This is a genomic window from Roseateles sp. Mitsp63 (genome assembly GCF_059491535.1).
Genome location: NZ_CP168509.1, coordinates 4,007,154 through 4,120,726 on the forward strand (window position 1 = coordinate 4,007,154; position 113,573 = coordinate 4,120,726).

101 protein-coding genes (2 of these 101 cut by a window edge) are annotated in these 113,573 nt (G+C 68.4%); 36 read left to right on the top strand and 65 right to left on the bottom strand.

Features of this window, described 5'->3' with window-relative positions; genetic code table 11:
- The 10 genes from ACEN96_RS17485 to kdpF form a co-directional block, all read right to left on the bottom strand.
- A protein-coding gene (locus ACEN96_RS17485; protein WP_495584355.1) for a hypothetical protein crosses the window boundary here: on the bottom strand, window positions 1-648 show its 5' portion. 108 nt of this gene lie to the left of the window's left edge; the window shows 648 of its 756 coding nt (coding positions 1-648); it begins with the start codon at window positions 646-648; its stop codon lies beyond the left edge, outside the window.
- 240 nt (window positions 649-888) lie between these two features.
- Window positions 889-1,836 carry a hypothetical protein gene (locus ACEN96_RS17490; protein ID WP_495584356.1) on the bottom strand — a complete coding sequence of 316 codons (948 nt, stop codon included), beginning with the start codon at window positions 1,834-1,836 and terminating at the stop codon, window positions 889-891.
- A 109-nt stretch (window positions 1,837-1,945) separates the two neighbouring features.
- Window positions 1,946-2,641 (bottom strand): two-component system response regulator KdpE, encoded by a 696-nt coding sequence (gene kdpE, locus ACEN96_RS17495; protein WP_495588632.1) that lies wholly within the window; start codon window positions 2,639-2,641, stop codon window positions 1,946-1,948.
- Window positions 2,634-5,390 (bottom strand): DUF4118 domain-containing protein, encoded by a 2,757-nt coding sequence (locus ACEN96_RS17500; protein ID WP_495584357.1) that lies wholly within the window; start codon window positions 5,388-5,390, stop codon window positions 2,634-2,636. Before ACEN96_RS17500 ends, kdpE begins: the two co-directional genes overlap by 8 nt.
- Window positions 5,391-5,408: 18 nt before the next feature.
- Window positions 5,409-8,177: a hypothetical protein gene (locus ACEN96_RS17505; protein ID WP_495584358.1), complete on the bottom strand. Its 2,769-nt coding sequence runs from the start codon at window positions 8,175-8,177 to the stop codon at window positions 5,409-5,411.
- A 107-nt stretch (window positions 8,178-8,284) separates the two neighbouring features.
- Window positions 8,285-8,884 (bottom strand): TorF family putative porin, encoded by a 600-nt coding sequence (locus ACEN96_RS17510; protein ID WP_495584359.1) that lies wholly within the window; start codon window positions 8,882-8,884, stop codon window positions 8,285-8,287.
- Between the two features lie 5 nt (window positions 8,885-8,889).
- On the bottom strand, window positions 8,890-9,483 hold the full coding sequence (kdpC, locus tag ACEN96_RS17515; protein WP_495584360.1) for a potassium-transporting ATPase subunit KdpC: 594 nt from the start codon (window positions 9,481-9,483) through the stop codon (window positions 8,890-8,892).
- A 28-nt stretch (window positions 9,484-9,511) separates the two neighbouring features.
- The gene (kdpB, locus tag ACEN96_RS17520; RefSeq protein WP_495584361.1) at window positions 9,512-11,650 is read right to left on the bottom strand and encodes a potassium-transporting ATPase subunit KdpB; all 2,139 of its coding nucleotides are present in this window, start codon (window positions 11,648-11,650) and stop codon (window positions 9,512-9,514) included.
- Between the two features lie 16 nt (window positions 11,651-11,666).
- Complete coding sequence (gene kdpA / locus ACEN96_RS17525; protein ID WP_495584362.1) at window positions 11,667-13,460, bottom strand: potassium-transporting ATPase subunit KdpA; 1,794 nt, start codon at window positions 13,458-13,460, stop codon at window positions 11,667-11,669.
- A gap of 1 nt (window position 13,461) precedes the next feature.
- Complete coding sequence (gene kdpF / locus ACEN96_RS17530) at window positions 13,462-13,551, bottom strand: K(+)-transporting ATPase subunit F (RefSeq protein ID WP_495584363.1); 90 nt, start codon at window positions 13,549-13,551, stop codon at window positions 13,462-13,464.
- 339 nt (window positions 13,552-13,890) lie between these two features.
- Here kdpF and ACEN96_RS17535 point away from each other — a divergent pair, with 339 nt between their 5' ends.
- Window positions 13,891-14,166, top strand: coding sequence for a hypothetical protein (locus ACEN96_RS17535; protein ID WP_495584364.1), 276 nt, complete (start codon window positions 13,891-13,893; stop codon window positions 14,164-14,166).
- A 32-nt stretch (window positions 14,167-14,198) separates the two neighbouring features.
- Here the strand turns inward: ACEN96_RS17535 and ACEN96_RS17540 are convergent, their stop codons facing one another.
- From ACEN96_RS17540 to ACEN96_RS17550, 3 genes are all read right to left on the bottom strand, one after another.
- Window positions 14,199-15,110 (bottom strand): hypothetical protein, encoded by a 912-nt coding sequence (locus ACEN96_RS17540; RefSeq protein WP_495584365.1) that lies wholly within the window; start codon window positions 15,108-15,110, stop codon window positions 14,199-14,201.
- A 10-nt stretch (window positions 15,111-15,120) separates the two neighbouring features.
- Window positions 15,121-15,684 carry a hypothetical protein gene (locus tag ACEN96_RS17545; protein ID WP_495584366.1) on the bottom strand — a complete coding sequence of 188 codons (564 nt, stop codon included), beginning with the start codon at window positions 15,682-15,684 and terminating at the stop codon, window positions 15,121-15,123.
- Between the two features lie 82 nt (window positions 15,685-15,766).
- Complete coding sequence (locus ACEN96_RS17550; protein WP_495584367.1) at window positions 15,767-16,576, bottom strand: hypothetical protein; 810 nt, start codon at window positions 16,574-16,576, stop codon at window positions 15,767-15,769.
- Between the two features lie 440 nt (window positions 16,577-17,016).
- Between ACEN96_RS17550 and ACEN96_RS17555 the strand changes: the two genes are divergently transcribed.
- Complete coding sequence (locus ACEN96_RS17555) at window positions 17,017-18,012, top strand: alpha/beta fold hydrolase (protein WP_495584368.1); 996 nt, start codon at window positions 17,017-17,019, stop codon at window positions 18,010-18,012.
- Window positions 18,013-18,079: 67 nt separating this feature from the next.
- Here the strand turns inward: ACEN96_RS17555 and ACEN96_RS17560 are convergent, their stop codons facing one another.
- From ACEN96_RS17560 to ACEN96_RS17570, 3 genes are all read right to left on the bottom strand, one after another.
- Entirely contained in the window at window positions 18,080-20,548 is a 2,469-nt protein-coding gene (locus ACEN96_RS17560) for a glycoside hydrolase family 95 protein (RefSeq protein ID WP_495584369.1), read from the bottom strand.
- A 128-nt stretch (window positions 20,549-20,676) separates the two neighbouring features.
- Window positions 20,677-21,477: a substrate-binding domain-containing protein gene (locus ACEN96_RS17565; protein ID WP_495584370.1), complete on the bottom strand. Its 801-nt coding sequence runs from the start codon at window positions 21,475-21,477 to the stop codon at window positions 20,677-20,679.
- Between the two features lie 91 nt (window positions 21,478-21,568).
- Window positions 21,569-22,522 (bottom strand): LysR family transcriptional regulator, encoded by a 954-nt coding sequence (locus ACEN96_RS17570; RefSeq protein WP_495584371.1) that lies wholly within the window; start codon window positions 22,520-22,522, stop codon window positions 21,569-21,571.
- 182 nt (window positions 22,523-22,704) lie between these two features.
- Between ACEN96_RS17570 and ACEN96_RS17575 the strand changes: the two genes are divergently transcribed.
- Window positions 22,705-23,967: an MFS transporter gene (locus tag ACEN96_RS17575; protein WP_495588633.1), complete on the top strand. Its 1,263-nt coding sequence runs from the start codon at window positions 22,705-22,707 to the stop codon at window positions 23,965-23,967.
- Here the strand turns inward: ACEN96_RS17575 and ACEN96_RS17580 are convergent, their stop codons facing one another.
- Entirely contained in the window at window positions 23,968-25,425 is a 1,458-nt protein-coding gene (locus ACEN96_RS17580; RefSeq protein ID WP_495584372.1) for an MFS transporter, read from the bottom strand. It abuts the gene before it with no gap.
- Between the two features lie 127 nt (window positions 25,426-25,552).
- On the opposite strand from ACEN96_RS17580, the gene ACEN96_RS17585 reads away from it, so the two are divergent.
- The 5 genes from ACEN96_RS17585 (at window position 25,553) to ACEN96_RS17605 (ending at window position 30,522) form a co-directional block, all read left to right on the top strand.
- The gene (locus tag ACEN96_RS17585) at window positions 25,553-26,461 is read left to right on the top strand and encodes a LysR family transcriptional regulator (RefSeq protein ID WP_495584373.1); all 909 of its coding nucleotides are present in this window, start codon (window positions 25,553-25,555) and stop codon (window positions 26,459-26,461) included.
- A gap of 113 nt (window positions 26,462-26,574) precedes the next feature.
- Window positions 26,575-27,630: an SPFH domain-containing protein gene (locus ACEN96_RS17590; RefSeq protein ID WP_495584374.1), complete on the top strand. Its 1,056-nt coding sequence runs from the start codon at window positions 26,575-26,577 to the stop codon at window positions 27,628-27,630.
- A gap of 32 nt (window positions 27,631-27,662) precedes the next feature.
- A complete protein-coding gene (locus ACEN96_RS17595) occupies window positions 27,663-29,264 on the top strand; it encodes a DUF4178 domain-containing protein (RefSeq protein ID WP_495584375.1) in 1,602 nt (533 codons plus the stop codon).
- A 65-nt stretch (window positions 29,265-29,329) separates the two neighbouring features.
- On the top strand, window positions 29,330-29,554 hold the full coding sequence (locus ACEN96_RS17600) for a DUF350 domain-containing protein (RefSeq protein WP_343641585.1): 225 nt from the start codon (window positions 29,330-29,332) through the stop codon (window positions 29,552-29,554).
- Between the two features lie 158 nt (window positions 29,555-29,712).
- Window positions 29,713-30,522, top strand: a complete 810-nt coding sequence (locus ACEN96_RS17605; protein ID WP_495584376.1) for a hypothetical protein — start codon at window positions 29,713-29,715, stop codon at window positions 30,520-30,522.
- Between the two features lie 65 nt (window positions 30,523-30,587).
- On the opposite strand, the gene ACEN96_RS17610 is transcribed toward ACEN96_RS17605, so the two are convergent.
- Window positions 30,588-31,820: a hypothetical protein gene (locus ACEN96_RS17610; protein ID WP_495584377.1), complete on the bottom strand. Its 1,233-nt coding sequence runs from the start codon at window positions 31,818-31,820 to the stop codon at window positions 30,588-30,590.
- Window positions 31,821-32,059: 239 nt separating this feature from the next.
- Here ACEN96_RS17610 and ACEN96_RS17615 point away from each other — a divergent pair, with 239 nt between their 5' ends.
- Both ACEN96_RS17615 and ACEN96_RS17620 read left to right on the top strand, forming a co-directional pair.
- Window positions 32,060-32,485 (top strand): PA2779 family protein, encoded by a 426-nt coding sequence (locus ACEN96_RS17615; protein WP_495584378.1) that lies wholly within the window; start codon window positions 32,060-32,062, stop codon window positions 32,483-32,485.
- Between the two features lie 8 nt (window positions 32,486-32,493).
- Complete coding sequence (locus ACEN96_RS17620; protein ID WP_495584379.1) at window positions 32,494-33,489, top strand: PA2778 family cysteine peptidase; 996 nt, start codon at window positions 32,494-32,496, stop codon at window positions 33,487-33,489.
- Window positions 33,490-33,520: 31 nt separating this feature from the next.
- On the opposite strand, the gene ACEN96_RS17625 is transcribed toward ACEN96_RS17620, so the two are convergent.
- Window positions 33,521-33,775, bottom strand: a complete 255-nt coding sequence (locus ACEN96_RS17625) for a hypothetical protein (protein WP_495584380.1) — start codon at window positions 33,773-33,775, stop codon at window positions 33,521-33,523.
- Between the two features lie 388 nt (window positions 33,776-34,163).
- Between ACEN96_RS17625 and ACEN96_RS17630 the strand changes: the two genes are divergently transcribed.
- Entirely contained in the window at window positions 34,164-35,000 is an 837-nt protein-coding gene (locus tag ACEN96_RS17630; RefSeq protein WP_495584381.1) for a PEP-CTERM sorting domain-containing protein, read from the top strand.
- Window positions 35,001-35,054: 54 nt separating this feature from the next.
- Window positions 35,055-35,282 carry a hypothetical protein gene (locus ACEN96_RS17635; RefSeq protein WP_495584382.1) on the top strand — a complete coding sequence of 76 codons (228 nt, stop codon included), beginning with the start codon at window positions 35,055-35,057 and terminating at the stop codon, window positions 35,280-35,282.
- A 26-nt stretch (window positions 35,283-35,308) separates the two neighbouring features.
- Here ACEN96_RS17635 and ACEN96_RS17640 read toward each other — a convergent pair whose 3' ends face one another.
- The gene (locus ACEN96_RS17640; RefSeq protein ID WP_495584383.1) at window positions 35,309-36,001 is read right to left on the bottom strand and encodes a glutathione binding-like protein; all 693 of its coding nucleotides are present in this window, start codon (window positions 35,999-36,001) and stop codon (window positions 35,309-35,311) included.
- A 148-nt stretch (window positions 36,002-36,149) separates the two neighbouring features.
- Between ACEN96_RS17640 and ACEN96_RS17645 the strand changes: the two genes are divergently transcribed.
- Window positions 36,150-36,833 (top strand): hypothetical protein, encoded by a 684-nt coding sequence (locus tag ACEN96_RS17645; RefSeq protein WP_495584384.1) that lies wholly within the window; start codon window positions 36,150-36,152, stop codon window positions 36,831-36,833.
- A 200-nt stretch (window positions 36,834-37,033) separates the two neighbouring features.
- On the opposite strand, the gene ACEN96_RS17650 is transcribed toward ACEN96_RS17645, so the two are convergent.
- Window positions 37,034-40,441: a UvrD-helicase domain-containing protein gene (locus ACEN96_RS17650; RefSeq protein WP_495584385.1), complete on the bottom strand. Its 3,408-nt coding sequence runs from the start codon at window positions 40,439-40,441 to the stop codon at window positions 37,034-37,036.
- The gene (locus ACEN96_RS17655) at window positions 40,438-43,071 is read right to left on the bottom strand and encodes a PD-(D/E)XK nuclease family protein (RefSeq protein WP_495584386.1); all 2,634 of its coding nucleotides are present in this window, start codon (window positions 43,069-43,071) and stop codon (window positions 40,438-40,440) included. The genes ACEN96_RS17650 and ACEN96_RS17655 overlap by 4 nt, the downstream gene beginning before the upstream one ends.
- A gap of 323 nt (window positions 43,072-43,394) precedes the next feature.
- Between ACEN96_RS17655 and trxA the strand changes: the two genes are divergently transcribed.
- The 4 genes from trxA to ACEN96_RS17675 all read left to right on the top strand — a co-directional run bounded on the left by trxA (window position 43,395) and on the right by ACEN96_RS17675 (window position 47,496).
- The gene (gene trxA, locus ACEN96_RS17660; RefSeq protein WP_495584387.1) at window positions 43,395-43,724 is read left to right on the top strand and encodes a thioredoxin TrxA; all 330 of its coding nucleotides are present in this window, start codon (window positions 43,395-43,397) and stop codon (window positions 43,722-43,724) included.
- Window positions 43,725-43,959: 235 nt separating this feature from the next.
- Window positions 43,960-45,222, top strand: a complete 1,263-nt coding sequence (gene rho, locus ACEN96_RS17665; protein WP_343642377.1) for a transcription termination factor Rho — start codon at window positions 43,960-43,962, stop codon at window positions 45,220-45,222.
- Window positions 45,223-45,360: 138 nt separating this feature from the next.
- Window positions 45,361-45,624, top strand: a complete 264-nt coding sequence (locus ACEN96_RS17670) for a type B 50S ribosomal protein L31 (protein ID WP_495584388.1) — start codon at window positions 45,361-45,363, stop codon at window positions 45,622-45,624.
- A 222-nt stretch (window positions 45,625-45,846) separates the two neighbouring features.
- Window positions 45,847-47,496, top strand: a complete 1,650-nt coding sequence (locus ACEN96_RS17675) for a hypothetical protein (protein WP_495584389.1) — start codon at window positions 45,847-45,849, stop codon at window positions 47,494-47,496.
- 14 nt (window positions 47,497-47,510) lie between these two features.
- Here the strand turns inward: ACEN96_RS17675 and phoR are convergent, their stop codons facing one another.
- The 11 genes from phoR to ACEN96_RS17730 all read right to left on the bottom strand — a co-directional run bounded on the left by phoR (window position 47,511) and on the right by ACEN96_RS17730 (window position 60,072).
- Complete coding sequence (gene phoR / locus ACEN96_RS17680; protein WP_495584390.1) at window positions 47,511-48,890, bottom strand: phosphate regulon sensor histidine kinase PhoR; 1,380 nt, start codon at window positions 48,888-48,890, stop codon at window positions 47,511-47,513.
- Between the two features lie 7 nt (window positions 48,891-48,897).
- Window positions 48,898-49,599 carry a phosphate regulon transcriptional regulator PhoB gene (gene phoB, locus ACEN96_RS17685; protein WP_343642382.1) on the bottom strand — a complete coding sequence of 234 codons (702 nt, stop codon included), beginning with the start codon at window positions 49,597-49,599 and terminating at the stop codon, window positions 48,898-48,900.
- A gap of 83 nt (window positions 49,600-49,682) precedes the next feature.
- Complete coding sequence (gene phoU, locus ACEN96_RS17690) at window positions 49,683-50,390, bottom strand: phosphate signaling complex protein PhoU (RefSeq protein WP_279760059.1); 708 nt, start codon at window positions 50,388-50,390, stop codon at window positions 49,683-49,685.
- A gap of 19 nt (window positions 50,391-50,409) precedes the next feature.
- Window positions 50,410-51,195, bottom strand: coding sequence for a phosphate ABC transporter ATP-binding protein PstB (gene pstB / locus ACEN96_RS17695; protein ID WP_091733906.1), 786 nt, complete (start codon window positions 51,193-51,195; stop codon window positions 50,410-50,412).
- Window positions 51,196-51,243: 48 nt separating this feature from the next.
- Entirely contained in the window at window positions 51,244-52,104 is an 861-nt protein-coding gene (gene pstA / locus ACEN96_RS17700) for a phosphate ABC transporter permease PstA (RefSeq protein ID WP_495584391.1), read from the bottom strand.
- Window positions 52,101-53,123 carry a phosphate ABC transporter permease PstC gene (gene pstC, locus ACEN96_RS17705; RefSeq protein ID WP_495584392.1) on the bottom strand — a complete coding sequence of 341 codons (1,023 nt, stop codon included), beginning with the start codon at window positions 53,121-53,123 and terminating at the stop codon, window positions 52,101-52,103. The genes pstA and pstC overlap by 4 nt, the downstream gene beginning before the upstream one ends.
- A gap of 168 nt (window positions 53,124-53,291) precedes the next feature.
- Complete coding sequence (gene pstS / locus ACEN96_RS17710; protein ID WP_495588634.1) at window positions 53,292-54,281, bottom strand: phosphate ABC transporter substrate-binding protein PstS; 990 nt, start codon at window positions 54,279-54,281, stop codon at window positions 53,292-53,294.
- A gap of 447 nt (window positions 54,282-54,728) precedes the next feature.
- The gene (glmM, locus tag ACEN96_RS17715) at window positions 54,729-56,063 is read right to left on the bottom strand and encodes a phosphoglucosamine mutase (RefSeq protein WP_495584393.1); all 1,335 of its coding nucleotides are present in this window, start codon (window positions 56,061-56,063) and stop codon (window positions 54,729-54,731) included.
- A gap of 126 nt (window positions 56,064-56,189) precedes the next feature.
- A complete protein-coding gene (folP, locus tag ACEN96_RS17720; protein WP_495584394.1) occupies window positions 56,190-57,038 on the bottom strand; it encodes a dihydropteroate synthase in 849 nt (282 codons plus the stop codon).
- Window positions 57,039-57,249: 211 nt separating this feature from the next.
- Window positions 57,250-59,154: an ATP-dependent zinc metalloprotease FtsH gene (gene ftsH / locus ACEN96_RS17725; RefSeq protein WP_495584395.1), complete on the bottom strand. Its 1,905-nt coding sequence runs from the start codon at window positions 59,152-59,154 to the stop codon at window positions 57,250-57,252.
- A 243-nt stretch (window positions 59,155-59,397) separates the two neighbouring features.
- Complete coding sequence (locus ACEN96_RS17730; protein ID WP_495588635.1) at window positions 59,398-60,072, bottom strand: RlmE family RNA methyltransferase; 675 nt, start codon at window positions 60,070-60,072, stop codon at window positions 59,398-59,400.
- Window positions 60,073-60,090: 18 nt separating this feature from the next.
- Here ACEN96_RS17730 and yhbY point away from each other — a divergent pair, with 18 nt between their 5' ends.
- Complete coding sequence (gene yhbY, locus ACEN96_RS17735) at window positions 60,091-60,567, top strand: ribosome assembly RNA-binding protein YhbY (RefSeq protein ID WP_495584396.1); 477 nt, start codon at window positions 60,091-60,093, stop codon at window positions 60,565-60,567.
- A 91-nt stretch (window positions 60,568-60,658) separates the two neighbouring features.
- Here yhbY and ACEN96_RS17740 read toward each other — a convergent pair whose 3' ends face one another.
- The 4 genes from ACEN96_RS17740 to carA form a co-directional block, all read right to left on the bottom strand.
- Entirely contained in the window at window positions 60,659-61,096 is a 438-nt protein-coding gene (locus tag ACEN96_RS17740) for a DUF4149 domain-containing protein (protein WP_495584397.1), read from the bottom strand.
- Between the two features lie 11 nt (window positions 61,097-61,107).
- The gene (gene greA, locus ACEN96_RS17745; protein WP_343642402.1) at window positions 61,108-61,584 is read right to left on the bottom strand and encodes a transcription elongation factor GreA; all 477 of its coding nucleotides are present in this window, start codon (window positions 61,582-61,584) and stop codon (window positions 61,108-61,110) included.
- A gap of 83 nt (window positions 61,585-61,667) precedes the next feature.
- Window positions 61,668-64,934, bottom strand: a complete 3,267-nt coding sequence (gene carB, locus ACEN96_RS17750; protein WP_495584398.1) for a carbamoyl-phosphate synthase large subunit — start codon at window positions 64,932-64,934, stop codon at window positions 61,668-61,670.
- An 18-nt stretch (window positions 64,935-64,952) separates the two neighbouring features.
- Window positions 64,953-66,113: a glutamine-hydrolyzing carbamoyl-phosphate synthase small subunit gene (carA, locus tag ACEN96_RS17755; protein WP_495584399.1), complete on the bottom strand. Its 1,161-nt coding sequence runs from the start codon at window positions 66,111-66,113 to the stop codon at window positions 64,953-64,955.
- Between the two features lie 392 nt (window positions 66,114-66,505).
- Between carA and ACEN96_RS17760 the strand changes: the two genes are divergently transcribed.
- The gene (locus tag ACEN96_RS17760) at window positions 66,506-67,957 is read left to right on the top strand and encodes a cytochrome P450 family protein (RefSeq protein WP_495584400.1); all 1,452 of its coding nucleotides are present in this window, start codon (window positions 66,506-66,508) and stop codon (window positions 67,955-67,957) included.
- Here the strand turns inward: ACEN96_RS17760 and parC are convergent.
- The 4 genes from parC to parE form a co-directional block, all read right to left on the bottom strand.
- Entirely contained in the window at window positions 67,923-70,265 is a 2,343-nt protein-coding gene (gene parC / locus ACEN96_RS17765; protein ID WP_495584401.1) for a DNA topoisomerase IV subunit A, read from the bottom strand. The two genes, ACEN96_RS17760 and parC, sit on opposite strands and share 35 nt — an antisense overlap.
- A 75-nt stretch (window positions 70,266-70,340) precedes the next feature.
- Window positions 70,341-71,072, bottom strand: coding sequence for a lytic transglycosylase domain-containing protein (locus ACEN96_RS17770; RefSeq protein WP_495584402.1), 732 nt, complete (start codon window positions 71,070-71,072; stop codon window positions 70,341-70,343).
- Window positions 71,069-71,620: a GNAT family N-acetyltransferase gene (locus tag ACEN96_RS17775; RefSeq protein ID WP_495584403.1), complete on the bottom strand. Its 552-nt coding sequence runs from the start codon at window positions 71,618-71,620 to the stop codon at window positions 71,069-71,071. Before ACEN96_RS17775 ends, ACEN96_RS17770 begins: the two co-directional genes overlap by 4 nt.
- An 18-nt stretch (window positions 71,621-71,638) precedes the next feature.
- Window positions 71,639-73,627, bottom strand: a complete 1,989-nt coding sequence (gene parE / locus ACEN96_RS17780) for a DNA topoisomerase IV subunit B (protein WP_495584404.1) — start codon at window positions 73,625-73,627, stop codon at window positions 71,639-71,641.
- 257 nt (window positions 73,628-73,884) lie between these two features.
- On the opposite strand from parE, the gene ACEN96_RS17785 reads away from it, so the two are divergent.
- The 7 genes from ACEN96_RS17785 to bamC all read left to right on the top strand — a co-directional run bounded on the left by ACEN96_RS17785 (window position 73,885) and on the right by bamC (window position 80,421).
- Window positions 73,885-75,327 carry an amidohydrolase family protein gene (locus ACEN96_RS17785; protein ID WP_495584405.1) on the top strand — a complete coding sequence of 481 codons (1,443 nt, stop codon included), beginning with the start codon at window positions 73,885-73,887 and terminating at the stop codon, window positions 75,325-75,327.
- Between the two features lie 34 nt (window positions 75,328-75,361).
- On the top strand, window positions 75,362-76,582 hold the full coding sequence (locus ACEN96_RS17790) for an MFS transporter (RefSeq protein WP_495584406.1): 1,221 nt from the start codon (window positions 75,362-75,364) through the stop codon (window positions 76,580-76,582).
- 52 nt (window positions 76,583-76,634) lie between these two features.
- Complete coding sequence (locus tag ACEN96_RS17795) at window positions 76,635-76,766, top strand: hypothetical protein (RefSeq protein WP_495584407.1); 132 nt, start codon at window positions 76,635-76,637, stop codon at window positions 76,764-76,766.
- Between the two features lie 22 nt (window positions 76,767-76,788).
- Entirely contained in the window at window positions 76,789-77,592 is an 804-nt protein-coding gene (locus ACEN96_RS17800) for an SDR family oxidoreductase (RefSeq protein ID WP_495584408.1), read from the top strand.
- A gap of 8 nt (window positions 77,593-77,600) precedes the next feature.
- Window positions 77,601-78,233 carry a class I SAM-dependent methyltransferase gene (locus tag ACEN96_RS17805; protein WP_495584409.1) on the top strand — a complete coding sequence of 211 codons (633 nt, stop codon included), beginning with the start codon at window positions 77,601-77,603 and terminating at the stop codon, window positions 78,231-78,233.
- A 62-nt stretch (window positions 78,234-78,295) separates the two neighbouring features.
- Entirely contained in the window at window positions 78,296-79,177 is an 882-nt protein-coding gene (dapA, locus tag ACEN96_RS17810; RefSeq protein ID WP_495584410.1) for a 4-hydroxy-tetrahydrodipicolinate synthase, read from the top strand.
- Window positions 79,178-79,263: 86 nt separating this feature from the next.
- Window positions 79,264-80,421, top strand: coding sequence for an NlpB/DapX family lipoprotein (gene bamC / locus ACEN96_RS17815; RefSeq protein ID WP_495584411.1), 1,158 nt, complete (start codon window positions 79,264-79,266; stop codon window positions 80,419-80,421).
- Window positions 80,422-80,656: 235 nt separating this feature from the next.
- On the opposite strand, the gene ACEN96_RS17820 is transcribed toward bamC, so the two are convergent.
- The 3 genes from ACEN96_RS17820 to ACEN96_RS17830 form a co-directional block, all read right to left on the bottom strand.
- A complete protein-coding gene (locus ACEN96_RS17820; protein ID WP_091724179.1) occupies window positions 80,657-80,857 on the bottom strand; it encodes a hypothetical protein in 201 nt (66 codons plus the stop codon).
- A 157-nt stretch (window positions 80,858-81,014) separates the two neighbouring features.
- Entirely contained in the window at window positions 81,015-81,536 is a 522-nt protein-coding gene (locus ACEN96_RS17825) for a hypothetical protein (protein ID WP_495584412.1), read from the bottom strand.
- A gap of 57 nt (window positions 81,537-81,593) precedes the next feature.
- Window positions 81,594-82,721, bottom strand: coding sequence for a JmjC domain-containing protein (locus tag ACEN96_RS17830; RefSeq protein ID WP_495588636.1), 1,128 nt, complete (start codon window positions 82,719-82,721; stop codon window positions 81,594-81,596).
- 92 nt (window positions 82,722-82,813) lie between these two features.
- On the opposite strand from ACEN96_RS17830, the gene ACEN96_RS17835 reads away from it, so the two are divergent.
- Window positions 82,814-83,335: an FKBP-type peptidyl-prolyl cis-trans isomerase gene (locus ACEN96_RS17835; protein ID WP_495584413.1), complete on the top strand. Its 522-nt coding sequence runs from the start codon at window positions 82,814-82,816 to the stop codon at window positions 83,333-83,335.
- 85 nt (window positions 83,336-83,420) lie between these two features.
- Here the strand turns inward: ACEN96_RS17835 and ACEN96_RS17840 are convergent, their stop codons facing one another.
- The 16 genes from ACEN96_RS17840 to ACEN96_RS17915 all read right to left on the bottom strand — a co-directional run bounded on the left by ACEN96_RS17840 (window position 83,421) and on the right by ACEN96_RS17915 (window position 99,892).
- Entirely contained in the window at window positions 83,421-84,521 is a 1,101-nt protein-coding gene (locus tag ACEN96_RS17840) for a YuxH family protein (protein ID WP_495584414.1), read from the bottom strand.
- 77 nt (window positions 84,522-84,598) lie between these two features.
- Window positions 84,599-86,701, bottom strand: coding sequence for a sensor histidine kinase (locus ACEN96_RS17845; RefSeq protein ID WP_495584415.1), 2,103 nt, complete (start codon window positions 86,699-86,701; stop codon window positions 84,599-84,601).
- Window positions 86,694-87,362, bottom strand: coding sequence for a response regulator (locus tag ACEN96_RS17850; protein WP_495584416.1), 669 nt, complete (start codon window positions 87,360-87,362; stop codon window positions 86,694-86,696). Before ACEN96_RS17850 ends, ACEN96_RS17845 begins: the two co-directional genes overlap by 8 nt.
- A 106-nt stretch (window positions 87,363-87,468) precedes the next feature.
- The gene (locus ACEN96_RS17855; protein WP_495584417.1) at window positions 87,469-87,747 is read right to left on the bottom strand and encodes a hypothetical protein; all 279 of its coding nucleotides are present in this window, start codon (window positions 87,745-87,747) and stop codon (window positions 87,469-87,471) included.
- Window positions 87,748-88,097: 350 nt separating this feature from the next.
- The gene (locus ACEN96_RS17860) at window positions 88,098-89,243 is read right to left on the bottom strand and encodes an ABC transporter substrate-binding protein (RefSeq protein ID WP_495584418.1); all 1,146 of its coding nucleotides are present in this window, start codon (window positions 89,241-89,243) and stop codon (window positions 88,098-88,100) included.
- A 108-nt stretch (window positions 89,244-89,351) separates the two neighbouring features.
- Window positions 89,352-90,674 carry a TRZ/ATZ family hydrolase gene (locus tag ACEN96_RS17865; RefSeq protein WP_495584419.1) on the bottom strand — a complete coding sequence of 441 codons (1,323 nt, stop codon included), beginning with the start codon at window positions 90,672-90,674 and terminating at the stop codon, window positions 89,352-89,354.
- A gap of 26 nt (window positions 90,675-90,700) precedes the next feature.
- Window positions 90,701-91,681 carry a nucleoside hydrolase gene (locus tag ACEN96_RS17870; protein WP_495584420.1) on the bottom strand — a complete coding sequence of 327 codons (981 nt, stop codon included), beginning with the start codon at window positions 91,679-91,681 and terminating at the stop codon, window positions 90,701-90,703.
- 20 nt (window positions 91,682-91,701) lie between these two features.
- Window positions 91,702-92,703 carry a ribokinase gene (locus ACEN96_RS17875; protein ID WP_495584421.1) on the bottom strand — a complete coding sequence of 334 codons (1,002 nt, stop codon included), beginning with the start codon at window positions 92,701-92,703 and terminating at the stop codon, window positions 91,702-91,704.
- Complete coding sequence (locus ACEN96_RS17880) at window positions 92,700-93,716, bottom strand: LacI family DNA-binding transcriptional regulator (protein WP_495584422.1); 1,017 nt, start codon at window positions 93,714-93,716, stop codon at window positions 92,700-92,702. The genes ACEN96_RS17875 and ACEN96_RS17880 overlap by 4 nt, the downstream gene beginning before the upstream one ends.
- A gap of 211 nt (window positions 93,717-93,927) precedes the next feature.
- Window positions 93,928-95,238 (bottom strand): citrate synthase, encoded by a 1,311-nt coding sequence (gene gltA / locus ACEN96_RS17885; RefSeq protein WP_495584423.1) that lies wholly within the window; start codon window positions 95,236-95,238, stop codon window positions 93,928-93,930.
- A 31-nt stretch (window positions 95,239-95,269) separates the two neighbouring features.
- Window positions 95,270-95,551 (bottom strand): FAD assembly factor SdhE, encoded by a 282-nt coding sequence (locus ACEN96_RS17890; RefSeq protein ID WP_495584424.1) that lies wholly within the window; start codon window positions 95,549-95,551, stop codon window positions 95,270-95,272.
- Window positions 95,552-95,585: 34 nt separating this feature from the next.
- On the bottom strand, window positions 95,586-96,290 hold the full coding sequence (locus ACEN96_RS17895) for a succinate dehydrogenase iron-sulfur subunit (RefSeq protein WP_495584425.1): 705 nt from the start codon (window positions 96,288-96,290) through the stop codon (window positions 95,586-95,588).
- 19 nt (window positions 96,291-96,309) lie between these two features.
- Window positions 96,310-98,118 (bottom strand): succinate dehydrogenase flavoprotein subunit, encoded by a 1,809-nt coding sequence (gene sdhA / locus ACEN96_RS17900; protein WP_495584426.1) that lies wholly within the window; start codon window positions 98,116-98,118, stop codon window positions 96,310-96,312.
- Between the two features lie 3 nt (window positions 98,119-98,121).
- Window positions 98,122-98,484: a succinate dehydrogenase, hydrophobic membrane anchor protein gene (gene sdhD / locus ACEN96_RS17905; RefSeq protein ID WP_343642743.1), complete on the bottom strand. Its 363-nt coding sequence runs from the start codon at window positions 98,482-98,484 to the stop codon at window positions 98,122-98,124.
- Window positions 98,485-98,542: 58 nt separating this feature from the next.
- Window positions 98,543-98,983 (bottom strand): succinate dehydrogenase, cytochrome b556 subunit, encoded by a 441-nt coding sequence (gene sdhC, locus ACEN96_RS17910; RefSeq protein WP_495584427.1) that lies wholly within the window; start codon window positions 98,981-98,983, stop codon window positions 98,543-98,545.
- Between the two features lie 126 nt (window positions 98,984-99,109).
- Window positions 99,110-99,892: a GntR family transcriptional regulator gene (locus ACEN96_RS17915; protein ID WP_495584428.1), complete on the bottom strand. Its 783-nt coding sequence runs from the start codon at window positions 99,890-99,892 to the stop codon at window positions 99,110-99,112.
- 275 nt (window positions 99,893-100,167) lie between these two features.
- Here ACEN96_RS17915 and ACEN96_RS17920 point away from each other — a divergent pair, with 275 nt between their 5' ends.
- The 6 genes from ACEN96_RS17920 (at window position 100,168) to acnB (ending at window position 106,678) form a co-directional block, all read left to right on the top strand.
- Window positions 100,168-101,154, top strand: a complete 987-nt coding sequence (locus ACEN96_RS17920) for a malate dehydrogenase (RefSeq protein ID WP_495584429.1) — start codon at window positions 100,168-100,170, stop codon at window positions 101,152-101,154.
- Window positions 101,155-101,278: 124 nt separating this feature from the next.
- On the top strand, window positions 101,279-102,349 hold the full coding sequence (locus ACEN96_RS17925; RefSeq protein ID WP_495584430.1) for an HpcH/HpaI aldolase/citrate lyase family protein: 1,071 nt from the start codon (window positions 101,279-101,281) through the stop codon (window positions 102,347-102,349).
- Window positions 102,350-102,546: 197 nt separating this feature from the next.
- The gene (locus tag ACEN96_RS17930; RefSeq protein ID WP_495584431.1) at window positions 102,547-103,101 is read left to right on the top strand and encodes a hypothetical protein; all 555 of its coding nucleotides are present in this window, start codon (window positions 102,547-102,549) and stop codon (window positions 103,099-103,101) included.
- A 232-nt stretch (window positions 103,102-103,333) separates the two neighbouring features.
- Window positions 103,334-103,591 (top strand): AbrB/MazE/SpoVT family DNA-binding domain-containing protein, encoded by a 258-nt coding sequence (locus ACEN96_RS17935; protein ID WP_495584432.1) that lies wholly within the window; start codon window positions 103,334-103,336, stop codon window positions 103,589-103,591.
- Between the two features lie 4 nt (window positions 103,592-103,595).
- On the top strand, window positions 103,596-104,039 hold the full coding sequence (locus ACEN96_RS17940) for a type II toxin-antitoxin system VapC family toxin (RefSeq protein ID WP_495584433.1): 444 nt from the start codon (window positions 103,596-103,598) through the stop codon (window positions 104,037-104,039).
- A gap of 50 nt (window positions 104,040-104,089) precedes the next feature.
- The gene (gene acnB / locus ACEN96_RS17945) at window positions 104,090-106,678 is read left to right on the top strand and encodes a bifunctional aconitate hydratase 2/2-methylisocitrate dehydratase (protein ID WP_495584434.1); all 2,589 of its coding nucleotides are present in this window, start codon (window positions 104,090-104,092) and stop codon (window positions 106,676-106,678) included.
- A gap of 122 nt (window positions 106,679-106,800) precedes the next feature.
- On the opposite strand, the gene ACEN96_RS17950 is transcribed toward acnB, so the two are convergent.
- The 5 genes from ACEN96_RS17950 to ACEN96_RS17970 form a co-directional block, all read right to left on the bottom strand.
- Entirely contained in the window at window positions 106,801-107,298 is a 498-nt protein-coding gene (locus ACEN96_RS17950) for a tetratricopeptide repeat protein (RefSeq protein ID WP_495584435.1), read from the bottom strand.
- A 151-nt stretch (window positions 107,299-107,449) separates the two neighbouring features.
- Window positions 107,450-108,130, bottom strand: a complete 681-nt coding sequence (locus ACEN96_RS17955; protein WP_495584436.1) for a retron system putative HNH endonuclease — start codon at window positions 108,128-108,130, stop codon at window positions 107,450-107,452.
- Window positions 108,127-109,437 carry an AAA family ATPase gene (locus tag ACEN96_RS17960; protein ID WP_495584437.1) on the bottom strand — a complete coding sequence of 437 codons (1,311 nt, stop codon included), beginning with the start codon at window positions 109,435-109,437 and terminating at the stop codon, window positions 108,127-108,129. The genes ACEN96_RS17955 and ACEN96_RS17960 overlap by 4 nt, the downstream gene beginning before the upstream one ends.
- Window positions 109,438-109,493: 56 nt before the next feature.
- Window positions 109,494-110,366: a YbgC/FadM family acyl-CoA thioesterase gene (locus tag ACEN96_RS17965; RefSeq protein ID WP_495584438.1), complete on the bottom strand. Its 873-nt coding sequence runs from the start codon at window positions 110,364-110,366 to the stop codon at window positions 109,494-109,496.
- Window positions 110,363-111,373, bottom strand: coding sequence for an alpha/beta hydrolase (locus ACEN96_RS17970; protein WP_495588637.1), 1,011 nt, complete (start codon window positions 111,371-111,373; stop codon window positions 110,363-110,365). The genes ACEN96_RS17965 and ACEN96_RS17970 overlap by 4 nt, the downstream gene beginning before the upstream one ends.
- 97 nt (window positions 111,374-111,470) lie before the next feature.
- On the opposite strand from ACEN96_RS17970, the gene gbd reads away from it, so the two are divergent.
- The 3 genes from gbd to ACEN96_RS17985 form a co-directional block, all read left to right on the top strand.
- On the top strand, window positions 111,471-112,631 hold the full coding sequence (gene gbd, locus ACEN96_RS17975) for a 4-hydroxybutyrate dehydrogenase (RefSeq protein ID WP_495584439.1): 1,161 nt from the start codon (window positions 111,471-111,473) through the stop codon (window positions 112,629-112,631).
- A 154-nt stretch (window positions 112,632-112,785) separates the two neighbouring features.
- Window positions 112,786-113,373: a TetR/AcrR family transcriptional regulator gene (locus ACEN96_RS17980; RefSeq protein ID WP_495584440.1), complete on the top strand. Its 588-nt coding sequence runs from the start codon at window positions 112,786-112,788 to the stop codon at window positions 113,371-113,373.
- A gap of 85 nt (window positions 113,374-113,458) precedes the next feature.
- Window positions 113,459-113,573, top strand: partial view of a hypothetical protein gene (locus ACEN96_RS17985; protein ID WP_495584441.1) — the 5' end (the start) only. 410 nt of this gene lie beyond the right edge of the window; only the first 115 of its 525 coding nucleotides appear in the window; it begins with the start codon at window positions 113,459-113,461; the stop codon falls past the right edge of the window.

Here is a 113,573-nt window from a genome sequence, read left to right on the forward strand (position 1 = left end):
CTGCATCCAGCGCGGGCAGCGGCTAGGGAGGTCCCAGGTCCCCTCTTCTGCCGAGATCAGCTTCCGCCCTTCGCTCCATTTCGCCATCTTCTTCTCGAAATGCTCGGGATACTCCGGCACCGGGCAGCAGATATTCGCCCAGGGGTCGCAGACATGCAGATGCGACGGCCATTCGCGGAAGGGCTTCAGGAGCAGTTCGGGCGTCATCGTTCCAATGACGGTGAACTCGTGGTCGATGCTCAGCTCCACGATCGACGCTTGCACCGGCGGCGTCTGCTGAGCGACAACGTCCAGTGCCGCAAGGGCCAGTGCCCCGCAGTTCCGCCGGTAACCCGCCCAAGCCTCGCTCAACGCCTTCTCCAGCAACGCTTCGAGTGACATGTCCTCGATCGGTCCGAGATCCAGGCGCTTTTGAACGAGGCCGTCCTGCGGGTCCTTCCAGCCGGGCGACCACTTGTTCGCTGCCTTGTCCCCACACTCGCGGCTGTGAAGAAGCTCGCGAACCAGCTTCAATGCGCTTTGAGCCACCCGCTCGTTCAACGAGTTCTGCTTGACGTCCTCGGGGTCCGGATAGACGACCGGCGGCCCAAGCGGCTCCATCCTCATGGCCGTGACCCACCTTTGCATTGACCGGTTGAAGAATCCCATTCGCGTATCCGCCAACCATTGCGCGCGCGAGGAAAGCACTTGAGGCCTTGGGCGTGGCGAATCGCCCTGAGCCCGAGCCGGGTCTTCGACGCATGGCGCGGGATCCTTGTCGTCGCGAATGAGCAATTCGCTCTGCGGGTCTGGAGACGCCCGCCCGGGTATGCGGCAAGAGAACATGACAAACCCTCTCGGAAGTGGTTTGCACCAGTCTTCCTCGCGCTCGTTCGGGTTCGCCTCGCCTCAAGCCTTGGGCCGAGAGGACTCCTCGCCATCGCTGACGATGCATCTTTCGATCCGGTACTGGGTCGAGGTGTAGCGCTGGCAGACGTCGACCCTGCGGATGCTGTCGGGACACGTCATCCACGACCCGCCTATGGGCGATCTCCACTCCGTTCCTTCGCGAAGCAATTTGCCCTTCTGTTCCCATCTGGTCATCTTCTCCCGGAACCGTCGCGGGTAATCCGGCACGGCGCAGGCGATGTTGGCCCAAGGATCGCAAACGCTCAGATGGGCGGGCCACTCGGCCAAGGGGCGGGCAAGGAGCGCCTTGTCGATTGATCCGACGATCAGAACTTCATGATCTCCCATCAGCAAGGCTGCGCAAGCCTGAGTCGTTGGATGTCGGTCCGTGAGGACATCCTGCGCCGCCTGCGTCAGCCCGGAGCAGTTGCCATGTCCCGTGCCCTGCCAGGCCTCGAACGAAAAGGCGGCGGATTCAAAGCGGCGGCGCACCTCATCATCCCCAGGCAACCGGTCGCGAAGACGTTGGATGTTCAACTCGTCCTTGATCACCAGAATCTGGCGAGGAAGCAGCGGATCTCTCCGCCCCTTCGACCACTTGTTGGCTGGCTTGGCAGCTCCCGCTGAGCGATTGCAGAGCGTGGCACGGACCACGCCAAGCGCATGTGCCGCGGCGCTGGCGTTATGCCCGGCGAGCCGGTCGTCCGACGGCGGCGGATAGCTCAGCGCCCACCCCATTGGCCGATTGTTCGCAGCCAGAGTCATCCGCATCGCGGACATCCGCATGTAGCCATATCGGCGATTCATGGCCAGTTGCTCGGCTTCCGGATCGATCTCGGAAAAATCGAACCCGGGAATATCGGCTGGGTCCATGCTCAGGTCCGCTTCGTCGGTGACGACGGGAACCGCTGCACGAAGCGGGAAATCGCTGGGAAGAGGAAAGCTCATTCTGGACCTTGAAGAGTGGTCAGGTCAGTCCACGCGAACTGCTGCCGAGTTCTCTGCGAACGCGGCAAAGGGCGATCAAGAGCAGTCGTTCGCCGCTTTCCCGATATGTTCAAGGCATCAACCGGTATCCGACCCCCGTCTCCGTCAGCAGATGCTTCGGGCTCGCCGGCTCGGCCTCGAGCTTCTGCCGCAGGTTGCCCATGTAGACGCGCAGGTAGTGGTTCTGCTCCACGTGCGAAGGCCCCCACACCGCCTTCAGCAGTTGCCGGTGCGTCAGCACCTTGCCCGCGTTGCCGATCAGGTGGCTGAGCAGCCGGTACTCGATCGGCGTCAGATGCACGTCCTCGCCGCCGCGGCGCACGCGGCGCGCGGCCAGGTCGATCTCGACATCGCCGAAGCGGAAGGCCGGCTCCTGCTGCTCGCTCGAGCGCGCCTGGCTGCGCCGCAGCGCCACGCGCACGCGCGCCATCAGCTCGCCGACGCCGAAAGGCTTGCTCAGGTAGTCGTCGGCCCCGTGGTCGAGCGCCGCGATCTTGTCGTCTTCGGCCCCGCGCGCCGACAGCACGATCACCGGCACCGACGACCACGCCCGCAGATCCCGCAGGAAGTCCTGCCCATCGCCATCCGGCAGCCCCAGGTCCAGGATCACCAGGTCCGGCCGCCGCGTGCCCGCGTCGATCAGGCCCTGGCGCAGCGTGCCCGTCTCATGCACGGACCAGCCCTCCCCCTCCAGCGCCAGCCGCACGAAGCGGCGGATGTTGGGCTCATCCTCGACGATCAGCGCCACCGGCTGCGGCTCACTCACGGTGCTCACTCCCTGGGTCCTGTGGATCTTCCTCGAAGGCCGGCAGCGCCGGCGGCTCGCCCAGCGGCAGCGCCAGGCTGAAACGCGCCCCGCCCGCGGGCGCCACGCGCTCGGCCCAGATGCGGCCGCCATGGGCCTGCATGATGGCCCGGCAGATCGCCAGCCCCAGTCCCACGCCGGGCAGGTGCGACTCGCTGTGGCCGCGCGCGAATTTCTCGAACAGCGCCTCCTCGCGCCCCGGCGGCAGCCCCGGGCCGTTGTCCTCGACGGACAGGCGCATCTCGCCGCCCGCGGCCGCGCCCTGCGCGCGCGCGATGACGCGGATCTCGCTGCCGGGCGGCGTGTACTTCGCGGCGTTCTCCAGCAGGTTGGCCAGCACGCGCTCGATCAGCACGGCGTCCAGCTCCACCAGCGGCAGGCTCGCCGGCACGTCCAGCACGACGCGATGCCGCGCCAGCGCGGCCCCCATCAGCTGCAGGCTGCTGCCGATCACCTCGTCCACCGGCTGCCACTGCCGCTTGAGCGTCAGCGCGCCGCTCTGCAGCCGCGCCATGTCGAGCAGGTTGTGCACCATCGCGTTGATGCGCAGCGACTGCTGCTCGATCGCCTGCACGGTCTCGGCCGCGCCCGGATCGAGCGAGCGCCGCGCCAGCGTCTCGGCCAGACCCTGCAGCGCCGCCAGCGGCGTGCGCAGGTCGTGCGACAGCGCCGAGAGCAGCGAGTTGCGCAGCCGCTCGGACTCGATCTGCAGCAGCGCCTGCTGCGCGACCTCGACGTAATGCACCCGCTCCAGCGCCTGGCCGGCGATGCGCGCGGCGGTCTCGAGCTGCGCGCGGCGCTCCGGCAGCAGCAGCGTGCGCGCGTCGCCGGGCCGCAGCGCGAGCACGCCGCGCGTGCGCATCGGCGCGCGCAGCGGCAGGTAGAACCAATGGCTGCCCGGCAGCGTGTCGGTGCCCAGCCCGGCCGCCTGCTCGTGATCGAGCGCCCAGCGCGCCGTGCCGGCGTCGGGCGGATCGCCCAGGGCCAGGCCCGGCTCGGCCGGCGACGGCTGCAGCCGGTCGTCGGCATCGAGCACGTACAGCAGCGCGCGTCCGCCGAACTGCTGCGCCAGCTGCTGCTCCGCGGTCGCGACGACCTGCTCGGTCTGCAGCGCGCCGGCCAGCTCGCGGGTCAGCTCGAACAGGCCGCGCGCCCTCGCCTCGCGTTCCGACGAGACGCGCGCCTCATAGCGCAGCCCGGCCGTCAGCTGGCCGGTCACCAGGCCCACGGCCAGCATCACGGCGAAGGTGATCAGGTACTGCACGTCGCTGACCGCCAGGCTCAGCCGCGGCGCGACGAAGAAGAAGTCGAACAGCGCGACGCTGAGGAAGCTCGCCAGCACCGCCGGCCCGCGGCCCCAGCGCATCGCGACGCCGACGACGCCCAGCAGGAACAGCATCACGAGGTTGTCGGTGGCGATGCGGCCGGCCAGCGGCCAGCACAGGACCGCCACGCCCACGCAGGCCAGCGCCGCCCAGAGATAGCGGCGCGGCGCGGCGCCCAGCGCGGGCGTGGGCGCGTCGTCATGGACGCGCTGCGTCGCCGAGGCGCCGACCTGGATCAGGTCCAGTTCCGGCGCCGCGCGGCCCAGATGCGCGGCCAGATGCGCGGCCAGCTCGCGCCGGCCCCAGCGGCGCCGCGACGGCTGGCCGCGCCCCATCAGCAGCTTGGACAGGTTGTGCTCGCGCGCGTAGTCGGCCAGCGCCAGCGCCGGATCCTGCGCGGCGAGCACGGCGGTCGTCGCGCCGAGATCCTGCGCCAGCCGCACCACGCGCAGCGTGCGCTCGCGGCGCGCGTCGGGCAGCCGGTGCAGCGCCGGCGTCTCGACATGCACCGCATGCCAGCTCACCGCCAGCTGCCGCGCGAGCTGCGCGGCGCTGCGCACGATCGATTCGGCCTCGTCGCCGGGCCCGATGGCGCACAGGACCGCGGCCTCCGTCTTCCACACCGGCGCGATGCGCTCGTTGCTGCGCCAGGCCTGCACGTCGTCCTCGACGCGGTCGGCGGTGCGGCGCAGCGCCAGCTCGCGCAGCGCCATCAGGTTGCCCTTGCGGAAGAAATGCTGGCCGGCGCGCTCGGCCTGCGCGCCCTGGTAGACCTTGCCCGCCTTGAGCCGCGCGAGCAGCTCGTCGGCCGGGGTGTCGACCAGCACCACCTCGTCGGCGCGGTCGAAGAAGGTGTCGGGCAGCGTCTCCTGCACGCGCACGCCGGTGATGCCGCCGACGACGTCGTTCAGGCTCTCCAGGTGCTGCACGTTGACGGTGGTGTAGACGTCGATGCCGTTGGCGAGCAGCTCCTCGACGTCCTGCCAGCGCTTGGGATGGCGCGAGCCGGAGACATTGGAGTGGGCCAGCTCGTCCACCAGGACCAGCGCGCCGGGCTGGTCCTTGAGGCGCTCGAGCGCGCCGTCCAGGTCGAACTCCGGCAGCGCGCGGCCGCGGTACGGCACCTGGCGCATCGGCAGGCGCGGCAGGCCGTCGAGCAAGGCGGCGGTGTCGCCGCGGCCGTGGGTCTCGACGACGCCGATCAGCGGCGCGCGGCCCTGCGCGGCGAGCTGCCGGGCCGCCTGCAGCATCGCGAAGGTCTTGCCGACGCCGGCCGAGGCGCCGAAGTAGATGCGCAGGCGGCCGCGCGCCTCGGACTGCGCCTGGCGGCGCAGGTCGGCCAGCAGGGCATCGGGGTCGGGACGGTCGTCGGCGGGACTGCGCATGGGTGGGGGATTGTCGCGTCAGGACGCGGGCGGTTGAGGATCACGCGACAGGCGTGCGGCCAGGGGGAGGAACAACGCGCGGCAATAGGCCTGGAGCGCCTGCCGCAGCTGCACGGCGTCATCGGCGGCGCGGCGGGCGGCGGCATCGGTGACCGCCTGCCTTCGCGGGGCGTCCTCCGTCAGGAGCTCGGCGGCATCCATCGCGATCGCGAAGCGTGCCTGGGCCTCGCCCAGGCGCGCCGCCTCCAGCGCGGCGTAGCCGGGATCGCGCCTCAACGCCCTGACCAGGACGTCTCCCACCAGGCCGGCGGCGTCCAGGCAATCCAGCGAAACGGCGAAGCCGCTGTGGACCTCGTCCTCGATGAGGGCATCGGCGCGGCGCTCCCGCCGAGCGATCTCGTCAGCGGTGTTCCACCGCGCGCCGGCGCGCCCCAGACGAGCGTGGACCGGCGGCTCGCCGCCGGCTGGCGGCCGTCCCAGCCGCGCATGCAGGCGCTGCCTCAGGGTCTGCCGCAGCAGCATCGCGTCCTCGAGGTTTTCGGAGAAGTTGCCCTGCGACTCGATCACCGCCTGGTCGGCGCGCAGCGCGCAGGCGAAAGCGAGCGCGGCCTGGGCGACCTCGGCCCCGCCGCGCGCCTCGCTGCCGTCCATCAACACGCCCATCTGATGCAGCACGCGCACGTGCGCATCCACGCAGTGCCCGTCCTGCCCGTGGATCAGCTCCTCGCATTGCGTGATGAAGGCCTCGTCGTCCAGCGCGCGCTGGACCACCTGCGCCAGGAAGGGCGGCCAGGCGCGCCCCGCGCGCTTCGCCGTCAGCCGGTCCAGCTCGATGAGGTGGACCGCCCAGTCGGTGAAGGCGGCATGGACATGCAGGTGGAAGCGTTGTGCGCCATTCCACACCAGGGCGCCGAGCAGCCGGTTCGCCTCCTCCAAATTCCGGAGGCGTTCATGCCGCTCGGTCCGCGCCTGGGCGCCCAGGAAGGATTCGGCGTCCGGCGTCCCCTCGCCCTGGACGAACAGCCGCGTCATGGCGGGGAAGTCGGCGAGCAGCCCGGCGCCCACGCGCTCGCGCCAGAGGCTGCCGCGGCTGGCGTCTTCCGGCGTCAGCTCGATCGTCAGCCATTCCGCGAGCGACCATTGAAGGGCGGCGGGCATCCGCGCCCGCGGCGCCGCGGACCCGGCGGCCTCCTCGACCAGCCAGGCGCTGGACAGGCGGATGCCGAAGACCAGGCGCTTCGAGAGCTCGCCGTTCACCGTCACGGGCGAGGAAACCAGCTCGCCCCGGTAGTCCAGCGTCAGCCCCAGCGGCTCTCCCCGCGCGCGGGCGATGGCCGCGACCAGCTCGACCGGCGGCGCGTCGAGGTCCTTCTGGCCGGGCGCGCCGCGCAGCAGTCCGGCGGTGGTCTGGAAGGTCACCGGGCCGGCGTGCGCCTGGCCCGTCAGGTGCAGGTACCAGCGCTCGCGGCGCAGCGTCCCTTCGTCGCCCGGGCCTTCGTCGACCCAGTCCCGAAGGCGGGCCAGCGCCCGTTTCGCGCCGTCCGGCATCGGATGCAGCCCCCGGGAACCCGAGGATGCCCGCCAGAACACGCGCACTTCGAAGAGCCGGACCAGATGCAGCGCCTCGATCACCAGCTCCTCTTCCTCCCGGGAGAGGAACACCAGGCCGTCGAAGGCGGCGTCCGGGCGCAGCGCCCGCAGCGCCGCATCGCGCATCGCCCGCAGGACCGGTATCAGCGGGGCTGACGGCAAGGCCTCCAGCCGGCCGGCCATGGCGCGCGCCTCGGCGCGGTCCAGCCAGCGAGGCCGGATCGACCCGAAGGGCGGCCCGGCCGGCTCCGCGCTCCGCCGGCCGGGATCCGGGCCGCGCGAGAAGCCCAGGATCATGTCGGCCACCGCGTCGCTGCCCTGCTCGGGCAGGAAGCTCGGGGGCGCGGGCATCGGGGCCCGTTGCAGTTCGTCGGCGACCGCGCTCATGGCTGCCAGCCGCTCGGCGGCGCCCCCCTGGACTTGCGCGATGTGCGAGCAGCGCCAGGCGATCTGGTGGTCGTCGACGGCGGCGGCCACCAGCTGTCCGATGGTGTCGATCAGCGCCGGCTCGGGCGTTCCCTGTCGGCGAAGCATCGGCAGGTCCCTGGCCAGCTGCATGAACAGCCGGGGCCGGCCGTGCAGCCCGAGCACACCCGGCCGCTTCACCAGGCCGTGAAGCGATCGGCCCAGCTCGTCGCACAGCCGCTGGAACGCGCCGACGCCGTCCTCGCGCCCGGCCAGGCGCAGCACCCAGCGGCCGCGGACCTCCCGGACGGCATGCGCGCGCAGCGCGGGCATCACGGCATCGCTGTCCATCGGCAACGCGATCTCCTGGAGGTTCGGGCAGCGCTGGCGGTACGCGGGCAGCCATCGCCAGTCCTCGGCCTGCGGCAAGGCGCCGAACTCCAGACGCCGCGTCCACGCCGCCGTCTGCGGGGGCAGGCGCGCGTGCAGTTCCTCCTGCGCGGCGCGGCCCAGCCACCAGGCCTGGCCGGCCGGGGAGATCCGCTCGTTCTCCGGTCCGTTGACATCGCCGCGGCCGACCGGCCTGAAAAAGTGATCCGAGGGCGGTTCACTCGCACCGGCAGGCTGGAGCAACGCGGGCCGCTCCAGTTCGATCACGGGCGCGCGCGCTGCTGGCGCTTCGTGGCGCGCCCTTTTCGGGGCGCTCGGCCCGCCCGCGTGCGAGGACCCGCTGGCGGCGGGCTCGCCGCCCGTGGTCGGTGTCGTCGAGTCGGAACGCGAAAGGGGATGCATGCGGCCAATCCTGCTGAACGATCGAGACGATCGGGGCGGCGTCAGTGGTCCGGCGCGAGCAGCCGGATGCACGCTCACCCGCGGGCCTCAGAACGCGCGGCTCACGCTCAGCACGACGCCGGTGTCGCCCAGCCGCCGGGCGCGCTGTCCGGCAGCGCGCTGAAGTACGCGAAACCGGCGGTCTCGCCGTCCAGGCCGAAGTAGTCCGTCGCGGCGACCGACAACTTGCCGGAGAACGCGCCCGCCGTGACCGCCGCGTAGACATCGACGTTGTCGTACTTGTGCGAGGTCGGCTGACCGGGCGCGGCGTTCATGCGCGCGCCGGGATAGACGTAGGCCAGCGCGCCGAGATCCAGCGTGACGGCCTCGGAGACCGGCAGCTTCCAGCCGCCATAGAGATCCCATTCCATGCCGGCGCCGTTGTTGTAGCTGTTGCCCGAGACATTCGAGGCCCAGGCGCCCAGGTACAGGCCGCTGGCGTGGCTGTAGTCGAAGCCGCCCTGCACGGCGGGCCGCTTCCAGGTCTGGCTGATGCCGCGGAAGCGGTAGTCGCTGACGAAGGCCAGGTTGCCGGTGAAGCCGTGCTCGGGCGCGGCCATCGGCGCGGCGGGCGCCGGCGCGGCGGCGGGGGCTTCGCCTTCGGCGCGCGCGGCGGCATGCAGGAAGCAGGAGGAGATCAGGAACAGCGAGAGAAGACGGGTTTTCATGAAGATCAATGAGCGGGGAGTGGCGCCTTGTCGAGCGCGAGATTGAGCTTGAGCACGTTGACGCGCGGTTCGCCGAGCACGGCGAGGTCGCGCGCCTCGGTGTGCGCCTGGATCAGGCGCTGGACGGCCTCGAGCGTCAGGCCGCGCTCGCGCGCGACGCGGGCGGCCTGGTAGCGGGCCGCGGCCATGCTGATGTGCGGATCCAGGCCGCTGGCCGAGGCGCTGACCAGGTCGACCGGCACCGGCGCCTGGTTGCCGGGATCGGCGGCCTTGAGCGCCTCGATGCGCGCCTGCACGGCGTCGGCGAGGGCCGGGTTGGTCGGCCCCTGGTTGGAGCCGCCGGAGCCCGCCGCGTTGTTGCCCATCGGCGCGGTGGCCGACGGACGGCCCCAGAAGTAGCGCGGCGACGTGAAGGTCTGCCCGATCAGCTCGGAGCCGACGGCCTTGCCGCCTTGCACGATCAGGCTGCCCTCGGCCTGGTACGGGAACAGCGCCTGGGCGGCGCCGGTCACCAGCGCGGGATAGAGCAGCCCGGTGACGGCGCTCAGCAGCACGAAGCCGGCGAGCGCGGGGCGCAGCATCTTGAGAGTGGAGGTCATGGTGGAGTCCTTGCGCGTCATCAGACGGTCAGACGAGGTGCAGCGCGACCAGCAGCAGGTCGATCGCCTTGATGCCGATGAAGGGCACGATCAGGCCGCCCAGGCCGTAGATCCAGAGGTTGCGGCGCAGCAGCGCGGCCGCGCCGATGGGCCGGTAGGCGACGCCCTTCAGGGCCAGCGGGATCAGCGCCACGATGATCAGCGCGTTGAAGATCACGGCCGACAGGATCGCGGACGCGGGGCTGTGCAGGCCCATCACGTTGAGCGCGCCCAGCTGCGGGTACACGCCCAGGAACATCGCCGGGATGATGGCGAAGTACTTCGCCACGTCGTTCGCGATCGAGAAGGTGGTCAGCGAGCCGCGCGTCATCAAGAGCTGCTTGCCGGTCTCGACGATCTCCAGCAGCTTGGTCGGGTTGGAGTCCAGGTCGACCATGTTGCCGGCCTCCTTCGCGGCCTGCGTGCCGCTGGCCATCGCGACGGCCACGTCGGCCTGGGCCAGCGCGGGGGCGTCGTTGGTGCCGTCGCCGGTCATCGCGACCAGGCGGCCCTCGGCCTGGTAGTCGCGGATCAGCTTGAGCTTGGCCTCGGGCGTGGCCTCGGCGAGGAAGTCGTCGACGCCGGCCTCGGCCGCGATCGCGGCGGCGGTGAGGCGGTTGTCGCCGGTGATCATCACCGTGCGGATGCCCATGCGGCGCAGCTGCGCGAAGCGCTCCTTGATGCCGCCCTTGACGATGTCCTTGAGTTCGACGACGCCCAGCACGCGCGCCTGGCCGTCATTCAGGTCGGCCACGACCAGCGGCGTGCTGCCGCGGCGCGCGACCTCCTCGGCCACGGCGGTGACCTGGGCCGGCATCTGGCCGCCGTGCAGCTCGACGAAGCGCCGGATCGCGTCCACGGCGCCCTTGCGCAGCTGGCGCCTGGGGTGCTCCGGATCGCCGAAGTCGACGCCGCTCATGCGGGTCTGCGCGGTGAAGGGCACGAAGTGCGCCTGCAGCGTGGCGAGCTCGCGCTCGCGCAGGTTGAAGCGCTGCTTGGCCAGCACGACGATGCTGCGGCCCTCGGGCGTCTCGTCGGCCAGCGAGGCGAGCTGCGCGGCATCGGCCAGCAGCTGTTCCTGCAGCGTGGGCGCGGGCAGGAAGGCGCTGGCCTGGCGGTTGCCCAGCGTGATGGTGCCGGTCTTGTCCAGCATCAGCACGTCGACGTCGCCGGCGGCCTCGACGGCTCGGCCGGAGGTGGCGATCACGTTGGCCTGCATCAGGCGGCTCATGCCGGCCACGCCGATGGCGGACAGCAGGCCGCCGATGGTGGTGGGGATCAGGCAGACCAGCAGCGACACGAGCGCGGTGATGGACACGACGGTGCCGGCGCCGGCGGCCTCGACGCTGAACAGCGAGTACGGCAGCAGCGTCACGGTGACGACCAGGAAGACCAGGGTCAGCGCGACCAGCAGGATGGTGAGCGCGATCTCGTTGGGCGTCTTCTGGCGCTTGGCGCTCTCGACCATCGCGATCATGCGGTCGAGGAAGGCCTCGCCCGGGTTGACGGCGATGCGCACGACGACCCAGTCGGAGAGCACGCGGGTGCCGCCGGTGACGGCGCTGAAGTCGCCGCCGGACTCGCGGATCACGGGCGCGGATTCGCCGGTGATGGCGCTCTCGTCGACCGAGGCGACGCCCTCGATGACCTCGCCGTCCAGCGGCACGAGGTCGCCGGCCTCGACCAGCACGACGTGGCCCTTGCGCAGCTCCTCGGACGGGACGGGATGCCAGGACGAGCCGTGGCGCGGGGCCTCGAGCTTCTTGGCCCAGGTCTTGGCCTTGAGGCCGCGCAGCGAGGCGGCCTGGGCCTTGGAACGGCCCTCGGCGAGCGCCTCGGCGAAGTTGGCGAACAGCACGGTGAACCACAGCCACAGCGCGATCGCGAGCATGAAGCCGGGGCCCTCGGCGCCCGCGAGCTCGGGCTTGGAGAAGCTCGCGAGCCACAGGCCGGTGGTGAGGATGCTGCCGGCGTAGACGACGAACATCACCGGGTTGCGCAGCTGCACCTCGGGCGCGAGCTTGGCGAAGGACTGGGCGATCGCGGGCTTCACCAGCGCGGGGTCGAACAGGCCGGTGCGGGCCGCCGCGCGCGGGACGGGGGATGGGGTCTTGGGGGATTGGGTCATGTCGGGCTCCGAAGGGTCACTTCCAGAGCGTCAGGTGCTCGACGACGGGACCGAGCGCGAGCGCGGGCACGTAGTTCAGCAGGCCGACGAGCAGCACGGTGCCGATGAGCAGGACGACGAAGAGCGGGCCGTGGGTGGGCAGCGTGCCTTCGCCGGTGGGGATGCGCTTCTTGGCGGCCAGGCTGCCGGCGATGGCCAGGACGGGGACGATCACGAGGAAGCGTCCGAGCCACATCGCGATGCCCAGCAGCGTGTTGTAGAAGGGGGTGTTGGCGGACAGGCCGGCGAAGGCGCTGCCGTTGTTGTTGGCCGCGGAGGTGAAGGCGTAGAGGATCTCGGAGAAGCCGTGGGCGCCGGGGTTGGCGATGCCGGCCTTGCCGTCGGCGGCGAGCACGGCGATGGCGGTGCCGGCGAGCACGACGATGGGGGTGACGAGGATGGCGACGGCGCTCATCTTCATCTCGAAGGGCTCGATCTTCTTGCCGAGGTACTCGGGGGTGCGGCCGATCATCAGGCCGGCGATGAAGACGGCGAGGATGGCGAAGATCAGCATGCCGTAGAGGCCGGTGCCGACGCCGCCGAAGACGACCTCGCCGAGCTGCATCATCACGAGCGGCACGGCGCCGCCGATGGGGGTGAAGCTGTCGTGCATCGCGTTGACCGCGCCGCAGGAGGCGGCGGTGGTGACGACCGCGAAGAGCGAGCTGGCGCCGATGCCGAAGCGGGTTTCCTTGCCTTCCATGTTGCCGCCGGGCTGGAGCTCGGAGGCCTGGATGTCGACGCCCTTGGCGGCCACGAGCGGGTTGCCGGCCTGCTCGGCGGGCGTGGCGACGAGGACGCCGGCGATGAACAGCGTGCTCATCGCGGCGAGGATGGCGGCGCCCTGGCGGCGGTCGCCGACGAGCTGGCCGAAGTTCAGGCACAGGGCGGCGGGGATCACGAAGATCGCGACCATCTGCAGCAGGTTGGTGAGCGGGGTCGGGTTCTCGTAGGGGTGGGCGGAGTTGGCGTTGAAGAAGCCGCCGCCGTTGGTGCCCAGCATCTTGATGGCTTCCTGCGAGGCGACCGGGCCCATGGCGAGCTGCTGCTCGCGGGTGTGCTGGTTCTCCATCACGGGCTGGCCCTGGCCGTCCTTGAGCGGCTGGCCGTCGGCGCCGAGCTTGGGGGTCTGGAAGTCCTGGGCCTCGACGGTCTGGAAGGTCTTGTAGCCGTCGAAGTTCTGGATCACGCCCTGCTGGACGAAGACGAGCGCGAGCACGATGGACAGGGGCAGCAGCAGCCAGAGGGTGCAGCGGGTGATGTCGGCCCAGAAGTTGCCGACGTGGCCGGACAGGCGCGAGGCGAAGCCGCGGATCAGTGCGAACACGACGGCGATGCCGGTGGCGGCGGACAGGAAGTTCTGCACCGTCAGCGCGAGCATCTGGGTGAGGTAGCTCATCGTGGACTCGCCGCTGTAGCCCTGCCAGTTGGTGTTGGCGACGAAGCTGATGGCGGTGTTGAAGGCCGAGTCGGGGCTGACCGCGGGCATCGCCTGCGGGTTGAGCGGCAGCACGCCCTGCAGGCGCTGGAGGGCGTAGACGGCGATGACGCCGATGAAGTTGAAGACCAGCAGCGCGAGGGCGTACTGCTTCCAGCCCATGCCCTCATCGGGCTTGATGCCGCAGAGGCGGAAGAGGGGCCGCTCGATGGCGGCTAGCCACGAGGGGACGCGGCCCTGCGCGAGGGCCGTGACCCAGCGGGACAGCGGCCAGGCGAGCAGCAGCGTGACGAGGAGATAGAAGGCCAGGTTGGCCCAGGCGAGGTTCGTCATGTCAGAACTCCTCGGCGCGCCAGAGGGCGATCAGGAGGTAGACGAACAGGCCGGTGGAGACGAGGCCGGTGAGCCAGTAGAGGGCAGTCATTGCTTGACCTCCAGGCGATGGCTGGCGACGGCCAGACCTACCGCGACGAGGAACAAGACGACGCTCAGTCCGAGGAAGAGTGCATCCATTTCTTGGGGGACCCATGCACCTCGACATGAGGGCGTGATGGGATGGATGGACTCTAGGAATCAGGGCATCAAGGGGCCGTAGAAGCTCGGCGAGGGGGTATCAAGATTTCATAAAGAGGCGCCGCGAATCGCCTCGTCGGTGGGCCCATTGAGCGTGAGAAATTGGCAGCCCCTTCTTTGGTGGGATGGATGCTCGATCGACATTCCTCTCGAATCGGCCCTCAGCTTTTGATCAGTGAGCGGTATCGCAATGAAGATCGACTCCCCTTGGATTGCCCTCTTCGCCACCAGCGTCGCCGGCATCTTTTCATGCCTGTATCTGGCATTCCAATGGGGCGGCACGCCGTCGCGGATCGTCATCGGGATCGGCGTTCTGGTCACGTTCCTGGCTCACTGCCATGAGCTCAGAAAAGGCAAGACCAGAGGTGCCGGCCGCGATCCCGCGCTGCGTCGCCGGCTGCTGACTATCGAGTTGGCTTTCGGACTCATCACGGCATGGGCGCTCGTCAAGTCCTCCTTGAGCTAGCGCGGGAGATCCCGCTTCCCTGAAATCCGCGCCTAAGCGCCGACCTGTACCCCATGCTGCTTGGAAAGAATGGTCAGATAGCTCAAGGCGCTCCTTTGCGCGAAATCGGGGGCGTCATTCCCACTCAGGTTGAGCTTCTTCAAATCGTCCAGCAACGCAAAGTAGCGGGCGGTCAGAAGCTGCGGCAGATCTGTTCTGCTCAATCGGATATTGCTTAGACCGCCGTCCTCATTGACGATCTGCATGTAATAGCACTGAATCGCGCAATACACCCCCAGCGCATCACGCGCAGCCACTCGGAGCGCCAGATCCAGTTCACGTTCCACGAACTTGGCGTTGTATTTCTCGGCGATCGGATAGAGCGCCTTGATCAGTAGTTCGTTATGGTCTGTGGGGAGCAAATCCGCATTGATATTGGCTGGCGTGCGGAATACACCCGACTCGCCGCAAATCACCCTGAACAGGTTGTGCGACTTGATGTGCTGGTAGATCTCGTCGGCGGTGGGCGCTGCTCCCTGACTACCCTTCGCGCCGAATCGCTCACGCGCCAACTCGCCGATGCCCTCCGACAGAATCCGTCCGAGCGCAGCATCGTCGCCGGTCAATAGCGGCGTTTTGCCATAAAAGAAGCGGCATTTGAAGATCCCGCTCGACAAGAGCGTCAAGAGAATGCCCGTCCACTTATCACCATGCTGAGCGGCTTCGCGATACAGAGTCTGGACCAAGTCGAACATCCGCGTCGTGTTGCCAACGTGGTAGCTCTCCAAGCGGATCTCGAAGCCCTCCCCGCCCAAAGCTCTTCCGGTGAACTTGTTTCTCAGACCAATCTGCTCGTCCTCAAGGAACTCGAGATAGAAGACGAGCATCGTCCAGTTCGGGGGTCCGCTGTTGGAGAGCTCCACAACGGTTTGATTCAGCAGTTCAACGTTCGCTTGAAATGCCACGGTTAATCCCTTACTTCATCGCAAACACAATACGCTGCCATTCGGCGAGCAAGATCCTCAGAGGCTCAGCGCACTCCGGACCCAAGCGGCACCTCACCAGCACCTCATCCTTGTTGCTGACGTCTTCGTTGACCTCGAAGATCAGATGCCGCGGATCCCGTGAAACGCGTTCGATCGGGTCCTCATTGTCAGCAAAACTCTCCGATGACATGAGACCGGAAGTCGTAGCTTCGCTCGCAACCAGCACGGCAGCATGCGCCTGTGCCGAGATCTCCTGAAATATCGATTCCGCCAATTCAGGACGGTCGATTTTCACGAGCGCCGGCCGGCCGAAGAGCGCAACAAATCCCAACTGGAGTAATCGGTGCGGATCACGCGGAATGAAGCTACGCACTACTGCGCCGACCCGCTTCTCGATGTCGCGATAGAAATTCCTGTGATGCAAGTCGGCGCACAGCAGGAGATAGGCGTCCGGTGCAGGCAGATCAACGACGACATCGATCACAGCCAAAGTAAGCTGCCGCGCCCGGTCGGATGAAATGATCGCTTCGAACGCGATGGAATGTCTTTGCACTGATCCGTTCATCGCCGCGCGCTAAAAATGGGATCGCCCTCAGCATCGAAAACCGACACGGCCTCACGACATGGGCAAGAGTTCAGGCACCGAGTTGCGAAAGCACGTGCCTCAGCTCGAACTGATTGGAGCCGGGCGCCTCGATCGAACCGTCTCGTGCAAGGCTTGAAAACTCGAAGCCGTCTTCAACATCCTCGTAGTAGATGACCCCAGCGGGCAGTTGAGCGACGACGAAGACCTTCTCGACTTCTCCCGAGCGGTGTATCGGCGCCTCAAAGAACGGCACTCGGTATCGCGCGAAGAACTGCGACTGCCCCGGCGAACAGCGCGTGAGCTCATCCTCGACAAGGGTTTCGAGTTCCAAGCGCGTGATTGGACGCCACGATCCCTCACGCGCTGCCATTGCGAGGCCGTGATCGCTGCCGTTCTGAGCCACAGCTGTAGCCAGCGACGTCAGATATCTCGTCCCGACCTCGATCTTGGAGATCTGATCGAACCGTATCGTCTGCAGCTCGGGCACCCATTGAGCACGCGTCGACAGATTCCTGAACGACAGGCGATCCTCAATCACGCGAACGACCGACCCGATATAGGCGACGTCAGGGTCATCGATCTCCAAGTGAATGGCACAGAGCCTCGAACGCTCGCCAAGAGACCGAAGGACATGGGCGAACCCATCACTCATCTCGAGTTCAGATCCCTTCAGGCTCACAGGCTTCCAAGCCTCCAAGGCCGCGCGATAAAACGCTAGGTCGTCGAAATCGCGATCGATCGCCAGGATGTCAGACCTTGGCAACAAGCAGTAGCCATCCGGGTCCAGCGACGCTGAAACCTTGGACAACACGAGGCAGTCGCCACCTTCGAAGAGCAGAACGCCGACAAGCGGCTCCAAGGGCGCTCGCCGCGTCAAACGAACGACCGGCTGCCTTGGCACGAAACCCGATTCGCGACGACGCGTGCCCATCCCTTGGCCACTCCCTATTCTTGAGCGGCCGACTATAGGAAAAGAGTGGCTCGTCCGAATCCGGGGAAAGTCCCCGGGAGGCTGACACGCGTGCTCCCTTAGCGACTTTCCTTGACGCTCGCCACTGTAGGAGTTTTCAAGTGTCGGGACATGCTCGTCGAGATTTTCACAAGCATCCTCACCAAGCCCTGCGCAGGTGTTGAGCTTCCCGAATCCATGGGACACAAAAATCTCATGAGCTGTCGCACCGGAACCACTGCGCTCCGGTCGGGGAACCAGTATCGATTCGAGGGGCTTGAACTGAATCCGATCACCGCCGCTAGCCTTTCGTGAGAGCAACCCACGCGATGCCTCAGCGGAACACCCACATGAAGCAACCCTTGAGAAACAGAAACGCGGTTCGTCCCCATGGACTGACTCGGCGCACCGCCTTGGCCGCGCCGCTGCTTGGCGCCAGCCTTTTCGCGGAAAACGTCCGTGCGCAGGCGGACCGCGCTAATGACTTCCCGGTGGCGGCCGCGCGTCGGCCCTCCTGCGTCGAAATCGACGGTCAGCCGGTGCACTACCTGGACTGCGGCAAGGGATTCCCGATCCTGCTGGGTCACAGTTATCTGTGGGATTCCCAGATGTGGGCACCGCAGATCCGGGCGCTCTCGCGCCGATATCGGGTGATCGTGCCCGACCTCTGGGGACATGGCAGATCCGGCGACATGCCGGCCACCACTCAATCGCTCGGCGATCTCGCGATCCAGACGGGCCAGTTGCTGGACGCGCTCCATATTCGAGAGTGCGCCGTGGTCGGCCTGTCGGTGGGCGGCATGTGGGGAGCCGAACTCGCGCTGCGCGAGCCCTCGCGCGTCCGCGCCCTGGTGATGATGGATACCTACCTCGGCGCGGAGCCGTCCGCCTCGCAGGCGCGGTATTTCCAGATCCTGGACACGGTCGAGTCGCTTGGCTATTTCCCGCCGGCCATCCTCGATGCCGTCGTCCCGCTGTTTTTCCGAAAAGGCGCCGATATGAGCGCCCCCTTGCCGACCGCCTTCCGGCGCTCACTCGAGGGCATTTCTTCGCGCACGCTGCGGAAATCGGTGGTGCCGATGGGACGCCTGATCTTTGGCCGGACCGATCAGCTGTCTCGACTGCGAGGTCTGGATGCCGATCGAACCCTGTTGATGTGCGGCGCGCTGGATATTGCCCGCCCACCTTCCGAAACCGCGGAAATGGCCGGCCTCATCGGCTGCTCGCACATCTTCATCCCGGAGGCTGGCCACGTCTCCAACCTCGAGAACGCGTCGTTCGTCACCTCAGCGCTCTCCACCTGGCTGGCCCGGCACGCCACCCACCGGTATGGGCCGCACGAATAACCGGGAGCACCCGCATTCGAGCGGTTCGCCGCCTGCCATGCGGTGAACCGACACTTCCGATCCCCGGCTACGACTGGCGGAAGAACGCCTGGGCACCGAGTTCCGCATTTCCCCGGTGGTCCAGCATCACCGCCATTCGCTTGCCCCGGTGGCGCAGCACGACCTCCGTGCCGGCGGGTCCGTGGAGCGAGAGCCGAGTCGGACGGCCGTCGCGCCATTCGATGTCCAGGTCCACGGCGCCGCGCACGCGCATGCCACGTACCGCGCCTCGCGGCCAGGCCTGCGGCAGGGCGGGCAGCACGTGGAGTTCGCCGCCCCATGACTGCACCAGCATCTCCAGGACACCGGCCGCGCCGCCGAAGTTGCCGTCGATCTGGAATGGAGGATGCGCATCCAACATGTTGGGGTAGCTGCGCTGGGGCCCGAGCAGCATCTTCAGCACGTGGTAGGCGTGGTCACCCTCCCCCATCCGCGCCCACAGGCACAACCGCCAGGCCGTGCCCCACCCGGTGGCCAGATCGCCGCGCTTTCGCAGGCTGGCCTTGGCCGCATCCAGTAGCTCGGGGGTGTCGCGCACGTTGATCTGGCTGCTCGGATAGACGGCGTACAGGTGCGACACATGGCGATGCTGCTGGTCCGGCGCGCCAGCATCCCAGTCCTCCAGCCACTCCTGCAGTTGTCCCTGCCCGCCGATGCGATCGGGCGCCAGGGCCGAGCGCGCGGCAGCCACTCGGTCCAGGAACTCCGCATCAGCGCGCAACAGCTTGCCGGCATGCACGGTGCGGTCAAACAGGTCGCGCAGGATCTGCCGGTCCATCGCCGGGCCGGCGCACAGCGACGAGCCGTGTGGGTGCCAGTTCTCCGGCGAGAGGGACGGCGAGGTGACAAGGCCGCGACCCTGCCTGTCCTTCACCAGCGTATCCAGGAAGAACTGTGAAGCCCCCTTCAGCAGCGGGTACAACCGCTGGAGCAGCGCCGTGTCGCGCTGGTGGTCCCAGTGGTCCCACAGCGTGTTGCAGAGCCAGGCGCCGCCGCAGGGCCACAGGCCCCACAGCGGGCCGTCGATCGGGGCCGCGGCCCGCCACAGGTCGGTGTTGTGGTGAGCCACCCAGCCTCGCGCGCCATACATCGTCCTGGCCGTCTGCGCGCCAGTGATCGCCAGTTCCTCCACCATGCGCAGCAGCGGCTCCACGCAGTCACCCAGCGCCGCCGCGTCCGCGGGCCAGTAGTTCATCTCGGTATTGATGTTGATCGTGTACTTGCTGCCCCAAGGCGGATTCACGCCCTCATTCCAGAGGCCCTGCAGGTTGGCCGGCTGCGTGCCGGGGCGCGATGAGGCGATCAGCAGATAGCGGCCGTACTGCAGGTACAGCGCGGCCAGCGCCGGGTCGTCGGACTTTTCCGCGGCAGCGATTCGCTCGTCGGTGGGCAGCCCTGCGGCGGCCGTGCGGCCCAGGTCCAACGTGAAGCGGCGGTACAGCGACTGGTGGTCGCGCACGTGGTCGCGGCGTAGCATGGCGTAGGGCTTGGCGGCTGCGGCCTCGGTGTGCCGATGAACCTTGGCGACGGGGTCGCCGCTGGTGTCGCGGAAGTTGACGTAGCTGGTAGCCGCCGCGATCAACAGCGTCGCGTTGCGCGCACCGCTGACGCGCAGCCGGCCCTCGGGTGTCACCTCGACGCGGCCGTCGGTGACGACCTTCACGCGCATCGCGTAGGTCAGTCCCGGGGCCGTGCCAGGGCCAGCCTCGTTGCGGCCAGTGACGAGCAGCGCCCCCCGCTCGTCAACGGTCTGCACGCTGTCCGGGCGCATTGATCCAACCGCTTCGCGTTGCAGCCAGTCGACAGGCTGGTCCGTCATCAGCACCGTCGCGGCGCCCTGGTAGTCGGGGCTGTCGTACTTCGCCTTGCGCGGCCCGCGGTAGCCGAGTTCGAAGGCAATGCGCCCGCGGGCGGCCTGGAGGTTCAACACGACGACCTGGTCGGGTGCAGACACGAAGACCTCGCGTCGCATGGAGGCGCGGGCGCTCTCGTGACGCAAGGTGGCGATGGCGGTGTCCAGGTCCAGCTCGCGGTGGTAGGCGCGCGGCGCCTCGGCGCCGTCGAAGTCGAGCAGCAGGTCACCCAGCGAGCCATAGGCCATCTGCCACAACGGGCGGGCCATCATCCTGCCGCTGGCCAGGTCCGTGGCCTCCTTGTAGCGGCCTTCGTCGAGCAGGCGACGCACTTCGGGCAACGCGGCCAGGGCGTCGGGACTGTCGGGGGTGTACGGGCCGCCTGCCCACAGCGTGTCCTCGTTGAGCTGCAACCTCTCCTGACCCACGCGGCCGAAGACCATCGCGCCCAGCCGGCCGTTGCCCAGCGGCAGCGCCTCCTCCCAGCGCATGGCGGGACGCCGGTACCAGAGCAGGTGGTCAGCCCGCTCCAGCGCGCGCCGCGGTGCCGAGGCAGCCAGGCCTGAAGCGCCGGCCAGCGGCAGCGCCGCGGCTGCGGCAAGCAGGCTGCGGCGGGTGAAAAGGGGACGTCGCAAGAGGGCCATGTTGTGCTCAGGAAGGTGCGGCTGCGGAGTGATCAGCCCCGGCAGGATGACCGCGGATCCCACGGCGCTCTCTAGGTGTTTGCATTGGTGAGGTCAATGACTTCCGTCCGAAACGGACGGCCAGGTCATCACTTCGCCGTCGGATGCAACCCCGTCTGAGCCAAGGCCTCTGCGTTTTCCCGCGACGCCAGATAACGGATGAACGCCTGCGCCTGCTCGGGCCGCTTGCTCGACTTCACCACCGCCGCGGCATAGGGCGTGACCTTCTGAATCTCGTCGGGCAATTCGCCCACGATGCGGATGCCCTTCACCGGCTGCAATTCGCTGCGCTGCTGGCAACCAAAGGCCGCTTGCCGCGTGGCCACGATTTCCCCGACCGGGGTCGCTGGAATCTGCCGGCCCTTGGCCTTCACCTCCGCCTCGATACCCAGCCGCTTCAGCAGCACGTGCTGGATGTATTCCCCGCTGGCGCTGTCCGACCAGGCCACCGACGGCGCATTCAGGAACGCCGCCTTCACCTTGTCGACCGTGCTCAGGTCGGGGCCCGGCTCACCCGCCGGCACCGCGCACGCGATGTACGAGTTCGCGAGCACCACCTTCGTCGCGCCATCCGCCAGCCCTTGCTCGATCAGCTTGTCCAGCGCCGGGCCCACCATGATCAGCACGTCCAGTTCCTCCCCGCGGGCGAGCCGCGCGGGGATCGCCTTCGAGGTCTCCCCCATCGAGGGGCCGAACTGCTGATCCACCCTCACGGAGGGGCCCTCTCTCTCGTACTTGACAGCCAGTTCCTTGAAAGCCTCGGCGAAGCCGCCCGAAGACACCGCGACGATCCTGTCGGCGGCCCGCGCCAGCGGCGGCACCAGCAGCGTCCCCGCCAAGGCGGTCGAGAGCACCAGTCGGCGGCGAAGGGATGAGCGTGGGCTGCGCATGTCATGGTCCGAAATGAAGGTGGCCGCATCTTCGAGATGCCACGCTCATGCGTCCAGTGCAACTTTCCAAACATTCATTGCACGGCGCGCATCACCGCTCCGTAGCCGCCTTGCGGCTCGCGCGTGAACCGGACTCCTGAGGAACGCCCGCCTGGCGCAGCCCCTGCACCAGCAGCTTGGCGAGCACCTGCGCCTGCGGCGAGAGCCGATGCCCCTTGCGCGTGATCAGCCCCAGCGTCCTGCTCACCTGCGGCCGCGTCAGCGGAATCCCCGCCAGCTCCTTCGCCGAGGTCCCCGTCAGCGCCAGCCGCGGAATCGCGCTCACGCCCAGCCCCGCGCGCACCAGCGCCAGCGCGCCCTCGACGTGATTCACCTCCACATGCGTCGCCGGCCGCGCCTTCGCCTGCGCGACCGCGTTGTCCAGCAGCATCCGGTTCCCGCTGTCCGCGGCCAGCGAGATGAAGCGTTCCCCCGCCAGCTCGTCCCATCCCACCGCCCGCTGTTTCGCCAGCGCATGCCGCGCCGGCACCGCCAGCACGTAGCGCTCCTTCACGATCGCGTTGAAGTCGATCGACGGCTCCTGCGCCCCGAGGAAGTTGACGCCGAAGTCCGCCTGCTTCTCCACCACCGCCTTCAGCACCACCGGCGCGCTGTGGTCCAGCATCTTGATCCGCGTGTCCGGATGCAGCTGCGCGAACTGCGCCAGCACCGCCGGCAGCAGGTGATTCGCCACCGACGGAATGCAGGCCACCGTCACGAGACCCGCCCGCCGCTCGGCCCGGTCGCCCACGTCCGAGATCGCGTTCTGCAACGCCGCCAGCGCCTCGCCCGCATGCGTCAGGAACTGCTCGCCGTCCTCGGTGAGGCTCACCCGCCGCGTCGTGCGGTCGAACAGCCGCACCCCCAGCGCCTCCTCGATGCGATCGATCCGCCGGCTCAGCGCCGACGGCGAGATGAACAGCGCCTCCGACGCCGCCCGGAAATTCATCCGCTCCGCCACCGCGACGAATGCCGCCAGCTCCCCGAGGTCGAAATTGATTCTCATGACGCACCAATCGTCCTGTTATTTGCACTTCCCGCAACTCTGCCGGGAAAGCATGATGGCCACAACAGAAAAACCGATCGGAGACTCCCATGCCCCCTGCCTCCGCGGCGGCCACGGCCGCGCACCCCTCCTCGATCCCGCCGGCCTCCCCGCCGTCCGCCCCGTCGACGCCCCCGCCCAGGATGCCCCGCCGCGCCGCCCTCGGCGCCGTGCTGCGCGTGACCAGCGGCAACTTCCTGGAGATGTTCGACTTCTTCCTCTACGGCTTCTACGCCACCTACATCGCCCAGACCTTCTTTCCCAGCGACAGCGAGTACGTGTCGCTGATGCTCACCTTCGTCACCTTCGGCGCCGGCTTCCTGATGCGCCCGCTGGGCGCCATCATCCTGGGCGCCTACATCGACAAGATCGGCCGCCGCAAGGGCCTCATCCTGACCCTGGCCATCATGGCCTGCGGCACCGTGCTGATCGCGTTCACGCCGTCCTACGCCTCCATCGGGCTGCTCGCGCCGGCGCTGGTGCTGACCGGCCGCCTGCTGCAAGGCTTCTCCGCAGGCGTCGAGCTCGGCGGCGTGTCCGTCTACCTCTCGGAGATGGCCACGCCCGGCCGCAAGGGCTTCTACGTGAGCTGGCAATCCGCCAGCCAGCAGGCCGCCATCATGGTCGCCGCCGCGCTCGGCTACGGCATCAGCCAGTGGTTCTCCACCGCGCAGATCAGCGAGTGGGCCTGGCGCATCCCGTTCTTCATCGGCTCGCTGATCCTGCCCTTCGTGTTCCAGATCCGCCGCTCGCTCGCGGAGACGGAATCCTTCCTCGCGCGCAAGCACCATCCGTCGCTGCGCGAGATCGTCGCCTCGATGCTGCGCAACTGGGCGCTGGTCGGCGCGGGAATGATGCTGGTCGTCATGACCACGGTGTCCTTCTACCTGATCACCGTCTACACGCCGACCTTCGGCAAGTCCGTGCTGCACCTGTCGGCCACCAGCGCGCTGCTCGTGACCTTCTGCGTCGGCCTGTCCAACTTCGTCTGGCTGCCGGCGATGGGCGCCCTGTCCGACCGCATCGGGCGCTGGCCGCTGCTCGCGGTCTTCAGCCTGCTCACGCTGCTCACCGCCTATCCGGCGATGTCCTGGCTGGTCCAGGCCCCGTCCTTCGAGCGCATGCTGGCCGTCGAGCTCTGGCTCTCCTTCCTCTACGCCAGCTACAACGCCGCCACCATCGTCGCCCTCACCGAGATCATGCCGGTGGAGGTGCGCACCACCGGCTTCTCGCTCGCCTACAGCCTGGCCACGGCGATCTTCGGCGGCTTCACGCCGCTGGTCTCCACCTGGCTGATCCAGACCACCGGCGACAAGGCCGCCCCGGGGCTGTGGATGAGCGGCGCGGCGGCGGTCGGGCTCGCGGCCACGGCCTTGCTCTATCGAGGCATCGTCAAGGCGCGGTGATCACGTGCGGTGGTGCGTTTCGCTGCGGCCCAGGCTGACCAGCCCGGCGATCAGCGCGAAGCCCGCCGCCAGGCCCAGGCCGGCGTGTGAGGCCTTCGCCGCCGGCAGCCACGCGAAGAGCAGGCCCATCAGCAGGCTGCCCAGCGTCTGACCGGTCAGGCGCGCCACGCCCTGCGCGCCGCCCGCCGCCCCGCTCCGCTCCTTCGGCGCCGACAGCAGCATGTTGCGGTTGTTGGGCGTCTGGAAGAACCCGAAGCCCAGCCCCGCGAGCACCGTGAACGCCACGAGCAGCAGCGTCGAGTCCGCCTGCATCGGCCAGGCCGCGCAGAGCGCCAGTCCCGCCGCCAGGCAGCCGGCGCCGGCGGCGCACAGCCTAGATGTCGAGACGCGGTCCGCCAGCTTGCCCGCCAGCGGCGCGGCGGCCATCACGGCGAGCGGCCACGGCGTCATCAGCAGCCCGGTGTCCAGCACGCCCAGCCCGAGCACGTGGTGCATGTAGAACGGCAGCGCGACGTAGCTCGCCATCTGGCCGGTGAAGCAGCACACCGACGCGATGATCGACATCCGGAACGGCGGCGATCGCAGCAGATCCAGCGGGATCAGCGGCGCCGCGCGGGGCAGCTCGCGGCGCACGAGCAGCGTCAGGCAGACCGCCGCCGCGATCAGCAGCGCGCCGCCCTCCACCGGATGCTCGAGCACGCGATCGCCGCCGAGCACGAAGGCCGCGAACAGGCCCGCGTTGAGCGCGATGCTCCAGAGGTCGAGCGCTTGCCTCGTTCCCGGCGTGGCCGGCAAGCCGCGCGCGGCCAGCAGCACGAGCGCGCCCACCGGCAGGTTCACCGCGAAGAGCCACGGCCAGTTCGCCACCGACAGGATGGCCGCGCCCACCGCCGGCCCCGCGGCCGAGGCGCCCGCGACGGTCAGCGCGTTGTATGCGATGGCCTGGCCGAGCAGCCGCTTCGGATAGGTGAAGCGCAGCAGCGCCAGGCCCAGCGGCATCACCGCGGCGCTGCCCAGTCCCTGCAGGCATCGCCCCGCCACCAGCCAGGGCAGTGACGGCGCCATCGCGCACAGCGCGGAAGCCGCGGTGAACAGCGCGATGCCGCTGACGAAGACGCGCCGGTAACCGATGCGCTCGCCGAGCGCCGAGGCCGGCAGCAGGAACATGACCACCACCAGCTGATACGCGGTCACGACCCAGACGGCATCGGAGGGCGTGGCGTTCAGGCGCTGCGCGATGTGGGGCAGCGCGACGTTGGCGATCGCGCCATCGAGCACCACCAGCACCAGCGCGCCCAGGATCGCGGCGACGGCCGCCAGCCGGCGCGGCATCGGGACGCCGTCGCTGTCGGCGGCGGGCGCGGCCGGCTCTTGCCGCGACTGCGACTGCGACTGCGACTGCGCGGGCGACCGCGGATCCGCGCACGTATTCGACGAAGCAGGGTTGAGCGAGGACATCGGAATGGAGATTCGAGAGGAGATGCGGTCAGCATAGGAGCCGGTCCGGGCCGCGGCCAGAGCGTGGCGCGCAGGGACACCTTGCACGGCACGCCATCCGCACCTGGGCTCGTGCTAGCGTCGCCCGATGGCCGACGACATCGATCTCAACCTGCTGACCGCCCTGGATGCGCTGCTCGCCGAGGGCAGCGTGACCCGCGCCGCGCAGCGCCTGCATCTCAGCGACTCCGCCATGAGCCGCACCCTCGCCCGCCTGCGCGAGGCCACCGGCGATCCGCTGCTCGTGCGCGCGGGCCGCACGATGGTGCCCACGCCGCACGCGCTGGCGCTGCGCGACCAGGTGCGCGAGCTGGCGCAGGGCGCGCGGACGGTGCTCCAGCCAGCCGGCGCCGGATGGGACCTGAAGACGCTGCAGCGCACCTTCACGCTGCGCGCCAACGAAGGCTTCATCGAGGCCTTCGGACCCGCGCTGGTGAAGCGGGTCGCGCGGGACGCCGGCGGCGCCTGCCTGCGCTTCGCGCCCAAGGTCGACAAGGACGTCGGGCCGCTGCGCGAAGGGATCATCGATCTGGACATCGGCGTGCTCGGCGAGACCGGCCCCGAGGTGCGGCTGCAGACGCTCTATCGCGACCGCTTCGTGGCCGCGGTGCGGGCGGGGCATCCGCTGCTGGACGAGCCCGCGCCGGATGCCGCGCGCTATGCGGCCTGCGGGCATGTGGTCACGTCGCGCCGCGGCCGCCGCCTGGGGCCGGTGGACGAGGCGCTGTCGGCGCTCGGGCTGGCGCGGCGCGTGGCCGTCGTGGTGCCGAGCTTCCGCGCCGCGCTGTCGATCGCCGTGGCGACCGACCTCGTGGCGCTGGTGCCGGCGTCGTACTTCGTCCAGGACCTCGCGAATGGCGAGCTGCGCGCGCTCCCGCTGCCGGTGGAGACGGCGCCGATCACGATCTCGCAGATGTGGCACCCGCGCATGGAGCGCGATCCGGGGCACCGATGGCTCAGGGAGGTGGTGCTGGAGGTGTGCCGCGCCAGGGCGTGACGCCCCTGCCCTCCGTGGAACCTCCCCCCTCAGGGTGACCAAGGTCGCGATGGCGCTGAGGGATACTCGCCGCCGGCGGTCGATCTGGACCGCGCCTTTCGTGGAGCAGCGCCATGGGCCTGATGGACTTCATCAAGAAACAGTTCATAGACATCATCCAGTGGACCGAGGACGACAACGGCGTCCTGGCCTACCGGTTCCCGATGCAGGACTTCGAGATCCAGTACGGCGCCTCCCTCACCGTCCGCGAATCGCAGATGGCCGTCTTCGTCAACGAAGGCAAGGTCGCCGATGTCTTCGGACCGGGCATGTACAAGCTGACCACGCAGACCCTGCCGGTCCTCACCTACCTCAAGAACTGGGACAAGCTCTTCGAGTCCCCCTTCAAGAGCGACGTCTACTTCTTCTCCACCCGCCAGCAGGTCGACCAGCGCTGGGGCACCACCCAGCCCGTCACGATCCGCGACAAGGACTTCGGCGCCGTGCGCCTGCGCGCCTTCGGCAACTACAGCTACCGCGTCGTCGACCCGAAGAAGTTCCACACCGAGATCTCCGGCACCCGCGAGCGCTACACCGTCACGGAACTCGACGGCCAGCTCCGCGGCCTGATGCTCCAGCACATCAGCGACGCCGTCGCCCAGTCCGGCATCCCCTTCCTGGACCTGGCCGCCAATCAGGTGGAGTTCGCCAAGGCGCTGCAGGAAGCGACCCAGCCCGCCTTCGACGCGCTCGGGCTCAAGCTGGAGATGGTCACGCTGCAGAACGTCTCGCTGCCCGAGGAACTGCAGAAGATCCTCGACCAGAAGATCGGCATGGGCATGATCGGCCAGAACATGGGCCAGTTCATGCAGTACCAGACCGCCCAGGCCATCCCCAAGCTCGCCGAGGGCGTGGGCTCGGGCGGCGGCGGCGTGGCCGGCGACGCGATGGGCCTGGGCGCGGGCCTGGCCCTGGGCCAGACCATGGCGCAGCAGCTCCAGCAGGGACTGGCCGGCGCCAACCAGGCCGCCGCACAGGCCGCCCCGCCGGTCCAGCCCCAGCCCGTCAGCCAGAGCGCCGACGAGGTCCTGCTGCTGCTCGAGAAGCTCGGCGACCTCAAGGCCAAGGGCATCCTCACCGACGAGGAATTCGCGGCCAAGAAGGCCGAGCTGCTGAAGAAACTCAGCTGACGCCGTCGCGCGCCTCCCGCTCCGGAACCTGATTGGCTACCGCTTCCCCCCAGCGCCGCTGGCAGGCGCCGTGCCCGAACTGCGGCGCGCCGGTCGAGTTCGCCTCGGCCGCGTCCGCCAGCGCCGTCTGCAGCTATTGCCGCTCCACGCTGCTGCGTGACGGCGAGACGCTGCGCAAGATCGGCACCAGCGCGGAACTGTTCGAGGACTACTCGCCGCTGCAGCTCGGCGCCGCCGGGCGCTACGCCGGCGCGGGCTTCGCCGTCGTCGGCCGGCTGCAGATGGCCTATGCCGACGGCGGCTGGAACGAGTGGCACCTCCTCTTCGACGCCAGCGCCGACCAGCCGCCCCGCAGCGGGTGGCTGGCCGAGGACAACGGCAGCTTCGTCATCAGCTTCGAGGCGCCGCTGCGCGAGCCCGCCCCGGACCCCGCCACGCTGCGCCCCGGCGGGCTGCAGATGCTGGCGGGCTCGGCCTGGCAGGTCGCGTCGATCGTCGACGCGACACTGGCCGCCGCCCAGGGCGAGCTGCCGCATCCGCCGCGCCTGGACCAGAGCTATCCCGTCATCGACCTGCGCAACACCGCCGGCGAGGTCGCGACGCTGGAGTACAGCGATCCCGCCCAGCCCGTCTGGTCGGTGGGCCGCGCGGTCCAGCTCGCCGACCTGCAGCTGACCGGCCTGCGCGATGCGAGCGGCGCTTCGCTCAAGTCCAGGGCGATGCCCTGCCCCAACTGCGGCGCCTCGCTCGAGCCGAAGCTGGAGTCCACGCAGTCCATCGTCTGCGGCCAGTGCCAGTCGGTCGTCGACATCTCCAAGGGCGCGGGCGCCGATCTCGCGGCCTATCGCCAGAACACCGGCGGCCAGCCGCAGATCCCGCTGGGCACCACCGGGCAGCTGGCGCTCAATGGCGGCACGCCCAAGTCCTGGCAGGTCGTCGGCTACCTTGAACGCTGCGATCTGCCCGAGTCCAGCGAGGACGAACAGACCTTCTGGCGCGAGTACCTGCTGTTCAACCAGATGGAGGGCTTCGCCTTCCTGGTCGACACCGAGGACGGCTGGAGCCTCGTCCGACCGATCACCGGCGCGCCGTCGAACGCGGGCGCGAAGACCGTCAAGCACCAGGACAAGGACTTCAAGCACAAGTGGACCTACACCGCCAAGGTCACCTACGTGCTGGGCGAGTTCTACTGGCGCGTCAAGCGCGAGGAGCGCGCGCTGGTGCGCGACTACGAATGGCGCAACGGCACGCGGCTGGAGCTGCTCAGCAGCGAGCAGACCGGCAACGAGGTGACCTGGAGCCATGGCCGCGCCGTCGAGGCCGCCGAGGTGCGCCGCTTCTTCGCGCTGCCCGAGGACCAGATGCCGGCGCTGAGCCGCGACGTGTCGTCGGGCATGGACCAGGGCACGATGCTGCGCAACATCGTGATCGCGATCTTCATCATCGTGGTGCTCTTCGCGCTGCTGCGCGCCTGCAGCGATGACGAGTGCGACCGCTACAAGTCCACCTACGGCGAGAGCAGCGCCGAGTACCAGCAGTGCAAGCGCAGCAGCCGCGGCAGCGGGGTCGGCTATGTCGGCTCCAGCGGCGGCTCCTATGGCGGATACAGCAGCGGCGGTGGCGGGCACAAGTAGCGCCCGCATTGCTCCCCCCGCATCGACGACCCACGACGGCCACAGCGCCCGACCAGGAGAACGACATGGAAGGATTCGAATGGCTCAAGCCCGGCATCGTGCTGGGCTCCATCCTGTATGCCGTCATCGGCGTACTGGTGTTCTGGGTCAGCTTCATCATCATCGACAAGCTCACCCCCTACAAACTGTGGGAGGAGATCGTCGAGCACAAGAACATGGCGCTGGCGGTGGTGGTGGCGGCGATGTGCATCTCGATCGGACAGATCGTCGCGGCGGCGATCCACGGCTGACGGCGGCGCCTCGCCCCGGCATTCGTGACCGACTTCACGGCCGCGCGCCTCACGGCGCGGGGCGTTGTCACCAGCGGTAAGGCAGCCTGGACCCCGCCGGGAGACGGCCCCTAGACTCGCGCGCCCGCCGACCACGTCGGCCTCCGCCCGCCTGTCCGATGCCTGTCTCCGTCCCCGCTCGCGCCGCGCTGTCCACGCCGCTGTCCACGCTCTCTGCACTGACCCTGCTCGCCGCGAGCCTCGCCGTCCAGGCGGCCCCGCCTCCCAAGACCGCGCCGAGCATCGGCATCGCGCCGCACGGCGCGCTGTTCCCGGACTCCTCGGCGAGCGCGCCGGCCAGTGCGGCTCCCGAGGAAGGCTCCGACGAGGCCTTCCGCGCCGACGCCGAAGCCCAATTGCTGCGCCGCCTCGGACTGCAGGTCCGCCGCACCGGCCTGCGCCTGATGCTGCCGGTGGCCAAGGGCCGTCCGGTGATGCTGGACAGCCTGCGGCCCGACCCCGCCGATCCGACCGTGCCGTATGTCGACTACCGCCTCGACGGCCTGTCGCCGGACCGCGAGTTCTACGTGGTCCGCGTGACGCTGGCCTTTGGCGACGAGCTGCTGTGGATCTCGCGCGCCGACGGCACGCGCTACGAGATGCATGGCAATGTCCATCCCTCGCCGGACGGCCGCCATCTGGTGGTGACCCACGCGTCGCCGGGGGTGGAGTTCAACGGCGTCGTGATCTGGAGCCTGAGCGACGGCAAGCTCGTCGAGCGCTACAAGTTCCAGCCCACGCCGGATCAGCCGCCGATCAGCTTCCGCTTCATGCGCTGGCGCGACGCGGACACGGTGGAGCTGGAACAGTTCGCCGAGGTCGATCCCTCGACCTGCGCGATCGGGACGCTCGCGTCGCTGGCGCAGCTCACCCGCAAGGGCGATCGCTGGATCCTGCGCAGCGCCAGCGGTCAGCGCTGCGAGCGTTGAGAAGGCCTGCGCTGAAGCGTCTCGATGCTCGAAAGCGGGCTAGTGACTCCATTGAGCGAAAAATTTCAACGCGCTTTCCAGTAATGGAAAACCTCATCCCGAACCTTTTGGCCAAGCCCCGGAGCCGCCTTCTCCAGCTTTGCCAGGAGGAGCTCAGTACTCCGCCGCATGCGCGCAAGGTCCGGCTCACGATAAATCAGCCGATGAGGGTCACCGATGATCCTCGAGCAACTGTCGACGCCAAACAGATGCGCACCAAAATGTATTGCCAAGGCGTTTGAACTGGCAAAGGGCGGCGTCTCCCGGTCCATTCCCTTCGCCACAACAGGGCTGCCGGCCGTCGGAAATACATCAACAAACCCAAAGCTGCCCGCCTCCTGATCGATCAATATATTTCGTCCAAAAAAATCCAGATCGATATGGTAGCAATCATTCATTTCAGCGATCAGAAAAATCGCGTCATCGAAAGCCTTCTGCGGCATTTCCGAGATACCCTTCAATCGCTTCGAGTAGGCGCGCGAAAATTCAAGATATTTCTCATGAAAATCCTTCCCGTGATTTAAATCCGGCCTGCGCGGAACGGGACCATATTCATTCATTTCGACCTTGAAGCCGGGTAACTGAAAGCCATGCTCGGCCGCCTCCTCTTTTCCGATCCGAAACGGCTCACCGGAGCTCAATTTTTCCAGGAAATAGCGAGCGGCCTTTAGACCCGATTCCTCATCGCACTGCCGTGAGTTAAATTTGACAAGTTGGCTGAGCGTAGAGCAAGCAACGGTGTTATTCATCACCTTGTCGAGGCGCTTCATCGCATCCCAATAGCTGTCCGCCGGACGGCTTCCGCTGACCTTCCGAAGCAGCAGCATACTTAATTCGCTCAACGGCCGATGCATAACCCCGTCCTGGCCAGCATCGGGCCCAGGCGATGTTTCCACGCTCGCAAGCGCAATGCCCAAGCAGCGGTTTTGACGCATCCTGGCCGGCCAGTCGATGGGAGCCAGAACCACCTGACCTCGTCCAAGCATCTCCTCGCTTGTTTCGGGAAACCTGCGAGGCACTCGAAGCAGGAGATCCTGGTAGTCCGGAATCCGGTAAACCTTGGCCTGCATACCGCTCGCAAACCTCTTCCTGGACAGTGAATCAGCCAGTACCTTGCACGCATCATTCCGGCCCAGTTTGCACAATTGCAGGCCGGCGGCGTCATCATCACGGCTGGTTATCGGCTCGATGGCTTGACTGTCCTCGCTAATGGCGGCCTCGTGATTCCAATCGTGCGCAGACGCACCACCGATTCTCATGATTCAAACCCCTTTGGTGACTCGAAAGTCGATCAAATTGATCCGACCTAGTGAACGACCCGAGTCAACAGGTTTCAAGAGACTTGTCACCAGCAAATCGCGCCCTTCCCGGATCAGCACGTGCCACGAAAACCCGGTCTGAGAAGTTGCATCGAATGTGACGCTCGGTAATCGAACTTGTAACAACACCGCGGACGGACCTACGATTTCAGGGCATCCACCCCTTTCAAGGTCCTCCCATGAACCAGAAACAGACCTCCCGCCCCTCGCTGGCCAAGCGCGCGATCGCCTCGACGCTGATCGTGTCGTGCTCGCTGATGGCGCTGCCGATGCACGCCTTCGCCCAGGTCGTGCCCACCGACGCGCTGGTCCAGCCGGCCGCGCCGGCCGGCTCCGTGGCCGACAGCCGCGCCCGCGTCAACGCCTTCTTCGCCCGCGAGGACGTGCGTCAGGCCATGGTCAAGGAAGGCGTCGATCCGAGCGCCGCGCAATCGCGCGTGGACGCGATGTCCGATGACGAGATCCGCTCGCTGGACGGCCGCATCGCCGACGCGCCGGCCGGCGGCGACGTGCTGGGCATCATCTTCACCGTGTTCGTGATCCTGCTGATCACCGACATCCTGGGCTTCACCAAGGTCTTCCCCTTCACGCGCTCGATCCGCTGAGGTCCGCCATGCGCGCCGTCGACACGCCCTCCCCGCGTTCCTCGCGCGCGGCGCGGCTTTCCGGCCTGGCCGGTCTGGCCGCGCCGATGCTGGCCGCCGCGCTGCTGCTGGGCGGCTGCGCCAGCACGCCGCCGCAGCTGAGCGCGCTCGAGAAGCAGTGGCCGGCCGACCTGCCGGCGCGCATCGACCTGTCGGCGCAGACGCCTTTCGTCGCGCAGGACGACTACGAATGCGGCCCCGCCGCGCTGGCGATGCTGCTGCGCACCGCCGGCAAGCCCGCCACCATCGAGCAGCTCAAGCCGCAGGTCTTCCTGCCCGGCCGCAAGGGCTCGCTGCAGGCGGAGATGCTGGTGGCCGTGCGCCGCCAGGGCCTGCCGGCCTACGTCGTGCCGCCGCGGCTGGATGCGCTGCTGACCGAGGTCGCCGCCGGCCATCCGGTGATCGTGTTCCAGAATCTGTCGCTGGACATCGCGCCGGTGTGGCATTACGCGGTCGCGGTCGGCTACGACAAGGAGCGCCGCACCATCCTGCTGCACAGCGGCAAGACGGCTCGGCAGGAGATGGAGCTGCCCGTCTTCGAGCGCACCTGGGCGCGCGGCGACTACTGGGCGATGACGACGCTGCCGCCGGATCAGCTGCCGGCCTCCTTGGATGGCGCGCAGACCGGCGCGGCGCTGGCCGCGCTCGAACGCCTGGACGGCAATGCGGCGCGCAAGGGCTACACCGCCGCGCTCGCGCGCTGGCCCGGCGAGCCGGTGCTGCTGCTGGGCGCCGGCAACACGGCCTATGCCGCCAAGGACCGCCGCGCCGCCGCCAAGGCCTATGCGCGGCTGACCGACGTGCGGCCCGACATTCCCGAGGGCTGGAACAACCTCGCGCAGGTGCTCTACGAGCAGGGCCTGCGCTACAAGGCCTCGCTGGCGATCGAGCGCGCGGTCGCGCTCGGCGGCCCGCGGCTGGACCAGTACAAGGCGCTGCAGAAGAAGATCGGCGTCGGCATGTGAGACCGGCGCGCGCGCCGCGCCAGGGTCTGGATCAGGGTCTGAAGTCGATCGCCCGCTGCGCGGCCTCCAGCGCCGCGTCGGCCGCATAGCTCCACGAATCGAAGCTGCGCTCCAGCTCGTGCCAGTAGCCGTCGAGCACGGGCGCTCCGCCGGGCGCCGGATGCGCCGCGATCACCAGGTAGCGCGCTCGAAAGGGTCCCTCGCCCACGACTTCGCGGACGAACCATCGTCCGTTGTGACTCTCGACGCCGCCCACGGCATCGGTCTGGTCCGGCTTGGCTGACATGAAGGCATCTCCTTGCGGGGCGCGAAAGCCCGTGATGGCCCGTTAATCAAGTGTCGCGTTCCCGTGCAAGCAGGAAACGCCAGCACGCCTGGGCAAGTTTCCCTCCAAGCGTCGCCCCGCGCCACGCAGGCCGACGATCTTTTACCCCCGCATTACATGGCGGTCCGCCACACGCCTGCACGGGCGATGCGCGAAGCAACTTCCACGCCGGAAGTGTCGGGATTCATTACACCGGCTGACCCATTCTCCGGGGACATCCCCGGCAAGTGCTTGAGGCCGCAGGGAATCCCCGCCGGTGGCTTGGATGTTGCTTGCCCGGACCGGTTTCCCGGCCTCCCGCCCCCAGGGAACGACCACAAGAACGACTGCCACGAGAGAGAGAACCACGATGACCCGCTCGCCCCTCCTTCCCCGCCTCCGGTCCGTGCTGGCCGCCGCCGCGCTGTGCGCCGCGGGCGCCGCCGCGCAGGCTTCGGTGCTGATCCTCGGCGCGCCGGCGCTGGGCGGCGGCCTGGCCGACGTGCAGTCCAAGATCGCCGGCGCCGGCGTGCTCAGCGGCGTGGTCGACGTCTTCAACGTCCACACCGGCACGCCGACGCTGGCCATGCTCACGGCCTATGACGCGGTGCTCGTGTTCTCCGACACCAACATCAAGAACAACCCGGCGATCGGCGGCTTCGCCAACGCGATCGAGCTGGGCAACGTGCTGGCGGATTACGTCGATGCCGGCGGCGGCGTGGTCGAGGCCGGCCTGTCGAACGCGACCATTCCCTTCGGCGGTCTCAACGGCCGTTTCGTGACCGGCAACTACGACGTCTTCGACATCGACAACCGCCAGGCCAGCTGCGGCGGCCTGGGCGCGATCTCGGTCGCCGGCAGCCCGATGCTGCGCGGCGTGGACAGCTTCGATGGCGGCGCGTCGGCGCTGTGCTTCAAGCTGACGCCCAAGGCCGGCGCCACCGTCGTCGCCTCCTGGACCAACGGCCGCGCGCTGCTGGGCTATCGCGATGACCACAACGGCATGGTCGCCAGCCTCAACCTGTTCCCCGAGTCCAGCGACATCCGCGCCGACCTGTGGAGGACTTCCAGCGACGGCGCGCTGCTGATGGCCAACACGCTGGCCTTCGCGGCCGGCGAGCTGCCGGAGCCGGATTCGCTCGCGCTGCTGGGCATCGCGGCGGTGGCCGCGGGCCTGGCCGCCCGGCGCCGCGCGCGCCGGGCCTGAGCGCGCCTTCGCCCCCCCCCGATGCGGGCCAGGGCCTGAGGGATACTGCGGCGCATGTCCACGCCGCCGACCTTCAGCTTCCCCGTCCCGCCCGCCGATCTGGTGATCACGCCCGAGGAGCGCGCCGCGCTCTACTTCATCCCGCAATCGCCCGGCGGCATGCCGGTCAGCGAGGAACTGCAGCAGCGCCTGCAGGACAAGGGCCTGGCGACGGGCATCCGCGAGGACGGCCGGCGCTGGCTCACCGAGCTCGGCGACCGCGCGCGCCTGGGCAAGATCTGACCCCGCGCCCCGCGCGCGCCGGGACCTCAGTGCCGCTTGTACTGGGTCGCGCCGAACAGCTGCTCGCGGGCCTTGTCATCGACCAGCGGCCGGCGCCGGTCGGCCAGCACCTCGACGCCGCGCTGCACCGCCGGCCGCGCCGCGATCTCGTCGAACCAGCCCTTCAGGTGCGGGTAGTCCGCGAGCTCCACGCCCTGGTTCTTCCAGCTGCGCAGCCACGGGAAGATCGCGATGTCGGCGATGCCGTACTCGCCGCCCGCGATGTAGCGGCTGTGCGCCAGCCGCTTGTCGATGACGCCATACAGCCGCTTGGCCTCGTTGGTGTAGCGGTCGATGGCGTAGGGCAGCTTCTCCGGCGCGTAGATGCGGAAGTGGTGCGCCTGCCCCAGCATCGGCCCCACGCCGCCCATCTGGAACATCAGCCACTGCAGCGCCTCGTAGCGTCCGCGCGTGTCCTCCGGCAGGAAGCGGCCGGTCTTGCCGGCCAGGTAGAGCAGGATCGCGCCCGACTCGAACAGCGCCATCGGCTGGCCGTCCGGCCCGTCGGGATCGACGATGGCGGGGATCTTGTTGTTGGGGCTGATCGCGAGGAACCTCGCGTCGAACTGGTCGCCGTTGCCGATGTCCACGGGAATCACCCGGTAAGGCAGGCGGCATTCCTCCAGCATGATGTGGACCTTGTGGCCATTGGGCGTGGGCCATGAATACACTTCGATCATTCTGCGATCTCCGTAGGAGCGCGAGGCCCCGGTCGTCGACACGTCAATGCACGGACCCTTGGCCACGCGCGCACCGTCCCGCCTCATGGTAATCAAACAAATCAAACAGTGGTTTGCCGCCCGCGCCAACGCGGCGCGGTGGCGCCCCTTGAGCGACTGGGCCGCGGAACGCGGCGGCCAGCTGCGCCACGCCCGTGACGGGCGCGGCTTCGTCATCGACCTGCCCCGCACGCTGCCCGGCCTGACCCGCATCGAGTGGGGCCCCTCGCAGCGCAGCTACATCGAGGGCTTCGAGCTGCGCATGCGCTGCGAGCTCAAGATCAATCCCGACATGCAGATGATGGTCATCGAGCGCAAGCTGATGGAGCGTCTGGAGAGCAACGTGTTCGAGGCCTACACCGACACGCTGCGCACGCGGGTGGACACGGACACGCCGGAGGAGATGCGCTGGCTGGTGATGTTCCCCAAGCAGTCGCAGATCGAGTCCAAGCTCGTGCGGCAGAGATTCGGCGCGGTGGGGATCAACCGCGAGCTGATCATGGCCTGGCTCGACAAGGAGCTATCCGACCGGCTGGCGCAGGCGACGCAGGATGTGCTGATCGAGGGGCGGCCGTTCGTGCTGCTGAGCTTGAGAGGGAATGTGTACCTGCGCACGGCGATGGCGGAGCCGGCGCTGGCGGAGGTGCAGGCGTTGACGCAGGTGCTGGACGCCGCGTCGACGAGCGCGCAGGCGGTGCATCAGCGGCTGGGCGACGGCGGGCCGTGGCCGACGACGACATCGGTGGCCTGGCACAGCCGGCCCTCCGAAGGGGACTACAACGCGCCGGCTTGACGGGCGGGCCTACACCCTCGCCCCAGCGGGGAGAGGGAGGGGAGAGGGGGCTCGTGCCACAGCGCTGCTGCCCTTCGAAGCACCCCCTCTCCCCTGCCCTCTCCCCCCTCGCGGGGGGCGAGGGAGTTCTTGCCGGCAGCGCCCGCCCCTTCTTACACCCTCGCCCCAGCGGGGAGAGGGAGTTCGTGCTGCCAGCAACGTCAGGCGAATAGGTCGGCTGAACCGGCCACCGCCTCGGTGCAATCGATCAGGCGCCCCTGCCCCGTGATGAACGCGCAGCGCACCGGCTCGCCGGGCTGCAGCGCCATCACCGCTTCGCGATAGCGCCACAGCTGCTGCAGGTACTCCGGGTTGCGCTGCGGCGCGGGATTCAGCTTGTAGTCGAGCACCCACCACGTGCGCACGCCGCTCGCATCGAGCCGGCTGACCAGCCGATCCAGCCGCATGTCATGGCCATGCCAGCTGAGCGGCACCTCGTTGCCGCTCCAGTCGAGCGCCTCGGCCTCGAAGAACGGTGCGCACTCGCCGCTTCCGAGGATCGCCTTGACGCTGCGCTGCAGCCGCTCATCCCGGCGCGCATCGAGCCCGTACATCTGCGCCGCCGCGGCCATCAGCCGTTCCAGCGCATGCGCCCCGCCCTGCGGTCCGCTGTGCCACTCGAGCACGCGATGCAGCGCCTCGCCGAGCGCCGCGCTCTCGTCCACTTCGTCGGGGCTCTGGCCCACCGCGTCCCCCGCGTCCGAAGCCTCGGCCGGCAATGGCTCGACACGCGGCAGGACCTTCAGCCGCACCGGCTCGTCATCCCGCGGCCCGCTGCCGGCGCCGGCCTCCGGCACCGCCAGCGCCTGGGCGTACGGCTGCACCCGGGTCCACCAGCTCGCCGTCGCCGCCTGCCGCTTCGCGGGCGTGCGGCTCAGCAGCAGCCGATGCCGCGCGCGCGTCATCGCGACATACAGCGCATTGAGCTCCTCGCGCTGGCGCTGGTCCTTCTCGTCATCGAGCAGCGCCTGCAGCGACGGCGGCGGCTTGGCCTCCGACACGATGAACGCCACCGTGCGCGGCACCGCCTCCTGCACCGGCCATTCAATCGCGAGCGCCATGCTCTCCGAGCGCGCCGGCCCCGCCTCCGCGTCCATCAGGATCACGACCTTGGCCTCGAGCCCCTTCGCGCCGTGCACGGTCAGCAGCTGCACCGCGTCCGGCTCGGCCGGCGCGGCGAGCTTCAGCGCGCGGCTCTTGAGCGCGCGGACGAAGCCATAGAGGCCGGCGTAGCGCCCGCCATCCAGCTCCAGCGCCAGCGCGAGCAGCGCCTCCACCGCATGCAGGCGCGCGCGGCGCTCGCTGGCGGGCACCGCGGCCGCCAGCCGCGCCATCAGATCGCCTTCATGCACGATCGCATCGAGCAGGTCATGCGGACTGCGCAGCACCGCGATCGAGGCCCAGCGCGACAGCAGCTCCCGGGCGCGGCGCAACGGCTCGCCGAGATCATCCGGCGAGGCCTGGAGCAGGGTCTCCCACCAGCTCAGCGCGACGACATCCTTCTGATCCTCGGCCAGGATCTCCCGGCCCAGCCATTTCACCGAGCGCGATTGCTCGGCCAGCCACAGCAGGTCCGCCTCGCTCGCGCCGAACAGCGGGCTGCGCAGCGCATGCGCCAGCGAGAGCTGATGCCCGCTCGACGCGATGGCATCGAGCAACGCGAGCAGATCCCGCACGTCGGGCGCATCCAGCAGCGCCATGTCCTCGGGCGCGGCATGCGCGATGCCGCGCGCCTTCAACTCCTGCGCCAGCACGCGCAGTCCCTCGCGCTTGCGCGCCAGCACGAAGATCTCGCCGGGCTGCGTCGCGCCCGTGGCCAGCAACTCGGCGATGCAGGCGGCGATGCGCCCGGCCTCCGCCTCGCGCCGATGCAACTCGGGCTCGCGGCGCGACTCGGTGAGGCTCGGACGCCATGCCTCGGGGTCGCGCCCGGATCCCTCGGCGGCGGCCTCTTCATCGTCATCGCCGCCTTGATCGCCGGCGATGAAGAACACACCATCCAGCGCGTCCCCATCGCCCGCCTCGGTCGTGTGCGCGCGGAAGCCGCTGTACTGCTGCGCCAGGCTCGCCGATTCAAAGACCGCATTCACCGCCGCCAGCACCGGCGCCGAATTGCGCCGCGTGTGATCGCAGGCGAGCAGCACGCCATCGAGCCCCTCGCGCACGAAGTCGCGGGCCGCGGCGAAGACGCGCGGCTCGGCGCGGCGGAAGCGGTAGATGCTCTGCTTGGGGTCGCCGACGATGAAGACCGACGGCGGACGCTGGCCGCTCGCGCCGCCGCCCGCGCCGACGTAGCCCGACAGCCAGGCATACAGCGCGTGCCATTGCAGCGGGCTGGTGTCCTGGAACTCGTCGATCAGCAGATGGCGGACCTGGCTGTCGAGCCGCTCCTGCACCCAGCCCGACAGGTCCGCGTCGCCGAGCAGCGCCAGCGCGCCGCGCTCGAGGTCGTTCATGTCGACGAAGCCGCGCTCGCGCTTGAGGCGCTCGAATTCGTCGAGCAAGGTCAGCGCCAGCGCGCACATCTGCTGATGCCAGGCGCGCGCGCGGTCCTGGTCGAGCGCCTGCTGCAGACGGCTCAGCTGATCGCCGAGCTGCGTCAGCAGCGGCGAATCGCCCAGCGCCTTCACGAGCGTGCCCTTCTGCGTGAAGAGCTCCGCGCGCACGGCGGCCAGCGCGTCGGCATCGGCGTCGGCGTCGGAGCCAGGGCCGAAGGTGGTCAGCGCCGTCTCGATCGCCACGGCAGCGGCCTTCTGCGTCTTGTTCTTCCCCTGGCCCAGCTCGATGGCGAGCGCCTGCAGGCCGGCGCGCATCGCGGCGAAGGCATCCAGCGGCGAAGCGAAGCCCGCGAATTCCGGCACCACCTCCGCCGCGGCCGGCATGCTCTCGAGCAGCCGTCCCTGCTGATGCGCCAGCCGCAGCTCGACACGCTTGTCGAAGGCCGACTCCAGCCAGCCGATCAGCTTGTTGCGGCCGTGGATGAGGCTCAGCTCGCGGTACACGGTCAGCAGCGCGTCGTCCGCCAGCACCGCCGTGTGGAATCGCTGCCAGAGCTCGGGCATGAGGTCGCTCTCGTCCTCGAGCAGCTGCAGCTCCGGCGAGAGCCCCTGCGCGCGCAGCAGCTCCAGCGGCGCGGCGCGCAGCAGCTGCGAGAACCAGGCGTGGAAGGTGCGGATCTCCACCGGCCGGGCGTCCTGCAGCAGCCGCTGCTGCAGCGTCGCCAGCCGCGGCGCGAGGGCCCGGGCCTCGTCCTCGGGCAGCCCGCGCTGACGCAGTGCGAGCACGCGGCCGGCGTCGTCGCAGTGGGCGAACTCGTGCAGCCACTCGTTCAGGCGGGCGCGCATCTCGCCGGCCGCCTTGCGCGTGAAGGTGATCGCGACGATGTCCTGCGGCCGCGCGCCGTCCAGCAGCGCGCGCAGGATGCGCGACACCAGCATCCAGGTCTTGCCCGCGCCCGCGCAGGCCTCGACGACGACGCTGCGCGCCGGATCGCAGGCCAGCGCGTAGAAGCGCTCGCGCGCCACCGGGGCGCCATCGAGCGTGTAGGCGGCGATCGCCGGCGCGGTCATGGCGCGGCCCCTTCCCAATCGTCGCGGCGGCACAGGCCGCGCATCTCGCAGTAGGCGCAGGCGACGCCCTCGCCCAGCGCGGGCAGCGGCTCGCCGGCGTGGATGGCCAGCAGGTCGCCGCGCAGGCCGTCCAGCATCACGGCCGCGGTGGTGGCGACGCCGTCATGCTCGATCGCGGTGATGCCCTTCGAATCGTCCAGGGCCAGGTATTGCGCGCGGAGCGGCGCGGGAGAGTCCGACCCCATGAGCACCGCGTAAACGCTGAGCTGCGTGTCCTCGAGCGGATTCGCGACCTTGTCCTTCAAGCCCTTGACGCTGCCGGTCTTGTAGTCGACGAGCAGCCGCCCATCGGGAAGCGCGTCGACGCGGTCGATGCGTCCGAGCAGCGCGAGGTCCTCGAGCGCCGGCTCGATCCCCTCCCACGGACGCACGCGGCGATCGACCTCGCCGCGCTCGAAGCGCTGCCCCTCGGCCTCACGCCCCGCGAGCCACTCCAGATACGCCGGCAGGAAGCGCGCGAAGCTGGCCGAGTACGGCAGGAACTCCGCGGGCGCCAGCCCCAGCTCGCGCATCTGATCCTGCGCCGCGCGCTGCAACCGCGCCGCGTCGTCGAGCACCGGGTCCAGCCCCTGCGCGCGCTCGGTATGGAACTGGTGCAGCACGGCGTGCAGCCAGGTGCCGTAGTCGCGCTTGTCGGCCTGGACATCGAGCTCACTGGCCTCGCGCAACCCCAGCAGCACGCGGGCGAAGAACTGGTAGGGGCACTGGCGCAGCGACTCGACCGCGCTGGCGCTCAGCGCCGCGGGCAGCCGGCCTCCGGCACGCGCGGCGGCGCGCGCGGCATGGCCTGCGGTCAAGGCCGTCTCCAGCCGCGGATCTCGCCAGTGCGGCAGCGCGTGCCCGGCCGCCTGCAGCGCGAGTTCGAGCCGGTCCAACAGCGGGCTGGCCGCCAGCGGCTCGCTGCCGAGGTGGCCACGGCGCAGCAGCGTCACCGCCGGCGCACGCAGCAGCTGCGCGAATTGCCAGGCCAGCGCCTGGCGCTTGTCCTCGACGGTCGGCAGGCCGAGCTGGCGCGCCAGCGCGTCGCCGATCAGCGCCGGCCCGGGCGGCACCGGACCGAGCGTGGCGGCATCCGCGCCCGGCAGCACGATCGCGCCGAACGGGCGCAGCATCGTCCGCGCCAGCGGCGTGATCATGATCTGCAGGCCGCCTTCGAGCGGCGGCTTGTACTCGCCAGCCTCCAGCGTCTGCGAGACCCAGTCGACGAACTCGGAGGCGCTCAGTTGCGCGTCCTTGAGCACCGCTTCATGCCCCGAGCCGGGCCATGGCGTCTTGCTCAGCCAGAGCGCCTCCAGCACTTGCGGTCCGCCGGCGGGCTGGCGCTTGAGCTGCTCGTCGGCGCCGAGCTGCTGCAGCGTCTGCAGCAGCGCCGCGATCCAGTCCTCGAGCGATTGCACGCCGCGCTGCTGCAGCGGCGCCAGCGCCTCGCGGGCGGCCTCCCACAGGCGCGCGCTGCCCGGCGGCAGCCGCTCGGCGCGCACCGCCTGCGGCGAGGACCAGCCGCGCTTGCGGCAATGGCCTTCCAGCGCGCTCAGCGAAGCGCTGCCGCCGCGCTCGCGCAGCGACGCGGCCAGCGGCGTCTTCAGCCAGGCGAGCCAGTCGTCCACGCCCGCGTCACGCCGCGCCGCGCGCAGCATCGCCATCAGCTGCGCGGCCGGCGCGGTCGTGGCCAGCGTCCAGCCGGTCTCGTCCTTGATGCCCAGGCCCTGCCGCTCCAGCAGCGCGCGCACGCGCCGCAGCAGCACGCGGTCCTGCGCGATCAGCGCGACCGGCGCGCGGCCTGCCTGCAGATGGTCCAGCACCGACGCGGCGCTGCATTGGGCCAGGTCCTCGAAGTCGTCGCAGACGGCCTGCTCCAGCCGGCCCACCGGCGCGCCGCCCTCGAACGCCGCATCCAGCGGCAGGTCGGCGTTCAGGCGCAGGCAGGGAATGCCGGCGGCCTCGGCGCTGGCCAGCAGCGCGTCCGCCAGCGCGTCGGGCCCGCCGCATTGCAGATGGAGCCAGGCGCTCGGGCGCAGCTGGAAGAGCGCATCGGTCGCCGGCGCGCGGCCGTCAGCCGCCGCCCATTCGAGCGCGACCGCCAGCAGCGCGCGCTCCAGATGGCCGACGCCGCCCTGCTGGGCGAGCGCCTGCCGGCCCTCCTCCCAGAACGCCGCGCGCCGCGCCGGGTCGCGCAGCGCGGCCTCGCGCGCCAGCGCATGCGCCGACTCGACCAGCCGCAGCACCGCCGCGTGGTGGGCGCGCGGATCCTGCTCGCGCAGCGCCTCGGCCCAGCTCTGCCCGCGCAGCAGCGCGCGCGCGGCCAGGGCGTCGATGGCGGCATCGCCGGTGATCTGCTGCGCCTGCGGCAGCGGGCTCGGGCCCAGCGCCGAGGCCAGGCTGCGCGTCGTCTCGATGCGCGGCTGCCAGCGCGACAGCTTCATCCAGGCCAGCCGCGCCGGCTGCAGGTGCTGCGCGAACGGCAGCAGCAGCACCGCGTCGCGCGCCGGCAGGCCGCGCGCCTCCAGCCAGCCGGCGGCGCGGCGCGCCACGCCATCCCAGATCGCGGCGCTGGTGTGGGCTGGCGACAACGGGAAATCCGCCGGCGGCGCGGCGGGAGGCATCGGGGGCGGCGGCGTGATCGGCAAGGCGGTGGCGGAGGGTCGATCCGAAGATCCGGTCAATGGCGGCGGTCAATGGCGACGATAGCGACGGCGAGGCCCCGGACGGCTTGAGTTCCGCCCCGCGCCCCCTCATGTGGGACGAGCGCCTACTCGGGCCGAGGTTTCCGGGCTTGTGTGAGAATGATCATTCCCTGCAACCCTGGGGCCCCCGAAGCGGTACACATTGTCGCCCGGCTGGCCGCCCGTCCGTGGCATCCGCCCGGCAGGGACATCACGCAAGGACCATCTCCATGAGCAGCGAACAGATCAAACACATCTCCGACGCCTCGTTCGACAGCGACGTCATCAAGTCCGACAAGCCCGTGCTGGTGGACTACTGGGCCGAGTGGTGCGGCCCCTGCAAGATGATCGCCCCCATCCTGGACGAAGTGGCCAAGGACTACGGCGACCGCCTGCAAATCGCCAAGCTCAACGTCGACGACAACCGCGAAGTGCCCGCGAAGTTCGGCATCCGCGGCATTCCGACGCTGATGCTGTTCAAGGACGGCCAGCTGGCGGCGACCAAGGTCGGCGCCCTGTCGAAGGCCCAGTTGACGTCGTTCCTGGACGCCCACCTATAATCATCCGATCCGTCAGGGCCCAAGCGGCCCCGGCGGTCAACTGCCAACACGCCCGCCCGGGCCCCGCGGCGTCCTCGGACGCCGTCGATCGTTCCGGGTGAGCGCGTGGACTCGGCGCCCAAGACTCCACGCATCTCTCAGGTCCGCTACAACGCGGCACGCGTCCCTTGGGCTCGCCGTTGTTTGTGTCCCTGGCCTTGGCAGGCCCTGGACGACAGACCGGGTCAACCCCCCCATGCATCTTTCTGAACTGAAGGCGCTTCACGTCTCCGCCCTGATCAAAATGGGCGAAGAACTGGAGATCGACAACGTCGCTCGCATGCGCAAGCAGGAGCTGATGTTCGCGATCATGAAAAAGCGCGCCAAGGCCGGCGAGCAGGTCTTCGGCGACGGCGTCCTCGAAGTCCTGCCTGACGGCTTCGGCTTCCTGCGCTCGCCCGAGACCAGCTACATGGCGTCCACGGACGACATCTACCTGTCGCCGAGCCAGATCCGCCGCTTCAACCTCCACACCGGCGACATGATCGAAGGCGAAGTGCGCGTCCCCAAGGACGGGGAACGCTACTTCGCGCTGGTCAAGGTCGACCGCGTGAACAACCTGACCCCGGAGGAATCCAAGCACAAGATCATGTTCGAGAACTTGACACCGCTCTTCCCGAAGGAGCAGTTCAAGCTTGAACGCGAGATCCGCAGCGAGGACAACATCACCAGCCGCATCATCGACCTGATCGCGCCGCTGGGCAAAGGCCAGCGCGCACTGCTCGTCGCCCCGCCCAAGTCGGGCAAGACGATGATGATGCAGCACCTGGCCCACTCGATCGCGGCCAACTATCCGGACGCCCATCTGATGGTGCTGCTCGTCGACGAGCGCCCCGAGGAAGTGACCGAGATGCAGCGCACCGTGCGCGGCGAGGTCATCAGCTCCACCTTCGACGAGCCGGCCGCGCGCCACGTGCAGGTCGCCGAGATGGTGATCGAGCGCGCCAAGCGCCTGGTGGAACTGCGCAAGGACGTGATCATCCTGCTGGACTCGATCACCCGCCTGGCCCGCGCCTACAACAACGTGCTGCCCAGCTCCGGCAAGGTGCTGACCGGCGGCGTGGACGCCAACGCGCTGCAGCGCCCCAAGCGCTTCTTCGGCGCCGCGCGCAATATCGAGGAAGGCGGCTCGCTGACCATCATCGGCACCGCGCTGGTGGACACCGGCTCCAAGATGGACGAGGTGATCTACGAAGAGTTCAAGGGCACCGGCAACTGCGAAATCCACCTGGATCGCCGCATGGCCGAGAAGCGCGTCTATCCGTCGATCCTGCTGAACAAGTCGGGCACCCGCCGCGAGGAACTGCTGCTCAAGCCGGAAATCCTCCAGAAGGCCTGGATCCTGCGCAAGCTGCTCTACCCGATGGACGAGATCGAGGCGATGGAGTTCATCCTCGACAAGATGAAGTCCTCGAAGAACAACCATGACTTCTTCGACATGATGAGGCGCGGGGGGTAAGCCCCACCCCTCACGGACTTCACGAAGCCGCCCACTGGGCGGCTTCTTCATTTCCAGCTATACTCCGCGTTTTTCCGCTGTCGACAAGTGCACTGCAAGGGGCAGTGTGGCTGGCGGCACTGCAGCGAGGACTCCAAGATGGCCAAAGAAGGCATTCACCCCAACTACCGTGACGTGGTCTTCGTGGACCAGTCCAACGGCGCCCAGTTCGTCATCCGTTCGACGGTGGTGACCAAGGAATCGATCAAGCTGGACGACGGTCGCGAACTGCCGCTGGTCAAGCTGGAAACCTCCAGCGAATCGCACCCGTTCTACACCGGCACGCAGAAGAGCGTGGACAGCCTGGGCGGCCGCGTCGAGAAGTTCCGCAACAAGTTTGCGAACCTGCGCAAGAAGGCCTAAGCGGCCCAGTGGACCGGATCCGCATCCGGTCCCCGCGAAGAAGGCAGCCTCACCGGCTGCCTTTTTTCATGGCGCGCCAGATGCCGCCCCCATTCGCGCCGCCTCTTGCCTGTCGCTGCTTGACGCTCCTTTACCGCGCCCTGCCAGGAGAGTCGTCCGGACCTCACCGAAGCTGCGGCATGATGCGCACCGGCACCCACAACGACAACGAGACAGACGCGCATGAATCTGCCCACCCCGGCCGTCGTGGCCGAGCGCAGCACCCACCCCATCCCGCGCTGGGCCCTGCTGCTGCTGTGCGCGGCCTACGTGCTGCCCGGCCTCTTCGGCCGCGACCCCTGGCGCAATGCCGACCTCACCGCCTACGGCTACATCGCCAGCATCGTGCAGGGCCACGCCCCGTGGCTGCAGCCGGCGATCGCCGGCCTGCCGGCCGATGGCGGCCTCCTCCCCTATTGGATGGGCGCACTGGGCGTCAAGCTGCTGCCCTTCCTCGAGCCCGCAGTGGCCGCGCGCATCCCCTTCGGCCTGATGCTGGCCGCCGTGCTCGCGCTGGCCTGGTACAGCTGCCTGCACCTGGCCCGCACCGAAGCCGCCCAGCCGGTCGCCTTCGCCTTTGGCGGCGAGGCCCATGCGGTCGACTACGCCCGCGCCATGGCCGACGGCTGCCTGCTGGCGCTGATCGCCAGCCTGGGCCTGCTGCGCCTGGGCCACGAGATCACGCCGGAGATCCTCCAGCTGCTGGGCATCACGCTCTTCGTCTACAGCCTCGCGGCCGTGCCGTTCCGGCAATGGAAGGCCCGGGCGGCGATGCTCGCCGCGTTGCCGATCCTGGCCACCAGCGGCGCGCCCGCCGTCGCGCTGGCGCTGGCCGTCGGCGCGCTGTGGCTCAGCTACCGCTCGACCTATGAGGACGCGCGCAAGTTCCTGCCCTGGATCCTGGGCGCGATGGTGCTGGCCGCGCTGGTGGCCTGGCCCATGCACGGCTGGGCCTGGCGGGTGCGGGCCAGCGAGCGCAGCCTGCTCGACTGGCTGCGGCTGACGGGCTGGTTCTGCTGGCCGGTCTGGCCCCTGGCCGCATGGTCGCTCTGGCGCTGGCGCGCGCACCTGATGCGCCGCCACATCGCCGTGCCGCTGCTGGCCTCGCTGGTGCCGCTCGTCACCAGCCTGCTGATGGGGGCCGACGACCGCGCCCTGCTGCTCGCGCTGCCGCCGCTGGCGGTGCTGGCGAGCTTCGCGCTGCCGACCTTCCAGCGCAGCGCAAGCGCCCTGCTCGACTGGTTCTCGGTGTTCTTCTTCACCGCGGGCGCCATCTTCCTGTGGCTCTACTACACCGCGCTGCAGCTCGGCTGGCCGCCCAAGCTGCTGGCCAACGTCCGCAAGCTGGCGCAAGGCTACGAGCCGGAATTCGGTCTGCTGACCTTCGTGCTGGCGCTGCTGGGCACCATCGTCTGGCTGGGGCTGGTCCGCTGGCGCACCGCCCGCCACCGCCACGCGATCTGGAAGAGCCTCGCGCTGCCGGCAGGCGGCGTCGCGCTCGCCTGGCTGCTGACGATGACGCTGGGCCTGCATCCACTGAACTACGCGCGCAGCAACAAGCCGCTGGTGGACCGCATCGGGGCCCATCTGCCGAAGGACCTCAATTGCATCGCCGCGCCGACGCTGCCGACGCACGCGCTCGCCGCGCTCGAGTTCCAGGGCCGTTGGCGCATCGATGCCACGCGGGATCTGAGCAGCACGAGCTGCTCGGTCGCGATCTCCGTGCAGGCCGACAGCACGCCGATGCCACCGAATGGCTGGCGCGTGCTGGGCGTGGTGCGCAGACCGACGGATCGCTTCGCGACCTATCTGGTGATGCAGAAGGAGCGCTAGGCGCCCGGCTCAGCTCAAAGGTCTTCGCCGCCCGCCAGCGCTGCCGGCGCCGATTCGTCGCCCATGGCGGTCGCGTCGGCCAGGCGGATGCGCGCGGCGGGAAACTGCAGCCGGAACCTGGAGCCCTTCCCCGGCTCGCTGTCGATGCGCAACTCGCCGCCGTGGCGCTGCACCACGTGCTTCACGATGGACAGCCCGAGCCCGGTTCCGCCGGTGTCCCGGGACCGGCTGCCATCGACGCGATAGAAGCGCTCCGTCAGCCGCGGCAGGTGCTCGCGGGCGATGCCGGGACCGTTGTCGATCACCGAGATCTCGCCGCCATGGTCCGGCAGCCAGCGCCATTGCAGTTCGATGCGTCCGCCTTCGGGGGTGTAGCGCACCGCGTTGCTCACCAGGTTGGCGATCGCGCTGAGCACCTCGGTCTCGGTCCCCGCCAGCTCGACGCCCGTCTGCCGCTCGCACACGAGTTCATGCCGCCCGTTGGACAGCGCCTGAGCGTCCGCCGCGATGCGCGACAGCAGCGGATCCAGCGAGATCCAGTGATCGGCGGGCGGACGCGGGCTGCCTTCCAGTTGCGCCAGCGTCAGCAAGTCGCCGACCAGCGTCTGCATCCGCGTCGTCTGCTGCTGCATCAGGTGCAGCACGCGCTTGCGCTCGGCCTCGGTCAGCTGCAGGCTGGCCATGGTCTCGATGAATCCGGCCAGCACCGTCAACGGCGTGCGGATCTCATGCGAGACATTGGCGACGAAGTCGCGCCGCATCGCCTCGTTGCGCTCGCGGTCGGTGACGTCGAGCGACAGCACCAGCTTGCGCGATTCGCCAGCGACGCCGTAATCGCGCACCAGCACCTGCAGCGTCGACTTGGCGCGGGTATTGGTCAACGTGAGCGGCTGCTGGAAATTGCCCTGCTGCAGATAGGACACGAACGCGGGATAGCGGACCAGGTTGGTGATCCGCTGCAGCTTGTCGCGCTGCGGATCCAGCGAGAAATGGTCCCCGGCCACGACGTTGCACCACTGGATGTGGTCCTGGCCGTCGAGCAGGATGACCCCGTTGGGCGAGGCCTCGATCGCGAGCAGGAACTGCTCGAGCTGCTGACGCTCGCGCTCGTAGCGGCGCTCGCGGTCGCGCAGGCCGCGCTCGACGCGATAGGCCATTTCGCCCCAGAGGCCCGACACGCGCGGCGCGTCGTCGTCCTGGTCGCCGCGCAGCCAGACCACCAGCCGGTGCGCGCGCGCCGCGTCCCAGATCGCCATCATCACGACGGCGGCTCCCGCGGCCAGCGCCGCCGCCAGCTGCGGCATCCGCAGCCATTCCCCCAACCAGTAGCCCAACCCGCCCGCGATGCCGGTGCCCAGCACCAGCATCAGCACCCGCGACAACATCCAGGCCATGGCGGACTCAGGCCGACAGGGCGCTGCTTTGCTGGGTCAGTCGATAGCCGGCGCCTCGCACCGTTTCGATCATCCGCGCGCAGCTCACCTTCTCGAGCGCTTCGCGCAGGCGCTTGACATGGACGTCGACCGTGCGTTCCTCGATGAACACGTGGTCGCCCCACACACGGTCCAGCAGCTGCGAGCGGCTGTGCACGCGCTCCGGATGCGTCATGAAGAAATGCAGCAGGCGGAACTCGGTCGGGCCGAGCTTCACCTCGACGCCCTCGCGGCTGACCCGGCGCGTGCCCGGATCGAGCACCAGGCCGCCGACCTCCACCGCCGAGTCCAGCGCCTCCGGCGCCTTGCGGCGCAGCACCGCGCGGATGCGCGCCAGCAGCTCGTTGGTCGAGAACGGCTTGGTCAGGTAGTCGTCGGCGCCGGCGTCCAGGCCGGACACCTTGTCCACCTCTTCCGCGCGCGCCGTCAGCATGATGATGGGCAGCTCGCGGGTGCGGGTCGCGCCGCGCCATTGGCGGGCCAGCGCCAGGCCGGTCTGCCCCGGCAGCATCCAGTCGAGCACGACCAGATCGGGCAGCACCCGATCCACCTCGAGTTGCGCCTGCTCGGCATTGCCGGCCAGCGTCACCTCGAAGCCGGCGTGGCGCAGGTTGATGGAGATCAGTTCAGCGATCGCGGACTCGTCCTCGACGACCAGGATGCGACTCATGCGGGGTAACTCCTCTTGTTCGGTCCCGCCGGTCCTGGCGCCCCGATCGGGGCCGGGCCGGACGGGTGGATCGCGTTCGGTGCTCAGCGCACCATGTGCTCGACGGCGTCGGGCGAGTTGTGCCGGACGTCCGTGCCCTTGACCACGTAGATGATGACCTCGGCCAGGTTCTTGGCGTGGTCGCCGACGCGCTCGATCGCCTTGGCGACGAACACCAGGTCGATCGACGACGAGATCGTGCGCGGGTCTTCCATCATGTAGGTGATGAGCTTGCGCATCAGGCCGTCGAATTCCTTGTCGATCTGGTCATCGGCCTTGAGCACTTCCAGCGCGCGATCCACGTCCAGGCGCGCGAACGCGTCCAGCGCCTTGCGCAGCTGCGCGGTGGCCAGCTCGGCCTCGTACGACAGGTCCGACATCGGCAGCCGCAGGCGGCTCGACACGCCGGTGTTGATCAGGCGCTGCACCGTGCGGGCGATGCGCGCGGCCTCGTCGCCGACGCGCTCCAGGTTGGCGATGGTCTTCGAGACGGCGATCAGCAGGCGCAGGTCGCGCGCGGTCGGCTGGCGGCGGGCGATGATCGTCGACAGGTCGCGGTCGATCTCGACCTCCATCGTGTTGACGATCTCCTCCTGCTTGAGCACATGGCTGGCGATGTCGCCGCTGAAGGTGCCCAGCGCCTCGACGGCCTGCGCCACCTGCGACTCCACCAGCCCGCCCATCTCGAGCACGCGCGTGGAGATGCCGCTGAGCTCGGCGTCGAATTGGGTTGAGAGATGCTTGTCGGTCATGGTGTGTTCTCCCCTCTGATCAGCCGAATCGTCCGGTGATGTAGTCCTCGGTGTCCTTGCGCTTGGGCTTCATGAAGAGCTCGGCGGTCGGTCCGAATTCGATCAGGTCGCCCAGGTACATGTAGGCGGTGTAGTCCGAGCAGCGCGCGGCCTGCTGCATGTTGTGCGTCACGATGGCGACCGTGTAGTCGTGCTTGAGCTCGTGGATCAGCTCCTCGATCTTGCCGGTCGAGATCGGGTCCAGCGCCGAGCAGGGCTCGTCCAGCAGCAGGACTTCCGGCTTGATGGCGATGCCGCGCGCGATGCACAGGCGCTGCTGCTGGCCGCCCGAGAGACCCGAGCCGCTCTGGTTCAGCTTGTCCTTGACCTCGTTCCACAGCGCGGCCTTCTTCAACGCCCATTCGACGCGCTCGTCCATCTCCACGCGCGACAGCGTCTCGAACAGGCGCACGCCGAAGGCGATGTTGTCGTAGATCGACATCGGGAACGGCGTCGGCTTCTGGAACACCATGCCCACCTTGGCGCGGATCAGCGACACGTCTTCCTTGCTGGTGAGGATGTCCTCGCCGTCCAGCAGGATCTGGCCCTCGGCGCGCTGCTCCGGATAGAGCTCGAACATCCGGTTCAGCGTGCGCAGCAGCGTCGACTTGCCGCAGCCCGACGGGCCGATGAAGGCGGTGACCTTGTTCTCGGGAATGTCCAGGTTGATGTTCTTCAACGCGTGGAAGCTGCCGTAGTAGAAGTTGAGGTTCTTCACCGAGAGCTTCGCCTTCTCGGTCACCGGCATATCGACTTTGACGTCCATGTTGTTTCTCGATTCCTTGGATTCGTTGAGCGCAGGCTGTTCAGCCGATCAATGCTTTTCCTTGAACATCACGCGCGCGACGATGTTGAGGAGCAGCACGCCGATGGTGATGATGAAGACGCCGGCCCAGGCGAGCTTCTGCCAGTTCTCGTAGGGGCTCATCGCGAACTTGAAGATGGTCACCGGCAGGCTGGCCATCGGGCTGCCCAGCGAGCTGGTCCAGAACTGGTTGGACAGCGCGGTGAACAGCAGCGGCGCGGTCTCGCCCGAGATGCGGGCCAGCGCCAGCAGCACGCCGGTCACGACGCCGGCGCGGGCGGCCTTGAGCGTGACGGTGAGGATGACCTTCCACTTGGGCGTGCCCAGCGCGTAGGCGGCCTCGCGCAGCGCGTTGGGGATCAGGCTCAGCATGTTCTCGGTGGTGCGGATCACCACCGGGATCACGATCAGCGCCAGCGCCAGGATGCCGGCCAGCGCCGAGAAGGACTTCATCCGCGTCACGACCACCGTGTAGATGAACAGGCCGACGACGATCGACGGGGCCGACAGCAGGATGTCGTTGATGAAGCGCACCGAGGCGCCGAGCCAGGTCTTCTGGCCGTATTCGGCGAGGTACACGCCGGCCAGCACGCCGATCGGCGTGCCGATGCAGGTGGCCAGGCCGACCATCAGCAGCGAGCCGTAGATCGCGTTGGCCAGCCCGCCGTCCTCCGCCATCGGCGGCGGCGTCATCTGGGTGAAGGTCGCGATCGTCAGGCCGCCGACGCCCTGGATCAGGGTCTCGAGCAGGATCCAGATCAGCCACACCAGGCCGAATCCCATCGCGCACATCGACAGCGTCAGCGCGATCTGGTTGATGCGCTTGCGCTTGTTGTACATCGCCAGACGCTTGGCGTTGGTGGCGCTCATGTGCGGACTCCCTCGTTCTTCTTCAGCTGGTTGAGCAGGACCTTGGAGAACGCCAGCACCACGAAGGTGATGAAGAACAGGACCAGGCCCAGGTAGATCAGCGAGGCCTGGTGCAGGCCCGCGCCGGCTTCGGCGAACTCGTTGGCCAGCGCCGAGGTGATGCTGTTGGCGGCCTCGAAGACCGAGAGCGAGTTCAGCTGGTTCATGTTGCCGATCACGAAGGTCACGGCCATGGTCTCGCCCAGCGCGCGGCCCAGGCCCAGCATGACGCCGCCGACCACGCCGGTCTTGGTGTACGGCAGCACGACCTTCCAGACCACCTCCCAGGTGGTGGAGCCCAGGCCGTAGGCGGACTCCTTGAGCATCGCGGGGGTGACCTCGAACACGTCGCGCATCACCGAGGCGATGAACGGGATGATCATGATGGCCAGGATGATGCCGGCCGACAGGATGCCGATGCCCACGGGCGGGCCGGACACCAGCGCGCCCAGGTAGGGCACGCCGCCCAGCAGCGACTGCAGCGGCTGCTGCACGTAGGTGGCCAGGATGGGGCCGAACACCAGCAGGCCCCACATGCCGTAGACGATCGAGGGCACGGCGGCCAGCAGTTCGATGGCGATGCCCAGCGGGCGGCGCAGCCAGCCCGGCGAGAGTTCGGTCAGGAACAGCGCGATGCCGAAGCTCACCGGCACGGCGATCAGCAGCGCGATGAGCGAGGTCATCAGCGTGCCGTAGATCATCACCAGGCCGCCGAACTTCTCCTGCACCGGATCCCAGTCCGCGGTGATCAGGAAGTTCAGGCCGAACTGCTTGATCGCGGGCGCGGCGCCCACCAGCAGCGAGCCGATGATGCCGGCCAGCAGCGCCAGCGTCAGCCATGCCGCGCCGTGCGTCAGCAGCGAGAACACCGTGTCGGCCCAGGGGGCGACACGGCGGCGCTGCGGCGGACGTCCGTCCGGCTTCGCGCGCGCCTGGCCGCGCTCTCGGTCAAGGGAATTGGCTGGAAGTATTGCGGCCACGGGGCCTCCGCTGGAATGTTTGGAGTCTGCGCGCCGTCCGCCTCCTCCGGCGCCGGCGCGTCGTTCACGACGTCTCTGGAGAGATCTTCTTGTTGTGAGGCGATGCGGTCCTGTGCGAAGGCCCGGTGCTCCTCTTCGGAGCACCGGGCCGTCTTCGTCAGGCGACGATCACTTGAAGCTGACCGCCTTGCCCGCGGCGTCCTTCACGTGGTCGGTCCACTGCTTGCGCACCAGGTCCTTCACGGCGGCCGGCAGCGGCACGTAGTCCAGCTCGTCGGCGGTCTTGTCGCCCTGGGTGTAGGCCCAGTCGAAGAACTTCAGGGCGGCGGCGGCCTGGGCCGGCTTGTCCTGGGCGGCGTGCATCAGGATGAAGGTCGCGCCGGTGATGGGCCAGCTGGCCTTGCCGGGCTGCTCGGTCAGCACCTGGTAGAACGATTCGTTCCACTTGGCGCCGGCTGCGGCGGCCTTGAAGGCATCGTCGCTCGGGCTGACGAAGGCGCCGTCGGCGTTCTTCATCAGCACGTAGGTCATCTTGTTCTGCTTGGCGTAGGCGTATTCGACGTAGCCGATCGAGTTCGGCAGACGCGTCACGAAGGCCGACACGCCTTCGTTACCCTTGCCGCCCGCGCCGGTCGGCCAGTTCACGGCGGTGCCTTCACCGACCTTGGACTTCCATTCGGCGTTGACCTTGGACAGGTAGTTCGTGAACAGGAAGCTGGTGCCCGAGCCGTCGGCGCGGCGGACCACGGCGATCGCGGCATCGGGCAGCTGCACGCCCGGGTTCAGGGCGGCGATGGCGGGGTCGTTCCACTTGGCGACCTTGCCCAGGTAGATGTCGCCCAGCACCTGGCCGTTCAGCTTCAGCTGGCCGGCGGCGATGCCCTTGACGTTGATGACGGGCACGACGCCGCCGATCACGGTCGGGAACTGCACCAGGCCATCCTTGGCCAGCTGGTCGTCCTTCAGGGGGGCGTCGGACGCGCCGAAGTCGACGGTCTTGGCCTGGATCTGCTTGATGCCGGCGCCCGAACCGACGGACTGGTAATTGATGCGCACGCCGGTCGCCTTGTTGTAGGCGTCAGCCCACTTGGCGTACACGGGAGCCGGGAACGAGGCACCCGCACCGGTCACTTCTTGAGCATGGGCCACGGAGAACATCGCGGCGCAAGCGGCGAACAGCAGGCCAGCACGCAGTTGAGTCATGGTCATTCAGTCCTATCGCGAGGGTTGGTTGGCGAACGGAGCGGATGCTATGACCCCAATGTGACACATCCGTGACGCCGGACCGGAACCGGAAAAATCTCGTTACGCACACCGCCCCAGAGGAGAAACGGGGCGTGGCGGACAGTGCGCCGGGCATTGTCATATTCGATTCACCCCGTTGTCATCTTCGATCCCTAGCCTGCTCAGGCGCGGGAAGACCCTCCTGATGACGGTGTCGGCACCATGACGGTGCCGATGATCCGGAGGAATCCGCCCCGCTCAGCCCGAAGAGCCACGCGCGACGCGGCCGCAACCAATGCAATCAGGCCGCCGGTGCTCACGCATCGGCGGCCATTCTTTGGTTTCACTCGGAGATCCGCGCCCAGCGGACCGGGCGGCGGATCAGTGGCGGATCGCGTCGGCCAGACGTTCGGCGCAGCGTTGCGCCAGCCCGGCGTCGCTGGCCTCGACCATGACTCGCAGCAGCGGCTCGGTGCCCGACTTGCGGATCAGCACCCGCCCCCGGTCGCCGAGCTCGGCCATGACCTCGGCTTCGATGCGGGCCAGCGCGGCGTTGCTTTTCCAATCCTGCTGGTCGGCCTGCAGACGGACATTGATCAGCGTCTGCGGGAACAGCGAGACGCCGTCGAGCAGGTCGGACAGCCGCCGGCCGCTGCGGCAGATGGCCTCCAGCACCAGCAGGCTGCTGACGATGCCGTCACCCGTCGTGTGACGGTCCAGTGCCAGCAGGTGGCCCGAACTCTCGCCGCCGAACTGCCACCCGCGGGCAGCCAGTTCCTCGAGGACGTAACGGTCGCCGACCTTGGCGCGGACGAATTCGACATCGCGCTGTCGCAGCGCCAGTTCGATCGCCATGTTCGTCATCAGCGTGCCGACGGCGCCGGCCACGCGCTCGCCGCGGGCCAGCCGGTCCGCCACCATCACGTACAGCAGTTCGTCGCCGTTGTAGAGACGGCCCTCGCCGTCCACCATCTGCAGCCGGTCCGCATCGCCGTCCAGCGCGATGCCATAGTCCGCGCGATGCTCCTTGACCGCGGCGACCAGCGCCTCGGGCGAGGTGGCGCCCACCTTGTCGTTGATGTTGAAGCCATCGGGCTTGTTGCCGATGGTGATCACCTCGGCGCCCAACTCATGGAACACCGACGGCGCCACCTGATAGGCCGCGCCGTTGGCCGCGTCGACCACCAGCTTCATGCCGCGCAGGCTCAGGTCGCCGCTGAAGCTCGCCTTGCAGAACTCGATGTAGCGGCCCTGCGCGTCATCCAGGCGGCGGGCCCGGCCCAGACTGGCCGAATCGACCCAGACTGGGGGCTCATCCAGGACTGCCTCGACGTCCAGCTCCCAGGCGTCGGGCAGCTTTTCGCCCTTGGACGAGAAGAACTTGATGCCGTTGTCCGCGAACGGGTTGTGCGATGCCGAGATCACCACGCCCAGGTGCTGGCGCAATGCCCGGGCCAGGTAGGCGACGCCGGGGGTCGGCAGCGGACCGGTCAACAGCACGTTGACGCCGGCCGAGGCGAAGCCGGCCTCGAGCGCCGATTCAAGCATGTAGCCGGAGATGCGGGTGTCCTTGCCGATCAGGACGCTGGGCTTGGCGTAACTGCGTTTGAGCACGCGGCCGACCGCATGACCCAGGCGCAACATGAAATCGGGCGTGATGGGTGTGCGGCCCACGGTCCCGCGGATTCCGTCGGTTCCGAAATACTTCCGGCTCATCGAAGCGACCTCCTGCGACTTCTCAATCTCGAATCGGAGGATTGTCGCCGAACGCGGAGGAGCCACTTCCTTCCCGCCAGACTCACCCGCGAACGGGGGACGAGCCGGCGGCGTGGCCCGCGAGGATCAGGCCTGCGGAGCGCCGAACGCCTGCCAGACCTTCAGCGCATCGACGGTCGCACCGACGTCATGCACGCGAACGACGCGCGCTCCGAGCGCCACCGACGCCAGAGCGGCGCCGACGCTGGCGGGCATGCGCTCGTCCACCGCCTTTCCGGTGACGGCACCCAGCGTCGACTTGCGCGACCACCCGATCAGCAGCGGCCTCCCCAGCGCGAGCAACTCGCGCTGACGCCGCTGGAGTTCCAGGTTCTGCTCGACGGTCTTGGCGAAACCGTAGCCCGGATCCAGCGTGATCCGCTCGGCCGCGACGCCGACTTCAACCAGGTGCCGCAATCGCTCGGCGAGGAAAGCGGCGACCTCGGTCACGACATCCCCGTAATCGGTCAGTTGCTGCATGCCGGCCGGCTGCCCCCGCATGTGCATCAGACAGATGCCGGCGCTGCCATGGCCGGCGAGCAACGCATCCGCCCCCTCGTCGCGCAGCGCCTGCACGTCGTTGATGATGTCGACACCCAGGTCCAGCGCGCGCCGCATGACCTCGGTCTTGCAGGTATCGACCGACACCGGCACGCCGAAATTCAAGGCAGCCCGAAGCACGGGCTCGAGGCGGCGCCATTCCTCATCGGCCTCCAGACGCGGCGCGCCCGGACGCGTCGATTCACCGCCCAGGTCCAGGATGTCGACACCCTCGCCTAGCAGCCGTTCGCAGAAGTCGATGGCGCTGGATGCATCGGCATGCTGGCCACCGTCCGAGAACGAATCAGGCGTCACGTTGACGATGCCCATGACCAGCGGCCGTTCCGCCAGATCAAGGTCGAAGCGCGTGGTTTTCCAGATCGAAGGAGAAGTCATGGGCGGGTGAGTGTCGGGCGTCCGGCCTCGCGCTCGTGCGCGCGAAACGGCCACGCCAAATGAGCAGTATGACGCAAGCAGTTCCCCCTCTCGGCAGCCCTGCTCCTCCGTAACCCCGCCGAGACGCCCGGAAAGCAGAAGGGCCGGTCTTTCGACCGGCCCTTCGGGAAGCTGTCAGGCGACGTTCAGGCCGCCCGTGAATCCATCGGCATCAAGCCGCGGCGGGAGCGCTGCCCGTGCTGACAGCCGGCGTACCGCCGCTGTCCGACTTGTTGGCGGGCGGCGTCCAGTCCTTCGGAGGACGCGGCGGACGACCATCCATGATGTCGTCGATCTGGTCGGCGTCGATGGTTTCCCATTCAAGCAGCGCGGTGGCCATCGAATGCATCTTGTCCTTGTTGCCCTCGATCAGGTCACGCGCGATCGTGTACTGCTCGTCGATGATCTTGCGGATTTCCTGGTCCACCTTGCGCATCGTCTCTTCCGACATGTTGGTCGTCTTCGTGACCGAGCGGCCCAGGAAGACCTCGCCTTCATTGTCGGCATAGACCATCGGCCCCAGCTCGTCCGTCATCCCGTAGCGGGTGACCATGTCGCGGGCGATGGCGGTGGCGCGCTCGAAGTCGTTGCTCGCGCCGGTCGTCATCTGATTCATGAAGACTTCTTCGGCGATACGGCCACCGAACAGCACCGAGATCGTCGACAGCATGCGTTCCTTGTCCATGCTGTAGCGATCGCCTTCGGGCAGCTGCATCGTCACGCCCAAGGCGCGGCCGCGCGGGATCACCGTCACCTTGTGGACCGGATCGGTCTTGGGCAGCAGGCGCGCCACCAGCGCGTGGCCGGCTTCGTGGTAGGCGGTGTTCTTGCGCTCTTCCTCGGGCATGACCATGGACTTCCGCTCGGGGCCCATCATGATCTTGTCCTTGGCCTTCTCGAAGTCCTGCATGTCGACCACCCGGCCATTGCGGCGGGCGGCGAACAGCGCGGCCTCATTGACCAGGTTGGCCAGGTCGGCGCCCGAGAAACCAGGGGTGCCGCGCGCCAGGATGTCGGCGCGGACGTCCTGGCCGACCGGCACCTTGCGCATGTGCACGTTCAGGATCTGCTCGCGGCCCCGCACGTCCGGCAGCGTCACGTAGACCTGGCGGTCGAAGCGGCCCGGACGCAGCAGCGCCGGATCCAGGATGTCCGGACGGTTGGTCGCGGCCATCACGATGACGCCCAGGTTGGTATCGAAGCCGTCCATCTCGACCAGCATCTGGTTGAGCGTCTGCTCGCGCTCGTCGTTGCCGCCGCCCAGGCCGGCGCCGCGATGGCGGCCGACCGCGTCGATTTCGTCGACGAAGATGATGCAGGGGGCGCTCTTCTTGGCCTGCTCGAACATGTCGCGGACACGGGCCGCGCCGACGCCGACGAACATCTCGACGAAGTCCGAGCCCGAGATCGTGAAGAACGGCACCTTCGCCTCACCGGCGATGGCCTTGGCCAGCAGCGTCTTGCCGGTGCCCGGAGGGCCGACCAGCAGCACGCCGCGCGGAATGCGGCCGCCCAGCTTCTGGAACTTCTGCGGATCCTTCAGGAAGTCCACGAGTTCCTTGACCTCTTCCTTGGCCTCGTCGCAGCCGGCGACGTCGGCGAAGGTCGTGGTGTTGTTGGCCTCGTCGAGCATGCGCGCCTTCGATTTGCCGAAGCTGAACGCGCCACCCTTGCCGCCGCCCTGCATCTGGCGCATGAAGTACACCCAGACGGCGATCAGCAGCAGCATCGGCCCCCAGCTGAGCAGGATGCTCATCAGGACCGAGGGCTCTTCACGGGGCTTGGCGTCGAACTTGACGCCGTAGTTGATCAGGTCACCGATCAGGCCGCGATCCATGTACGGGGCGGTCGTGCGCAGCTTGTTGCCATCGCTGGTCTGCGCCACGATCTCCGTACCGGCGGGCGTCTCCTGCAACGTGACCTGCTTGATGCGCTTGGCACGGACTTCATCGAGGAAGTCAGAGTAGACGATCGGATTCCCCTGGGTTGCGCTGCGATCGAACTGCTTGAAGACGGTGAACAGCACAAGGGCGATCACCATCCACACAGCCACTTTCGAGAACCACTGATTGTTCACCGCGACTCCTTTGTCATTCCATCACCGCACGCCCTTGAGTACAGCCTTGGGCAGCGGACTTTCACGGCATATGGGGCGGATTCTAGGCCAGTCAAGTCCCCAGCCCTGATTGGCATTCCCATACGCCACGATAGATATTGCCACGCGCACCGTTTGGCGACGGGCCGAAGCGGACCCGACTTTGACGCCTGATCGGCCCTTCAGTCGAAAGAGACCGCCTTCGCGCCCCGTTCGCGGCGCTTTTCAGACCTTCTTCAAGCCGATGCCGACCAGGAAGTTCTCGGACGATCTTTCCCGTGACGCCTTCGGCTTGCTGGTCTTGACCTTCTTGAACTGGGCGCGGAAGGCATGAACCAACTGGTCGTAGCCGCTGCCGTGGAACACCTTGGCAACCAGCGCGCCTTCCGGCTTGAGATGCTGCCGGGAGAAATCGAGCGCGAGTTCGATCAGATGCTCCATGCGGGCGGCGTCCGTGCTCTCGATGCCCGACAGGTTGGGCGCCATGTCCGACACCACCAGGTCCACCTTCTGCCCGCCCAGCGCCGATTCGAGCTGGCTCAGCACCTCGTCCTCCCGGAAATCGCCCTGGATGAATTCGACGCCTTCGATCGGCTCGAACTCCAGCAGGTCCAGCGCGATGATGCGGCCGTTCAACTGCCCGACCGCCGCGCCCCCGGCGCCGGCCTCCTTGGGCGCGAAACGCCGCCGCAGATACTGGCTCCAGGCCCCCGGCGACGCCCCGAGGTCGACCACCACCTGCCCGGGGCGGATCAACTGGAATTCCTCGTCGATCTCCTTGAGCTTGTAGGCGGCGCGCGAGCGGTAACCCTCTTTCTGGGCCAATTTCACGTAGGGATCATTGACGTGGTTGTTGAGCCACGCCTTGTTCACCTTCTTGCTTTTGGTATCGACTTTCATTGCACGGATAATAGGCAGATGCCTGCTATTCAATTGACCCCTGCCCAGCGCAAGGAAAAACGCGCCGATGCACACCACCTGGATCCGGTGGTGATGATAGGCGCCGACGGCCTGACGGCTGCTGTGACCAAGGAGGTCGACGGCGCCCTGAAGGCCCACGGCCTGATCAAGGTCCGCGTGATGTCGGACGACCGACAGGGCCGCGAGGAGATCCTCGCCACGCTCGCCGACGCGCTCGACGCCGCCCCGATCCAGCACATCGGCAAGCTGCTGGTGCTGTGGCGCCCGATGCCCGAGAAGGAAAAGGCCGTCAAGGAAGATGCCCGCCCGGCACCCAAGACCGTCAAGATCGTGAAGTTCTCGAAGAGCGGCAACAACCGTCCGCAGATCAAGAAGGTCACCGTGCTGGGCAACCAGCGCGTCACCCAGGGCGGCGAGGTCAAGCGCGCCAAGAAGCCGCGCCAGACCAGCGTCAAGAAATCCAGCCAAGGCTGATCGCGCCAAGGCGCCGCCGGTTTCCCCGGCTCCAACAACAAGACGGCCCGCAGGCCGTCTTTTCTCTTGCGCTCGCCTCGCTGCTGGTCGATCAACGCGTTGGCGGGCCGCTCAGGCGCCACGCCAGCGTCAGCACGGCAATCGTTCGCAGACCAAAGAACACCAGCGAGACCGCATGCAACTGCAGGAAGCTCCAGCTGCCCTGCCCCTGCCTCGCGGCCTCCATCATCGGCTGCAGCGCGAAATAGCCGGCGGCGGTGAAGCCGATGGCCAGCAGCGGCAGCAGGAATCCCGGATTCATCGCCGAGCCGCCCACCACGCCATCGCGATGCAGCCGCCGCTCCATGAGGATCAGCAGCACGCCCGCTGCCAGCGCGAAGCGCGCGTCCATCTCGAACAGCCGCGCGACATACCTGCCGGCCACCGCCCGCTCCAGTGTCGCGAAGGCATTGGGCGCCGCGAGCAGCGCCACCGCCAGCAGCTCGCCGGCCCACAGCGAGGCCAGCAGCGCGCGGATCCGGAGCAGCATCGGCAAGCGCCTCAGATGTAGCGGACTTCGACGATCTCGTAGCGCTTGATGCCACCGGGCGCCACGACCTCGGCGACATCGCCGGCCTCCTTGCCGATCAGCGCGCGGGCGATCGGGGAGCTGATCGAGATCAGGCCCTGCTTCAGGTCGGCCTCGTCGTCGCCGACGATCTGGTACGTGACCTCGTTGCCGGACTCTTCCTCTTCCAGGTCCACGGTGGTGCCGAAGACCACCTTGCCGCCGGCGTCCACCTCGGACGGATCGATCACCTGGGCCGACGACAGCTTGCCCTCGATCTCCAGGATGCGGCCCTCGATGAAGCCCTGCTTGTCCTTGGCGGCTTCGTACTCGGCGTTCTCCGACAGGTCGCCCTGGGCGCGCGCCTCGGCGATCGCGTTGATCACGGCGTGCCGCTCGACCGTTTTCAGCCGATGCAGTTCTTCCTTGAGCTTCTCAGCGCCGCGCTTGGTCAATGGAATCGTGGCCATGTCTCTAGAACCTTGAAAAACAAAACAAACCGCCGCTGCCGCTCAGGATCGCTGAGCAGCGGCGGCGGAATGGATGGGGCAGTTTAATGCAGTTCGGCGTGCAGTTCCTGCAGCGATTGCACCAGCAGGCCGTCCTTGTGCTTCATGCCTTCGACCGCGGCTTCGCAGCCGGCCATCGTCGTGTAGTAGGTCACCCGGTTGGCCAGCGCCGCCTGGCGGATGTGGCGGCTGTCGGCAATCGCCGTGCGCGTCTCGTCGACGGTCGTGAACACCAGCTGGATGTCGCCGCCCTTGATCATGTCGACGATGTGCGGACGGCCGTCCTTGACCTTGTTGACGACGCGCACCGGTACGCCGGCGGCCTCGATCGCCGCGGCCGTGCCCTTGGTCGCGACCACGCCGAAGCCCAGCGCCGCCAGGTCACGCGCCAGCGCGACGGCACGGTCCTTGTCATTGTTCTTGACGGTGATCAGCACGTTGCCCTGACGCGGCAGGCGCGAACCCGCGCCCAGCTGGCTCTTCAGCATCGCCTCGCCGAAGGTCCGGCCGGCGCCCATGACTTCGCCGGTCGAACGCATTTCCGGGCTGAGGATGGGATCCACGCCAGGGAACTTGTTGAACGGGAAGACCGCCTCCTTGACGCTGAAGTACGGCGGCTGGATCTCGACCGGCGGCTTGCCCCCGGCGGCCTTCTGGTCCTTGAGCTTGACGCCGGCCATGCAGCGCGCGGCGATCTTGGCCAGCGGCTGGCTGGTCGCCTTCGAGACGAAGGGCACCGTGCGCGACGCGCGCGGGTTCACCTCGAGCACGTACACCGTGTTCTCGGCCAGGCCCTTGGTCACGTCGCCCTGGATCGCGAACTGCACGTTCATCAGGCCCACGACCTTCAGCGCCCGGGCCATCGCCGCGGTCTGGCGGCGCAGCTCGTCCTGCAGCTCCTTGGACAGCGTGTACGGGGGCAGCGAGCAGGCCGAGTCGCCGGAGTGGATGCCGGCCGCCTCGATGTGCTCCATGATGCCGCCCATCATCGTGTCCTCGCCGTCGCAGATGCAGTCGACGTCGACCTCGACCGCGTCCTCCAGGAAGCGGTCCAGCAGCACCGGCGACTTCTCGCTGACGCGCACGGCCTCGCGCATGTAGCGCTCCAGGTCCTTGTCGCCATGAACGATCTCCATCGCGCGGCCGCCCAGCACGTAGCTCGGGCGCACGACCAGCGGGTAGCCGATCTCGTTGGCCAGCGCGACGGCCTGGTCCTCGTTGCGCGCGGTGCGGTTGGGCGGCTGGCGCAGGCCCAGCTCATGCAGCAGCTTCTGGAAGCGCTCGCGGTCCTCGGCGATGTCGATCGAGTCCGGCGTCGTGCCGATGATGGGCACGCCGTTGGCCTCCAGGTCCAGCGCCAGCTTCAGCGGCGTCTGGCCGCCGTACTGCACGATCACGCCGACCGGCTTTTCCTTCGCCACGATCTCCAGCACGTCCTCGAGCGTCACTGGCTCGAAGTACAGGCGGTCCGAGGTGTCGTAGTCGGTGGAGACGGTCTCCGGATTGCAGTTGACCATGATGGTCTCGTAGCCGTCCTCGCGCATCGCGAGGGCCGCGTGGACGCAGCAGTAGTCGAACTCGATGCCCTGGCCGATGCGGTTCGGACCGCCGCCCAGCACCATGATCTTCTTCTTGTCGGACGGATTGGCCTCGCACTCCTCGTCGTAGGTCGAGTACATGTAGGCGGTCTGCGTCGCGAATTCGGCGGCGCAGGTGTCGACGCGCTTGTAGACCGGACGCACGTTCAGGGCGTGACGGGCCTTGCGGACCTCGTGCTGGTTGGTGCCCAGCAGCTTGGCCAGGCGCTTGTCCGAGAAGCCCTTCTTCTTCAGCAGGCGCAGCTCGTCGGCGCTCAGCGAGGCCAGCGCGCGGCCGCCCAGCGACTGCTCGATCTTGATCAGCTGCTCGATCTGTGCCAGGAACCACGGATCGATCTTCGTTTCCTCGAAGACCTCGTCCAGCGTCATGCCGATGCGGAACGCGTCGCCCAGGAACAGGATGCGCGACGGGCCGGGCTCGCCGATCTCCTGGACGATCTCCTCGCGATCGGCGCTGATCTCGCTCAGGCCGTCGATGCCGGTCTCCAGGCCGCGCAGCGCCTTCTGGAACGACTCCTGGAAGCTGCGGCCCATGGCCATCACCTCGCCGACCGACTTCATCTGCGTCGTCAGGCGCGAGTCGGCCATCGGGAACTTCTCGAAGGCGAAGCGCGGAATCTTCGTCACGACGTAGTCGATGCTGGGCTCGAACGAGGCCGGCGTGATGCCGCCGGTGATGTCGTTCTTGAGCTCGTCCAGCGTGTAGCCGACGGCCAGCTTCGCGGCGATCTTGGCGATCGGGAACCCGGTGGCCTTGGAGGCCAGCGCCGACGAGCGCGACACGCGCGGATTCATCTCGATGACGACCATGCGGCCATCGACCGGGTTGATCGAGAACTGCACGTTGGAGCCGCCGGTGTCGACGCCGATCTCGCGCAGGATCGCGATCGAGGCATTGCGCAGCAGCTGGTATTCCTTGTCGGTCAGCGTCTGCGCCGGGGCCACGGTGATCGAGTCACCGGTGTGGATGCCCATCGGATCCAGGTTCTCGATCGAGCACACGATGATGCAGTTGTCCGCCTTGTCGCGGACCACTTCCATCTCGTATTCCTTCCAGCCGATCAGCGATTCCTCGATCAGCAGCTCATTGGTCGGCGACAGGTCGAGGCCGCGCTTGCAGATCTCCTCGAACTCCTCCGGGTTGTAGGCGATGCCGCCGCCGGTGCCGCCCAGCGTGAAGCTCGGGCGGATGACCATCGGGAAGCCCGCGCCGCCGATCTCGGCGTGGATGCGCTTCTGCACGCTCCAGGCCTCTTCCAGCGAATGCGCGATGCCCGAGCGGGCCGAGCCCAGCCCGATCTTGGTCATCGCGTCCTTGAACTTCAGGCGGTCCTCGGCCTTCTCGATCGCATGCTCGTTGGCGCCGATCATCTCGACCTGGTACTTGTCCAGCACGCCGTGCTTGTGCAGGTCGAGCGCGCAGTTCAGTGCGGTCTGGCCGCCCATGGTCGGCAGGATCGCGTCGGGGCGCTCCTTGGCGATGATCTTCTCGACCACCTGCCAGGTGATGGGCTCGATGTAGGTGACGTCCGCGGTGTCGGGGTCCGTCATGATGGTCGCCGGGTTGCTGTTCACCAGGATGACCTTGTAGCCCTCCTCGCGCAGCGCCTTGCAGGCCTGGGCGCCCGAGTAGTCGAACTCGCAGGCCTGGCCGATGATGATCGGGCCGGCGCCGATGATGAGGATGCTCTTGATATCAGTACGCTTGGACATGTGTCGGCTCCCTCTTCATCAGGCCTTGGACATCAGACCGATGAAGCGGTCGAACAGATACGAAATGTCATGCGGGCCGGGGCTCGCTTCCGGGTGGCCCTGGAAGCAGAACGCCGGCTTGTCGGTGCGGGCCAGGCCCTGCAGCGTGCCGTCGAACAGGCTGACGTGCGTCGGGCGCAGGTTCGCGGGCAGCGTCCCGGGATCTACCGCGAAGCCGTGGTTCTGGCTGGTGATGCTGACCCGGCCGTTGTCCAGGTCCTTCACCGGATGGTTCGCGCCGTGGTGGCCGAACTTCATCTTGAAGGTCTTCGCGCCCGAGGCCAGCGCCATGATCTGGTGGCCCAGGCAGATGCCGAAGGTCGGGATGCCGGCCTCGATCAGTTGCGCGGTCGCCTTGATCGCGTAGTCGCAGGGTTCCGGGTCGCCGGGGCCGTTGGACAGGAACACGCCGTCGGGCTCGAGATCGAAGACCTCGGAGGCCGGCGTCTGCGCCGGCACGACGGTGATGCGGCAGCCGCGCGAGGCCAGCATGCGCAGGATGTTGCTCTTGACGCCGAAGTCGTAGGCGACGACGTGGAACTTGGGCGCAGCCTGCTCGCCGTAGCCCTTGCCGAGCGTCCACTCGGTCTGGGTCCAGGTCTCGCGGCCGGTGCGGCTCACGACCTTGGCCAGGTCCAGGCCCGCCATGCTGGGCGCGCCCTGGGCGGCGGCGATGGCCTCGTCGATGTGGGCCTGTGTGATCTGCTCGCCGGCGCCGAGCGCCAGGATGCAGCCGTTCTGGGCGCCCTTCTCGCGCAGCACGCGCGTCAGGCGGCGCGTGTCCAGGTCGGCGATGGCGACGGTGCCCTCGTCGCGCAGGTACTGCTGGAGCGAGCGGCTCTTGCGGAAGTTGGAATCAAGGACGGGGGCTTCCTTGATGATGAGGCCTGCGGCATGGATCTTCGAAGCCTCGACGTCCTCGTCGTTGACGCCGTAGTTGCCGATGTGCGGATACGTCAGCGTGACGATCTGCCGGCAGTAACTGGGGTCGGTGAGGATTTCTTGGTAGCCGGTGAGCGAGGTGTTGAACACCACTTCACCGACGGTCCGGCCGGCGGCGCCGAGCGCGGAACCCTTGAAGACCGTGCCGTCTGCCAGGGCAAGAATCGCGGGAGGAGCGGAAAGCAGATCGGGCAGCACGGGGAACTCCATTGTTGTGCGCGCGCCCGGCTCTGCTTCAGGGTCCTGACCGCCGCCGGCACGCGCCATGGACGGCTGGCGCGCGGGTGCGACCGGGTCTCCTGTGAGGGAGTCGATCCAAGGGGATCCGATGCGATCGGGGGAGGAAGTGTGCGGGACGCGGTAGGTTGCGGGTAAACCTGACAAGTATAACCCGCCAGGGTATCTACTGACCAATTTTGCGCAAATCGGTCATCAGGCGGACATTGCGAAGCACCCCCGTTGATGTCGCAAGCAGCGCCGGTTCAAGCGGCCGCGCCGGAGCCTGAGCTGCATTCAACCCGCGCGGCCGAGAACCGCAACCGGCCACACCCCTCACACAGCGCCCTTCATCAGCCCCGCTCGAAGCGCGCATGTTCAGTTTCATTCCCAACGCCCTTCAACCCCTGGCCAACCTGGTTGACCTGCTGTGGACCCCTCCGCAGGAGAAGGTGCGCCAGCTGCCCGATGACACGAAAACGCGCTCCTGCAGCCTGCCCGGCAACACAAAACTCCATTACGTCCGCGACCCGGAGGCGATGCAACAGCTGGCAAAGGATCGCGCAGTGGATCGCGGCCCCGGGGCGAACCTGCTGCGCTCCATCTTCGGCGCCGAAACGACCTTCCTGGCTCCGCACGGCCCGGCGCACAGCAAGGCTGTGGGCCACCTCAATCGTCATCTGAACCGGTTCAGGATCAACGAGTTGACGCCCGAGATCGCGAACTTCGCGGTCGAGGCGGTCGATGGCATACGGCACAGCATCGCGACGTCCAAGTCGGCGTCCGCGCTCGTGGACCTGCGCGAGGTGGTGCTGCACTACCTGATGAACTCGGGCGCCTTCGCCATCGCGAACACCAAGGTGGACCTGTCCACGCAGGTGGCCGTGTTCCAGCGCGGCGTCGATGCGCTGCACGAGGAGGCCACCTCGATGCTGAAGACCGCGATCGCGGCAAACAAACCTGAGGCGGCCGAGTTCATGGCGCCAAGGGCACGCCGGGAGGCCGCCAATTTCCAGGAGGCCGGGCGGCTGATGCTGGTGGCGGCGGCACAGCAGCATGATCTGCGCCCCTCACTGGCGCTGGCCACAATGAAGGGCTACGGCATCGATCCCACGAAAGTCACTGAGGACAGCGACTTCCCGCCGGATCTCAAGGCCAGGGTCTCGATGGATCTGGCCGCATCGCTGTTCACCACGGCAAATCTCATCGAGATGACACTGCACCACCTCTACACCCATCCGAAGGAACTGGAGCAGCTGCGAGCAGCCATTCAGGACGATTACCCAGACGGCGTCGGCGGCGTCTCCACCCTGCGCGAGTGCCCGACCTACCGCATGATGCTGTCGCTGCTGACGGCCCACAGTCCGGTCACCATCGTCTCTCGCGACGTGATGATGAACACCTCCTTCACCGACTGTCATGGTCGGCGGCATGACCTGTGCAAGGGCGACGCGCTGATCTTCGACGTCGAGGGCATGCAGGCGCGGCAGCGGCCCGCGCTCGACGCCCGGCTGGCGGCCGAGCCGGACGGCGCACCCGCGCTCAAGATGATGGACCGGCGAAACCGCGCCGTGATGCCGATGTTCTACACCGGCCGCAATCTGTGTCCCGGCCGCTACCTGGCCATGGTGGAGGCGTTTCTCCTCACGGTCGAGATGGTGAAGGCGCTGGACGGCGAGCCGGACCGGAAACGGGAAGTCGTCCGCGGCATCGTGAACCACCTGGACGGCGATTCCAAGGTCCGGATGCGCCAGGCCCCGCCCGCGTCCGAGGCGGCCCTCGGCAACGCGATCAGCCCGCCGTCACCCGCATCGGCTTCTGCATGAGGTCGCAGGTCTTGCCCTTCTTGGCCCGCTTGCCGGCATAGGATGCCAGCGCCACGCCCTTGAGCGGCTCCTCCTTGGCCTTGCCGCCGCGCGCCGTGCCGCTGACCAGCAACTGCGTCGTGAAGGCGGCGATGCTGACCAGCGCGTCCTTGGCGTCCAGGTCGATCAGCGTGAGCCCGCGGCCGCCCTTGGGCTGGTGCTTGAGCTCGTCGATCGCGAAGGTCAGCAGGCGGCCCGCCATCGACAGGCAGGCGACCTGCACGCCGGCGACTTCGCCGGCGGGCACCGTCGCCGGCGGCAGCGGCCGCTCGTCGCCTTCCAGGCTGAGGAAACTCTTGCCCGCCTTCTGGCGGCCGACCAGGTCGCCGACCTCGGCCACCAGGCCGAAGCCGCCCGTGCCGGCCAGCAGCAGCTTCTGCGTCGCCGCGCCGGCGAAGTAATGGGCGATCTGGCTGCCCGACTCGAGCTCGATCAGCGTCGTGATCGGTTGCCCGTCGCCGCGGCCGCCCGGCAGCGCCGACACCGGCACCGAGTACGCCCGCCCGTTGGAGCCCAGCACCACCAGCGGATCGACGCTGCGGCACGGGAACACGCCATACAGCGAGTCGCCCGACTTGAAGGCCAGCGCTGCCGGATCCACTTCGTGGCCCTTGAGCGCGCGCACCCAGCCCTTCAGGCTGACGACCACCGTGACCGGCTCGTCGACGATGCGGACCTCGGCCACCGCGCGCTTGTCCTCCTGGATCAGCGTGCGGCGGTCGTCGCCGTACTCCTTCTTGTCGGCCTCGATCTCCTTGATCACCGTGCGCCGCAGCACCGATGGATTCGACAGGATCTCCTCGAGCTTGCCGGCCTCCTCGCGCAGCTCCTTGAGCTGCTGCTCGATCTTGATGAACTCCAGCCGCGCCAATTGACGCAGACGGATCTCCAGGATGTCCTCGGCCTGCCGGTCGCTCAGCGCGAAGCGTTCGATCAGCGCGGGCTTGGGCTCATCCGAGTTGCGGATGATCGCGATGACCTCGTCGATGTGCAGCAGGATCTGATGCCGACCCTCCAGGATGTGGATGCGGTCGCGGACCTTGTCCAGGCGGTGCTGCGTGCGGCGCGTCACCGTGCCCAGGCGGAAGCCCAGCCACTCGGTGAGGATCTTGCGCAGCGTCTTCTGCACCGGGCGGCCGTCGTCGCCGACCATCGTCAGGTTCAGCGGCGCCGAGGTCTCCAGGCTGGTGTGCGCCAGCAGCGTGTTGACCAGGTCCTGCTGCTCGATCGCGCGGCTCTTGGGCTCGAACACCAGCCGCACCGGCGCGTCCTTGTTGGACTCATCGCGCGCCTTGTCCAGCACGCCCAGCACGGTGCCCTTGAGCTGCAGCTGCTCCGGCGTCACCGTCTTCTTGCCGGTCTTGACCTTCGGATTGGTGAGCTCCTCGATCTCCTCGAGCACCTTGGCCGTGCTGACGCCCTGCGGCAGCTCGGTCACCACCAGCTGCCACTGGCCGCGGGCCAGGTCCTCGATCTTCCAGCGCGCGCGCAGTTTCAGGCTGCCGCGGCCGGTGTTGTAGGCCGCGCGGATCTCCTCCGCCGAGCTGATCAGCTGACCGCCGCCCGGATAGTCCGGCCCCTTGATCACCTCGAAGAGCTCATCGTCGCTGGCGTCGGGGCGCTTGAGCAGCAGCACCGCCGCCTCGGCGACCTCGCGCAGGTTGTGGCTCGGCACTTCCGTGGCCATGCCCACCGCGATGCCCGAGGCGCCGTTCAGCAGCACGAAGGGCAGCCGCGCCGGCAGCTCCCGGGGCTCCTCGTAGGAGCCGTCGTAGTTGGGCTGGAAGTCGACCGTGCCCTGGTCGAGTTCGTCCAGCAGCAGGCGCGAATAGTTCGACAGCCGCGCCTCCGTGTAGCGCATCGCCGCGGCGTTGTCGCCGTCGCGGCTGCCGAAATTGCCCTGGCCATCGACCAGCGGATAGCGCTGGCTGAAGTCCTGCGCCATGCGCACCATCGCGTCGTACGCGGCCTGGTCGCCATGCGGGTGGTACTTGCCCAGCACCTCGCCGACGACGCGCGCGCTCTTCACCGCCTTGGCGCCGGTGGCGCCGGTGAAGCCCAGGCCCAGCCGCTCCATCGTGAACAGGATGCGGCGCTGGACCGGCTTCTGCCCGTCGCTGTAGGCCGGCAGCGCGCGGCCCTTCACCACCGACAGCGCGTACTCCAGGTAGGCCTGCTGCGCGTACTGCGCCAGCGTCAGCGCGTCGCCCGACGGGGCCTGGCCGCCCGGGCCGCCCGGGGTCTCGAAATCAAAGGTCTCTTGGGTCATCTGTGCTCGTGCCGGCCCAGGCCGGCGGTTCGTATCTTTGAACGTATCTCTGGAAAACGCGGGATGCGGCGCGGCTCAATCGCCGGGCATCGCGACCATCGTCAGCTGCCGGGCCTGCGTGCCCAGGCTGCGCTGCAGCAGCGCCCAGTACAGCTCGAGCACCAGGTGCACATGCGCCTGCGTCTCGTCGATGTCGGGCATCTGCCCGCCGGCGCGCCGCACCGCACCTTCGCCGGCGTTCCAGGCCGCCAGCGCCGCGTCCAGACGGCCGAAGCGCCGCGTCAGGTCCGCCAGCATCCGCGCGCCGATCAGCACGTTGGTGCGCGGGTCGTGCAGATGGCCCGGGCGCCGCAGTTCGTCGGGCGTCGCGTAGCGCTGGGCCGTCACCGCCGTGATCTGCATCAGCCCGGTCGCGCCACGCGGCGACACCGCATCGGCCTTGAAGCCGGACTCGACGGCGATGATCGCCTTCAGCAGCTCGGCATCGACACCGGTCGCCGCCGCCGCCTCGCGCAGGTAGGGCTGCACCGCCTTGACCTCGGGCGCGATGTCCAGCCACGTCAGCATCCGCTGCCCGTGATCGGTCTTGCCCGGCACGCGGCGCACGCCGCTCAGCGGCGACATCACCGGCTGGAAGCGGCCGTCGACCTGCATCGGCGCGAAGTGCGCGATGCCCTCGGCGTCCACGTAGCCCCACAGTTCCGCATGGGCCGGCGTCAGCTTGGCCGCGAAGGCCACGGCGATGCTCAGCGCCAGGCGCTTGCGCAGCCGCACGCCGCGCGTCGCGGGGCCGCGGCCGTGGCTCATGACGGCTCCAGCCCCTGCGCCACGCGCGCCTCGTACTCGCGCTTGAGCATCGACATCACGATCAGGTCGTCGAAGCCCGCGTCCTCGCCGATCACCCCGTGCGCATCGGGCAGCGGCTCGGCCCGCACGCATTCGCGCAGCCGGCCCTCCTCGACATAGCCCTCGCTGCGGTACAGCGACTGCGCCCGCGTGTTGCGCCCCTTCACGTCCAGCCAGAAGCGGTGCGCCCCCAGCTGCGTGAAGGCCATCCGCTTGAGCAGCCGCACGCAGGTCCGGCCCACGCCCAGCCCCTTGGGGCCGAGCACGATGCGCTTGAGCTCCACCGAGCGGCTGGGATTGCGGCAGCCCTGCAGGATCACGAAGCCGGCGCGCTGGGCGTCCAGCTCCACGATGAAGTGGCGCGCGTCCGGAAACCGGATGGCGCCTTCGTGCTGCGTGCGTTCCCATGGCGTGATGAAGGGGCGGTTGGCCGCGTCCTGCTCCACGCCGACGGCGAAGTCCAGGTCGGACAGCATCGTCGGGCGGAGGGTGACGCGGTGGTCCTGCATGACGGGCTCCGGCGAGGGTCAGACGTCGATCTCGATGGCGTCGCCGTGCAGCTCCATCAGCTCACGCCGCGCCGCCGCCTCGCCCTTGCCCATCAGCTTGTTCATCGCGCCCTCGGTGTCGGCGATGTCCAGGTCGCCGTAGCGCACCTGCAGCAGGCGTCGCGTCTCGGGGTTCAGCGTGGTGTCCCACAGCTGCTCGGCGTTCATCTCGCCCAGGCCCTTGAAGCGGCTGATGCTCCAGCTGCCCTCGCGCGCGCCTTCCTTGCGCAGCTTGTCGAGGATCGCGGTCTGCTCGCCCTCGTCCAGCGCGTACAGCTTGGCGGCCGGCTTCTTGCCGCGCGCCGGCGCGTCGACGCGGAACAGCGGCGGCCGCGCCACGTAGACGTGGCCGGTGGCGATCAGCTTGGGGAAGTGGCGGAAGAACAGCGTCAGCAGCAGCACCTGGATGTGGGCGCCGTCGACGTCCGCGTCGGAGAGGATGCAGATCTTCCCGTAGCGCAGGCCGGACAGGTCCGGCTCGTCGTTCTTGCCGTGCGGGTCGACGCCGATGGCCACCGAGATGTCGTGGATCTCGTTGTTGGCGAACAGCCGGTCGCGCTCGACCTCCCAGGCGTTCAGCACCTTGCCGCGCAGCGGCAGGATGGCCTGGGTCTCCTTGTCGCGGCCCAGCTTGGCCGAGCCGCCGGCCGAGTCGCCCTCGACCAGGAACAGCTCGTTGTGCAGCAGGTCGGTGCTTTCGCAATCGGTCAGCTTGCCGGGCAGCACGGCCACGCCGGAGCTCTTGCGCTTCTCGACCTTCTGCGCCGCGCGCTGGCGGGTCTGGGCCTGCTTGATGACCAGCTCGGCCAGCTTCTTGCCGTGCTCCACGTGCTGGTTGAGCCACAGCTCCAGCGCCGGCTTGACGAAGGCCGACACCAGCCGCAGCGCGTCGCGCGAGTTCAGCCGCTCCTTGGTCTGCCCCTGGAACTGCGGGTCCAGCACCTTGGCCGAGAGCACGAAGCTGGCGCGCGAGAACACGTCCTCGGCCATCAGCTTCACGCCCTTGGGCGCCAGGGCGTGCATCTCGATGAAGCCCTTGATCGCGCCGAACAGGCCGTCCTTGAGGCCCGATTCATGCGTGCCGCCGGCCACCGTCGGGATCAGGTTCACGTAGCTCTCGCGCATGACCTGGCCCTCCTCGGTGAAGGCCACGCACCAGCTCGCGCCCTCGCCCTCGGCGAAGTTCTCGCTCTCGGAGGCGGTCGCGAACTGCTCGCCCTCGAACAGCGGGATCAGCGGATCCGCGGGGAGCGACTGCATCAGGTAGTCGCGCAGGCCGCCCTTGTAGGTCCAGGTCTGCGTCTCGCCGTTCTTCTCCTGCGTCAGCGTCACGGTGACGCCGGGCATCAGCACGGCCTTGGAGCGCAGCAGGTGGACCAGCTCGTTCCTGGGCAGGTCGGCGCTCTCGAAGTACTTCGCATCGGGCCAGACGCGCACCGTCGTGCCCTGCTTGCGATCGCCGGCCTTGAGATCGGCCTTGCGCGTGGCCACCGGCTCGACGACGTCGCCGCCGGAGAAGGCCAGCGTCGCGACCTGCCCTTCGCGGTAGACCGTCACCTGCAGCCGCCTGGCCAGGGCGTTGGTCACCGACACGCCGACGCCGTGCAGGCCGCCGGAGAAGCTGTAGGCGCCGCCGGCGCCCTTGTCGAACTTGCCGCCGGCGTGCAGCCGGGTGAAGACGATCTCCACGACCGGCACGCCTTCCTCGGGGTGCAGGCCGTAGGGAATGCCGCGGCCGTCGTCCTCGATCGTGATCGAGCCGTCGGTGTGCTGGATGACCGCGATGCGCTTGCCATGTCCGGCCAGCGCCTCGTCGGCCGCGTTGTCGATCACCTCCTGGATGATGTGCAGGGGGTTGTCGGTCCGGGTGTACATGCCCGGGCGCTGCTTGACCGGCTCCAGGCCCTTGAGGACGCGGATCGAGCCTTCGCCGTAGCTGCCGGGAGAGGTGACTGCTTTGGTTGCCATGGGGCGGGATTCTATGCAGCGCCGGTGACGCTCCGGAGCGCCCCGTGGCAGCAGTCGTTCCCATGGGGGAATCCCCGGGGGAATCCCCGGCGAAAGGGCTCGAGGGCTTTCCCGGAGCAGCGCGCGCTGACCGCACGGCCGTGGCCGCGGCGGCACGTCCAGTTACCGATCGAGCACCAAAGGCCAACGGGCGCTGTCGTAGCATCCGCCGCTTGTCCGCTCGCCGCGCCCGCGCGGCTCCCGAATCCGCCGGTCCGATGTCGCTCCCGCTCCCCCCGACCCGTCTGCTCCAGTCCCTGCGCCCCCTGCTGGCCCCCCTGACGGTGGCGCTGGCCACCCTCCTCGGGGCGAGTCCGGCCCTGGCCGACAACTACAAGGCCAGCCCCGAGATGGCGATGGAACTGCGCCATGCGCGCTGGTTCGACGGGGAGAAGCTGCAGTCGGGCTCGCTGTACGTCGAGGACGGCCGCTTCGTCGAGAAGCGCCCGCGCAAGGTCAACCGGCTGCTGGAGCTGCGCGGCCAGACCCTGGTCGCGCCGCTGGCCGACGCGCACAACCACAACCTGCAGGGCGCCTGGGGACTGGACAAGTTCGGGCAGGACTATCTGCGCGACGGCGTGTTCTACGCCGCGATGCTGTGCGCCGACCCGGCCTCGATCGATCCGATCCGCGGCCGCGTCGCGCAGGCGGATACGCCGGACGTGCTGTTCGCCACCGCCTGCATCACCTCGTCCGACGGCCAGCCGCTGGCGATGCTGCAGTCCGGCACGCCGCCGATGGCGCTGGACCAGATCGTCGACAAGGCCGTGCTGATCATGGACACGCCGGAGCAGGTCGGCCAGAAGTGGCCGCTGATCGCCGGCCGGCACAGCGACCTGGTGAAGGTCATCATGAGCTACCACGACCGCCCCGAGCTGCGCCAGCAGCCCGAGTTGCGCGGCAAGCTGGGCGTGACGCCGGAGGTCGTGGCCGAGGTGGTCCGCCGCGCGCATGCCGAGCAGCGCCGCGTCGTGGTCCACATCGAGAGCGCCGCCGACTTCGCCGCCGCGGTGCGCGCGGGCGCCGACTTCATCGCGGAGCTGCCCGGCTACTTCCCGCAGCACGGCGAGGCGCCCGAGACCCACCTGATCCCGCCCGACGTCGCCGCGCTGGCGGCCGAGAAGAAGGTCGGCATCGTGACGGCCACGGCCGCGACGCAGCTGTTCCAGCCGGCGCCGGAACTGCTGGCGCGCATCGAGGCGGTCCAGAAGCAGAACCTGGAGCGCCTGAAGGCGGCCGGCGCGAGATTGCTGGTGGGCTCTGACCTGTTCACCGGCAACGCGCTCAACGAGCTGCACCACCTCGACCAGCTGGGCGTGCTCGACAAGGCGGCGCTGCTGCGCCTGGCCAGCGTCGACACGCCCCGGGCGCTGTTCCCGCAGCGCAAGCTGGGCTGCTTCCAGCCCGGCTGCGAGGCCAGCTTCCTGGTGCTGGCCGGCAATCCGCTGGAGGACCTGGCCGCGCTGGACAAGCCGCTGCTGCGCATCAAGCAGGGCCGCGTGCTGACGCAGCTGGAGGACGTGGCCGCGACCGCCGGCGAGGAGAACAACGCGCTGAACTCGTCCGGCGCGTCCAAGAAGAAATGGGGCGGCAAGAAGGCGGCCTCGAAGTCAGCGAAGAAGACTTCGGGGAAACCCGCATCGCGGTCCGGCACCCGGTAGTCGCCGCTACATTGGCCGGATGAGCGCGATCCCGATGTCCCCCTCCCCCACGCGCACGCTGTCGATGCGGCAGGTGCTGATCTGTGGCGCCGCCATCGTCACCCTGTCGATGGGCATCCGCCACGGCTTCGGCCTGTGGCTGACCCCGATCACGATGGACCGCGGCTGGACCCGCGAGGCCTTCTCGCTGGCGCTGGCGGTCCAGAACCTGGCCTGGGGCGCGGCCGGGCCGCTGGCCGGCATGCTGGCCGACCGCTTCGGCGCGATGCGGGTGCTGGTGGCCGGCGCCCTGCTCTACGCGGCGGGCCTGGCGCTGATGGCGCTGTCCTCGACGGCCGCCGGCTTCCTGGGCAGCGCCGGCCTGCTGATCGGCCTGGCGCAGTCCGGCACCACCTATGCCGTGGTCTACGGCGTGATCGGCCGCAACGTCGCGCCGGAGCGCCGCTCCTGGGCCATGGGCGTGGCGGCGGCGGCGGGTTCCTTCGGACAGTTCCTGATGGTGCCGGTCGAGAACTGGCTGATCGGCTACAGCGGCTGGCAGAACGCGCTGTTCGTGCTGGCGATCGCCGCCTGCCTGATCATCCCGCTGGCCTTCGGCCTGCGCGAGCCGGCCCGCGACGCCGCCCATGGCGGCCATCAACAGAGCATCGGCCAGGCGCTGCGCGAGGCCTTCGGCTACCGCAGCTTCCAGTTGCTGATGCTGGGCTACTTCGTCTGCGGCTTCCAGGTCGTGTTCATCGGCGTGCACATGCCCAGCTACCTGAAGGACCACGGCCTGACGCCGCAGGTCGCGACCAACGCGCTGGCGCTGATCGGCCTGTTCAACGTCTTGGGCACCTACGCCGCCGGCACGCTGGGCCAGAAGCTGCCCAAGCGCTACCTGCTGTCGTCGATCTACCTGCTGCGCTCCATCGCGATCGCGATCTTCCTCAACGTGCCGCTGACGCCGGCCAGCGTCTACGTCTTCGCGGCGGTGATGGGCGTGCTGTGGCTGTCCACCGTGCCCCCGACCAACGCCATCGTGGCGCAGATCTTCGGCGTGCAGCACATGTCGATGCTGGGCGGCTTCGTGTTCTTCAGCCACCAGATCGGCAGCTTCCTGGGCGTGTGGCTGGGCGGCAAGCTCTACGACGCGACCGGCTCCTACGACGTGGTCTGGTACCTCGCGATCGCGCTGGGCGTGATGGCGATGCTGGCCAACCTGCCGGTGCGCGAGTCCGCCATCACGCGCCACGGCGCGCCGGCCGCGGCCTGATGACGCCGGGCCGATCGCGGCGGCGCTGGGAGAGACGGCCGATGGAGCGGGCATGACGCGGCGCGGACTCTGGCGCCTGGCCGGCTGGGCCGCCGCGCTGCTGGCCCTCGCCCTGGTGTTCCTGTCCTATGCGCAGCCCTCGCTGATGCAGCAGCTGGGCGACGCATTCTGGGCCTGCTTCTGACGACAAGGGGAACGGAGACAACATGGTCGTGATCATCACCGGCGCGTCCGATGGCATCGGCGCCGAACTCGCGCGCCAATGGGCGCGGCGCGACGGCGTCAAGCTCTCGCTGGTGCTGGCGGCGCGCAGCGTCGACAAGCTCGAGAAGGTGGCCGCGGACTGCGAGGCGCTCGGCGCCCGCACGCTGGTGCAGCGCTGCGACGTCGAGTCGCAGGAGGACTGCCGCGAACTGGTGCGCGCCACGCTCGGCGCCTTCGGCGCGATCGACGTGCTGGTCAACAACGCCGGCATGTCGGCGCATGCGCTGTTCGATCAGGTCAAGGACCTGGCCTGGTACCAGCGCCTGATGCAGATCAACCTGTGGGGCTCGGCCTGGTGCACCCAGGCGGCGCTGCCCGCGCTCAAGGCAAGCCGGGGCCGCATCGTCGCGGTCTCCAGCCTGGCGGGGCTGCTCGGCATCCCCGGCCGCACCGCCTACTCCGCCAGCAAGTTCGCGATGACCGGCTTCTTCGAGGCGCTGCGCACCGAGGTCGCCGCTCACGGCGTCAGCGTCACCATCGCCTATCCCGGCGTGGTCGACACGCAGATCCGCCACCGCGGCTTCAATGCGCAGGGACAGGCCGCCGGGCTCAGCAGCCTGGACGAACGCGGCGCGATGACGGTCCAGGAATGCGCGCGGCTGATCCTCGACGGCACCCTCGCCCGCGAGCGCGACATCGTCATGACCACCAAGGGCAAGCTGGGCCGCTGGCTGAAGCTGCTGGCCCCGACGATGGTCGACCGCATGGCCATGAAGGCCCTCAAGAAGGAACAGCGCCCGGCATGAACGTGGACATGAGCTTGATCCTGGGCGCCCGCGCGGGCGGGCATGGGGCCGGATTCCCCAGCGACTGGGTGCTGCGCTGGTCGCAGGCCTGGCGTGACCGAGACGGCGCCACCGCGCTGGACCTGGCCTGCGGCTCCGGCCGCCACCTGCGGCTGCTGGCCGGCGACGGCGTCGCGGTCACCGGCGTGGACCGCGACGCGGCGGCGCTCGAGGGACTCGCCGGCGTGTCCGGGCGGGTCGAGCTGATCGAGGCCGATCTCGAGCAGGGCCCCTGGCCGCTGGCGGGCCGCGTCTTCGATGTCGTGATCGTCACGAACTACCTGTGGCGGCCGCTGCTGCCGCGCATCGTCGCGGCCGTCGCGCCCGGCGGCTGGCTGATTTACGAAACCTTTACCGACGGCCAGCAGAGCATCGGCCGGCCCGCGCGGCCCGAATTCCTGCTGCGCCCCGGCGAACTGCTCGCGGCCGCCAGCGGGTTGCGCGTGGTGGCGTACGAGGACGGCTTCCTCGACGCCGGCGAGACCGGCCCGGGGGATGGCGGCGTCAACGGGCGCTATGTCCAGCGCGTTGCTGCCGTTCGCGAAAAACCGCCGGCGCCCGCCGCGGCGCCTGGGGTCTACCCGCGCTTCCAGTTGCGCTGAGCACGCAGCCCCGGAAGCGCCCCGGCGCTTCAGTAGAATCCGCCGATCACGAGGAATCCTCAATGAACGCAATTGTTGGCAGCATCGTCGCGCTGGTCACGCCGATGCACGAAGACGGCCGCATCGACTTCGATGGGCTGCGCAGCCTGATCGACTGGCACATCGACCAGGGCACCGACGTCATCGGTGTCGTCGGCACGACGGGCGAATCGCCGACCGTCTCGATGGAAGAGAACCGCGAGGTCATCCGCGTCGCCGTCGAGCACGTCAAGGGCCGCAAGCCGGTACTGGCCGGCACCGGCGCCAACGCCACCGCCGAGGCCATCGAGCTGAGCCGCTTCGCCAAGCAGGTCGGCGCCGACGCCACGCTCTCGGTCGTCCCCTACTACAACAAGCCGTCGCAGGAAGGCATCTACCAGCACTTCAAGGCGATCGCCGAGGCGGTCGACATCCCGATGATGCTGTACAACGTGCCGGGCCGGACCGTCGCGGACATGAGCCCCGAGACGACGATCCGCTGTGCCTCGCTGCCCGGCGTGTTCGGCATCAAGGACGCCACCGGCAACATCGAGCGCGCCGCCTGGCTGATCAAGCACGCGCCCAAGGGCTTCCGCATCTATTCCGGCGATGACGGCACCGCCATCGCGCTGATGCTGATGGGCGGCCATGGCTCGGTCAGCGTCACCGCCAACGTCGCGCCCAAGGCGATGCACGAGATGTGCATGGCCGCGATCGAAGGCCGCGCCCGCGAGGCCACCGCCCTGCACTTCCAGCTGCTGGGCCTGCACAAGCAGCTGTTCTGCGAACCCAGCCCCGCCCCGACCAAGTGGGCCTTGAACAAGCTGGGCCGCTGCGGCAACCACCTGCGCCTGCCGCTGACCCCGCTGACGGCCGCCGGCCAGCAGCAGGTCGAGGGCGCCCTGCGCGAGGCCGGCCTGCTCTAATCACCGCCCGCCGGCCTGGCCGGCGGCTCGATCCCTTTCTTCCCAGCGGCCGCGGGCCGCAGTGACCTACCTCGGAGATCTCCAGCGTGACTCGTCCCCTTTCTGAAAACGGCGCCTCCACCCCGGTGCGCGTGGCCTGCCTGATGGCGCTGGCCTCGCTGACGGCGTGCAGCACGTTCGAGAGCATGACCTCCGGCGACAAGGTCGACTACCGCACCCAGGCCAAGCAGACCACCGGCCTGGACGTGCCGCCGGACCTGACCCAGCTGCCCAAGGAAAACCGCCCGGCCGGCCCGATCAGCGCCGCGCAGATGGCTTCCCAGCCCAATGCCGCGCAGCGCGCCGCGACCACCGCCGCCGCCCCGGTGGCGCTGGACAAGGCCGGCTCGATCGAATTCCACCGCCTGGGCAATGCCCGCTGGCTGCACAGCCCGCTGCCGCCCGAGCAGCTCTGGCCGCAGATCAAGGCCTTCTGGCAGGACCGCGGCTTCACGCTCGAGACCGAAGACCAGAACGTCGGCCTGATGGAGACCAACTGGGCCGAGAACAAGGCCAAGCTGCCGCAGGACTTCATCCGCAAGACGCTGGGCAACCTGCTGGACTCGCTGTACTCGACCGGCGAGCGCGACCGGTATCGCACGCGCCTGGAGCGCAACGAGCAGGGCGGCACCGACATCTACGTGACGCACCGCGGGCTGATCGAGGTCTATACGAACTCGCAGCGCGACGACACCGGCTGGCAGCCGCGTCCGTCGGACCCGGAGCTGGAGGCCGAGATGACCTCGCGCCTGATGCTCAAGCTCGGCGGCAAGGAAGAAGACGCCAAGACCATGGTCGCGACGGCCCAGCAGCCGGCCCCGGCGCTCGACACCCCGAACGGCAAGGTGCCGCGCTCGCTGGCCGACGTGCCGGACCAGTTGCAGATCAACGAGGACTTCGACCGCGCCTGGCGCCGCGTCGGCCAGTCGCTGGACCGCCATGGCTTCACGATCGAGGACCGCGACCGCAAGCAGGGCCTGTTCTTCCTGCGCTACGCCGATCCCAACCAGGCCGGCAAGGAAGAACCGAACTTCTTCCAGCGCCTGTTCGGCGCGACCAGCGCGTCGAGCGCCGTCCGCTATCGCGTGTCGGTCAAGTCGGACGCCAGCAAGTCCACCGTCATGGTCCTGGACGACAAGGGCCAGCAGCAGACCAACGAGATGGCCAAGCGCATCCTGCAACTGCTGATGGAAGACGTCCGCTGAGACCGGCTTTTGATGGCGTGTCGTACGCCATCTAATTGCAGCTTTGCGCAAAACAAAACGCCACCCGAGGGTGGCGTTTTTCATGGGCATTTTCGAGGGCGGGAGTATCCAGTCAAATACCAGCCGCGCGCGAAATGCGGGATGGAGCGGCCGGCGGGATCTCGTCGGAAACACACCAGCAAAGAAAAAGCCGCATGGGCGAACCCATGCGGCTTTTTCAGGACGAGAGATCGTCTTAGTTGCTGGCGGCCGAAGCGGGAGCAGCAGCGTCCGAGGCAGCAGCCGAAGCTTCAACGGCCGGGGCCGAGGCTTCAACGGCGGGAGCCGAAGCTTCCGGAGCGGGCGTCGCCACGGGAGCAGCGGCTTCTTCCTTCTTGCCGCAAGCGGTCAGTGCAACAGCGGCCAGCAGGGAGGCCATCAGGATCGACTTTTTCATACTTGTCCTCAAGTAACTTTTAGACGAACAATCAATTACCGGTAATTAATGAAGTCGTACCAGAGTACGAGTACGAACTTCAGCAGACCAAGACGCGAGAAACCTCGAGCGCTTCCCTCGCCTAGCCAGCAATTATAGCCACCAGTTTGTAATCTCCTTACAAGCCTAGGGTGCTGCTGGCGAACGAAGCGGCAGAACGTTGCTCAATAGCGTCAAACCACTCGTGCGCCATGGCTTCTTCGCGGGTGTCGCGCAGTGAGAGCGACGCCCTTGCCGGCGTCCACAGGGTGTACGTCAGCAATCCGGGTGCCAGCAGCAAGGCCTGCGGCGAGGGGGTGCTGCGCTGCAGCAGATCGGCCGGGTCGTAGGCGCCGGCCTGGACCACGTGATCGTGCAATTGCCGCCACTGGACGAAACGCGGATGGACGCGGCGCACCGCTTCGTAGTCAGCAGCGAGCAGCCGCAGCCGGCGGTGGGGCAGCGCCCAGCCGCGCAAGGCCTCCAGCAGGGCGGGATCGGAGAGCGGCCAGGCGCTGAAATCCGGAGCGAGCCAGCATTGCTCGCGACCGCCCTGCTCCGCGGCCAGCAGCAGCGCTTGCCGCAGCATTTGCCGGACCTCCTCGGGCGTCTCGACGAGTCCGGGCTTCAGGGTTTCCGGGATCGTGGGTTCCGAAGACATGGCGGGCTCCTGATGAATCCTGGTGAATCCTGGCGAGGGCGGATCGATGGCACGCACTCAGGCGGGCAGCACCCAGCCGTCCTCGGCCCATTGGTCCAGCAGCTCGCGTGCCCCTTCGCTCAGGCGCGCGACGTCGGCGGCGCCGAGCGTGCGCCCATCCGCCAGCCGGCGCATCAGCGTGGCGTCGCGGCCGCCGGCGCGGAAGGACTGGCCGTTGATGAACACATGCGCCGCGTCGTACATCATGCGCGTGCGCGGGCTGAGACGCGCGCCCTCGCCTGCCGGCAAGGCCCCGCCCGGCTCGAAGAAGACGCGCGGCTTGGGCTCGGTCAGAGCCTCGCCGAGCGCGCGCTCCAGGGCGAGCGGTTCGGCGACGGCCTTCAGCACCGCCTCGCGCGCGAACGCGGTGAGCGCCTCCGGAATCCGGCCCGGCTCGCTCGTCGCCGCCTGCTTGGGATCGGCGTACATCCGGTCGCCGCGGGGCGCTTCCTCGTCGTCGGTCAGGCGGACCAGCAGCTCATTGGCCAGCTCGCCGCGCCAGGGCGAACGGAAACCGACCGACGCGGTCATGCAATCCCCGCCGACGGCCACGCCGTCATGCGCCCAGCCCGGCGGCAGGTACAGCATGTCGCCCGGTTCCAGCACGAAGTCCTGTTCCGGCTCGAAGTCGGCGAGCACCTTCAGCGGCACGTCGTCGCGCAGCTCGCCGGTGGTGGCCACGCCCTGCCGGCCGACATGCCAATGGCGCCTGCCGCTGACCTGGATCAGGAACACGTCATAGGAATCGAAATGCGGCCCGACACCGCCGCCGTCGCTCGCATAGGACAGCATGAGGTCGTCCAGGCGCGCTTCCGGCACGAAGCGGAACTGGCTCAGCAACTGATGCGCGGCCTCCACATGCAGATCCAGCCCCTGCACGAGCAGCGTCCATTGCGGCTTGCCCCAGGCCGGCAGCTTCGCGATCGGCCCCTGGCGCAGCGTCCAGCGATCGCCCTCCTGCCGCGAGACCAGGCGCGACTCCACCTCGTCGCTGGCGGCCAGCCGCGCCAGGCCGGCGCGGTCGATCGGCGGCTGCACGCCCGGCAGCGCCTGGCGCACCAGCAGCGGCTGCTTCTGCCAGTGGCGCTTCATGAACTGCGCCGGGCTCAGGCCGCCGAGCAGCGGCAGTGCGGCGTCGATGGCCAGGCCGGCGGCACGCGCGGTGGAAGCCGTCGCGGGCTTCGTGGGGGTCTTGGACGTGGAGGTCATGGGCGCGCATTGTCTGAGAGAATCGCGCGATGCAAATCACTGCCCCCTGCGTCGTCTCCCTGACCTGGAGACTCGAGGACGCCCAAGGCCAATCCGTCGAGGTGCTGGACCCGCCGATGGAGTTCTTCTACGGCGGCGACGACCTGTTCACGAAGGTCGAGGAAGCGCTGGCCGACAAGGCCGCCGGCGACGAAGTCAGCGTGGCGCTGGAGCCCGAGGACGCGTTCGGCGATTACGACAGCGACCTGGTCTGCTTCGAGCCGCGCGACGTGTTCCCGGAGAACGTCGACGTCGGCATGCAGTTCGAGGGCCTGCCCGAAGGCTCGTCGACCCCGGACATGCCGGCCGACCGCATCTACACGGTGACCGAGGTCTATCCGGAACACGTGGTGCTGGACGGCAACCATCCGCTGGCGGGCGTGGGCCTGCGCATCCACGTGACGGTGCACGACGTGCGCGAGGCCACCGAGGAAGAGATCGAAGCCGGCACGCTGGGCGACTCAGGCCTGAGCATCGCCGCCGGGCCGGGCCCGGACGAGCCGATCCACTGACGGCTGCCCACTTGGCGGCCCACCTCCCCGGAAGCCCCGCGATGCGGGGCTTCGTCGTTTCAGCGCTCGTCAGCAGGGCGCGTCCTCACGACCCGGTGGACTTGCCCAGGAGCGGCCTCGGTGACGGCACCACCGGCTCCCGCGAGCAAAGGCGCCGGTAGAGATCGAACACCTTGGCCTCCAATTCCGCCGGGCTGTCGCAGACCCGGGCGCCGATGAGACGCGCGCGGTAGTTGTAGATCTGCTCGCGCACCGCGTGCGACCAGCTCTGGCTGTTCGGCCCCAGGTCGAAGGTGCTGCTGCGCAGCACATGCAGCCATCCGATCAGCACCGGTTCCGGCAAGGCGGCCAGCGTGTCGGTCAAGGTGCGGGGCACCGCGCCGCGCGCGTGCAGGCGGTGGAGCATCAGCAACCGGATCACCAGCGCCGGATCGGCCGCCGCGGTCATCGCCAGCGCCTCATGCGGCGCGCCTTGCCGCGCCAGCCGGAACAGGCGCTGCAGCGTGTCGAGGTCGCAGTTCGGCAGCGCGCGCGGGGTTTCCTCCTGCGGCGGCATCAGCAGGTCGCCCTGGAAGTACCGCAGCCCGAGCGCCTTGAGCCGCAGGTAGTCGCCCGGCTCGGTCAACTGATCCGCGATCAGGACGGCTGGCCCTCGCCGGACCCGCTCCTGAACCGGCGCCCAGGCGCTCACCGGCGCGAGCGCCACGTCCAGCTTCACGAACGAGAGCATCGGCAGCCAGTCCAGGCGCGGGTCGTCCGGCGCGCTGACGCCCGCCAGCGCGAAGCGGTAGCCCCGCGCATGCAGTTGCGCGACGCGGCGCGTGGTCGCCTCCTGCACCGGCACCCCCGCCGGCAACTGGATCGCGCCGAGCTCGCCGCACAGCACGTCGGCGATCGGGCTCAGCAGCGTCACCGCATCCATCTCGATGAACAGGCATCCCGGCCGCCGATGCACCAGGCCGCCATCCAGCAGCGCCTGGCTCAGCAGCAGGCTGGTCGCGTACGGGCTGGGCGGCGGCGGAGCGCGGCGCAGCCCCCCGCTCCAGCGGAAGCGCAGTTCGGTGCCCATCGGCTCGACGGAACCGTCGATGACCGGCTGGCGCGCGAAGCGGACGCACGCGGATTCGGGCTGGACCAGCAGCCGGGCCAGCGAGACGCCGCCACGGGAAGAACGGGATGAGTGCATGACCTGGACATCGACGACAGGCCCGGGGTGTCGGGCGGGCAGTCAGTATTTCCAGGATCGCGCCGGCGTTCGATGGCTCAGCTCAGTGGCAATTCGCCCGCGCCCGACTGGGAACAGTCGGCGACCGACTCGTTTGCGGATTCCCCGCCGGCCGGCGCCGACAGCGGCAGCATCAGCACGGTCCTCGCGCCCTGCGCGGTGCGCTCGAAATGGAACGCCGCGCCGATGCGCCCGGCCCGCCGGCGCAGGCCCTCCAGCCCGGTGCCGCCCGACAGCGGCGTATCACCGCACGCGTCCGCGCCCGCGCCCGCCCTGGCGGCCGACGCGTCGCGCTGCGCCTCGCTCGACTGGCCGTTGTCCTCGATCTGCACCTCCAGCCGCTCGCCCCGCGGCACCGCCATGCGGATCGACAACCGGCTCGCATGGGCGTACTTGATGGTGTTGGCCACCGACTCCTCGACGATGCGCATCACCTCTTTCGCGAGCCTGTCCATCAGCACGATCTCCGGCCCTTCGGGGATGTCGTACTCGATCTGGAAGTCGGCGCGCGACAGCGCCTCGTCGAGGTTGCTGCAATAGGTGAAGAGGATGTCGTGGATGGTGCGCTGCTCCTGCACCTCGGTGACCGAGATGATCTCGCGCAGGTCCTTGAGCGCGTCCATCAGCCGGAGCTCGAGCCGCTCATGGTCGATGTCGCGATCGCGCACGCTGAACAGCGTCGTCACCAGCTTGGAGCCGATGCCGTCGTGCAGGTCGCGGTAGATGCGATCGCGCTCGCCCTGCGCGGCGGCTTCGTTCTCCATCTCGCGCTGGCGGTTGTAGCTGACCAGCAATTCGCGCTCGCGCTGCTGCAGGGTGTCGCTGAGGATGCGGTTGTGGTCGCGGATGCGTTTCACGTTCGCCTGGAACTTGGTCAGCAGGATCTGCGCGACCACGAACAGCAGCAGCGGCACGCTCAGGTGGCTCAGGAAGATCGGCGTCACCAGCAGGTGCGAGAGCGCCCATCCGGCGTCCGACATCGGGAACTGGATCAACTGCACCACCGCGTTGTGATCGCGCAGCGCGAACACCTGCGCCAGCACCGACTGGAACAGCAGCGACATCGCCGTGCGCGAGCGGGTGCGCGCGACATGCAGCGTCAGCCGCGAGCATGCGAAGAGATGGAAGACCAGCAGCACCGGCAGCCAGTAGACATCGAGCCACTCGCGGCCGCGCGTTCCCAGCACCGGATACGCGAGCGCCGCGAACGACGCCGCGCTGAACAGCGCCACCCGTCCGGCACGGCCCAGCGGCTCGCCGACGAAGGCGAAGATGAACAGCGTCAGCACCCCCACCACGCCGCCCAGGCAGGCGTACTGGGCCCAGGTCCACAGCGGCATCATCGGCGCCGGCACGTAGGGCAGCAGGATCAGCGTGAACAGCACCGACCACAGCACCGTCGTCGCGCCCGCGTGCAGGAACACCGCGCCATCCTTGTGGCTGGCGAGCCAGGCCCCCAGCATGAACATGCCCGCCAGCAGGCAGAAGACATTGGAGGCGTTGGCCAGCGACGAACCGATGAAGCTGGTCAGCTCGAAGATGTAGGAGACGGTGGCCAGCTCGCCGATGTAGACCGGCGCGAGCTGGAGATGCGGATCCCAGGTCGTGAGCTCGATCGTCAGCTGGTTGCCTTCGGACCGCAGCAGACGGCGCGCCAGCGGGACCTGCAGCGGGCGGTACCACTTGTAGCGGGCCTCGGCATTGGACTTGGGCAGGCCGGCGACCCAGACCCCGTTCAGATAGACGTCCATGCCGTCCAGCGCCTGGCTGATCAGCAGGCTGGTGCCGGGAATGCGCGCGCCGCTGCGCGGGCCCTGGCAGCAAGGGAGCGGCCGGGCCAGGAAGCGGTCCAGGTCGATGCGGAATCTCGCCCGCTTCAGTCCGGGCACCTGGCTGAGGTCATGGACATAGGGCAGCGCGATGCGCGCCTCGTCGATGAGGCGGCGGCCGCGCAGGCGCGCCGCCTCCGGCCCGGCGTCCCGCGAATCGGCGCCAACGGCCACGATCTCCAGGTCCTGCGCCGCCTCGACGCGGTAGACCCGCGTCGCCAGGCTGCTGGTGGCGATCACCAGCACCGACAGGATCGAGAAGGTCAGCCAGAAGAACACCGTCTTCAGCGACCCGCGCCGGGGACTATTCATCGATGAGCCCATGCAGCCGCGCCGCGTTGGCCGCCATCGCGCGCGACTTCACGCCCAGCTTGCGGTACACGCTGCGCAGATGCTGGTTGACGGTGTGATGCGAGATGCTCAGGCGCCGGCCGATCTCCACGATGGGCAGGCCCTCGACGAGGTGGCGCAGCACCTCCCACTCGCGCTCGCCCATGCCGAGGTCGCGCAGCACCTTCTGCCGGTCGACCTGCGGGCGCTCGTTGTTCTCGAGCATCGTGATCCGGTCGACGACCAGCTGCGCCACCGCCGGACTCAGCGGCGCCTGGCCGTTATGCGCGCTCACCAGCTTGTCCACCATCGCCGGCTGGATCTCGTCCTTGAGCAGATAACCGCTCGCCCCGGCGCGCAGGCTGCGCATCACGTGCTTGCTGTCGCCGAAAGTGCTGACCACCACGCTGCGCGACTCCGGACACTTGTCCTTGATGAGGCGGATCAATTCGACGCCGTCGACGTCGGGCAGCCCCAGGTCGACCACATACAGGTCGGCGCGGTTCGCCAGGATCGCGGCGATGGCCTCGCCGCGATTCTTGGCGATACCGACCACCTCACAGAAGCTGCTGTTCGAAATCACATCCACCAGCCTTTTCATGACGGCCGGATCGTCTTCGATGATCACGACGGCAATACTCATTCGTTGGCTCCTTCTCGCTCGTTTTCCCATTGCCCGAGGGCGGACACAGTTTCGCGAGCGAGAGGAATCGGACAATCACCGAAGCAAGTAAACCAAAAAACGCCAGCTAACAGGATTCAGTGGGGGGCGGGGATTCCCGGCGGACGGCGCCTCCCTCCGCCGGTGAATGGGTGGACGCCCGGCCCCATCGGCCTTTGACCCATTCATCGGCGCTCGCCGCCAGGCAGGTGATCAACAGCATCAAGCCGCCGCTCACGAGCAGATAACCAATTCCAGTAAGTTCAAATGTGTGATGACCCGGCAGCGGCGGGTCGGCCCTGTCGATCAGCAGGCAGCTTGCCCCCGCCAGCGTCAGACCGATCGAGACCGCGTAGATGTTTCTCATGGCAAAAATTCATTCGCAAACTTCTGGGGGCAGTGTCATCCACTGCGATCAGTTTGCTAATCACTCATTAATGTGTGGATTGACTTGGAGTTGCTATTTTCGAGAAATCCCAATCGGGAATTTCATGAATAGCGAACATGCATGCCCGCATATCGGAAGGCCGTGCCTTCGATCCGGATGTCAACCCTGGGCGCGGGTGTCATTGAGCATTTCGCGGTAATGCGCCAAATGCACGGACTCAGTCGTGATAAACCGGCGCCGCAAGACCCGTTCGACCGGTCCACCGATGAGGGAAAACAAAAACGGGCGCCCGAAGGCGCCCGTTCCTGGGGAAAAGGAAATTCCGCGCGTCAGCGCAGGAATTTCCCGCGGGGATCGATGATCGCGATATCCGCGTAATTGGTGCCGGTATGGTCGGTGGGGCTGAAACTCAGCTCCATGCCGCCGAGGTCATATCGGGACATACCGTTGAGCGCCCGCAGCAGGCTCGCGCGCGACGCGTCCTTGCCGGCGCGCTTCAGGGCCTCGACCAGCACCTTCGCGCTGGCGAAGCCCTCCATCATGGCCGGCGTGACCAAGCCGCCGCTCTCGGCCGGCTTGGCCTTGACCAGGTCAGTCAGCTCGCGCACCAGCGGCAGGTTGGTGCTGCGCTCGCTCGGGAACACCTGCGAGACGATGACGCCCGCGGCGTTCTGGCCCAGCAGCTGGACGAAGCCGTTGGAGGCGTTGTTGGACAGGGTTGCGCCCAGGATGCGCGAGCCGGCGGCGCGCAGGCCGTTGATCGTGTCGGCCGTGATCTGCTGCGACGCGACCAGCAGCACGACCTGCGGATCGGCCGCGATCAGCTGCTTGACCATGCCGGCGACGTCCGGCTTCTCGCGGTCGTAGGTGAAATGGGCGACCGGCTTGGCCTTGCGGTCGGCGAAGCCGAGCATCGCGCCGGCCACGCCGTCGGCGCCGAAGGTGTCGTTGACCTGCACCAGCGCGATGCGGGTGTTGCCCATCTCCAGCAGCAGCTGGACGGCGCGCTCGGCCTCGCGCTGGTAGGTCGAGCGCACGTTGAAGACATAGGCCGGCACCGGCTTGTGCAGCAGCATCGCGCCCGTGGAGGGCGCCACCAGCGGCACCTGCGCCTTCTCCAGCAGCGGGATCACCGCCTGCGTGTGCGGCGTGCCGCGGGTCAGGAACAGCGCCACCGCGCCCTTGTCGATCAGCGTCTGCGCGTTGGCCGCGGCGCGCTTGGGATCGAAGCCGTCGTCCAGCGACTGCAGGTCGATCTTCTGGCCGTTGACGCCGCCGGCGGCGTTGACGTGGTCGATGTAGAGCCGGGCGCCGAGCGTCAGTTCCTTGACGCTGGCCGAGACCTGGCCGGTGAAGCCGGCCGTCTGGCCGATCAGGATATCCGCGTGGGCGGCGGTGCCCAGGCCCAAGGCCAGCGCGGCGGTGGCGGAAGCGGCGAGCCGGCTCAGGCGCCGGCTCCAGGAAGGCTTGCTCATGGTGTTCTGTCCCCGCCGGCGCGCGGGTAGCGGCCGGCCGTGTCTCCTGCACGCCGGCGCGCGGGTGGGCGCCGGCCCCTCGGCGCCCTCCCCCGCATTCAGGGGGGATCAGCGCCCGGCGCGCATCTTAGCGACGATGTCCTGGACCTTGCCCAGCAGCGCCGGGGTGTCCAAAGTCAGAACGTTGCGATTCGACAGCAGTTGCCGTCCGCCCACCCAGACGTCCGTGACATGTTCACGCCCGGCCACGTAAACGAGCTGCGCATCGGCGTGATAGACCGGCTGGCATTCGATCGAGTCCAGCGCCACCGCCACCACGTCGGCCAGCTTGCCGGCCTCGAGCGTGCCCAGGTCCTTGGCCCGGCCCATGGCCTTGGCGGCGCGCACGGTGGCCATCTCCAGCGCGGTGCGCGCGGAGACCGTCAGCGGATCGCCGGTCACGCCCTTGGCGAGCAGCGCGGCGGCACGGATCTCGCTGAACATGTCCTGGCGGTTGTTGGATGCCGCGCCATCGGTACCCAGGATGGTGTTGACGCCGGCCGCCTCCAGCGCCTTGACCGGCGCCACGCCCGAGGCCAGCTTCAGGTTGGAGCTCGGGTTGTGGACCAGGTGCACGCCCTGCCTGGCGACCAGGTCGATCTCCTCGCCGTTCAGGTGGACCATGTGCACCGCGATCATCTTCGCGTTGAGCAGGCCCAGCTTGTGCAGGCGGGCCAGCGGGCGCTCGCCGTACTGCTTCAGGCTGCCGTCGATCTCGTCCTGCGTCTCGTGGATGTGGCAGTGCATCTGCAGGTCGTACTTCTCGGCCAGCTCGCGCAGCTGGATGAAGGTCTCGTCGGAGACCGTGTACGGCGCATGCGGCGCGCTGGTCCAGTCGAGCAGCTTCTCGCCCTTGAACTGCTCGTAGGCGGCCAGGCCCTTGGCGATGTAGTCCTGCGCGTTGGCGGCGTAGCCGGTCGGGAAATCGATGACGTTGATCGACACGCCGGCGCGGATGCCGCTGTCCACCGCGGCACGGGCCATCGCGGTGGGGAAGAAGTACATGTCGTTGAGGTAGGTCACGCCGCCGCGCAGCGCCTCGGCGGCCGACAGCAGCGAGCCGGTGTAGGTCCAGTCCTCGCTGACCCACTGGCGCTCCAGCGGCCAGATGTGGTTGTTGAGCCAGTCCATCAGCGCCAGGTCGTCGGCCACGCCGCGCAGCAGCGACATCGCCGAGTGCGTGTGGGCGTTGATCAGGCCGGGGATCAGCACGTGCTGCGGGAGTTCGACGCGCTCGGCGCCGGCGTAGCGCTTGAGCGCCTCCTCGCGCGGCAGCACGGCGGCGATGCGCTCGCCCTCGATGGCCAGCGCGTGCTGCTCGAGCACCGGGCTGCCGGGAGTCATGGTGATCAGCCAGCGGGGCAACAGCAGCTTCACGGCTTGGGTCGTCATCGGGTTCTCCTCACATCCTCAAGAATTCAAAAGATCTCGTCGAACAGCGCCAGCACGCGCGCCGCGTCGACCTCGACGCAGACCTGCTGCGCCGGGTGACCGCTCCAGGGCGTGCCGGCGCCATGCTCGCCGCGCCAGTCCTGGATCGTCTGGCCGGTCGCGATGCCTTCCAGCACGACGCGAACCGGGCCGGCGCGCCGCGTGAAGGCCTCGGGCACGAGCAGGATCGCCGCGGCGCTCGCGTCATGGGCATAGATGCCGCCGATGCCGTCGCGCGCGTCGTAGAACTGCTGGTAGTGGCGCGTGGCCTGCCAGAGCAGTTCGCCGGCGCCATCGCCGCGGCCGCGCAGCTGCTCGAGCGCGGACTCGCGCATGATCGCTTCCTGCGTCACGTCCAGGCCGACGATGGTCACCGGCCAGGCGGCGGTGAAGACGCGGTCGGCGGCCTCGGGGTCGGCCATGATGTTGGCCTCGGCCACCGGCGTGACGTTGCCGCCATGGCCGCGCAGGCCGAAGGCGCCGCCCATCACGACGACCTGCTTCACCTTGCCCGCGATCGACGGGTCGTGCGCCAGCGCCAGCGCCAGGTTGGTGAACGGGCCCACGGCCACCAGCGTGATCTCGCCGGGCCGCGCGTTGACGAGCTCGCAGATCAGCTGGTGCGCGGGACGCGGATCCAGCGGCCGCGTGGGCGCCGGCAGCCGCGCGCTCATGCCGCCCAGGCCGTCGTCGCCATGCACGTGGGTGGCGTCCTTGCGGCGGCGCTCGTCGCGCAGCGGGCCCGCGGCGCCGGCGGCCACGGGGATGTCCTTGCGATAGAGCGCGGCCAGGCCGCGGGCGTTGCGGGTGGTGGTCTCGACCGGCGCGTTGCCGAAGGCCGTCGTGACGGCCACCAGCTCGAAGCGCGGGTGGCAGGCCAGCAGCGCGAGCGCGAGCGCGTCGTCGATGCCGGGATCGGTGTCGAAGAGGACCGGGATGCGGCCGGTGGCCGCGTTCGTGCTGTCCATGGGACTACTGCGCTCCAGGGTCAGGGGTTGCCGAGGGCCGAGTGTGCCGCGTTCGCGACCAGCGTGGCGAGGTCGGGCAATTCCGGCAGCTCCGAGCGGTGCGGCATCGCCTGCTGCACGCCGGCGCGGCTGACCGCCAGCGCGGCGGCCGACTGGCCCAGCGCCGCGGCCCGCGCGGGCGAGAGGCCCTCGGCCAGCCCGACGGCCAGGCCGCCCACCAGCGTGTCGCCGGCGCCGACGGTGTCGACCGCCTCGACGCGCGAGGCGCCCAGGTGCAGGCCGTCCGGATGCGCGTCGCACAGCAGCCAGGCGCCGGCGCCGCCCAGCGTGACCAGCACATGGCGCGGGCCCAGCGTGCGCAGGTGCGCGGCGGTGGCGCGGGCGATCATGAGGCCATCGGCATCGCCGGGCAGCGACACCGCGCGCGACAGCTGCAGCGCCTCGGTCTCGTTGACGACCAGCCAGTCGCTCAGCGCCAGCAGCGCGGCGGGCAGTTCCTGCGCCGGCGCGGCGTTCAGCACGGTGGTGACGCCGGCCTCGCGGGCGATCTCGAAGGCGCGCTGGATGGCCGGCACCGGCACCTCCAGCTGGCCGACGACGACGCGCGCCTGGCGCAGCAGCGCCCCGCCCTGCTCGACGTCCGCGCCGTCCAGGTCCGCGTTGCTGCCGGGCACGACGACGATCGCGTTCTCGCCGCCCTCGCTCGCCACCATGATCACGGCCACGCCGGGCCAGGCCGCGTCGTCACGGCGCACGGCGGCGGTGTGGACGCGCTCGGCCTCCAAGGCCTTCAGCAGGTCCTGGCCATGCTGGCGCATGCCGATGCGGCCGATCAGCGCCACTTCGGCGCCCAGCCGCGCCGCGGCCACCGCCTGGTTGCCGCCCTTGCCGCCGGGCGTGCCGGCGAAGGCTTCGCCGATCAGGGTCTCGCCCGGCGCGGGCAGGCGCGCGGCGTGGGCCACGAGGTCCATGTTGACGCTGCCCACCACCACCACGGTGGCCGCAGCCTTTGCTGAGGTCATGAATGCTCCGGAGACGACGGCGCCGCGGTGCTCTCGCGCAGCACGACCTGCGGCACGAGTTGCAGGTCCTTGTAGGGCGCCTGGGGATTCTCGATGCGCTCGATCAGCGCGCGGCCGGCCTCCCGGCCGAGGTCGCGGATCGAGCAGCCCACGCTGGTCAGCGCGGGATAGACATAGCTGCCGAGCTCGATCGCGTCGAAGCCCACGACCGAGAGCTGGCGCGGCACGGTCAGGCCGAGCTCGGCGGCGGCGCGCAGCGCGCCCATGCCCATCAGGTCGTTGCAGGTGAAGACGGCGGTCAGCTCGGGCTGGCGGCGCAGCAGCGCCTTGACGGCCTCGTAGCCGCCGGCGGTGCTGAAGTCGCTCTCGGCCAGCCACTCGGGCCGCGCCTCCAGGCCGCGCTGCTGCAGCGCGTTGCGCCAGCCGGCGACGCGCTCGGTGGTGACCTCGAATTCGGCGGGACCGCTGACGCAGCCGATGCGGCGATGGCCCAGTTCGAGCAGGTGGCGCACGACCTCGAAGGCGCCGAGCTGGTTGTTGACGCTGACGCGGTCCGCGCGCGCGCCCGGCACGAGGCGGTCCACCGTCACCACCGGCACGCTCGCGTGGCGGAAGGTGCTGGCCAGCGCCTCGGTGTCGCCGGCGGAGCTCAGCAGCAGGCCGTCGATGCGCTTCTCCAGCAGCGTGCGCAGGTAGGACTGCTGGTGCTTGGGATCGTTGTCGGAGTTGCACAGGAAGACCGAGTAGCCGGCCTGCCGGCACCACTCCTCCGCGCCCACCACCAGTTCCGCGAAGAAGGGATTGCGGACGTTGGGCACCAGCACGCCGACGATCTTGGTCTCGCTGCGCCGCAGCGAGCGCGCCACCGCGCTGGGCAGGTAGCCGATCTCCTCCACCGCCGCCAGCACCCGCGCGCGGGCCTCCGCGCTCACCGGCCGCGTGTTGTTCAACACGTGCGACACCGTGGTGAAGGACACCCCCGCCAGCGCGGCCACATCCTTGATGGTGCTCATCGGTAGATTCGGTCCCCAGGTCGTGCCAAACTTGGTGGTTCGGTCAATTGCAAACGTTTGCAGAGCATACCCCAAGCTTGACGCGGACGGACTGGGGTGAGCCCTGCGCATGACATGACGTCAGGCCCGCGCATGAAAAAAGCCCCTGGGCCGCGGCGCAGGGGCTTGCTGTGTCGGGACCGGTCCGCGGACCGGTTCGACCTCCACGCGATCAGCGCTGGGCGATCGGCTTGACGTCGCGCTTGGTGGCGCCGACGAACAGCTGACGCGGACGGCCGATCTTGTACTCGGGGTCGCCGATCATCTCGTTGAGCTGGGCGATCCAGCCGACCGTGCGGGCCAGCGCGAAGATGGCCGTGAACAGCGGCACCGGGATGCCGATGGCGCGCTGCACGATGCCCGAGTAGAAGTCGACGTTCGGGTACAGCTTGCGGGCGACGAAGTACTCGTCTTCCAGCGCGATCTTCTCCAGCTCCATCGCCAGCTTGAACATCGGGTCGTTGTGCAGGCCCAGCTCGTTCAGGACTTCGTGGCAGGTCTCGCGCATCAGCTTGGCGCGCGGGTCGTAGTTCTTGTAGACGCGGTGGCCGAAGCCCATCAGCTTGACGCCGCTGTTCTTGTCCTTGACCTGCTTGATGAAGTCACCGATCTTGGCCACGCCGCCGTTCTTCTGGATGTCCTCCAGCATGTTCAGCGCGGCTTCGTTGGCGCCGCCGTGCGCCGGGCCCCACAGGCAGGCCACGCCGGCCGCGATCGCGGCGAACGGGTTGGTGCCCGACGAGCCGCACAGGCGCACCGTCGAGGTCGAGGCGTTCTGCTCGTGGTCCGCGTGCAGCGTGAAGATGCGGTCCATCGCGCGCACCAGCACGTCGTTGGGCTTGTACTCCTCGCAGGGCGTGGCGAACATCATGCGCATGAAGTTGCCGGCGTACGAGAGGTCGTTCTTCGGATAGATGTAGGGCTGGCCGATCGTGTACTTGTAGGCCATCGCCACCAGCGTCGGCATCTTCGCGATCAGGCGGATCGCGGCGATCTCGCGGTGCTCGGGGTTATTGATGTCGGTGCTGTCGTGATAGAAGGCCGACAGCGCGCCCACCAGGCCCGTCATCACGGCCATCGGATGCGCGTCGCGGCGGAAGCCGCGCAGGAAGAACTGCATCTGCTCGTTGACCATCGTGTGGTTGGTCACGCGGCTGACGAACTCCTCCTTCTGCGACGGGGTCGGCAGTTCCCCGTAGAGCAGCAGGTAGCAGGTCTCGAGGTAGTCGCAGTTCACCGCCAGCTGCTCGATCGGATAGCCGCGGTACAGCAGCTCGCCCTTGTCGCCATCGATGTAGGTGATGGTCGAGTTGCACGAGGCGGTAGACAGGAAGCCCGGGTCGTAGGTGAACTTGCCGGTCTGGGCGTAAAGCTTGCGGATGTCGATCACATCCGGACCGATGGTGCCCTTGTACAGGGGCAGATCCATTTGCGGGCTGCCGTCGGAGAACGACAGGGTGGCTTTGACGTCAGACGGGGTCATGGGCATTCCTTATGACTTCGGGGGTTCTTGTTTACTGAGGGGTCCGCAGCATCGCGAGCACCGCATGCACGTCGGGCCGGTCGAGGTCGTCGGCCGGCTCCTTGCGGGCCAGCAGCAGATCGAGCAGGTCGTTGTCCGACAGGTCCATCAACTGCCGCAGGCCTTCCGCGTGGAACTCGGTGAGCCCGCCTTCGTGCCGCCGGAAGAACCGCTCGATGAAAAGGTCATTCTCCAGCAGACCACGGCGGCAACGCCATTTCAGTTTGGAGAGATCCCTCTCGTCGATGAGGGTGTTCGTGGCGGCGGCGTTCATGCGTGTGCGCGCTGGGGGCTTGGCTTCGTCGAACTCAGACGGCGCGACGCACCATCAGTTCCTTGATCTTGCCGATCGCCTTGGTCGGGTTGAGACCCTTGGGGCAGACGTCGACGCAGTTCATGATGGTGTGGCAGCGGAACAGGCGGTACGGATCCTCGAGGTTGTCCAGTCGCTCCGCGGTGGCCTGGTCGCGGCTGTCGGCGATGAAGCGATAGGCCTGCAGCAGGCCGGCGGGACCGACGAACTTGTCGGGGTTCCACCAGAAGCTGGGGCAGCTCGTCGAGCAGCTCGCGCACAGGATGCACTCGTACAGGCCGTTGAGCTCCTCGCGCTCCTCGGGCGACTGCAGGCGCTCCTTCTCGGGCGGCGCTTCCTCGTTCACCAGGAACGGACGGATCGAGTTGTATTGCTTGAAGAACTGCGTCATGTCCACGATCAGGTCGCGGACGACGGGCAGGCCCGGCAGCGGCTTGAGGATGATGACGTCCGGCAGCGAGCGCAGGTTGGTCAGGCAGGCCAGGCCGTTCTTGCCGTTGATGTTCATCGCGTCGGAGCCGCACACGCCTTCGCGGCACGAGCGGCGGAACGACAGCGACGGGTCCACCGCCTTGAGCTTGAGCAGGGCGTCCAGCAGCATGCGTTCATTGCCGGCGAGCTCCAGCTCGATGGTCTGCATGTAGGGCTTGGCGTCCTTGTCCGGGTCGTAGCGGTAGATCTTGAAGGTGCGCTTGATCATTTGAATGCTCCTGCGGCGCTCAGAAGGTACGGACCTTCGGCGGGACGCTCTCGACGGTCAACGGTTGGAGGTTGACCGGCTTGTAGGTCAGGCTGTTGGTCTTGGAATGCCACAGCGTGTGCTTCATCCACTCCTTGTCGTTGCGGCCCAGCGGGAATTCCGCATCGTCCGCGCCGCGCTCGAAGTCGTTCACCGTGTGGGCGCCGCGGCATTCCTTGCGCGCGGCGGCGGACACGATCGTGGCCTGCGCGGCCTCGATCAGGTTGTCCACCTCCAGGGCCTCGACACGCGCGGTGTTGAAGACCTTGGACTTGTCCTTGAGCGTGATGTTGCGGACCCGCTCGCGGATCGCGGCGACGGCGGTGACGCCCTCGTCCAGCAGCTTGCTGGTGCGGAACACGCCGGCGTGCGACTGCATCGCGGCGCGCAGGTCGTCGGCCACGCCCTGGGCGTACTCGCCGCCGGTGTTGGACTCCAGGCGGTTCAGGCGCGCCAGCGTCTGCTCGGCGGCGTCCTTGGGCAGCGGCTTGTGCGACTTGCCCGCGTTCCTGTGGGCATCGACGATGTGGTTGCCCGCGGCGCGGCCGAAGACCAGCAGGTCCAGCAGCGAATTGGTGCCCAGGCGGTTGGCGCCGTGCACCGACACGCAGGAGCACTCGCCCACCGCGTACAGGCCGTTGACCACGCTGCGGTGCTCCTCGCCCTTCTGGACGACGACCTGGCCGTGGACGTTGGTCGGGATGCCACCCATCTGGTAATGGATGGTCGGCACGACGGGGATCGGTTCCTTCGTGATGTCGACGTTGGCGAAGTTGTGGCCGATCTCGAGCACCGAGGGCAGGCGCCTGGCGATCGTGTCGCCGCCCAGGTGGGTCATGTCCAGCACGACGTAGTCCTTGTTGGGACCGCAGCCGCGACCTTCCTTGATCTCCTGGTCCATGCAGCGCGAGACGAAGTCGCGCGGCGCCAGGTCCTTCAGCGTCGGGGCGTAGCGCTCCATGAAACGCTCGCCGTTGGCGTTGCGCAGGATCGCGCCCTCGCCGCGGCAGCCTTCGGTCAGCAGCACGCCGGCGCCGGCCACGCCAGTGGGGTGGAACTGCCAGAACTCCATGTCCTGCAGCGGGATGTCGGCGCGCGCCGCCATGCCCAGGCCGTCGCCGGTGTTGATGAAGGCGTTGGTCGAGGCCGCGAAGATGCGGCCCGCGCCGCCGGTGGCCAGCAGCACGGTCTTGGCCTCGAGGATGTGGATCTCGCCCGTCTCCATTTCGAGGGCGGTCACGCCGACGCAGTCGCCATCGGCGTCGCGGATCAGGTCCAGCGCCATCCACTCGACGAAGAAGTTGGTGCGGGCCTTGACGTTCTGCTGGTACAGCGTGTGCAGCAGCGCGTGGCCGGTGCGGTCGGCGGCAGCGCATGCGCGCTGCACGGGCTTCTCGCCGTAGTTGGCGGTGTGGCCGCCGAACGGACGCTGGTAGATCGTGCCGTCCGGGTTGCGGTCGAACGGCATGCCGAAGTGCTCGAGCTCGTACACGACCTTGGGCGCTTCACGGCACATGAACTCGATGGCGTCCTGGTCGCCCAGCCAGTCCGAGCCCTTCACGGTGTCGTAGAAGTGGTAGTGCCAGTTGTCTTCCGACATGTTGCCCAGGCTGGCGCCGATGCCGCCCTGGGCGGCCACGGTGTGCGAGCGGGTCGGGAAGACCTTGGACAGGACGGCCACGTTCAGGCCGGCGAGCGACAGCTGCAGCGACGCGCGCATGCCGGAGCCGCCGGCTCCCACGATGACGACGTCGAATTTGCGCTTGGGCAGCGAGGTTCCGATTTGCATTTCTTACAGCCTCCAGAGCACTTGGATCGCCCAACCCGCGCAACCCGTCAACCACACCAGCGTGAACACATGCAGCGCCAGCCGTACGCCCACCGGCTTCACGTAATCCATCCAGATGTCGCGCACGCCGACCCAGGCGTGATACGCCAGGGACACGATCAGCGCGAAGGTCAGGAACTTCATCCACTGCTTGCTGAAGATGCCGGCCCACAGGTCGTAGCCGATCGGCTGGCTGGTCAGCAGCACCTGCGCGAGCAGCACGAGGGTGAACAGCGCCATGAGCAGCGCGGTGGCGCGCTGGGCCATCCAGTCGCGCAAGCCGTAATGCGCACCGACGACGGTGCGCTTGCTTCCGTAGGTTGTCATTTTTTAAGTTGCCTTGGGAGTGATCGGGGATCAGGCGGTATCGCGTCCGCGGCGCGGATCAATACAGGCCGAACAGCTTCGCGCCGAGCGCGATGGTCAGCACGACGCTCAGCACCAGCGTGACGACGGCGCTGCTCTTGCCTTGCTGCTTGCTGACGCTGTGGGTCGCGTCCATCCAGAGGTGGCGCACGCCGGCGATGAAGTGGTGGAGGTAGCCCCAGATCAGGGCCAGCGTGACCAGCTTGATGAACCAGCCCGGCAGGAAGCCGATGCCCGAGACGAAGGCCGCGGTGAAGGTCTCGTACGAGATCTCCGACGTGAGGCTGGTGTCGAACATCCAGATCACGAAGGGGAGGAGGAAGAACATCAGCAGGCCGCTGATGCGATGCAGGATCGAGACGATGCCCGCCGGCGGCAGGCGGTACGACACGATCTGCGTCACATGGATGTTGGTGTAGACCGGTCGTTTCTTGGTGGTGGCTTGGTTGGCGTCCGTCATGTCCGACCTTGTAATCAGTGTGAAACCCGAAGATTTTATTGCAACGCAACACCCCGGAAGGGTGTCCTGGGCGCTTGTCGTTTCCATGCCGTGCCATGGAAGCGTCATCGCCACAACATGAAAGCATCAGTTCAGGTCGTTGCGATAGAAGTGGTGGGTGGTGTTGTAGAGACCGCGGCGCAACTCCACCGGCTTGTCGCCGTAGGTGAAGGAGAGCCGCTCCACGCTCAGCAGCGGACTGCCTCGCGTCACCTGCAGCAGCGCGGCGGAGTCCTCCTCCGCCGCGACCGCCCGGATCTTTTCCTGCGCGCGGATCATGTGCACGCCGAATTCGGTTTCGAGCAGGCCGTAGAACGGACCGCGGTGCTCGAGCAGCCGCTCCGTCGTCAGGCCCTTGAACAGCGCGCCCGGCAGCCAGATGTCGTCGAGCACGACCGGATGCCCGCCGCTGTGCAGCAGGCGGCGGATCTCGATGACCGGGTCGCCGGCGCGCAGTTGCATCAGCCTGGCGATCCAGGCCGGCGCGCGCTGACGCCTGCAGTCCAGCAACTGGCGGCCCAGCGTCGCCGAGGCGTCGCCGTCGGGCGTCAGGCGCAGGAAGCGGTATTGCTGCTGCTGTTCCGCATGGGTGGCGACGAAGGTGCCCTTGCCTTGCTTGCGCACCAGCAGGTTGTCGGCCGAGAGCTCGTCGATGGCCTTGCGCACCGTGCCCTGGCTCACTCCGAAGCGGGAGGCCAGCTCCATCTCGCTGGGGATGGTCTCGCCCGCCTTCCACTCGCCGGCCTGCAGGCCCTTGAGGATCAGGCCCTTGATCTGCCGATAGAGCGGACTGAACGACGGCGCAGCCTCCGCGCGCGCCAGCTCGTTGAGCGGCGTCACGGGATGGACCGGGGCGGCGGGGGGTGACATGGGGCGGCATTCGAGCACAAACGCCGCGCGAGCGTCCATCCTTCGAGGGGAGTCCGAGGCATTTAGTCTTATATAAGACACAAGAGTGTCCGAAAGAGTGTCGATTCCGCGCCATGGACGGCCGGCAATTGGGGGCGGCGCTCCATTCGGATGGGCGAAGAAGACCCTTTCGCAATCCGTGCCGCCACGGTGCTGGCCTACACTTGCCGCCGCTGGCGCGGACTGCGCCTCCTAGGTTCCCTAGATCGTTCACTCGCACTTTTCGGAGACTTCTGATGAGCAAGAAACCCGTTCGCGTCGCCGTCACCGGCGCCGCCGGCCAGATCGGCTACGCGCTGCTGTTCCGCATCGCCAGCGGCGAAATGCTGGGCAAGGACCAGCCCGTCATCCTGCAGCTGCTGGAGATCCCCGACGAGAAGGCCCAGAACGCGCTCAAGGGCGTGATCATGGAGCTGGAAGACTGCGCCTTCCCGCTGCTGGCCGGCGTCGAGGCCCACAGCGATCCGATGACCGCCTTCAAGGACACCGACTACGCGCTGCTGGTCGGCGCGCGTCCGCGCGGCCCGGGCATGGAGCGTTCGGACCTGCTGGCCGCCAACGCCCAGATCTTCACGGTGCAGGGCAAGGCGCTGAACGCCGTGGCCTCGCGCAACGTGAAGGTGCTGGTGGTCGGCAACCCGGCCAACACCAACGCCTACATCGCGATGAAGTCGGCCCCGGACCTGCCGGCCAAGAACTTCACCGCCATGCTGCGCCTGGACCACAACCGCGCCGCGTCGCAGATCGCCGCCAAGACCGGCAAGCCGGTCGCCGGCATCGAGAAGCTGGCCGTGTGGGGCAACCACTCGCCGACGATGTACGCCGACTACCGCTTCGCCACCATCGACGGCCAGCCGGTCAAGGCGCTGATCAACGATGAAGAGTGGAACCGCACCACCTTCCTGCCGACCGTGGGCAAGCGCGGCGCCGCGATCATCGCCGCCCGCGGCCTGTCGTCGGCGGCTTCAGCCGCCAACGCCGCCATCGACCACATGCGCGACTGGGCCCTGGGCACCCAAGGCAAGTGGGTCACGATGGGCATCCCGTCGGACGGCTCCTACGGCATCCCGAAGGAAGTCATGTTCGGCTACCCGGTGACCGTCGAGAACGGCGAGTACAAGATCGTCCAGGGCCTGGAGATCGATGCCTTCTCGCAAGAGTGCATCAACAAGACGCTGAACGAACTGCTGGAAGAGCAGAACGGCGTCAAGCACCTGCTGTAAGGCACGCGAGGGCCCGCTGAGGCCCGCGCGCCGCTCCTGCTGAGCGACACTCGACGGGCCGGCCTTCCGCAAGAAGGCCGGCCCTTCTTCCTTCCAGACCCCACTCCCCTTCCGCCGTCATCGCATGAGCACGCCCCTCCATCCCGCCGACGCCCTGTTCGAAGAAGGCCAGGCGCCCGTCGTCCTGCCGGTCGTCGACCATTACTGCGGCGTCGAGGCCCGCATGATCAAGAGCCTGGAGCTGCAGGCGCGGATGGGCCCGGTCTTCGACGTCACGCTCGATTGCGAGGACGGCGCGCCGGTCGGCGGCGAGGCCGAGCACATGCTGCTGGTGCTGCATCTTCTCAATGGCCCGCTGAACGCGCATGGCCGCGTCGGCGTGCGCGTGCACCCGCTCAGCCATCCGGCCTTCGAGGCCGACGTCGAGGCCGTGATCGCGGGCGGCGGCGAGAAGCTCGCCTACCTGATGATCCCGAAGCCCGAGGGCCTCGAGGACCTCCACCGCGCGGCCGCCTTCATCGACGACGCCCTGAAGCGCCACGGCATCCGCAAGCCGCTGCCGCTGCACACGCTGATCGAGACCCACGGCGCGCTGCGCGACGTGATGGCGATCGCGGCGCATCCGCGCATCGAGTCGCTGTCCTTCGGCCTGATGGACTTCGTGTCGGCGCATCGCGGCGCGATCCCGCGCTCGGCGCTGACGGTCGAGGGCCAGTTCACGCATCCGCTGGTGCAGCGCGCCAAGCTCGAGATCGCCGCCGCCGCGCATGGCCACGGCAAGACGCCGTCGCACTGCGTGGTCACCGAATTCAAGAGCGAGCGAGCGATCCAGTCCGCCGCCGAGCGCGCGGCGCGCGACTTCGGCTACACGCGGATGTGGAGCATCCACCCGAACCAGATCCAGCCGATCATCGATGCCTTCGCGCCGAGCGTCGCCGAGATCGACGAGGCGATCGACATCCTGCAGGCCGCGCAGGCGGCGCAGTGGGCGCCGATCCAGCACCGCGACATGCTGCACGACCGCGCCAGCTACCGGCTCTTCTGGCACCTGCTGCAGCGCGCGCACGGCACGGGGCAGAAGCTGCCCGAGGAAGTCGGGCAGGCCTGGTTCGCGCCCCGCCCTTCACCCCCCCCTTTGATGCCGCGCGGATCCACCCGCGAACCGCCGCCTCACGCGGCACTGACGCGGCGCTGACGCGAGGCGGGCCGCCGCCCTCCGCGGCGCGCACAACCGGTGTATCCCCTAGTCGGAATCAACCGATTGACACATTAATTCGACGCAGCGGGCCGCCGGGCTGCGGTAACAATTGCGCATCGCCGCCTCGCGGCGTTTCGTTTTTCGGCCACCCGCGCAGGCGGGTGGTTTCCCAGGTCCACTCCTCCCCACTCCGAATGCGACTGACCGCCCTCCTCCTGTCCGGCGCCGCTGCCGCCGCGCTGACGCTGACCGCCGGCATCGCCGCCGCCCAACCCGATCCGAACGCCGGCGCCAAGCCCGCCGCCGCGAAGGCCAAGACGCCCGCGAAGACGGCCAAGAAGCCGGTCGCCAAGACCCCGCCGCCTCCGCCCCCGCTGCCGGAAGCCGACGAGGAACAGCTGGCCGCCGCCAAGCGCGCCTACCTGGGCCAGTACGACTGCGAGTTCAAGCAGTCGATCAACATCCAGCCCAACGCCAAGCACGCCGGCTACATCGACGTGGCCTTCAAGAAGGACATCCTCACGATGAAGCCGGTGCTGTCGTCCACGGGCGCGCTGCGCCTGGAAGACATCACGGGCCGCACGCTGATGGTCCAGATCGCCAACAAGTCGATGCTGCTGGACGTCAAGGCCGGCCAGCGCCTGGTCGACGACTGCATCCATCCCGAGCAGCGCGCCGCCATCGAGGCCGCCCGCGCCTCGTCGGCGCCCGCCGGCGAAGGCCTGGGCATCGCCCCGAGCAACCAGTAAGCGCCGCGCGCGCGACAGGAAGCCGCCCTCGAGGCGGCTTTTTCATGCGCGCCTGCGCTCCAGTCCCGCGCTTTCCGCAGCGGCGCGGTCGGGTTCACGAGCCGGGACTGGCTTTCACGAGCCGAAAGTACGTACAATTCATGCATACTTTCTGAATCATACCGATGCCGATGGACCGGTCATGAATTCGCCAGAAGCGTCGCCTAATCTCCCAGCACCGCCAGGAGCCCGCATGGAAGCCACCGTTGCCGAACGAGGTCAGATCACCCTGCCCAAGGCCGTGCGCGACGCGCTCGGACTGACCAAGGGCACGACGCTCAAGGTGGAGCTCGACGGCGCGCGCATCATCCTGCGCAAGAACGTCGACGACGCCATCTCCCGCGCCCGCGGCCGCTTCAAGCTGCCCGAGGGCACCTCCACGGATGACGTCATGCGCGAGCTGCGCGGCCGCACCCCGGACCAGTCCTTCGACGAGCCCACGGACGCCTGACACGATGATCGCCGTCGACAGCTCCGTCCTCATCGACCTCCTGGGCGACGCGCCCGGCGCCGACGCGGCCGAGGCCGCGCTGCGCCTGGCGCTGTCCAGCGGCCCGGTGGTGCTGTGCGACGTGGTGCTGGCCGAGGTCACCGCCGGCCTGGGGCACGGTTCCGAGGTGATGGACGCGCTGGAGGAGATGGGCCTGCGCTTCCTGGCCATCGACCAGCGCGCGGCGATCCGCGCCGGCGAGATGCAGCGCAAGTTCAAGCAGCGCGTGGCCGACAAGGGCGCGCCCTCCGGGGCTTCCGCGCCCGAGGCCGCCGCCACGCGGGCCATGCCCGACTTCCTGGTGGGCGCGCACGCGATGCTGCAGTGCGACGGCCTGATCACCCGGGACCAGGGCTTCTTCCGAGACTATTTCAAGGGCCTCAAGGTCATCGTGCCCAGCGCGCCGTGACCGCCGAGACCCGCTCTTTCGACCCAAGCAGAGACCACACTGGAGTTCGCATGCTGCAAGCCTATCGCCAACACGAAGCCGAACGCGCCGCGCTCGGCATCCCGCCGCTGCCGCTCGACGCGAAGCAAGTCGCCGAGCTGATCGAGCTCATCAAGGCCCCGCCGGCTGGCGAGGAGGCCTTCCTGGTGGACCTGCTGACGCACCGCGTGCCGCCGGGCGTGGACGACGCCGCCAAGGTCAAGGCGAGCTTCCTGGCCGCCGTCGCGCACGGCGACCTGAAGGTCGGCCTGATCTCCAAGGCCAAGGCCACCGAGCTGCTGGGCACCATGGTGGGCGGCTACAACGTGCATCCGCTGATCGAGCTGCTGGACGACGCCGAGGTGGCGGGCGTCGCGGCCGAGGGCCTGAAGAAGACCCTGCTGATGTTCGACTACTTCAACGACGTCGCCGCCAAGGCCAAGGCGGGCAACGCCAAGGCCAGGGAAGTGATGCAGAGCTGGGCCGATGCCGAGTGGTTCACCTCGCGCCCCGAGGTCGAGAAGAAGATCACCGTCACCGTCTTCAAGGTGCCGGGCGAGACCAACACCGACGACCTGTCGCCGGCGCCGGACGCGTGGAGCCGGCCGGACATCCCGCTGCATTACCTGGCGATGCTGAAGAACACGCGCGCCGACGCGGCTTTCAAGCCGGAAGAGGACGGCAAGCGCGGCCCGATGCAGTTCATCGAGGACCTGAAGAAGAAGGGCCACGTCGTGGCCTACGTCGGCGACGTGGTGGGCACGGGCTCGTCGCGCAAGTCGGCGACCAACTCGGTGATCTGGGCCACCGGCCAGGACATTCCGTTCGTCCCCAACAAGCGCTTCGGCGGCGTGACGCTGGGCGGCAAGATCGCGCCGATCTTCTTCAACACGCAGGAAGACTCGGGCTCGCTGCCGATCGAGGTGGACGTGTCCAAGCTCGAGATGGGCGACGTCATCGACGTGCTGCCGTATGACGGCAAGCTGGTGAAGAACGGCGAGACCGTGGCCGAGTTCCAGCTCAAGAGCGACGTGCTGTTCGACGAAGTGCGCGCCGGCGGCCGGATCAACCTGATCATCGGCCGCTCGCTGACGGCCAAGGCGCGCGAGTTCCTGGGCCTGCCCGCCTCGACGCAGTTCCGCCTGCCGCAGGCGCCGGCCGAATCGAAGGCCGGTTTCACGCTGGCGCAGAAGATGGTGGGCCGCGCGGTCGGCCTGCCGGAAGGCCAGGGCGTGCGTCCGGGCACCTACTGCGAGCCGAAGATGACGACCGTCGGCTCCCAGGACACGACCGGCCCGATGACCCGCGACGAGCTGAAGGACCTGGCCTGCCTGGGCTTCTCGGCCGACCTGGTGATGCAGTCCTTCTGCCACACCGCGGCCTATCCGAAGCCGGTGGACGTGAAGACGCACCGCGAGCTGCCCGCCTTCATCTCCAACCGCGGCGGCGTGGCCCTGCGTCCGGGCGACGGCGTGATCCACAGCTGGCTCAACCGCCTGCTGCTGCCCGACACCGTCGGCACCGGCGGCGACTCGCACACGCGTTTCCCGATCGGCATCTCGTTCCCGGCGGGCTCGGGCCTGGTGGCCTTCGGCGCCGCGACCGGCGTGATGCCGCTGGACATGCCGGAATCGGTGCTGGTGCGCTTCAAGGGTGAGATGCAGCCGGGCGTGACGCTGCGCGACCTGGTGCACGCGATCCCGCTGTACGCGATCAAGGCCGGTCTGCTGACCGTGGCCAAGGCCGGCAAGAAGAACATCTTCTCGGGCCGCATCCTGGAGATCGAGGGACTGCCCGACCTGAAGGTCGAACAGGCCTTCGAGCTGTCCGACGCCTCGGCCGAGCGCTCGGCCGCCGGCTGCACGATCAAGCTGAATCCGGCGCCGATCAAGGAGTACCTGACCTCCAACGTCGTGCTGATGAAGAACATGATCGCGGACGGCTACGCGGACGCGAAGACGCTGCAGCGCCGCATCGAGAAGGTCGAGGCCTGGCTGGCCAGCCCGAACCTGCTGGAAGCAGACAAGGACGCCGAGTACGCGGCGGTGATCGAGATCGACCTGGCCGACATCACCGAGCCGATCGTCTGCTGCCCGAACGACCCGGACGATGCGAAGACGCTGTCGGAAGTGGCGGGCACGAAGATCGACGAGGCCTTCATCGGTTCGTGCATGACCAACATCGGCCACTTCCGCGCGGCGGCCAAGCTGCTGGGCGGCCAGCGCGACATCCCGGTGAAGCTGTGGGTGGCGCCGCCGACCAAGATGGACCAGAGCGAGCTGATCAAGGAAGGCCACTACGCGGCCTTCGGCACGGCGGGTGCGCGCACCGAGATGCCGGGCTGCTCGCTGTGCATGGGCAACCAGGCGCAGGTCCGCGAAGGCGCGACGGTGATCTCGACCTCGACGCGCAATTTCCCCAACCGTCTGGGCAAGAACACGAATGTGTTCCTGGGCTCGGCGGAGCTGGCGGCGATCGCGTCCCGCCTGGGCCGCCTGCCGACGAAGGAGGAGTACCTCAAGGAGATGGGCGTCATCGACGCAGACAAGGCCAGCGTCTACCGCTACATGAACTTCGACCAGATCGAGGAATACGCTGAGACGGCGAAGTCGGTCGCCTGAGCGGCGGCTGATTCAAGCCTGATCGAAGGCTGAAGGCGGCGGAGGACCTCGAATCCCCTGCTCCAAAGCGAAAGGGCCCGGAGGCGACAGCTTCCGGGCCCTTCGTGTTTGGAGCGATGGGTTCACCAGCCCTTGGACACGTACTTGTTGCCGTTGGCCTGATAGCGCTCGATGGCTTCCTTGAGGTCGGCGTACTGCTCGCAGGCGGCGTTGCATTCCGTGGCCAGCGACGCGAGGCGGGTCTGCGCCTTCGGCAGGTCGCCCTTCATCAGATAGAGCTCGCCGGAGTACTCCAGCGCGTTGCGGTGATGCGGGTCGATGCGCAGCGCCTCGTCGTAATAGTGCTCGGAGGCCGCGAGGTCGGGGCTGCCGGCCTTGCGGGACACGTAGCCCATCAGGTTGTTCCAGTCCGCGCTGCGGCGGTCGTCGACGCGCTTGAGTTCATCGCGCGCGGCATCCCATTGGCGCGCCTCGATCAACTGGCGCGCGGTGGCGAGGCGGTTCGCCGCCGGCGCGGGCTTCGCGGCGGGTGGCGGCGACATGTCGGCGGCCAGCGCGGGGGTGACGGAAGCAGCGGCGGCGCAGGCGGCCACCAGGATCGACAGGGTCAAAGGCTTCATGAGGGGCTCCTCGAGCGTGATGTGGGCGTGATGCAGGACTTCCTGCTTCCACACATACGGACGCGCGATGCCGTTGGATGCACGCCGCGCCGGCAGTTGTAGGACTCACCACACCTTGACGCAAGCCCCTCCGGGCACGAAGGACGAGGCGCTATCCGGTCACTTCAGTCCGCCGCCGCATATCCTGGATCAGTTGCTCTGCATGCCGGGCAATCACATGGCCGAAGCTTTTGCAGCGTCCATCAGCGTCCGCGCGCCTGAAGCTCTCAGCTATATGCCGAAGCTCTTCTTCGGTCGTCGTCATGACGAACTCATTGTCGAAAACACCGTCCAGTTCCGCCTTGCGCCACGCTTTCAGGACATTCACGTTCAAGTCGAGAAGACCCAGCATGTACGCAGCCGGCACGTCGTTCGGATCAACGCGCAGGGCGGCGCCATTGCTCACGTCGTACATGAAGCGACGCTCGCACGTGTCGTCCATGGGGGAAATGAAGCGCTCCTCGCAGAAGTCATTTCCTTTCGCGTGTCCGCAATGCAAGCTCGCGCCCTTGACCTCGGGAACGCGAATGCAGGACGCATGCAGGTTGAGGTATTCAAGCGCCAGTTGCGCGTGCGTTTGCTGCGGTCGCGCATGCTCGACGTGGCAGGTCGTCTCGTCGATGAGCCGGCCACAGTAACAGCACACGAAAGACTGCTCCTCGAGAAGTGCACGTACCAGTGCACGCCTTGGAGCACCGGCCAACGTGTCGTAGCTTGGCGACCAATCGTCGTTTGCCCTGCTCTTCCATTCTTCAAATGCCGGCGGTGACGCTCGCTTTGCAAAATGCCTCATCGACCGATCGTCCTCTTGCGCTTGAGAAGCGCCTCAGCGCTGGCGAGTTCGCGCAACTCCGGCGCTTCACCGGCGAGTTCACGAATCTTCAACTCCGCCTGGTCGAGTTGATTCCGCGTCAGAGCTTCTCCGATCTCATCCAGCTTCTTCTTGACCGACGTGGCCTGGACCTCAGCGTCCATCAGTTCCTGCAAGACCTGATTCGAGGTCATGCCGAAACTGCCCTGCGGATTCACGGGTCCGTCCGGCGTCAGCAGGATGACGTTCTCGTGAGGCACTTCGCCGATCACCTGCGGCGAATGGCTGGCAACGATGAATTGCACCTTCGGGAAGGCCTTCGTCAGGCCACGCGTCAATGCACGTTGCCACTCGGGGTGTAGATGCATGTCGAGCTCGTCGATCAGGACGACGCCCTCGGTCTGAGATGTCACCTCATCACCCAAATGCGGATTCAGGAGACACATCCTCCGAGCAATATCGGCGATCAAACAGATCACGGCACGCTGGCCTGCGCTTAAGTGTTCGAAGGCAACCGGCTCATGGAACTCCCCATCTTGGTCATGCCATTCCACCAAGATCTTCTTGCTCTGGAAGTCATAACGAATGAACCTGAACGTTCCCAAGGCGGCGCTCAAGGCTCGGATTGCCTGACCGAGCTCATCGCCGTGAATCGCTGAGAACGTCTGCCCGGTCTCGGACGCGACCTGAAGACGTTCAAGCGACTTTGCAACTATCCAGCGTTGCAGGGCTTCCGCGTCTTGTCCAGCGATCGCCCAGCTTTCGTACCCGTGTGCGCGAGAGTTGCGCTCAACTGCAGCACTAAGCGCGTCTGTGTCTCGCACATGCCAAGCCCGACTCGCACGATAGAACGTAACGACTGGAAGTGACTGGATTTGAGGACCTTCAGAACCCTGCGCACCACTGAGCGCTCTCGCTTGTAGCGCGATATTCGGACTGGATCCTCCTAACTGAACATTTGCAAGAGTTCGATAGACGCCCCAATTCATCGGGGTGCCGTAGACCTCGCCCGAAGCTTCGACCTCCACTGGATATTGCTCTTCGAAGCGGGCTCGCGCATTTGGCGCGACTACTTTCACCCGTGCGAATCCGGGCTCCGAAAAGGGACCAGCAAAAAAGATGTTCGGAAGATTGGGGACGGCCTGTGTAAGTACCTCAAAGAACGCCTGAAGAAGTGATGTCTTTCCAGCGCCGTTCACGCCTGCGACGACTGTCATTCCTCGCTGGAAGCTAAGGTCCAGCTTCTCGTGCCCGCGGTAGTTCTTGAGCTTTATGCGTTCGATGTACATGTCGGGTGCCCTCTTCTACTCATCTTCCCACGACCTGGCGCCGGCGCCGATGAGGCTCACAAGCCCCGCACCATCTCCACGTGCGCGATCCCGGCCTCCTCGAACACCGGTCCGCGGCGCTGGAATCCGGCCCGCGTGTAGAAGCCCTCGGCGCTGAGCTGCGCGTGCAGCAGCACTTCGCGGTAGCCCTGCTCCCGCCCGGCCTGCATCAGCGCGTCCAGCACCTGGCGCCCGACGCGGCTGCCACGCATCGGCGACAGCACCGCCATCCGCCCGATCTTCGCCACGCCCGGCACGTGCTCCAGCAGCCGTCCCGTCGCGAGCGGCCGGCCCAGCCGGTTGTAGGCCACCGCGTGCGTGCAGCTCTCGTCGGCGGCGTCCCACTCCATGTCGGCGGGGATCTTCTGCTCCTCGACGAACACGGCCTGGCGGATCTTGTGCGCATCGCCCCCGAGCGAGGCCCAGTTGCCCACGCGCGCCTCGGTCATCGGCTCGCCGCGCTCGAAGCCCAGCAGCAGATCGCGCAGCGCCTGCGGAACGGCCTTGGGCACGCGCGCCACCGGATCGGCGAAGACATAGACCAGCTCGCCATGCACCAGGCATTCGTCGCCGCGAAAGACCGCGCAGCTCACCGTCAGCGAGGTCGTGCCCACGCGCTCGGTGCGCACGCCGATGTCCAGCAGCTCGTCGTACAGCGCCGAGCCCAGGTATTCCAGCGTCGACTTGCGCACGAACAGGTCGCCCTCCAGCGCCTGCATCGTCGGCCCGTAGGGCAGCGCCAGCGCACGCCAGTAGCCGCCCACCGCCGTGTCGAAGTAGGTCAGGTAGTGGCCGTTGAAGACGATCTGCTGCGCGTCGACCTCGGCCCAGCGCACGCGCAGGCGTTCGAAGAAGCGGAAGCGATCGCGGGAAAGCGCGGTGGTGGTCATGCGGACTCGACGGAAGAAGTCGAAGGGGCCGAGGGGATGGATGCCGCTGGCGTCGGCGCGGGCAGGCCGAAGGCCTCGCGCAGCGCGTCGGCGCAGGCGTCCAGCGCGAGGTCGGCCTCGGGAATGCTACGGCCCATCTTGATGAAGTCGTGCGTCACGCCGCGGAAGAGCTCCAGCCGCACCGCGTTGCCGTTGGCGCGCAGCAGGTCCGCGTAGGCGATGCCCTCGTCGATCAGCGGATCGGCCTCGGCCAGGATCAGGCAGGCGGGTGCGAGCCCCTCGTGGTCCTCGGCCTGCAGCGGCGCGAAGCGCCAGTCCTCGCGCCGCTCGACCGGGATGTACTGGTTGAAGAACCACGCGATGGTCTCGGCATCGAGCAGATGCCCCTTGGCGAAGCGGCGATGCGAATCGGTGTCCGCGTGCGCGGTCGCGCCGGGCGTGATCAGCAGCTGCATCGCCAGCGACACGCCAAGCTCGTCGCGGATGTCGCGCGCGTGCAGCGCCGTCACCGCGGCCAGCGTGCCGCCGGCGCTGTCGCCGCCGACGGCGATGCGCTCGCGGTCCAGGCCGAGCCCGGGCGCCGACTCGGCCAGCCAGGACAGCGCGGCCCAGCAGTCGTCGACGGCGGCGGGGAACGGATGGTCCGGCGCGAGCCGGTAATCCACCGCGATGACCGCCGAGCCGGTGCGCAGCGCCAGCTGACGGCACAGGCTGTCGTGCGTTTCCAGGTTGCCGATCACGAAGCCGCCGCCATGGAAGTACAGCAGCACCGGCAGTCCGCGCGGATCGCGCGCGGCGGCCTCCTCGCGTGTCACCGGCGCGTAAAGGCGGACCGGGATGTCGCCGCCGGGACCGGGGATTGCCCGATTCTCGACACGCGGCAGCGGTGCCCTCGGCAGGTCCAGGATCTCGGCGCCCATCAGGTAGGCGATGCGCGCCTGCTTGGGGGAGAGGCTGGGGAAGGACGGACGGTTGGCGCGATGGATGCGCTCGAGCACGGCGGCCATCCGCGGTGTCAACAAGGTGCTACTCAACGGGAACTCCAGGGCGTAGGCTCAGCCGTTCGCCGAGCCGCAATCGCGGGATTTTCGCAGAGGACTCGAGATGGCACTGATCCAGTATCTGACCCACATCCACCTGGAAGCCGGCGCCCGGCGCGTCATCGGCGCCGAATGCGCCCGGGCCGGCATCGCGCGGCCGCTGATCGTCACCGACAAGGGCGTGCGCGCGGCGGGCGTGCTCGACCTGGTCCTCGACGCCTGGACGGCCTCGCCGATCGATCCGGCCGCCCTGCCCGTCTACGACGGCACGCCGCCCAATCCCACCGAGGCCGCCGTGCGCGAGGCCGCCGAGCTGTACCGCGCGGGCGGATGCGACGGCCTGATCGCGATCGGCGGCGGCTCCAGCATCGACCTGGCCAAGGGTGTCGCGATCGCGGCCACGCATGACGGGCCGCTGACGGATTACGCGACGATCCTGGGCGGCGCGGGGAACATCACGGCCAAGGCCGCGCCGGTGATCGCGGTGCCGACGACGGCGGGCACCGGCTCGGAGGTCGCGCGCGGCGCGATCATCATCGTGGACGACGGCCGCAAGCTCGGCTTCCACAACTGGGAGCTGATGCCGAAGTCGGCGGTCTGCGACCCGGAGCTGACGCGCAAGCTGCCCGCGGCGCTGACCGCGGCGACCGGCATGGACGCGATCGCGCACTGCATGGAGACCTTCATGTCGTCGGCGTTCAACCCGCCGGCGGACGGCATCGCGCTGGAGGGCCTGCGCCGCGGCTGGCGGCAGATCGAGCGCGCGACCACGCATCCCGACGACATCGGCGCGCGGCTGGACATGATGGCGGCGAGCACGATGGGCGCGCTCGCCTTCCAGAAGGGGCTGGGCTGCGTGCATTCGCTGAGCCACGCGCTCGGCGGGCTGATGCCCAGGCTGCACCACGGCACGCTGAACGCGGTGTTCCTGCCGGCGGTGATCCGGTTCAACGGGATGCACGACTCGATGCGGCGCGACGACAAGATCGCCCGCATGGGCCACGCGATGAACCTGCAGGAGGGCACGCCGGCCGACGAGCTCGCCGGCGCGGTCAAGGCGCTGAACCAGCGGCTGGGGCTGCCATCGGGCTTGGGCGAGATGGGCGTGACGGTCGACCTGTACGAGCAGATCATCGAGCGCGCGCAGCACGACCACTGCCACAAGACCAATCCCCGCGAGGCCTCGGCAAGTGACTACCGGCGGATGCTGGACGAGTCGATGTGACCCGCGAAGAAGGCGCGCTTTCGGCGTGAACTCCCTCGCCCCAACGGGGAGAGGGCGGGGAGAGGGGGGCGCCCCAAAGAGCAGCAGCCTCTTTGACAAGCACCCTACCAACTAGTAGAGTGCGAACCAGTTTCACTCTGCCGCCCTCGCCTTCATGACCTCCGAGCTCTCCCCCAAGGCCGCCGAGATCGTCGCGCACACGCGCTTGCTGCTCGTCGCCGGGGGCTACAACAGCTTCAGCTACGCCGACCTGGCCGAGCGGGTGAACATCACCAAGGCCAGCATCCATCACCACTTCCCGAGCAAGGCCGCGCTGGTCATGACGGTGGTGACGCTGTACCGGCAGGAGGCGAAGGCGGGCCTCGCGTCGCTCGAATCCCAACTGGACGATCCTCTGTCCGAGCTCAACGCCTACGCGGACTACTGGGCCAGCTGCATCCGCAGCGGCGAGCATCCCTTCTGCATCTGCACGATGCTGGCGACCGAGCTGCCCTCCATTCCCGAGGACATCGCGGTCGAGGTCCGCACCCATTTCCATGACCTGAACGCGTGGCTCGCCTCGGTGCTCAAGCGCGGCGTCGCGCGCGGCCAGTTCCACCTGCTCAACAGCCCCGCGGTGTCCGCCCGCGCCTTCATGGCGCTCGTGCACGGCGCGATGCTGATGGCCCGCGCGCTCGATGATCCGAAGTCCTTCGCCACCATCGTCCAGCCGGCGATCCTCAAGTTGACCCAGCCCGCCTGACGGCGGCCCCTCGCGATGGCGGCGATGCCGCCCTTTCTTTTGACCCGAATATCTACCAAGTAGTAGATAGAAAGTGAACCGCACCATGCCTCACCCGCTCTCTCCGCTGGGCATCGCCCACACGCTGATCAGCCTCGCGCCCGTCGTGGCGGGGCTGTATGGTTTCGCCCGCTTCGGCCGCATCGAGACCGGCAGGCGCT

Bases quoted from the DNA above. Each gene is read 5' to 3' on its own strand.
- ACEN96_RS17490 (WP_495584356.1), bottom strand. From the start codon at position 1,836: ATGAGCTTTCCTCTTCCCAGCGATTTCCCGCTTCGTGCAGCGGTTCCC.
- ACEN96_RS17500 (WP_495584357.1), bottom strand. From the start codon at position 5,390: ATGCGCAGTCCCGCCGACGACCGTCCCGACCCCGATGCCCTGCTGGCC.
- ACEN96_RS17505 (WP_495584358.1), bottom strand. From the start codon at position 8,177: ATGCATCCCCTTTCGCGTTCCGACTCGACGACACCGACCACGGGCGGC.
- ACEN96_RS17510 (WP_495584359.1), bottom strand. From the start codon at position 8,884: ATGAAAACCCGTCTTCTCTCGCTGTTCCTGATCTCCTCCTGCTTCCTG.
- kdpC (WP_495584360.1), bottom strand. From the start codon at position 9,483: ATGACCTCCACTCTCAAGATGCTGCGCCCCGCGCTCGCCGGCTTCGTG.
- kdpB (WP_495584361.1), bottom strand. From the start codon at position 11,650: ATGACCCAATCCCCCAAGACCCCATCCCCCGTCCCGCGCGCGGCGGCC.
- kdpA (WP_495584362.1), bottom strand. From the start codon at position 13,460: ATGACGAACCTCGCCTGGGCCAACCTGGCCTTCTATCTCCTCGTCACG.
- kdpF (WP_495584363.1), bottom strand. From the start codon at position 13,551: ATGACTGCCCTCTACTGGCTCACCGGCCTCGTCTCCACCGGCCTGTTC.
- ACEN96_RS17535 (WP_495584364.1), top strand. From the start codon at position 13,891: ATGAAGATCGACTCCCCTTGGATTGCCCTCTTCGCCACCAGCGTCGCC.
- ACEN96_RS17555 (WP_495584368.1), top strand. From the start codon at position 17,017: ATGAAGCAACCCTTGAGAAACAGAAACGCGGTTCGTCCCCATGGACTG.
- ACEN96_RS17560 (WP_495584369.1), bottom strand. From the start codon at position 20,548: ATGGCCCTCTTGCGACGTCCCCTTTTCACCCGCCGCAGCCTGCTTGCC.
- ACEN96_RS17565 (WP_495584370.1), bottom strand. From the start codon at position 21,477: ATGCGCAGCCCACGCTCATCCCTTCGCCGCCGACTGGTGCTCTCGACC.
- ACEN96_RS17570 (WP_495584371.1), bottom strand. From the start codon at position 22,522: ATGAGAATCAATTTCGACCTCGGGGAGCTGGCGGCATTCGTCGCGGTG.
- ACEN96_RS17575 (WP_495588633.1), top strand. From the start codon at position 22,705: ATGCCCCGCCGCGCCGCCCTCGGCGCCGTGCTGCGCGTGACCAGCGGC.
- ACEN96_RS17580 (WP_495584372.1), bottom strand. From the start codon at position 25,425: ATGTCCTCGCTCAACCCTGCTTCGTCGAATACGTGCGCGGATCCGCGG.
- ACEN96_RS17585 (WP_495584373.1), top strand. From the start codon at position 25,553: ATGGCCGACGACATCGATCTCAACCTGCTGACCGCCCTGGATGCGCTG.
- ACEN96_RS17590 (WP_495584374.1), top strand. From the start codon at position 26,575: ATGGGCCTGATGGACTTCATCAAGAAACAGTTCATAGACATCATCCAG.
- ACEN96_RS17600 (WP_343641585.1), top strand. From the start codon at position 29,330: ATGGAAGGATTCGAATGGCTCAAGCCCGGCATCGTGCTGGGCTCCATC.
- ACEN96_RS17605 (WP_495584376.1), top strand. From the start codon at position 29,713: ATGCCTGTCTCCGTCCCCGCTCGCGCCGCGCTGTCCACGCCGCTGTCC.
- ACEN96_RS17610 (WP_495584377.1), bottom strand. From the start codon at position 31,820: ATGAGAATCGGTGGTGCGTCTGCGCACGATTGGAATCACGAGGCCGCC.
- ACEN96_RS17615 (WP_495584378.1), top strand. From the start codon at position 32,060: ATGAACCAGAAACAGACCTCCCGCCCCTCGCTGGCCAAGCGCGCGATC.
- ACEN96_RS17620 (WP_495584379.1), top strand. From the start codon at position 32,494: ATGCGCGCCGTCGACACGCCCTCCCCGCGTTCCTCGCGCGCGGCGCGG.
- ACEN96_RS17625 (WP_495584380.1), bottom strand. From the start codon at position 33,775: ATGTCAGCCAAGCCGGACCAGACCGATGCCGTGGGCGGCGTCGAGAGT.
- ACEN96_RS17630 (WP_495584381.1), top strand. From the start codon at position 34,164: ATGACCCGCTCGCCCCTCCTTCCCCGCCTCCGGTCCGTGCTGGCCGCC.
- ACEN96_RS17635 (WP_495584382.1), top strand. From the start codon at position 35,055: ATGTCCACGCCGCCGACCTTCAGCTTCCCCGTCCCGCCCGCCGATCTG.
- ACEN96_RS17640 (WP_495584383.1), bottom strand. From the start codon at position 36,001: ATGATCGAAGTGTATTCATGGCCCACGCCCAATGGCCACAAGGTCCAC.
- ACEN96_RS17650 (WP_495584385.1), bottom strand. From the start codon at position 40,441: ATGACCGCGCCGGCGATCGCCGCCTACACGCTCGATGGCGCCCCGGTG.
- trxA (WP_495584387.1), top strand. From the start codon at position 43,395: ATGAGCAGCGAACAGATCAAACACATCTCCGACGCCTCGTTCGACAGC.
- rho (WP_343642377.1), top strand. From the start codon at position 43,960: ATGCATCTTTCTGAACTGAAGGCGCTTCACGTCTCCGCCCTGATCAAA.
- ACEN96_RS17670 (WP_495584388.1), top strand. From the start codon at position 45,361: ATGGCCAAAGAAGGCATTCACCCCAACTACCGTGACGTGGTCTTCGTG.
- ACEN96_RS17675 (WP_495584389.1), top strand. From the start codon at position 45,847: ATGAATCTGCCCACCCCGGCCGTCGTGGCCGAGCGCAGCACCCACCCC.
- phoR (WP_495584390.1), bottom strand. From the start codon at position 48,890: ATGGCCTGGATGTTGTCGCGGGTGCTGATGCTGGTGCTGGGCACCGGC.
- phoB (WP_343642382.1), bottom strand. From the start codon at position 49,599: ATGAGTCGCATCCTGGTCGTCGAGGACGAGTCCGCGATCGCTGAACTG.
- phoU (WP_279760059.1), bottom strand. From the start codon at position 50,390: ATGACCGACAAGCATCTCTCAACCCAATTCGACGCCGAGCTCAGCGGC.
- pstB (WP_091733906.1), bottom strand. From the start codon at position 51,195: ATGGACGTCAAAGTCGATATGCCGGTGACCGAGAAGGCGAAGCTCTCG.
- pstA (WP_495584391.1), bottom strand. From the start codon at position 52,104: ATGAGCGCCACCAACGCCAAGCGTCTGGCGATGTACAACAAGCGCAAG.
- pstS (WP_495588634.1), bottom strand. From the start codon at position 54,281: ATGTTCTCCGTGGCCCATGCTCAAGAAGTGACCGGTGCGGGTGCCTCG.
- glmM (WP_495584393.1), bottom strand. From the start codon at position 56,063: ATGAGCCGGAAGTATTTCGGAACCGACGGAATCCGCGGGACCGTGGGC.
- folP (WP_495584394.1), bottom strand. From the start codon at position 57,038: ATGACTTCTCCTTCGATCTGGAAAACCACGCGCTTCGACCTTGATCTG.
- ACEN96_RS17730 (WP_495588635.1), bottom strand. From the start codon at position 60,072: ATGAAAGTCGATACCAAAAGCAAGAAGGTGAACAAGGCGTGGCTCAAC.
- yhbY (WP_495584396.1), top strand. From the start codon at position 60,091: ATGCCTGCTATTCAATTGACCCCTGCCCAGCGCAAGGAAAAACGCGCC.
- ACEN96_RS17740 (WP_495584397.1), bottom strand. From the start codon at position 61,096: ATGCTGCTCCGGATCCGCGCGCTGCTGGCCTCGCTGTGGGCCGGCGAG.
- greA (WP_343642402.1), bottom strand. From the start codon at position 61,584: ATGGCCACGATTCCATTGACCAAGCGCGGCGCTGAGAAGCTCAAGGAA.
- carB (WP_495584398.1), bottom strand. From the start codon at position 64,934: ATGTCCAAGCGTACTGATATCAAGAGCATCCTCATCATCGGCGCCGGC.
- ACEN96_RS17760 (WP_495584400.1), top strand. From the start codon at position 66,506: ATGTTCAGTTTCATTCCCAACGCCCTTCAACCCCTGGCCAACCTGGTT.
- parC (WP_495584401.1), bottom strand. From the start codon at position 70,265: ATGACCCAAGAGACCTTTGATTTCGAGACCCCGGGCGGCCCGGGCGGC.
- ACEN96_RS17770 (WP_495584402.1), bottom strand. From the start codon at position 71,072: ATGAGCCACGGCCGCGGCCCCGCGACGCGCGGCGTGCGGCTGCGCAAG.
- ACEN96_RS17775 (WP_495584403.1), bottom strand. From the start codon at position 71,620: ATGCAGGACCACCGCGTCACCCTCCGCCCGACGATGCTGTCCGACCTG.
- parE (WP_495584404.1), bottom strand. From the start codon at position 73,627: ATGGCAACCAAAGCAGTCACCTCTCCCGGCAGCTACGGCGAAGGCTCG.
- ACEN96_RS17785 (WP_495584405.1), top strand. From the start codon at position 73,885: ATGTCGCTCCCGCTCCCCCCGACCCGTCTGCTCCAGTCCCTGCGCCCC.
- ACEN96_RS17790 (WP_495584406.1), top strand. From the start codon at position 75,362: ATGTCCCCCTCCCCCACGCGCACGCTGTCGATGCGGCAGGTGCTGATC.
- ACEN96_RS17795 (WP_495584407.1), top strand. From the start codon at position 76,635: ATGACGCGGCGCGGACTCTGGCGCCTGGCCGGCTGGGCCGCCGCGCTG.
- ACEN96_RS17800 (WP_495584408.1), top strand. From the start codon at position 76,789: ATGGTCGTGATCATCACCGGCGCGTCCGATGGCATCGGCGCCGAACTC.
- ACEN96_RS17805 (WP_495584409.1), top strand. From the start codon at position 77,601: ATGAGCTTGATCCTGGGCGCCCGCGCGGGCGGGCATGGGGCCGGATTC.
- dapA (WP_495584410.1), top strand. From the start codon at position 78,296: ATGAACGCAATTGTTGGCAGCATCGTCGCGCTGGTCACGCCGATGCAC.
- ACEN96_RS17820 (WP_091724179.1), bottom strand. From the start codon at position 80,857: ATGAAAAAGTCGATCCTGATGGCCTCCCTGCTGGCCGCTGTTGCACTG.
- ACEN96_RS17825 (WP_495584412.1), bottom strand. From the start codon at position 81,536: ATGTCTTCGGAACCCACGATCCCGGAAACCCTGAAGCCCGGACTCGTC.
- ACEN96_RS17835 (WP_495584413.1), top strand. From the start codon at position 82,814: ATGCAAATCACTGCCCCCTGCGTCGTCTCCCTGACCTGGAGACTCGAG.
- ACEN96_RS17840 (WP_495584414.1), bottom strand. From the start codon at position 84,521: ATGCACTCATCCCGTTCTTCCCGTGGCGGCGTCTCGCTGGCCCGGCTG.
- ACEN96_RS17845 (WP_495584415.1), bottom strand. From the start codon at position 86,701: ATGAATAGTCCCCGGCGCGGGTCGCTGAAGACGGTGTTCTTCTGGCTG.
- ACEN96_RS17850 (WP_495584416.1), bottom strand. From the start codon at position 87,362: ATGAGTATTGCCGTCGTGATCATCGAAGACGATCCGGCCGTCATGAAA.
- ACEN96_RS17855 (WP_495584417.1), bottom strand. From the start codon at position 87,747: ATGAGAAACATCTACGCGGTCTCGATCGGTCTGACGCTGGCGGGGGCA.
- ACEN96_RS17860 (WP_495584418.1), bottom strand. From the start codon at position 89,243: ATGAGCAAGCCTTCCTGGAGCCGGCGCCTGAGCCGGCTCGCCGCTTCC.
- ACEN96_RS17865 (WP_495584419.1), bottom strand. From the start codon at position 90,674: ATGACGACCCAAGCCGTGAAGCTGCTGTTGCCCCGCTGGCTGATCACC.
- ACEN96_RS17870 (WP_495584420.1), bottom strand. From the start codon at position 91,681: ATGGACAGCACGAACGCGGCCACCGGCCGCATCCCGGTCCTCTTCGAC.
- ACEN96_RS17875 (WP_495584421.1), bottom strand. From the start codon at position 92,703: ATGACCTCAGCAAAGGCTGCGGCCACCGTGGTGGTGGTGGGCAGCGTC.
- ACEN96_RS17880 (WP_495584422.1), bottom strand. From the start codon at position 93,716: ATGAGCACCATCAAGGATGTGGCCGCGCTGGCGGGGGTGTCCTTCACC.
- gltA (WP_495584423.1), bottom strand. From the start codon at position 95,238: ATGACCCCGTCTGACGTCAAAGCCACCCTGTCGTTCTCCGACGGCAGC.
- ACEN96_RS17890 (WP_495584424.1), bottom strand. From the start codon at position 95,551: ATGAACGCCGCCGCCACGAACACCCTCATCGACGAGAGGGATCTCTCC.
- ACEN96_RS17895 (WP_495584425.1), bottom strand. From the start codon at position 96,290: ATGATCAAGCGCACCTTCAAGATCTACCGCTACGACCCGGACAAGGAC.
- sdhA (WP_495584426.1), bottom strand. From the start codon at position 98,118: ATGCAAATCGGAACCTCGCTGCCCAAGCGCAAATTCGACGTCGTCATC.
- sdhD (WP_343642743.1), bottom strand. From the start codon at position 98,484: ATGACAACCTACGGAAGCAAGCGCACCGTCGTCGGTGCGCATTACGGC.
- sdhC (WP_495584427.1), bottom strand. From the start codon at position 98,983: ATGACGGACGCCAACCAAGCCACCACCAAGAAACGACCGGTCTACACC.
- ACEN96_RS17915 (WP_495584428.1), bottom strand. From the start codon at position 99,892: ATGTCACCCCCCGCCGCCCCGGTCCATCCCGTGACGCCGCTCAACGAG.
- ACEN96_RS17920 (WP_495584429.1), top strand. From the start codon at position 100,168: ATGAGCAAGAAACCCGTTCGCGTCGCCGTCACCGGCGCCGCCGGCCAG.
- ACEN96_RS17925 (WP_495584430.1), top strand. From the start codon at position 101,279: ATGAGCACGCCCCTCCATCCCGCCGACGCCCTGTTCGAAGAAGGCCAG.
- ACEN96_RS17930 (WP_495584431.1), top strand. From the start codon at position 102,547: ATGCGACTGACCGCCCTCCTCCTGTCCGGCGCCGCTGCCGCCGCGCTG.
- ACEN96_RS17935 (WP_495584432.1), top strand. From the start codon at position 103,334: ATGGAAGCCACCGTTGCCGAACGAGGTCAGATCACCCTGCCCAAGGCC.
- ACEN96_RS17940 (WP_495584433.1), top strand. From the start codon at position 103,596: ATGATCGCCGTCGACAGCTCCGTCCTCATCGACCTCCTGGGCGACGCG.
- acnB (WP_495584434.1), top strand. From the start codon at position 104,090: ATGCTGCAAGCCTATCGCCAACACGAAGCCGAACGCGCCGCGCTCGGC.
- ACEN96_RS17950 (WP_495584435.1), bottom strand. From the start codon at position 107,298: ATGAAGCCTTTGACCCTGTCGATCCTGGTGGCCGCCTGCGCCGCCGCT.
- ACEN96_RS17955 (WP_495584436.1), bottom strand. From the start codon at position 108,130: ATGAGGCATTTTGCAAAGCGAGCGTCACCGCCGGCATTTGAAGAATGG.
- ACEN96_RS17960 (WP_495584437.1), bottom strand. From the start codon at position 109,437: ATGTACATCGAACGCATAAAGCTCAAGAACTACCGCGGGCACGAGAAG.
- ACEN96_RS17965 (WP_495584438.1), bottom strand. From the start codon at position 110,366: ATGACCACCACCGCGCTTTCCCGCGATCGCTTCCGCTTCTTCGAACGC.
- ACEN96_RS17970 (WP_495588637.1), bottom strand. From the start codon at position 111,373: ATGGCCGCCGTGCTCGAGCGCATCCATCGCGCCAACCGTCCGTCCTTC.
- gbd (WP_495584439.1), top strand. From the start codon at position 111,471: ATGGCACTGATCCAGTATCTGACCCACATCCACCTGGAAGCCGGCGCC.
- ACEN96_RS17980 (WP_495584440.1), top strand. From the start codon at position 112,786: ATGACCTCCGAGCTCTCCCCCAAGGCCGCCGAGATCGTCGCGCACACG.